The sequence below is a fragment of the Rhizobium sp. 01L410 genome (genome assembly GCF_056400165.1).
This window is the reverse complement of sequence record NZ_JBFTST010000004.1, coordinates 1-115,343: the sequence shown is the minus strand read 5'-3', so window position 1 is coordinate 115,343 and position 115,343 is coordinate 1. Positions and strand designations below refer to the sequence as shown.

Genomic DNA, 115,343 nt, shown 5'->3' with positions numbered 1-115,343 from the left:
CTCCGGCCTGGAGGCCCCTTCCAGGAAGGAGAAGTTCGTTCTCGCGCCGATTTCGAAAAAGGCCGGTGTCATGCGAAAACTCCATGCATGAACCATTGCGGCATATCCGGTCCGTAGTGACCTTCGCGATAGATCCAGAAGCGATAGCCTTTCTCATCCTCGACGCTGAAATAGTCCCGCTCCTTGGCATCCACGCCATCGATCCACCATTCCATGGCGATCCGCTCCGGACCTTCGCTTTTCAGGATGCGGTGCCGGATACGCCGCCAGCGAAAATACGCCGGAGCTCCATCTGGAACTTCGGCAGCAAAGGCCTCCATCGGTTCGGGCATGGCAAGCAGCCGAACGGGTCTATCGCCCCTTGCCATCGGAGCGGCCAGCTCTCGGGGCGATTTGTGCAAGGTCTCGATCGCCGGAACGGCAAAGACCGCACGTTCCGGAACGTGACTTTCACGCTGTTCGAAACGGATCAGGCATTCCTCGCCAAGACGGGCAGAAACCTTGTCCACGAACCCGGCAAGCGAGACCGCCGTCTGCCGTTCTCCCTCAAAATCATCCTGTTCGTTTTGGAAGTTTTCATGCCTGAGGACATTGATCCGCAGGATCTCGAAACCATAGCCGGCATCGAGATCATCGTGAATTGCTGTCAGCCGCTCGCAGAACAGGCTGGCAATGCGCTGCGGATCACGCAATGGCCGGGAGGTACCGGCAGAAATTCGAAAGACGCAGCCATCCACCCGGAACAGCACCAATTCGAAGACCCTTCCGCCAATGCCTTGCGTCTCAAGCGAAGGCTGCAACGCATGCGCAACCTGACCTGCAAGAAGGAGAATGTCCTCTTCGGCCGTGATCGCCTCGGCAAGCCGCCGCTCTGCCGATAGGCTGGCAATAGGCAAGCGGGGAGAAACGGGCTCCTCATCCAGGCCCAGCGCCTGATCGAGCCGCAAAAGAACAAGTGCGCCGAAGCGGCGGGTGAGAGGCGCACGGGGCGCCTGCATGAGATCGCCGATATAGCGGAGGCCGAGTTTCTGCAGGGCTGCAACGACAGGCGCATCGAGGCGGAGTGCGGTGACCGGCAGAGGTTCGAGAACAGCACCCGCCTCATCCTCGGCAATCACCCCGCCTTCGCCAAAGCGGCTGACGGCCCAGGACAGTCCGGGCGACGAGGAAATCGCGCCCCCAACATCCAGGCCCATCTGATGGAGCCGCAAGAGGATATCTTTCAGCATCGCCCTTTCCCCACCGAAAAGATGAGAGCAGCCGGTAATATCGAGAAACAGCCCGTCCTTGCCGTCGAGGGCGACCAGCGGCGTGTAGCGGTCGCACCAGTCGGCGATCGCATCCAGCAAGCGCCGGTCGGCAGCAGCATCTTCCTCGATGACGTCGATGACCGGGTGAATGGCGCGGGCTTCGGCAACGCCAAGCCCTTTCCTGAGGCCGAGTTTCTCGGCCTTTTCGTCGAGCGCCGTCAGCCGCATCGTATTGTCGGACCGGCCCGAGCAGACGATCGGCGCCGCGTCAGGATGCCCTTTCGAACGCCACGAGAGACCCCATCTCGTGCGGGCGATCCTGTCCGTGGAGAGATGCGGAAAATGCAGCGCCAGAATGCGCTGCGCGCTCGCCTGGAAAGCGAGTGACGGCTGATTGTTCGACGGTGAGAAACTGGCGGTCATGGGGGTTCCACTCCAGGAAGAGGGAGAGGGGGGCCGGATTGCGGCTCTTCTCCAGGGTGAGATGAAAAACCGGATTGCCGATGCTGCCGCCCAGCATCGAACCATCCGGCAGAGGCCGTTCCCGCGCGGGCGCAGGTTCGGCAAGAAAACGGACATGGGCGCTGCTTGCCTCTTCCTCCCCTGATTGCCGCAGGAGCAGGAGAGAGCGGCCAGCCGATTTCGCCCTGAGATGAAAGCGCCGGCTCTCGGCAAGGCCGAAAGATTTCGGATTGCCGCGAATTTCCAGGATCGTCGTGATGAAAGCACCGCTTTCCAGCGCCGTCTCCGCAAGCCAGAGCGCATCCTCCAGCTTGCGCGGACTTGCATGCAGAAAGAGCTCCGGCCGCAATCCGAAATCCTTGAGCCCCACCGCATAGGGCACACCGGCCTCGATCGATCCGACCTTGTCGGCGATCCAGAGAACGGGATTTTTTTCCTCTGCCCGATGCTGCAGCGCTGCCGCGAGCGCCAGAGCAAAGCCGCTGCTGACGCCCGCATCACGAAACATCCGGGTGCGGATTTCAATCAAGGCATCGAGCGGCAAGCCGCCTTCGAGGGCTTCGTCCAGCTGAGGAACGCCGAAGGAGAATTGTGGTGCCTTCCCCCCCTTTCGTGGTGCATTTCCGGCAGCCGCAGCTTCCTGCTCCGCTGCTGCCAGCGCCGGAACCGGTTTGCCCTCGAGTTTCGCAATGGTTTCGCGGAGCGCAAAAAGCCGCTCGCGCGTCACGGCCGTCTGTGCCATGACGTTCACTCCAAGTCAGAATTGTTCCTGTTATGTTCTTATGGATTCCAGACCTGTCAGGAAGAGTCAACAGCGATTTGATGTGAATTTATTCCTGCCGTTGATTCCACACTCGAAAATCCTTCGCAAAGGTTCTATATGGGCGGCAAAGAAAGGGGTTTTTGATGGCCCGCATAGACCAGAGCGAGGATTGGCGTGATCGCCATGCACCGACGCTCAGCTCATTTGAATCGCTGGCGATGGAGGCCTACAGCCACCTGCCGGACGAATTTCGTTCTCTGACCGCCAATCTGACGATCGAGATCGAAGATTTTCCTGATGACGACGTTTTCGAGGATATGGCGCTGGAAACGCCTTTCGATCTGCTCGGCCTTTTCGAGGGCCGGGGCATTTCGGAACGTTTCACGATGGAAACCGGCGAACTGCCCAACCGCATCCGCCTCTACCGTCGTCCGATCCTCGATTACTGGGCCGAGAACGACGAAACGCTCGGCGATATCATCACCCACGTCCTCATCCACGAAATCGGCCACCACTTCGGCCTCAGCGATGACGACATGGAGCGGATCGAAGAAAGCGCCGAAGAAGCAGCCGACCGATAGATATTACTGCTCGGAGAGCTTCATATCCGGGTGGTAGTCCTTGCCTTCGACGTCCTTGACGATCGCCTGGGCAGCGATGACCTGCTTGGTCTCGGCGTTGAAGGTGACCGAGGGAGAGCCCTGCAGCGACCAGCCCTTGTTGAGGGCATCGGTGACGCGGTGGCAGAAGGCGGCATCGTCCTGGCCGGTCAGAAGGCGGTAAAGCTTCATATCATGATTTCCGTTCAGCAATGAGGCGGGATTTATGAACCAGACCTTCGGCCTGGGCAAGATGCAGACGCTCGATCATCCGGCCGTTTGAATTGATGACGTTGAGGCCATCGGTCGCAGGATCGGCAAAGGCAGCGATGATCTCCTCGGCTTCGCGGATTGCCGCCTCACCAGGCGCAAAATGCCGGTTGGCGGCATCGATCTGCGCCGGATGGATCAGCATCTTGCCGTCGAAGCCCATGGCGCGTGCCTGCGCGCATTCGGCCTCGAAGGCATCCGCATCCTTGAAATCGTTGAAAACGCTGTCGATCGCATCGAGGCCGTAAGCCCGCACAGCGAGGATCACCTGCATCAGCCATGGCACCAGATAGGTCCGCCCCGGCTGCGGCAACACGCCAGTTTCCTTGCGCAGGTCGTTGAGACCGACGACGAAGCAATCGAGCCTCGAGCCAGCGGTGCGCCCGAATTCAGCGATCGCCGCGCTGTTCAGAATACCCCGCGGCGTCTCGATCATCGCCCAGATCCGGAGCGTATCAGGCGCGTCGGCATCGCCAAGCATGTCACTGATCGCCATGACATCCTGCGGCTCGCTGACCTTCGGCAGAAGCACCGCATCCGGCTCCAGGGCGCGCACCAGCTCCATATCGGCAAGGCCGAAACCGGAAGAGAGCGCATTGATGCGGATGATCCTCTCTTTGCCTTCGAGCGCCGGGCCAGCAAAGAAAGCCTTCAGGTTTTGCCGCGCCTCATCCTTCTTTTCCGGTGCAACCGAATCCTCCAGATCGAAGATCACGGCATCGCAATCCAGCACATGGGTCTTCTCCAGCGCCCGGGCATTGATCGCGGGAACGCTCAGCACCGAACGGCGCAGAGTAAAGGAACGGGCAGGGGAATTTCGGCTCATCACGAATGTGTGCCAAGCTTTGTGAAGGCTGACAAGACAACAAAAAGCCATGCTTGCCTTGCAAGGAGGGAAATCAAGGACCACATTCCTTTCGAAGAGAGGTCTAGAATTATGCAGAATATCCGTTCCATCTTCCTCATGCTGGCAGGCGTCACCGTATTCGTGGCGCTGGCGCTGTTCACCTTCTCGGTCACGCTCACCGTCGGCGTCATCCTGACCGTGCTGATGGTTGGCCGCGCAATGTCGCTGAAGATGAAACCGGCTCCGGTGCGCGCCAAGGCGAAGACCCAGCAGCGCGAAATGCGCATCTGGAACGATGGCCGCGGCACGATCATCGATCTCTGATTTCAGAGCCAGCTTAAGCCTTCACGAAAAATTCTTCAGGGCGCTGTAGGCGCGCGTGTGATCTCTACGTCCTTGAGACGGACGGCTACGATGCCGGACCTTCAAAATCAGGAGATGGAGGAAAGAATGAGCACGACGGAAAACGCACCCGCCAAGATGCCGCCGGTCAAGAATGGCCTGCTGCCCTATCTGACTGTGGATGGCGCTCTCAAGGCTGCGGAATTTTACAAGAAGGCATTCGGCGCCGAAGAGGCCTATGTCGTTCCGGCCGACGAAAAGGGCCGGACGATGCATGTGCATCTCTACATCAATGGCAGCTCGCTGATGCTGTCGGATGCCTATCCCGAATATGGCCATCCCTTCAAAGGTCATGAAGGCTTCGCCATCCAGCTTGTCATTGACGATATCGATGCCTGGTGGAACCGCGCGGTCGCTGCCGGCGCCGAAGTCATCATGCCGATCGAGCTGATGTTCTGGGGCGACCGCTACGGCCAGTTGCGCGATCCCTTCGGCGTCATCTGGGGTCTGAACGAGGCATCGAAATAGCCGCCCATGCGATGCGGCAGGCTGCGCGAAACGCCGCGCAGCCGCCACTTTGGAAAGATTCTCCTTCATTTCGGCAAAAAACTGGACTAGATGCTGATCAACGAAAGTACATCCGCTGAATTTGGAGTCTAGGTCATGGATAAATTCGTGAAGCTCACCGGCGTTGCCGCGCCCTTGCCCGTCGTCAACATCGACACGGACATGATCATCCCGAAGGATTATCTGAAGACCATCAAGCGCACCGGCCTCGGTACCGGCCTCTTCGCCGAAGCCCGCTACAACGAAGACGGCTCGGAAAATGCCGATTTTGTGCTGAACAAGGCCGCTTACCGCGATGCTAAGATCCTGGTTGCCGGCGATAATTTCGGCTGCGGCTCTTCGCGCGAACACGCCCCGTGGGCGCTGCTCGACTTCGGCATCCGCTGCGTCATTTCCACCAGCTTCGCCGACATTTTCTACAACAACTGCTTCAAGAACGGCATCCTGCCGATCAAGGTCAGCCAGGAAGATCTCGACAAGCTGATGGACGACGCGTCGCGCGGCTCCAACGCCATTCTGACCGTCGATCTGGAAAATCTCGAGATCACCGGCCCGGATGGCGGCTCGATCAAGTTCGATCTCGACGCGTTCAAGCGCCACTGCCTGCTGAACGGCCTCGACGATATCGGCCTGACGATGGAAAAGAGCAAGGCGATCGACAGCTTCGAAAAGCAGAACAGCGCTTCGCGCCCCTGGGCTGCCTGAAACATCGGAAACGACGGACAAAAAAGCCGGGCTCTCGCCCGGCTTTTTTCATTTTGATTAGAGAAACCGCTCTTTCCAGACCTTGAGCTTGTCGAGCGAAACGCCGATACCGCCGCAGACTTCGATCAGCGGATTTTCGAAGCGCGACAGCAGACCGGCATGGACATCGGCGACCGCAAGTGCGGCCCCGCAGGCGGGCTCGACGAGAATGCGGTGAGCATCCGCAAATTTCAGGCAGGCGGCCACCGCTTGCGCATCGGTCACCGTCACGCTTTCGATCGGATGATGGCTGGGCAGATCGAAGACATGCTGCGCCACCTGCCGCGCACCGAGCGAATTGGCGATCGAGGTGATCGCAGGCAGGGTGATGCGCTCCTTCGCCTTCAGCGCCTCATGGAAGGAAGCAGCTCCTTCGGTCTCGACGGCAATCACAGGCACATTATCAAGACCATTGCGCTTCAACCCGGCAACGATACCGGCAAGCAGGCCGCCGCCACCGACGCTGACGACGACGCAGTCGAATTTTGCGCCTGAAGCCACAGCTTCATCGATCAGCGTTCCATGCCCTTCCCAGAGCAGCGGATGGTCGAAGGGATGAACATAGGCGGCATTCCGGGCTTCGGAGAGTTTGATCGCATAGGCGTTCGCCTCATCGAAGACCGAGCCGTGAACCAGCACAGAAGCCCCGGCCGCCTCGATCAACTGCCGAACTTCGGCGGATGTCGTCTCCGGCACGACAATGGTCACGGGCACGCCGAGCGCCCGCCCGGCAAAGGCCGCCGCGATCCCAGCATTGCCGCCTGATGCGCAGAAGATTTCCTTTGCCCCATTCTCCACCTCATGTTGGCAGAGCCTGCTGACGCCGCGCATCTTGAAGCTTCCGGATGGCTGCAAGGCATCGAGCTTCAGCCATAGCGGCTTGCCGCTGGCGCTGTAATCGGCGGCGCTGCGCAGGAGAGGGGTGTTGAGATGCAATGGGGACGGGGACATTTTCAATTCCATTTCTTGAAACCTGACGGTCTTCTTGGCCCGGAGACAAGCAGGGGTCAACACTTCGCTGCCGGCCGGCACCGCGGCAAACCGTACCGATTCAGCCTCTCCCTTGCTTGAAATGCCGATTTCCGGGGTCTAAGAAGCCGCAGCTTGTTTTTCCTTCGGAGGGTTTCATGACAGCGCGCAATCTCTTCCTGCTGCCGGGCGACGGCATTGGTCCTGAAGCCATGGGCGAAGTCCGCAAGATCATCGCCTACATGAACGAGGAGATGAAATCAGGTTTCGTGACCGACGAAGGCCTCGTCGGCGGCTCGGCCTATGACGCACATGGCCAGGCGATCTCGGAAGCCGACATGCAGAAGGCGCTCGCCGCCGATGCCGTTCTCTTCGGCGCCGTCGGCGGCCCGAAATGGGATGCCGTACCTTACGAAGTTCGTCCGGAAGCCGGCCTGCTGCGCCTACGCAAGGATCTGGAGCTCTTCGCAAACCTTCGCCCGGCGATCTGCTATCCGGCACTCGCTTCCGCCTCCTCGCTGAAGCCGGAGCTGGTCGAAGGCCTCGATATCCTCATCATCCGCGAACTGACCGGCGGCGTCTATTTCGGCGAACCGAAGGAGATCATCGATCTCGGCAACGGCCAGAAGCGCGGCATCGATACGCAGGTCTACGACACCTACGAGATCGAACGCATTGCCGGCGTGGCCTTCGAAATGGCCCGCACTCGCCAGAACCGCGTCTGCTCGATGGAAAAGCGCAACGTCATGAAGTCTGGCGTGCTCTGGAACCAGGTGGTGACGGCGACACACAAGGAAAAATATTCCGACGTCCAGCTCGACCATATGCTGGCAGACGCCGGCGGCATGCAGCTCGTCCGCGCGCCGAAGCAGTTCGACGTCATCGTCACCGACAACCTATTCGGCGACATGCTCTCCGACGTTGCCGCCATGCTGACGGGTTCGCTCGGCATGCTGCCGTCGGCTTCGCTCGGCGCGCCTGATGGCAAGACCGGCAAGCGCAAGGCGCTCTACGAGCCGGTCCATGGCTCGGCCCCTGACATTGCCGGCAAGGGCATCGCCAACCCGATCGCCATGATCGCCTCCTTTGCTATGTGCCTGCGTTACTCCTTCAACATGGTCACCGAAGCCGACAACCTCGAAAAAGCGATCGCCAACGTTCTCGACAAGGGCATCCGCACCGGCGACATCATGGCCGACGGCTGCAAGCAGGTCGGCACCATCGAGATGGGCGCGGCAATCCTTGCGGAATTCAAGGCGCTCTCGGCCTGATATTTCACGTGAAACGCTTTTCAAGGCCCTTCGCGCAGCCGCGCGGAGGGCTTTTTCATTGAAGCCGGCTCCTCGTCTCCCTATCTCCCCCGTGCCAACGACGAAGGGACAGAATGAGCGACACCGCCGGACCGAAGCCAGGCTTCCGAACCTATCTGAAGAAGCGCTATGAGGCGCGGCGCACGATCCATCGGCGGGTTCCCTGGAAGGCCTTCGCGCTCTTCGCCATTAATACCGTCGCCATCGCCTTCTTCGTCTTCGACCGGCCGCTGGGCCAAGCGGTAAAGAGCCTTTCGCCGCCGCTCGTCTCGTTTGCAGGCGACGTCACCGATATCGGCAGGCTCGCCTGGATTCTTGCCGGTCTGCTGACGATCCTGGTCACCGGCTACGTGGTTCGCCGCCGCCTCTGGAAGGTGCGCAGGCGATTCCGCATGGCCTATTTCGGCCAGATGGCCGCCTATGTCGGCCTTTCCGTCATCCTGGCCAGCGCCATCGCCAACCCGCTGAAATTCCTGATCGGCCGCGCCCGGCCGCTGCTTTACGAGCAGGAAGGCATCTTCAGCTTCACGCCCTTCAGCTGGGATTTTCTGCACCAGAGCTTTCCGTCCGGGCATTCGGCCAATATTGGCGCGCTGTTCATGTCTCTGGCGCTGCTCTTTCCGCGCTTCCGGCTGGTGTTCATCGGCATCGGCCTCTGGCTCGGCGCGACACGCGTCATCATCGGTGTCCATTATCCAAGCGACGTCGCGGCCGGATTGGCGCTCGGCGCATGGCTTGCCTTCGCGCTGTCGATTGCTTTCGCGCGTTTCGGCTTCGTCTTCTCAGTCGGCCGTGAAGGCTGGCCAATACCGCGGCTCAGCCGTCTGATCTGACCGTCTTCGTAAAAAAACTGTCGCCACCCGATGCTACCGTCGCACTGTTCTCGATATTGATTTTTGAACGGATCGAATTGGATGCAGGCGATACTTTCTTCGCTCGACAGGCGCTGGCGGCGCAGCACCTGCCGGATGCCACAACTGCGCTGGCAGACCTGCCTGTTCATCACTTTCAATGCCGTTCTGCTCTCCATGCTGCTGCTGGATGGTCCTGTCGGCGCCGGGCACGTGCCGCCCGCCATGCGCCGCCTCGGCCGTATCCTCACAGATTTCGGCACCTCCGGCTGGATCATCATCACCAGCGCCTTTCTCTTCTTCGAAGGCCTTGCAGCTCTTCGCGTCGTCAGATCGCTGCGCACCCGCATTCAAGCACTGCAGATGTGCTGGATCGGCGCCTATCTGTTGATCTCCATCGCGCTCTCCGGCATCCTCGCCAACATCCTCAAGCGGGTGATCGGCCGCGCCCGGCCGCAGCATTTCGACGACTACGGGATCTTTTCCTTCTCGCCCTTATCCGGACACGCAGCCTTCGAAAGCTTCCCTTCGGGACATGCGACGACGATCGGTGCCTTCTTCGCCGCGCTATCGCTTCTCTTTCCCCGATACCGCGTCGTTTTCCTCGCCTGTGCCCTATGGCTCGGCATGACCCGCGTTATGGTCAGCGCTCACTATCCGAGCGACGTAATTGCCGGACTGGCGCTGGGTGGCTGGTTCTCGTTGATGATCGCCATCGTCTTTTCGCACTACGGCGTGCTCTTCAAGCTCGCTGACGGCTGGCCCGCTCCGAAACGGCTGCTGCGCGCATAAAAAACCCGGCGCCTTGTGAGCGCCGGGTTCTGTCGTCTCAATCTATCCAATCTTAGTCGGCGTGGATATCGCGGTTCTTGGTTTCCGGCAGGAACAGCAGGCCGATGACCAGCGTGATGCCTGCGAAGACGATCGGATACCAGAGACCGTAGTAGATGTCGCCGGCAGCCGCGCTCATCGCGAAGGCCGTTGCCGGAAGCAGACCGCCGAACCAGCCGTTGCCGATATGGTAGGGCAGCGACATGCCGGTGTAGCGGATACGGGTCGGGAAGAGCTCGACCAGAAGCGCTGCGATCGGGCCGTAGACCATCGTCACGTAGAGCACGAGAACGAAGAGTACGGCGATCGTACCGATCCAGTTGACGCGTGCCGGATCAGCCACCATGGCGAAGGTGCCGCCACCGGCGACCGTATAGACCGCCATGTCGGTGACGCCATTGGCTTCCTCAGCCGTCAGCAGCTTGCCAGCGATCAGCTTGTCGGCAGGCGAGGTTTCCTTCTCGCCGGCGCGGATCGTCTCGGCGTTCAGGTTGAGCTCCGGGTTAGCCGCGATAAAGGCATCGAGCTTGGAATCCGGAACCTTGGCGGCGCCGCGGTTCAGCGGGTAACCGGCATCGTGAAGCGCAATATTGGTGCTCTTCTCGAAGGCTGCGGTCATGCCCTTGGCCTTGTCGCCAGCGGCGATGACGTCGAAGCTGGTGATGGTGGCATCGCTGATCTTGACCGTTGCCGGCTGTCCGGCAGGGCCGGGCACCACGTCGTAAGGCACGGAGTTCTTGGTCAGGAACGCCGTTGCCACGTCGCAGGAGCTGGTGAACTTCGACGTACCGGTCGGGTTGAACTGGAACTTGCAGTCTGCCGGATCGGCGGTCACCGTTGCGCGGATCGAAGCCTGTGCCTCATAGAGGGCCGGATTGGCCATATAGGTCATCGCCTTGAACAGCGGCTGGTAGGTGATGGCGGCGATAAGCAGACCCGCCATGATGATCGGCTTGCGGCCGATCTTGTCCGACAGCGAGCCGAAGACGACGAAGAACGGTGTCGCCAGGATCAGCGCGATCGCCACCATGATATTGGCCGACTGCAGATCCACCTTCAGAACGTTCTGCAGGAAGAACAGCGAATAAAACTGACCGCCGTACCAGACGACAGCCTGACCCATCGTTGCACCGAGCAGCGCGATGATGGCGATCTTGGCATTCTTCCAGGTGCCGAAGGCTTCCGTCAGCGGTGCCTTCGAACCCTTGCCCTCCGCCTTCATCTTCTGGAAGGCCGGGGATTCGTTCATCTTCAGACGAATCCAGACCGAAACGCCGAGCAGCAGAATGGAAACCAGGAACGGAATGCGCCAGCCCCAGGCCGCAAATGCCGTCGTACCGAGTATCTGCTGCACACCGATAATGACGATCAGCGACAGGAAAAGGCCGAGCGTTGCCGTCGTCTGGATCCAGGATGTGAAGTAGCCGCGTCGGCCATTCGGCGCGTGTTCCGCGACATAGGTCGCAGCACCGCCATATTCACCGCCGAGCGCCAGACCCTGCAGCAGGCGGAGCACGATCAGGATGATCGGAGCCGCGATGCCGATGGTCGCCGCACCCGGAAGGATACCGACGAGGAAGGTCGAGAAACCCATGATCAGGATCGTGACCAGGAAGGTGTATTTGCGGCCGACGAGATCGCCGAGGCGGCCGAAGACCAGAGCGCCGAATGGACGGACCAAGAAGCCTGCCGCGAAGGCAAGAAGCGTGAAGATGTTGCGCGTGGCTTCGGGATACTGGGTGAAATAGGTGGCACCGATATAGGTTGCGAGCGCACCATAGAGATAGAAATCATACCATTCGAAGACCGTACCGAGCGACGAGGCGAAGATGACCTTCCTTTCCTCGCCAGTCATCGGACGGGCTTTTGCGCTCTCGGCGCTTGCGATATTTGCCATTGTCTGTCCTCCACAGAATGATGAGCAGCAAGGCGCGTCCCAAACTCTCCTCAAAGTATGCCCCTGGACGCGGCTCGCCTGTGAAGAGTGTGGCAGAAAAGGATTCGGATAAAGAGAGCGGCTTTGGGATTATGACTTTAGTCTAACGTGTTTGCACAGCTTCGCGTAGCAGCCTGCATTATCACGCCCTCAGGGCTTCAGCCGGAGATTGCCGGTAGGCCAGAATCGCAGGCAGCGCAGCAAGAACGGCGCCAAATGCAATCAGCACTCCGGCCATCATCAGGTCGGCCCGGACAAAGCCCACCGGCATGACAATACCGCTGCTGGCGCTGAAGAAACCGGAAAGTAGAGACGCTGCGCAATAGCCCAGCGCAAAACCGCCCGCGATGCCAAGGGCGATCAGCGCAAAGAACTCGCCCCAGACAATACCGAAGATGGCCAGGCGCGGCGCGCCGAACGCCCTGAGCGCTCCGATCTGGCGGCGGCGCTGACCGATATGGATGACGGTCACCAGGATCAGCGATGCGGCGACCAGCCCCTGTGCGCCGGATGCCACCGCGACCAGAATACGCTTCGCATCGCCGAGCGTTGCGTAAAGATTGGTCAGCACTTCGCCCGGAAAGACCGCGACCGTGTTGCCGCTGCGATAGTCCTGCCGCAGCTTGTAGGCATCCGCGATCGACTTCGGCTTGACGAGAATGGCGGGCAGGCCAGGCAAGTCGCCGGACCAGCTATCATCGACCGCGTGATCACCCTCGTGATCGTGGTCCTCATGGGCCGCATTATCGGATTCAAGGCCATGGATATGCCAGACCGCTTGGATCGGTACCAGGATCGCCCGGTCCCAGGCGGTCCCGGTCGGCTTCATGCGGCCGGTCACGCGATAAGCGATTTCGGTATGGGTGTGACCGCCGGTTTCGACTGAGCCATGCATCGGCTTGATCTCAAATCCGAGCGGCAAGCTGACCGCTGCGCCGACAACGGCTTCGTTCTCCGCGGCAAAGCCACGACCCTCGCTGAACCCGCCGGAGAGATTGTCGGGCAGGGCCAGGCTGGTGCCGGCGATCGGATAGCCGGAAAAGGAATCGCCGAAGCCGATCGGCGAAACCCAGGCGACCCGCGGATCGGCAGCCAGCTTGGAGAGAATACTACCCGGCATCAGCGGCAAGGGCGAGGGCTGCAGGAAGACGGATGACAGCACAAGCTGCGTCTCGCTGCCGCCAGCGCCGATCACGAGATCGAACCTGTCGGCCGCCCGCGCGCTGCCGAGCCGTAACGCCCTTTCCTGCAGGACGACAGCAACGCCGAGTGCCGTTGCCAGGGCAACCAGCAGGACCACGACGAGCGAACCTGCCCAGAGTCGGCGAAGATCGGCGGCCATGAACCGGATCATGCCGCCACCTCGTTGCTGAAGGCGTCTTCAACGATGCGTCCCGAGGACAGCAGCAGGCGGCGGTCCATGCGGCCTGACAGATGCGGATCATGCGACACGACGATCAGCGTGCTGCCTTCCGCAATCGCCAGATCAAGCAGCAGGTCGCCGATGACGCGGCCGGTTTCGGCATCAAGGCTGGCGGTCGGCTCGTCTGCGACGATGACGCCCGGCTTGCGCAAAAGCGCACGCGCAATCGCCACCCGCTGCATCTCGCCGCGCGACATCGTCTCGATGTTCTGATTGGGCCGTGAAAGGCCGGTCCGCATCAGCAGTTCATGCGCACGCAGCACCATCTGAGCATCAGCAACACGCGACAGACGGGCGGGCAATAGAATGTTCTCGATGGCCGAAAGCCCCGGAAACAGATGAAAATCCTGCATTACGAGTCCGATGTTACCCGCTCTGAAGCGGTCGCGGTGGCTCTCGGACAAAGCGCAGATATCGTCACCGTTCCAGCAGACGGATCCGCGCACCGCACGTTCCAACCCGGTAATGATGTTGACGAAGGTGCTCTTGCCTGAGCCGGAAGCCCCGGTCACCGCAACCCGGCTGCCGGCAGACAGCGCCAGCGCGCCGATCTCAAGCGCCGGTGCGTTGAGTCCGCTGAACGTCACCGACAGATTGCTGATCTCGAGCGCCAGCATCAGACCGCTGAATATTCGGCCTGGCGCAGGCGCAGCAGGCTGACGAAGCCGGTTTCGGGATCGGTCCACGAGCCGTATTCGAGAATGCCGCGCACTTCGATCGTCTGGCTGGGCTGCACGAAGGTCTGCTTCTCGTCGAGATAGACGACGGCGATATTGTCGGGCCAGTCGGCATCAGACGAGCAGAATGGGCAGAGCGACATCGGAATTTCCGTCAGCACGAAAAACTGCGCTTCCGCTTTCAACGGCGGCGCCATGAAGCCGCGCATGCTGATTTGCCTGCCGGCGAGCGCCTTCACCTTTATTCGACGCCGAGAACGCCGAATTTCCCATAGAGCTCATCGAAGCTGAGCGTTGCGTCGGCAGCTTCGACACATCTTGCAGACATCAGCACCGGCAATGCCATCATCATACCGAAAAGGCTCCGGCGTGTGATCCTATGCATATCAAACTCCTTGCAAGTTCCCGGCCGCAGATCGGCGGCCGGGAAGATTACGCGGAAGAGGCGGTTCACCGCGCTCCGTCAGTTGGTCTGTTTGACACCGAGTGCAAAAGCGTCGGCGAGTACCTTGTAGACATCGCTCTGCTCCATGTAACCGCGGAAGCCTTCGGAGCCCGGACCATCCGACTGCAGGACGACGTCATCGACGGCATGAACGCCGCTGTCGCTGCTCTTCGGAATGTTGCCCTGAACGAACACGGCACCGGGAACATCCTTGTATTGTTCGTTGGCGACATATTCCTTCTTTTCGTTCTGCACGGCAGGAACGAACGGACCGTCGAGCTTCGGGCGGAACGTCTCGTAATGGTCGGGGCCGTTATTCGCACTGAGGAAGAGGCGGCGCGTGACGTCGATCTTGTCGGGATAGCCGTCGCCGTTGTCGTCGGTATAATTCGGGAAGCCCGCTTCGGCATAGGTGCCTACCTTTTCGCGCATCTCCGTGCCCGGCTTTTCGTCATCGACAGTACCGATGATCGAAACGCCATGGGTGTGGTCGCCGGTGACGACGATCAGCGTATCGGGATGGGCCTTCTGGAATTCGCGGGCAAGGCCGACGACCTTGTCGAATTCGATGGTGTCGACGACGGCGCGGTCCCAATCGAGCGGATGGGACATCTTGTCGATCGACGAACCCTCGACCATCAGGAAGAAACCGTCGGGGTTCTTGGACAGGCGATCGAGCGCGACCGTTGCCATCTCGACGAGACCCGGCTGGTTCGGGAATTTCTCGACGGTGCCCTTTTTTAGAAATTCGCGATCGAGCGTGACGTCCATGTTGCCGGTATGGAAGAGACCGAGAAGGTTGCCTTCAGCCGATGCGTTGGCTGCAAGCTCGTTCTTGTCGATGGCAAGCTTGTAGCCGGCGTCCTGGAAGAGCTTGATGTAGTCCTTGTCATCCTTGCGCTTGGAGCCCGGAATGTTCTTTCCGAGGAAGTAGGCAGAACCGCCGCCGAGGACGACTTCCGGCTTCACATCGAGAAGCATCCCGACGATATCGGCCTTGTCGTTGCGATTGCGCGTGTGGGAGACAACCGCAGCCGGTGTGGCGTCCTCGATTTCGGCGGTCGCGACAATGCCGATCGACTTCTTGGTCTGGCGGCGGATCGCTTCCGCAATCGTCTCCACGCGCGGGTCGTCGAGCGAGTCGGGCGTGCGGTCCGCATAAACGCCGATCGCGTTGACGGCTGTCTTGTGGCCCGTCATGTAGGCCGACATGGTATTGGCGGAGTCGGTGGCGACAGCGTTGGTTGCCGATGTGCCGATGAAAGCTGCCGGCGGCACATCGTCCATGTTGAGGCGGCCATTTGCCTTGCCTTCGGTCATACCCTTAGACATGATGCGGGCAGCGGTGCGATGCGCAACGGACAGGCCGTCGCCGATCAGGAAGATGACGTTCTTGGCTTTCGGCGCGTCGCCGGTGCCATAGACGTTCCAGGTAACCGACTTCTTCTCGTCGCCGGCGGAGACTTCGACCTTGTAGTCGCCGGGTGCGGCGATCGTCAGGCCACGCAGGATGACGGCGGAACCGAGTGCCTTGTCGTCCTTACCCTTTTCAAGCTCTACAAACTTGGCCTCGCCCCCGAGAGCCGTCTTGTAGTCCTGACCGTTGACCGTGATCTTCACGTCCTCGGGCTCTACCTGCTTGCTGAGCTCAACCTTGAAGTCAAATGGCGAACCGGCAAGAATCGTTGCGCGATCAAGCGGATAAAGCGTGGTCGCCTGCGCGGCACCGGCAAGAATCGTCGTGGCCGCCAGAGCGGCAAAAATCATACGCATGGAAAACCCCCGTTTTCGTTGCAGTAAATGAACAACGGGCCGGAGATAGCCTTGGGGGATGACATGTCGATGACACCGGTATGACAATCTGCCGCACCGACACCAGGCGCCGCCCGCAGGCGTAAAAACCTTGACTCCTGTGGAAAACGTTTTATGAGCAACGGCGGAAAAGGAATTATCCATGGTTCGCTTCGAACACGCCATTGCTGCATGCAATGACCGGGCACTGAGTGCCGGGGTGGATATTGCCGTTCCGGTTTCTTCCAAAACCAAGGCCAAAACGACGACGAAAACCGTCTGACGTCTCTGGCCTGCCGCTCTCTCCCCGGCTCGGCTGGGGACAGGAAGCCGCGATGATTTCGCGCTTTCCCCCCTCACCGGACAAGAGGAGAGAAGAGAAAGAGAGCTGAAAATGGGTTTCAAAGTAGCAGTCGCGGGAGCAACCGGAAATGTCGGCCGGGAAATGCTCAACATCCTCTCCGAGCGTGGCTTTCCGGCTGACGAAGTCGTAGCACTTGCCTCCTCGCGTTCGCAGGGCACGGAAGTGTCCTACGGCGACAAGACGCTGAAGGTCTTCAATCTCGAAAACTACGATTTCTCCGACACCGACATCTGCCTGATGTCTGCCGGCGGCGAAGTCTCCAAGAAGTGGTCGCCGAAGATCGGCCAGCAGGGCTGCGTCGTCATCGATAATTCCTCGGCCTGGCGCTATGATCAGGACGTGCCGCTGATCGTGCCGGAAGTGAACCCGGACGCCATCACCCAGTTCACCAAGCGCAACATCATTGCCAATCCGAATTGCTCGACCGCCCAGCTCGTCGTCGCGCTGAAGCCGCTGCATGATTTCGCCAAGATCAAGCGCGTCGTCGTCTCCACCTACCAGTCCGTTTCCGGCGCCGGCAAGGATGGCATGGACGAGCTCTTCAACCAGACGCGCGCCGTCTTCGTTGCCGATCCGATCGAGAACAAGAAGTTCACCAAGCGCATCGCCTTCAACGTCATTCCACATATCGATAGCTTCATGGAAGACGGCTATACGAAGGAAGAGTGGAAGGTTCTGGCCGAAACCAAGAAGATGCTCGACCCGAAGATCAAGGTCACCTGCACCGCAGTTCGCGTGCCTGTCTTCATCGGCCATTCGGAATCGGTCAACATCGAATTCGAAAACGAGATCACCGCCGATCAGGCCCGCGACATCCTGCGTGATGCACCGGGCTGCCTCGTCATCGACAAGCATGAGAACGGCGGCTACATCACGCCTTACGAATCTGCCGGTGAAGACGCCACCTTCATCTCGCGTATCCGCGAAGATGCGACGGTCGAAAACGGTCTCAACATGTGGGTCGTTTCCGACAACCTGCGCAAGGGTGCCGCGCTGAACGCCATTCAGATTGCCGAGCTTCTCGTCAATCGTGGCCTCATCAAGCCGCGCAAGCAGGCCGCCTGATACCGAATATTAACCATAGCTTGCTATCAGCCTCGCATGTCGTCAGACTTGCGGGGCTTTCTTTGAACCAGCCAGGCGGCAATCGTGCGGCAGGCGGCCAATCTCGCCAAAAGGTGATCGTGACAAAATCACCCTTGGCTGGCATTCTGCCCGGCATTCCAGCGACTGCAGATCGAGATCGGGGTTTCTCATGCGCATGACAAAATTCTTGGTGGCGGCCATCGCGGCGGTGGGCGCTTTCCATGCAGTTCCGGTAGCGGCCAACGCCGCGCAATGCGGCAATAATGGCGCCGGCTTCGATGCCTGGGTGCAGCAATTCAAGCAGGAAGCTGCAGCACAGGGCGTCAGCCAGTCGGTTCTGAGCCGTGCATTCGCCAACGTCGCCTACAATCGTCCGACGATTGCTGCCGACCGTGGCCAGAAGAGCTTCAAGCTGTCCTTCGACGCCTTCATGCAGAAGCGCGGCGGTGCGGCGATCATTTCCCGCGGCAAGGGCATGAAGCGCTCCAACCAGGCTCTCTTCACGTCGATCGAACGCCGCTACGGCGTGCCGGCCGGCCCGCTGATCGCGATCTGGGGCATGGAAACCGGCTTCGGCAGCTATATGGGCACGCAGCACACGCTGTCAGCCGTTTCGACGCTGGCCTATGACTGCCGCCGCTCGGACTATTTCACCGACCAGCTCTATGCTGCCCTGCAGCTCGTCTCTGAAGGCTATCTGAGCCCGCAGGCGCGCGGCGCCGCACATGGCGAGATCGGCCAGACGCAGTTCCTGCCGCGCAATGTCGTCCGCTTCGGTGCCGATGGCGATGGCGATGGCCGTGTCGACATGGTCGGCTCGCGTGCTGACGCGCTGGCATCGACAGCAAACTTCCTGAAGGGTCACGGCTGGCGCGCAGGTGCCGGCTATCAGCCGGGCGAACCGAATTTCGTCGCTATCCAGGGCTGGAACGCGGCAACCGTCTACCAGCAGGCGATCGCCTATATCGGCCAGCAGATCGACGGCGGCCAGTAAGCCACCCATTTGCAATTGAATTGAAGGCGCCGCTTGCGGCGCCTTTTTCATTTGGCCTCGGCTTTGACCGTTGTGGCCTGCGGCACCAGCGGACCCGAGACGACACGGTTACGTCCGGACGCCTTGGCTGCATAGAGCGCCATATCGGCGCGCTTGACGAGATCTTCGAAATTGTGCGTGCCACCGCCAAGCGTCCGGCCGGCGCAGCCGAAGCTCGCGGTCACCGAAAGACATTCGCCGCCGGGAAGATCGATCATCGCAGCCTCGATGGCAGTGCGAACGCCCTCGGCAATCTCTGCTGCCTCATCCGGCGACGCATCGGGCAGCAAGGCCAGAAATTCCTCGCCGCCATGCCGGACCAGCAGGTCGAAGCTGCGAAAATGCTGCTTGGCCGTTGCCGCGACATGGCGAAGCACGATGTCACCCGCATCATGACCATGAATATCGTTGATCTTCTTGAAGTGATCGAGATCAAAAATCACGACGGAGATCCAGCGCGAACCGCTTTCCGCCTGGGCAAAGAGCGCTGCGGCAGCCGCCTCGAATCCGCGGCGATTGTAGAGACCGGTCAAGAGATCCGTCTGCGCAGCGCTTCTGAGTTCGCCAACCAGCGCCTCGCGCTCGCGTGACAGGCGCGAGATCATCCTCAACCCCTTGGTCGCCAGCGTGGCAACGACACCAGCAAGAACGAGCAGACCGCCGCAGAGAACGAGAACCAGCGTCATGTGAAGATGCGAACGCTTGGCGAGCGCCTCTCCGGTGCGGTGGATATCCGCAGCGGCTTCGCCGATCTTTCCCTTGAGAAAATCGATGCGTTCGGCCTGCGCGCGCGACCACTCGTCGCGAACGGCAGCATGCGGACGCGCCTCCCGCGTCAATATCGCGTCGGTCACGGCATCGGCACGAACCTGCGCGGGGCTCTTCAGGTATTCCATGATCGCCGCAACCAGCGGCGACGAACTGTGAAACACCATATGGTCCATGCCCGCCGCCTGCATGGTTCTGCCCTGCATGAAGAGGTCGCTGGAGCGAAGGCTGTAATTGTGTTCGTTGAGGTAGCGCGTGCCGAGTGAGGTGATCAACCGCTCGGCATAATAGGTAAGCAGCACGCCCATCAGCTCGTTCGACTTTCCGAGCAGCACCGGATCCTGGATGAGCGGCGAAAGCGCATCGACGACATCGAGCTGTTTCATCGCCGCCTGCCAATAGACATAGACAGGATCGCTCCCGGCATAGAGCCCGCGATCAACCGCCGCGCGGATAGAGACGATGCGGCTGTAAGCCAGCGCGAGATCGGAAAGCTCAGCCCCCAGATTTCCGTCAAGCTCGTCGACCGGCGGCAGACTACCTTTGAACTTCTGACGTTCACCGTCGAGCTGCTGGCGGCTCTGCTGCATCGCTGCAGCGGTTTCGCTGCCTGGATGAGCGAGATACTGTCGCGTCGCGACGATCTCACCCAAAATTTCTGTCGCCGCAATCGTGCCGCCTCGCGCCAGCACGTCGGCGAAGCGGTAGTCCTTCTCAAGCGACAGATATTGATGAAATGACGAACGGACAACCAGAACGCCTTCGGCGATCATGAACATGAACGGCAGCAGAATTGCCGCCAGAATGATCTTGCTGGTTGTCTCAAATTTCATCGAAGGCCGCCGTAAGCCGGTGGTTGAGGGTGCCTGTCGATGAAATCTTAACGGGATTCCTTAAAGAACCCATAAACCTATAGGCTAAGGCCTATGCTTCCGGGCGGATAAAATCCCGGCTTTCCGCATCCATGACCCACAGTTCGCCGGTCGAGATATCGAACCAGGCGCCGTGCAAGGCAATCTTGCCTTCCTTCTCGAGGGCTTTGACCTCGGGGAAAGTCCGCAGATTGTTGATCGAGTTGCGGATCGATACACGCTCCAGCGCCGTCTGCCGCTCGGTCTGGGTCATGATATCGTTGCTGCCGATCTGTTCGGCAGCGTCCTTCACCAGCGACATCCAGCGGCCGATGAAGTCACCCGGAGACAGCGGCTCAGCGCTTGGATCGAGGGCAGCTCGAATGCCCCCGCAACGGCCATGCCCCATGACCACGATGTCGGTCACCTTCAGCGCCTGCACGGCGAATTCCAGCGCCGCGGATGTGGCGTGAAAATGCCCGTCGGGTTCATAAGGCGGAACGAGATTGGCGACGTTGCGGATGACGAAGAGCTCGCCCGGACCGGCATCGAAGATCAACTCCGGTGCCGCACGGGAGTCGCAACAGGCAATGACGAGTGTCGTCGGGTTCTGGCCGTTTTCCGCAAGTGTCTTGTAACGGTCGCGCGCATCTGCGTAGCGCCCGCTCATGAAGTTGCGATAACCGTCCAGAAGTGTTCCAGGAAAACGCTGCATAGGATTTCGATTAACGCTTGGTGCGCAGAAGATCAACTGCTGCAGTGCAAAATGAGTCGCTGCTATTTCTTGCGCCGCTGTGCCGGATGCAGCAAATGGCGCATCTGCACCATCGCCATCGGCGTTGCGAGGCTCGATGCGTCGCTCGCCAGCGTCAACTCGTCGCTGCCGCGCTTGACTGCCCGCGCCAGAACTTCATAGACGCTGGCCGTTGCCAGTTGCAGCGCCTTTTCATCGTCCATGCCGGAAAGCAGCCGCGACAGGAAAAGAGCCGCAAGAAGATCGCCGAGCCCGTTCGGCGGATTATCGATGAGCCTGTGTTCGGCCAGCAGCGCATGCCGGCCCGAGAGATAGAGATTGCCGGTCCCACCCGTCATCATCGGCACCGCCGACGTGACCAGCATTCGCGACGGACCGAGCGATAGCGCTGCCTCCATCACCGCTGTGTTGTCATCGAGAGGCGCGCCTGCCATCCAGGCAAGCTCGTAGCGGTTCGGTGTTGCCAGAGATGCAAGCGGGATCAAGTGATCGCGGATTGCTTCGGCTGTCGCCTGCGGAACATAGAGACCGCCGAGATCGCCCATCACCGGATCGCAGACGTAGAGCAGATCGGGATTGTCCTGGCGCAGTGCGCCGATCAGCCGGGCGACGGATTTGGCCTGTGCGGCATTGCCGAAATAGCCTGTCAGCACCGCCTTCACTTCGCCGATCCAGGGCGCCCTGACCAGATCGTCGATCGCCGCATCGAAATCGGCCTCGGCAAATGTCAGCCGCGTCGAGCGCCCGTGACCGGGATGCCATGGAAGCACGACCGTCGGCAGGGCCCAGACCTGGTGTCCCAGTGTCTCCAACGCAAAGACGGCGGCACGGTTGCCGACCGAACCACGCACGACATGGCTTGAAATGACGATGACCGTTCCGGCGGTGGTATTTTCTGGCATGGTGATAGCCCTGAACCTGATGCGCAGTTGATCTACTTTTTACGCCACGCCTGTCAACCATTGTTCATCTCTGCGTGGAAAGGTCGCGAAGTAGCAGTCCAAAGTCGGCCGCAAACAATATTAGTCGAATCGAATAGGCGGAGATTCTTCCGAATTCTGACAAAAACAGGGGCCAGAACGAACGAAAGCTGCCATCAAGCGGCCTCTTTTAGAGATTTTTTCGGCAAATCTTCTGATATTTTGCACCAAATCGAACAGATCGGGGAACATCTGAAATGGCTGCCAGACACAATCCGAAACGCGAGAAACAGATCGAGAGCGCAAAAAAGATTGCTGCCGCCACCGGCGACAAGCATTTGCAGCCCGAAATTCTGTTCGGTCGCGCCAGCGGGGATGATCTCGATCTCTATACTCCCGAAATGCTCGCTCTCTCCGCCATCCACTCGGCACGCGAGTTGAAGGCGTGGAACGGCAAGACACCCCGCGTCAGCATCGAGACAGTAGCCGACGTCGAGCCGTCAGGCGTTCCGGTCTCCATTCTGACGGTCACCGACCACAATATGCCATTTCTCTATGAATCGGTCATGGGCGAGGTCACCAGCACCTATCGCGACCTCTACATGGCGGTGCATCCAATTCTGGTGCTGGAAGACGGCAAGGAGCCGGGGCTTTATTCCGCCGACGAGCCAAGTGATCCGGCCTCGCGCGTCAGCCACATCCAGATCCACCTGTCGCCGCTGACACCGGCGCAGTCCTCCGATCTGCAGAAGCGCATCAAAACCGTTCTCGAACAGGTGCAGCAGGCAGTTTCCGACTGGAAACCGATGCTCTCGAAGCTCGACACCGCCATCGACGAACTCCGGGAATATAGCGCCAGCCGCAAGAAGGCCGATCGCGACGAAGCGCTCGCCTTTCTGACATGGCTGCGCGACGAGAACTTCACCTTCCTCGGCATGCGCGAATACGTCTATTCGGGCAAGGGCGCCGGTGCCAAGGTGGAGCGTGACAAGGGTACCGGCCTCGGTATCCTCTCCAATCCCGATGTTCTGGTTCTGCGCACCGGCAAGGACGCGGTGACGACCACGCCCGAGATCCTGGCCTTCCTCGACGGTCCGGAATTTCTGATCGTCACCAAGGCCAACGTCAAATCGGTCGTCCACCGCCGCGCCTATATGGATTACGTCGGCGTCAAGCGCTTCGACAAGAATGGCAATGTCACCGGCGAACTGCGTATCGTCGGCCTTTTCACGTCGACGGCCTACACATCCTGGGCGTCAGAAATCCCGCTTCTGCGATCGAAGATCGCCAAGGTGAAAGAGCATTTCGGCTTCGATCCAATGAGCCATTCCGGCCGCATGCTCGACAATACGCTGGAATCTTACCCGCGTGACGATCTCTTCCAGATCGATACGACGCTGCTGTCGAGCTTCGCCGAGCAGATCAACGACCTCGCCGACCGGCCCCGCGTCCGCGTTCTGCCGCGTATCGATCATTTCGACCGCTTCGTCTCCGTCATCGTCTACGTCCCACGCGAGGAATATGACTCGATCGTCCGCGAGAAGATCGGCACCTATCTGAAGACCATCTATGACGGCCGCGTCTCTGCTTATTATCCGGCTTTCCCGGAAGGCGGCGTGGCACGCGTCCATTTCATCATCGGCCGCTCCGGCGGCAAGACGCCGCGCATTCCGCAAGCGAAGCTGGAAGAGGCCATCCGGGCGATCACCGCCCGCTGGGATAACCGCTTCGAAATGCTGGCAGGACCGAAGGCGCCCAAGATCGGCGTCAGCAATGCCTTCCAGGAAGCATTCACTCCGGATGAGGCGGCCGGCGATCTGGCCGATATCATCGCATGTGCCGGCGGCGAGCCGATCCGCATCGAGTTCTACTATCGCAACGACGATGAACGCGGCAGCATCCTGTCGCTGAAGATCTTCCATTGTGGCGAACAACTGCCGCTCTCCCGCCGCGTACCGCTTCTGGAAAATCTTGGATTCAACGTTCTCAGCGAGCGTACCTTCGATATCGAAGTGCCGGCGGCCGGCGGCGCGGTCAATATCGTCGTTCTGCACGACATGGAGCTCGAAGCCCGCAGCGGCAATGCGATCGACCTGTCGCGCTTCGGCGCGGCCCTGGAAGAAGCCTTTGTCGCCGCCTTCAACGGCACCATCGACAATGACAGCTTCAACCGGCTGATCCTCTCCGCCGGGCTTTCGGCACGGGAAACCAATGTGCTGCGCGCCTATTCGCGCTATTTGCGCCAGGCGGGCATTGCCTATTCGCAGGATTACATCGCCGCGACGCTCGACAAATATCCCGACATCGCCGCCGCCACTTTCCGTCTCTTCCATGAAGCGATGGACCCGGCGCTGGCCGAAAAGCCGCGTCTCAAGAAGCTGGGCGATTTGCATCAGTCGATCGAAGCATCGCTGGCCGATGTCCCGAGCCTCGACGACGACCGTATCCTGCGCCGCTATATAAACGTCGTCGATGCGACGCTGCGCACCAACTATTTCCAGCGGAACGACGATGGCTCACCCAAGGCGATGCTCGCGTTCAAGCTCGATCCGCATCTCGTCGATGGCTTGCCGCAGCCGCTGCCCTTCCGCGAAGTCTTCGTCTACGGCGTCGAGGTCGAAGGCGTCCACTTGCGCTTCGGCAAGGTCGCCCGTGGCGGTCTCCGCTGGTCGGACCGCGCGGAAGACTATCGCACCGAAGTGCTCGGCCTGGTGAAAGCCCAGCAGGTCAAGAACGCCGTCATCGTTCCCGTCGGCGCCAAGGGCGGCTTCTATCCGAAGAAGCTGCCTGCTGGCGGCACGCGCGACGAAATCTTCAACGCGGGGCGCGAAGCCTACAAGACCTATATCCGCACGCTGCTCTCGATCACCGACAACATCTCGGGCGCCGACATCGTGCCACCGGCCAAGACCGTACGCATCGACGGCGACGATCCCTATTTCGTCGTCGCCGCCGACAAGGGCACGGCCACCTTCTCCGATACCGCCAACGCGCTGGCGCAGGAGGCTGGCTTCTGGCTCGACGATGCCTTTGCGTCGGGTGGTTCGGCCGGTTACGACCACAAGAAGATGGGCATTACCGCCCGCGGCGCCTGGGAAACCGTGAAGCGCCACTTCCGCGAGATGGATATCGACATTCAGACGACGCCATTTACCGTTGCCGGCGTCGGCGATATGTCCGGCGACGTCTTCGGCAATGGCATGCTGCTGTCGCCGAAAATCCGCCTGCTCGCCGCCTTCGACCACCGCGACATCTTCATCGATCCCGATCCGGATATGGACAAGACGCTGGCCGAACGTCAGCGGCTCTTCAATCTCGCGCGCTCCAGCTGGCAGGACTTCGACAAGTCGGTGCTCTCCAAGGGTGCGATGATCATTTCACGCGCCGCGAAGTCCGTGACTCTGACAGCCGAGGCCGCCGCCGCAATCGGCATAGACAAGACGGTCGCGACACCGTTCGAGATCATGACGGCCATCCTGAAGAGTCCGGTCGACCTGCTGTGGTTCGGCGGCATCGGTACCTATGTGAAGGCCGCCGCGGAAACCGATACGGAAGTCGGCGACCGCGCCAACGACCCAATCCGCATCATTGCCGACGATGTCCGCGCCAAGGTCATCGGCGAGGGCGCCAATCTCGGCGTCACCCAGAAGGGCCGCATCGCCTACGGGATGAAGGGTGGCCGCAGCAATTCCGACGCCATCGACAACTCCGCCGGCGTCAACACCTCGGACGTCGAGGTCAATATCAAGATCGCGCTGGCAAATGCCATGCATGACGGCCGCCTGACGCGCCCGAAGCGCGACCAGCTGCTGTCATCGATGACCGATGAAGTCGCAAGCCTCGTTCTGCGCAATAACTATCTCCAGTCGCTGGCGATCTCGTTGACTGAACGCAAGGGAACCGGCAACGGCCTCGAGCTCGCCCGCTTCATGACCGTGCTCGAATCCGCCAAGCAGCTGAACCGTAAGGTGGAGACGCTGCCTGACGACGCGACACTTGCCGAGCGTTATGCGGCCAACAAGCCGCTAACCCGCCCGGAAATCGGCGTTCTGCTGTCCTACGCCAAGATCGTTCTCTTCGACGCCTTGATCATCAGCGACCTGCCCGATGATCCCTATTTTACCTCCACGCTGTCGAACTACTTCCCGGCGAAGATGCAGAAGACCAACGGCTCCGACATCACCAGCCACCGGCTGAAGCGTGAAATCGTCGCCACCGTGCTCGCCAACGAGGCGATCAATCGTGGAGGCCCGGCCTTTGCCGTCAGCATGGTGGACGCGACAGCCGCTTCTGCGGCCGAGGTCGTCCGCGCAGCGATCATCGCCCGAGACGGTTTCGACCTGACCCGCCTCTGGAGCGAAACGGACGCGCTAGACGGCAAGATTTCCGGCCAGACGCAGAACCGCGTTTACGACGAAATCGGCCAGAGCTTCACCGTTCTGACCCGGCTGATGTTGAAAACGGGCATGGCCAAGGGTGACATCGCTGAAACCGTTAGCCGGCTGCAGGCCTCGCTCAGGAAACTCAAGCCGTCGTTCCCAGCGCAGGCTCCTGTTGAGTTCGAAGCACGGCAGACCGACTATCAGGAAGCCGGTCTTCCGGAGAAACTCGCGGCCGACATTACCGGCCTGCCGGGCTTTGCGCTCGTGCCCGAAATCATGCAGATTGCCGAACGCACCGGCGAGCCGCTGGCACGCGCCGCGGAAAGCTATTTCGCCGTCTCGCAGACCTTCCGGATCGGCAGGCTGCTTGCTGCGGGCGGGCGCATCGTCACCTCGGACCACTATGAAAATCTGGCACTTGCGCGCAGCATCGACCAGATCGCCAGCGCCCGCCGCGACATCGTCATCTCCGCACTCTCGGATCACGGCAAGGAAAAGCTGCCGGTTCAGGCATGGCATGCGGTCGATCGCATCAGGATCAATCGCATCACCGAGGAACTCTCCAGTCTCAGCGATAGCGGCGAGCCGAATCTCGCCCGCATCACCGTTGCCGCGGGCCTTCTGACCGATCTTGCGCGCGACCGGGCGAGGTGACACAGTCCGCCCCGACAATGGGAGTGGATGCGTGAGCAGAATTGACTGGACGGGGGACGGAACTCCGGCGCCGCACAAGGCGCCGGGGAGGGGCATCTGGGGCTGGATGTTTTTCGATTGGGCGGCCCAGCCGTTCTTCACGGTCGTCACCACCTTCATCTTCGGTCCTTACTTCGTCTCCCGGCTGACCTCCGATCCCGTCCATGCGCAGGCGATGTGGAGCAACACTGCGACGATCTCCTCGGTGATCATCGCGGTCCTGTCGCCGATCCTGGGGTCGATTGCCGATCAATCCGGCGCCCGCAAACCCTGGATCGCGTTTTTCGCGGTCATCAAGATCACCGCGCTGTTCGGCCTCTGGTTTGCGGCCCCCGGCTCGCCCGTCATCTATCCGATTATCTTCATGATCCTGGCGTCGATCGCAGCCGAGTTCTCGATCGTCTTCAACGACTCGATGATGCCGCGGCTGGTGAGCAAGGACGAGGTCGGCCGCTTGTCCAATACGGCCTGGGGCCTCGGTTATCTCGGCGGGATGATCGTGCTGATAGCGGTCGTCGCCCTTCTGGCGGGCAACCTGGAAACCGGCAAGACCTTGCTGGGGATGGATCCGCTGTTCGGCCTCGATGCCCACGCCGGCGAAGACGCCCGCATCACTGGACCTATCTCGGCCGTCTGGTACCTGATCTTCATCATTCCGATGTTCCTGTTCACGCCGGATGCGCCAAAAGGCGTTCCGCTCGGACGCGCCGTGAAAACCGGCTTTGCCGAGCTCCGCAACACGATCGGCGAGCTCAGGCACCGGAAGGGCATCCTGAAATTCCTGATTGCCCGGATGATCTATCAGGACGGCGTCAACGGCCTGCTGATCCTCGGCGGCACCTTCGCCGCCGGTATGTTCGGTTGGGCCACCATCGAGATCGGCCTTTACGGCATCATCCTTAACGTCGTCGCGATCTTCGGCTGCATCATAGCCGGGCGCGTCGATCAGCGGATCGGCTCGAAAGTGACGATCGTCATCAGCCTGACGATGCTGCTGCTTGCCACGATCGGTATCATCTCCACCGGGCCGGGTTACACGCTCTTCGGCGTGATCGAGCTGCCGGTCGCCGACTCAGGCGGATTTTTCGGCACCGCCGCCGAGAAGGCCTATATCCTCTACGGCCTTCTGATCGGTCTTGCCTTCGGCCCGGTTCAGGCCTCTTCGCGATCCTATCTCGCCCGCAGCGTCAGCCTGGAAGAAGCCGGCCGCTATTTCGGGATCTACGCGCTCTCAGGGCGCGCGACGAGCTTCATGGCAACACTGCTGTTCTCGATCGTCACCTATTCCAGCGGTTCTGCCCGGCTCGGCATGGCGACGCTGATAATTTTCCTGCTGGGCGGCCTGATCCTTCTGTTTGCCACGCCATATCCGGCCGACAAGCAGAGAGCCTGAACGAAAAAACCCCGGCTTGCGCCGGGGTTTTCAAATCAGATAACCGGTCTCAGTGGCGGAAGTGCCGCATGCCGGTAAACACCATCGCGACATTGTGCTCGTTTGCGGCGTCGATGACCTCCTGGTCACGCATAGAACCGCCGGGCTGAATCACCGCGGTTGCACCTGCCGCAATCATCGATAGCAGGCCGTCTGCAAAGGGAAGGAAAGCCTCCGAGGCAACTGCAGAGCCATGCGTCATCGGAACAGGAAGACCGAGCGCCTTGGCGGCCTCTTCAGCCTTCAGCGCCGCGATACGAGCGGAATCGACGCGGCTCATCTGGCCAGCACCGATACCCGCGGTCTGGCCGTTCTTGGCATAGACGACGGCATTCGATTTCACATGCTTGCCGACCTTGAAGGCAAACTTCATATCCTCGAGCTCCTGAGCCGTCGGCGCACGCTTGGTGACCACCTTCAACTCGAGATCCTCGACCATGCCATTGTCGCGGCTCTGGACGAGAAGACCGCCGGAAACGGTCTTCGCCGTGAGCCCGGCAACACGCGGATCGGGCAATCCGCCGGCCGAAAGCAGGCGCAGGTTCGGCTTGCGGGCGACGATCGCCTTGGCCTCATCGGTCACATCAGGCGCGATGATGACTTCGGTGAAGAGCTTGATGATCTCTTCCGCCGTCGCGGCATCCAGCGTCTGGTTCAGCGCGATGATGCCGCCGAAGGCCGAGACAGAATCGCAGGCAAGCGCCCGGCTATAGGCCTCGACGAGGCTTGACCCCGTGGCGACGCCGCAGGGATTGGCATGCTTGATGATGGCGCAGGCGGGAGACTTCTCCGGCAAGAACTCGGAAACGAGCTCATAGGCTGCATCGGTATCGTTGATATTGTTGTAGGAGAGCTGCTTGCCCTGGATCAGCGCTGCCGTCGAAACGCCCGGGCGCTGTTCGCCGGTGACGTAGAAAGCGGCCTTCTGATGCGGGTTCTCGCCGTAGCGCATCTCTTCCTTCAGCACGCCGCCGATCACGCGATGGCGCGGCGTATCGATCGAGAGAGCCTCCGCGAACCAGTTCGAGATCATCGCGTCGTAGGCCGCAGTACGCGCATAGGCCTTGGCGGCCATCCGCTGGCGGAACGCATAAGCCGTCTGACCGGCATCGGCTGAGAGCTGCTCCAGCAGCTCCGGGTAGTCGGCCGGGTCGGTCAGGATCACAACATAGGCGTGGTTCTTGGCCGAGGCGCGGATCATCGCCGGACCGCCGATATCGATATTCTCGACCGTCGTCGGATAGTCGCCGCCGGCAGCGCGCACTTCCTCGAACGGATAGAGGTTGATGACTGCGAGATCGATACCTTCGATGCCATGCTTTTTCATCGCGTCTTGATGCTCGGCATCGTCGCGGATCGCCAGCAGGCCGCCGTGAACCGTCGGATGCAACGTCTTGACGCGGCCGTCCATGATTTCCGGAAAACCGGTAACTTCGGAAACGTCGGTCACAGCAAGGCCCGCCGCGGCGATAGCCTTGTGCGTGCCGCCGGTGGAAAGCAGGCGAACACCTTGATCGGACAGCGCCTTGGCAAGCTCGACGATACCCGTCTTGTCGGAGACGGATAGCAGCGCGGTCTTGACCTTGACCTTGTCGGGGGCGGGGATCTTCTTGGAAATGACGGCCATGAACCTTCTCCGTTCGGGCTTCGGGAGACATCCGGCAAGGGACGTTTAGGAATATGGCGCCGCGTTAGCACGAGCGCTGCCGCCGCGTAAATGCCGACTAGCTCTTACGGGACAGAAACCAGCGAATTTCCGGCTTTTCGGCAAAATCGAAATCGATTTCGATCTGGTCGGAGCCGCAGATGCCGGAAGCGTCGGCAAAGAAGATATCTTCCGAAATCAGCACTTCATTGCCCGGCGACGAGAAGAGCCAGCTTTCGCCATCCGGCGCGGTCATCAGAACGGACTCGCGATCATTCTGCTTCAGATTGATTGCCGGATGGACATGAAACCTGACTGCGGCCTTCAACGGATCGTCGCTGACGCGCCCGTCAGGCAGCACAAGGCGGTCGCGGCCGGTAACGATCGCGCCTGTGGCGTTCATCGAGATTTCGCGCTCATGCAGAACCCCGAAGCCACGAAGATAGCCATCGTGGCTCATCTTCAGCCCGTCACGTCCGTCCTCGGTTTCCGCCCGCTCGACAGTAACGTTCTTTACGGTTTCCGTCATCCGGTGGCCGAGAAACTCCGACGTCGAGAAGCGGCTGGAGGAGGTATCGTTGAGCGTCACCGTCGAATGCGTGGCGGTGGTGCGCGCCATCTGCACGTAACGGCGGCCTGCGAATTTCGGAGACCCGGAATTGACAATGAAACGATATCGTCCCGACGACATTTCGAACGAAAGGCATCCGGCATGCGCCGTGCGCGACAGCTCGCCGGTTGGCGGCGGTCCGGTATCGGCGATGACGACCGTCTTTCCCGCAGCAAGCCGCTGATACCGGGAATGCGGCATTGCCTTGAACGGCTGGCCCGCCGTCTCATCGTAGCGCAGTACGGACATCAGCTCGTTGGCGAGCGTTGACGTTGCACCATTGAAGAGCGCCAGATCTCCATCCTGATGTCGGAAGAAGCGAAGCGCCGGATACATCCGATCGATGCCTGAAATCAGCTTCTGCGGCAGATCGTGACCAAGATTGACATAGGTCTGACGCAGCGGCAGCAGGTCCAGCAGCAGCTCAAGACCGGCGCGCGGATTGCGCGATATGTGGCCGCCGTCAGAAAGGATCTGCAGATCGAACTCGTTATCGAGCGCCTGTGCGGCCTTCCGCAGCGCGCCTGCCCGCGTCGGCATGGCGATCGACGCCATCGCAAGGGCGATCCGCAACCGGAACAGAACCTCACCCGCCGGCGCATAAGGCGCCATCCGCCGCAGGAAACGCACCTGGAAAGCCAGTGAACGCATGAACCGGCGATAGAAACCTCGGTCGGCATTCTGCAAGACGACGGGTGAATGCGAGAGCCAGGCGATGACGCGCTGCGCCGTCACGTCGATTTCCCAGGCAACGCCTTCGATCCGGCCGGAATGAAGCGAGAGCCAGCTGTCGACGATCGAGCGGGCAATCAGCGACGCGCGCTCGCTCTTATAGGCCCTCATATGGCGCAGCCATCCGAAACCATGCAGCCGGTTAGCAAAGGCCCGTGACGGCAACGTAAAAGTAAAGGGAGACTTGCCGTTGGTCTCAAGAAGGCGGCTTGCGAGCGGAAACCGCCCGTTCATGATCTCGTCGGCGACGTGGGAATCGATTGCCCGCAAATCTGTCGGCGCGACAATCAGGCGTTCGGGCGCCTGAATGGTATGGCGAAAGAGGCGCAGTCGCACCAAGGCGGCGCGGCGCGACAAGCGCCGCCAAGCCTCCCGAACATACAAAGTCGAAAAACGCCCGCCGGATTGCATATTTATTTTCTATTGACCCTCGTTATTAAGAATAGGTGAACGAGAGCAGCTTTCACCGGTAAGGCTGCATTAATTTGTGACAAGGATGAAATATAAGAAGCCGTCTTGCAATCAGGCAACACGTCGCAACATCGCGGCGTAGAAGCCGTCGAGGCCGGACGCGATACCATCGGACATCGGCAGCATCACCGGCGTGGTTCTGAAATCGCCAACCGGACTGATCGCCTGTTCGAGACCCGGCCACGCCGCCGGATCGATCGGCACCCTTGCAACAGCGGGCACATCGGCAAGAACGCGCGCTACGACATCTTCGCCCTCGGCAGGGTCGAGCGAGCAATTCGAAAACACGATGACGCCATTGGGCTTCAACAGCGTCAGCGCGTGCCGCAGCAACCGCTCCTGAACACCGGCAAGCTTGCTGATTTCTTCGGGGCCCTTCGTCCAAAGCACATCGGGGTGGCGACGCGTCGTACCGGTCGAGGAGCAGGGCGCATCAAGCAGGATCGCGTCGAAACCCTCGTCCGGCTGGAATTTGGTCAAGTCGGTCGCAAGGGTCTCAGCCTGCAGCCCCAGGCGCGCGAGATTGGAGCGCAGACGCTTCAGCCGGCTCTCCGATTGGTCGATGGCTGTCACATTGCCACCCGCGAGAATAAGCTGGGCCGTCTTGCCGCCGGGAGCAGCGCAGAGATCGGCAACGCGCTTGCCTGTCAGATCACCGAACAGCTTTGCCGGGATGCTGGCGGCAGCGTCCTGCACCCACCATTCACCATCCTCGAAGCCTTCCAGAGACGGAATGCTGCCATCGAAGGCCGCGAGACGAACGCCGCCCGTCGGCAGCACCGCGCCGTTCAGCCGCGCCGCCCAGCCCACAGCATCCGATTTGACGGTCAGATCGATTGCGGCAGGTTCCAGCTGCGATTCCGAGATCGCCAGCGCCGCATCCTTGCCATAGGCCTTCTTGAGCCGCGCCAGGAACCAGTCGGGCATTGCCGGGACATCGGCGACGGAGGCGAGAATTTCCTCCTTCTCACGGCCGATACGGCGGAGAATGGCGTTGACCAGCTTGGCGAAACGGCGGTTGCGGGGATCACCGTTCGCCTGCTCGACGGCGAGATCGACCGCCGAATGGTCGGGCACGTCGAGATAGAGGATCTGCGCCGCGCCGACGGCAAGAACGTGATGCAGCGCCCGGGCGCCTTCCGGAAGCGGGGTATCGAGAAGCGAAGCGATGGCCGCATCGATCCGCGGCATGTGCCTCAGCGCGCTGTTCAGAATGGCACGAACCAGCGCGCGGTCGTTTTCACCCAGCGCCTTGTAGGCAGGATTGCCGTTCTCATGGTCGAGCGCGCCATCGAGCGGCAGCTTCTTGTCGACGACGGCCGCCAGAATCTTGACCGCGGCCGACCGCGCCTGCAGGCCGGGCTTGGCGGGGGCACGTTCCGATTGGCTGCTGCGGTTTTTGAAGGGCTTCTTGCCGTTTGAATTCAAGACCACGGACCTTTTGGCGGTTGCGAACCACCGCGGCCAACACCGGTATCCGGAACCGAACGCGATTTCCGCGACGGATTAGCAGTCCGCACGGGTGGCGTCGAGATATTCATGCCACCAGCCGCCATTTCCCGTAGCGCCGCAATCCGGTTCTCCGTATTCGGATGGGTCGAGAATAGATTGTCCATACGCTCGCCGGAGAGCGGATTGATGATGAACATATGCGCGGTCGCCGGATTGCGCTCGGCATCGTAGTTCGTAACCTGCGCCGCACCGCGGGCAATCTTGCCGAGAGCGGAAGCAAGCCAAAGCGGATTGCCGCAGATCTCCGCACCACGCCGGTCCGCCGAATATTCGCGCGTCCGGCTGATCGCCATCTGCACCAGCATCGCCGCCAGCGGCGCGACAATCATGGCGGCCAAGACGCCGATGAAGCCGAGCGGATTATTGTTGTTCTCGCGATTGCCGCCGAAGAAGAAGGCAAAGTTGCCAAGCATCGAGATCGCACCGGCGAGCGTCGCAGTGATCGTCATCGTCAGCGTGTCGCGGTTTTGGACGTGGGCAAGCTCATGCGCCATGACACCGGCGACCTCCTCCGGCGACAAAACCTGGAGAAGTCCGGTCGAGGCCGCGACGGCTGCGTTCTCGGGATTGCGTCCGGTCGCGAAGGCATTCGGCTGCGGGTTGTCGTAGAGATAGACTTTCGGCATCGGCAGACCGGCCCTCTGCGACAGATCGCGAACAATGCCGTAGAATTCGGGTGCATTCCGCTCATCGACCTCCTGGGCGCGATAGGCCGACAGCACCATGTTTCCCGAATTCCAGTAGGAGAAGAAGTTCATTCCGGCAGCGAGCAGGAAGGCGATCATCATGCCGCCACGGCCGCCGATCAGAAATCCGACAAACATGAACAGGGCCGTCATGAAGGCAAGCAACATGGCAGTACGAACGAGGTTCATCGAGGTCTCCGTCTCCTATGACCGGTATTGAGGGTTCCAATCGGCGCCCCGGCGCACTATGATTTGGTTATTCGCCCGCCATTTTCAATGTTTTCCGGCAGGAGAGCGCCATGCAGTCAGCCGACAACGACAATACCGAAAGCCAAGCCGCGGACAGCACCGCGCCACGCAAGGTATTGTCACCTGCCGCCAAGCGGGCACTTGCCGAAGCCGAGGAACGCCGGCGCAACGCCGCACCGCTGGAATTGCCGCCGGAAATCGGCGGCCGCGGCGGCGCCGAGCCTGCACGCTTCGGCGATTACGAGATCAACGGCCGCGCCATCGATTTCTAAGTAAATATTCCTATTGACTACGTCAGAAAATCGGAATTTATTCCTTGCATGAGGAAGCTGATCCCCGATTATTTTTGGCATATGCCTGATCCCGGCTTCAGTCGCGGGCGGCGAAAAGGTTGCCGGTCCTGTCGCGGCCGAGATCATCAGGGTCATCGACGGCGATACGATACTGGTGGAAGCGACGCCATGGCCGCAACAGCGGGTCGAGGTTTATGTTCGCATCCGCGGGATCGACACACCGGAAATCAAGTCGAAATGCCCGGCCGTCCGGCGTGCGGCGGAAGAAGCACGTGTTGCACTGGATGCGATGACAGCCGCTTCACGGCATGTGCTTCTGACCAATATCAGCGGCGATAAATATTTCGGCCGGATCGTCGCCGATATCCTGTTCGAAGATGGGCGGAATCCGGCTCACGAAATGATGGCAGGCGGTTTGGCCACTGGATACGATGGCGGGCATAAGCCGCGTATTGACTGCGCCAGCAACGATTGAAAAAGCCGCCCCGTATGAGCGGAGCGGCTTTGAAACATCAGGCGCTTGCCTTGTTCTGCCGGTTAGCGATGAGATCGTCGACGACAGCCGGATCGGCCAGCGTCGAGGTATCGCCCAATGCGCCGAAATCATCCTCGGCGATCTTGCGCAGAATGCGGCGCATGATCTTGCCGGAACGGGTCTTCGGCAGGCCGGGTGCAAACTGGATCTTGTCCGGCGAGGCGATCGGGCCGATTTCGGTGCGGACATGCTTGACCAGCTGCTGACGCAGCTCGTCGGTACCCTCATGGCCGGCCATCAGCGTCACATAGCAATAGATGCCCTGGCCCTTGATCGGATGGGGATAGCCGACAACGGCTGCTTCCGAGACGAGACTGTGCGAGACGAGAGCCGATTCCACTTCCGCGGTGCCGAGGCGGTGACCGGAGACGTTCAGCACGTCATCGACGCGTCCGGTGATCCAGTAGTAGCCGTCCTCATCACGGCGGCAACCGTCACCGGTGAAATACTTGCCCTTGTAGGTCGAGAAGTAGGTCTGGATGAAGCGCTCGTGGTCGCCATAGACGGTGCGCATCTGGCCCGGCCAGCTATCGGTGATGCAGAGATTACCATCAGCCGCACCTTCGAGAACCTTGCCTTCATTGTCGACCAGCTGCGGCTTGACGCCGAAGAACGGCACCGTTGCCGAACCCGGCTTGAGGTCTGTCGCGCCCGGCAGCGGCGTAATCATGTGGCCGCCGGTTTCCGTCTGCCACCAGGTATCGATGACGGGGCAGCGCTTGTCGCCGACGACATTGTAGTACCATTCCCAGGCTTCGGGATTGATCGGCTCGCCGACCGTACCGAGCAGCCGCAGCGACGAGCGCGACGAGCGCGTCACGAACTCGTCGCCCGCGCCCATCAGCGAGCGGATCGCCGTCGGTGCCGTATAGAAGATGTTGACCTTGTGCTTGTCGATGACTTCCCAGAAACGGCCCTGATCCGGGAAATTCGGTACGCCCTCGAACATCAGCGTCGTCGCGCAGTTCGCAAGCGGGCCGTAGACGATATAGGAGTGGCCGGTAACCCATCCGACATCGGCCGTGCACCAGTAGATATCGCCCGGGTGATAGTCGAAGACATATTCATGCGTCATCGACGCATAGACGAGATAGCCGCCAGTCGTGTGCAGCACGCCCTTCGGCTTGCCCGTCGAACCCGACGTATAGAGGATGAACAGCGGGTCTTCCGCCTTCATCTTCACCGGCGGGCATTCCGCCTTCACGGTCGCGACTTCCTGGTGGTACCAGAGGTCACGACCCGGCGCCCAGCCGGTCTTGCCGCCGGTGCGGCGAACGACGAGAACCTTGTCGACGATGACGTGCTGCTTGGCTGCGATATGGATCGCCGTATCGGTGTTTTCCTTGAGCGGCACCGGCTTTCCACCACGCACGCCCTCGTCACAGGTGATGACGAAAGTCGATTCGCAGTCGACGATGCGGCCGGCCAGCGCTTCCGGCGAGAAGCCGCCGAAGACGACCGAATGCACGGCACCGATGCGCGAACAGGCGAGCATCGCGTAAGCCGCTTCCGGGATCATCGGCATGTAGATGGTAACGCGATCGCCCTTCTTGACGCCGTGCTTCTTCAGCACATTCGCCAAACGGCAGACATGCTCGTAGAGCTCGTTATAGGTGATCTTCTTGTCGACATAGGGATTGTCGCCTTCGAAGATGATGGCAGTCTGGTTGCCATGTGTCTTCAGGTGGCGGTCGATACAGTTATAGGAGACGTTGGTCTGTCCGTCTTCGAACCACTTGATCGAAACCTTGCCGGTGAATGAGGTGTTCTTGACCTTGGTATAAGGCTTGAACCAGTCGATCCGCTTGCCATGCTTGCCCCAGAATTTGTCAGGGTTCTCGACACTCTCTTCGTACCACTTTTCGTATTTCGCCTTGTCGATCAGGGCATGGCTCTTCACCGGTTTGCTAACCGGATAGATCTTTTCCGACATGGAAACTCCTCCTCACACGGGCACCGGTTTCGCCGCTTCAAGCGGCGCCCGGGACTCAATTCAGGGCATTCATAGCAGGTCAAAACGGCCCGGCAATTAGACAAAGGTCATTTCAATCCACATCAATTGCAATTCTGTGTCACTCCGGTTATATACCGCCCATATTTCCCGGAAATTGTGGTGACAATCCACGGACCGCGACACCGGCGCGGACGACAGAAGGACTATATCCATGGCTCAACAACTGCTTATGCCGAAAGCGACCGCCATCTGGCTGGTTGACAACACGGCGCTGTCTTTCGACCAGATCGCACAGTTCTGCAAGCTTCACCCGCTGGAAGTGAAGGCAATTGCCGACGGTGAAGCCGCACAAGGCATCAAGGGCCTGGATCCTATCTCGACCGGCCAGCTTTCCCGCGACGAAATAGCGCGCGCCGAAGCTAACCCGAACCACAAGCTGAAGCTTTCGGAGCCGAAGGTTCGCGTGCCGGAATCCAAGCGTCGCGGTCCGCGCTATACGCCGGTCTCCAAGCGCCAGGATCGCCCGAACGCCATTCTCTGGCTGGTTCGCAATCATCCGGAACTGAAGGACGCCCAGATTTCGCGCCTCGTCGGCACCACCAAGTCGACGATCGAGCAGATCCGCGAACGCACCCACTGGAATGCAGCGAACTTGACGCCGATGGACCCGGTTACGCTCGGCCTCTGCAGCCAGATCGACCTCGACATGGAAGTCGAAAAGGCATCGAAGGGCCGTCCGCTGCCGACCGCCGCTGAACTTGGCGCGACCCTGCAGTCTGCCCAGGAAACTGAGCGTCTGACGCCGAGCTTCGAGCGCGAAGAAGAGCCTGAAATCGATGCCGATGCCGTCTTCGCCAAGCTGAAGTCGCTGAAGTCCACGACAAACGATGAGGACGAAGACGATCGTTTCTGATCGCCGCTTCTCGCAAATGCAAAAACCCGCCGGATCGCTCCGGCGGGTTTTTTGTTTGCCGCTTTTCCGGGCTTAGCTGCGGAAGAGCGAAAGGATGTTCTGCGAAGCGGAGTTGGCGATCGACAGCGACTGGATGGCGAGCTGCTGCTGCGTTTGCAGCGCCGTCAATTTCGACGATTCCTCTTCCATGTTCGCATCGACAAGTCGCCCAACACCCGATTCGATCGAGTCGCTGAGCGTTGAGACGAAATTCTCCTGCAGTTGAATACGCGTCGAAATCGAACCCAACTGCGAGCCGGCGCTGGTCATCGCCTTGAGTGCGTTTTCGACATTGTTCAGTGCGAGCGCAATATCGTCGGAAGACAGTTTGCTGATGTCCATCGCGTATACCGAACCGACCGAGCCGTTGGACGTGCCGAGGATGCCCGTCGAAGTATCGATGATGCCGCCGGTGGAGGTGCCGAACAGCACGTTGCCCATCGAACCGCTATCGAGAACGTAATCGGTCATCTTGACCGAAATGCCATTCGAGCCGTCGCGAACGAAGGTCGAGACGACGCTCTTTGTGCCATCGCCGGCAACCCAGTTCTCGCCCGAGAAGGAAGCAGATTCGGAGATGCTCTTCAGCTGCGCCTGCAACTGGGTGATTTCTTCCTGGATCTTCGATTTGTCGACGCCCTTTTCAGTCGCGGCGACGATCTTCGCCTTGATTTCGCTGACGACGTCGATCGCGCTGTCCATGGCGGAATAGGCCGTATCGACCTTTGCCGCGCCAAGACCCAGCGCGTCGGAAACGGCCGAGAGAGCCTTGTTGTCGGATTTCATGGTCGTGGCAATCGACCAGTATGCCGCGTTGTCAGCGGCCTTGGCGACACGCAGACCGGAGGAGACATGCGCCTGAGTGGTCTGGAGACTCTGGTTTACGTTACGCAGCGTCTGAAGGGCTGACATTGCAGCCGTGTTTGTCAGGATGCTTGACATCGCTTTTTCCACTTCTCTTGAAAATGAAGGAGCATTCCGGCAATTGCCGGCTGGGGCGGTGCTTCATGCTTCACCTGCATCAGGTGTCCGTTGAGTGGAAGCTAATGAGAACATGGTTAACAACTCGTCAACGACGGTCATAACTCGTCAATGATTGTTACCGAATAGGAAATTTTCTATATAACCGGGAAACCTAACCCCTTGCGCCGCAGGGCTTCTGCGACCTCGTCCAGAATGGCCGGATCGTCAATTGTTGCAGGCATTTTCCACGGTATGCCGTCTGCGATCTTCTGCATCGTCCCGCGTAAGATCTTTCCGGAGCGCGTTTTCGGTAACCTTTCGACAGTAATCGCTGTCTTGAAGGCAGCAACCGGACCTATCTCGTCGCGAATCATCTTAACGATTTCCGATTCGATCTCCGGTGATTCGCGCAGCACACCTTTCTTCAGAACAAGAAACCCGCAGGGCACCTGACCCTTCAGCGAATCAGAAATGCCGACGACGGCGCATTCCGCGACATCCGGATGCTTGGCACAGATCTCTTCCATTGCCCCGGTCGACAGACGATGCCCGGCGCAGTTGATGATGTCATCGGTCCGGGCCATGATGAACAGATAGCCGTCCTCATCGATATAGCCGGCGTCGGCCGTCTTGTAGTGACCCGGGAACTCATCGAGATAGGCAACTCGAAATCTCGAGTCCGCCTGCCATAGCGTTGGAAGGCAACCCGGCGGCAGTGGCAGCTTGATGGCAATGTTGCCGAGTGTGCCCGCCGCAACCGGATGCCCTGCGTCATCAAGGACGCGGACATCATATCCGGGCATCGGCACAGATGGTGACCCGTGCTTCACCGGCAGTTTGCCGAGCCCCAGGGGATTGGCCGCAATCGGCCATCCGGTCTCGGTTTGCCACCAGTGATCGATGACCGGCACACCGAGTGTTAGCTCTGCCCATTTCAGAGTTTCCGGATCGGCCCGCTCCCCGGCAAGGAAAAGCGCCCGGAACTTCGATCTCGGATAGCGGCCGGCAAACTGGCCATCAGGGTCTTCCCGGCGGATTGCCCGGAAAGCGGTTGGGGCAGTGAAGAGGACGCGGACATCGTAATCGGAGACGACCCGCCAGAAAGCGCCCGCATCCGGCGTGCCGACGGGTTTACCCTCGTAGATCACAGTCGTGACACCTGAGAGCAGCGGTGCATAGACGATATAGGAGTGCCCGACGACCCAGCCGATATCCGATGCCGTCCAGAACACCTCACCGGGCTTCAGCCCGTAGATGTTCACCATCGACCAGTGCAAGGCAACCATGTGCCCGCCATTATCGCGGACGACTCCCTTCGGCTGTCCTGTCGTTCCCGATGTATAGAGAATGTACAGCGGATCAGTTGCCAGCACCGGCGTGCATTCAACTGCAGTCCCGCGTCGTTGACCGACCGCCACCTCGAAATCAAGGTCGCGCCCATGCAGCAATTCTGCAGTAAGCTCACGCCGTTGCAACACCAGGCAATGCTCCGGCTTCGCCTTGCATACTGCGAGAGCCTGATCGACGAGCGGTTTATAGGCGACGACTCGGCCCGGCTCGAGGCCGCAGCTCGCGGTAATCACCAGCTTGGCACCGCAATCATCGATTCGGGATGCGAGTTCGTTTGCAGCAAAACCGCCAAAGACCACCGAATGCACGGCGCCGAGACGGGCGCAGGCAAGCATCGAGAAGATCGCCTCCGGCACCATCGGCATATAGAGGATCACCCGATCACCCTTGGCGATGCCGAGATCGCGCAGCGTCGCAGCAATCGCCTGTACCTCTTCAAGCACCTGGGCAAATGTGTAGCGTGCCTTGGCGCCGTTCATCGCGCTGTCGAAAATGACGGCCGTCTCGTTTCCCCGGCCTGCCTCTACGTGCCTGTCGAGGCAATTGAAGCAGGTATTGGTCTCACCGCCCACAAACCAGCGGCCATAGACCCCGTCTTCTGGAGCGAAAATCTGCTTCGGCTCAACGAACCAGTCGATCGCCTGGGCAGCATCCCGCCAGAAGCGTTCAGGACTGTCTTTCCAGCCGGTATAGACATGGTGATACAGGCTCTGCATCTGCTCCTCCCCAGGATATGCAAGCGATGACGCCAATCTAGGGGAGGGAGAGAGGAACAGGAAGCCCGACGAAAGGCGGTTCTATCGCGTACCGAAGATCGCCGAACCGACCCGAACGCTGGTTGCTCCGAAAGCGACAGCCGTCTCGTAATCGCCGGACATGCCCATCGACAACTTCTCAAGGCCGCAGGTCTTTGCAAGCTTGGCGAGGAGGGCAAAATGCGGACCCGGATTTTCTTCCGCCGGCGGAATGCACATCAACCCCTCAATGGCGAGCCCAAGTTCGCCACGGCAGAGATCGACAAAAGCCGCAGTGTCATCAGGCGCAATCCCGGCCTTTTGCGGCTCAAGTCCGGTATTGACCTGGACATAGAGGCGAACCGTCTTGCCCTGCCGCTTCATCGCATCGGCGAGTGCGCGGGCGATCTTTTCCCGATCGACAGTCTCGATGACATCGAACAGCGCAACGGCATCGTCAGCCTTGTTGGATTGCAACGGACCGATCAGGTGGAGCTCGAGTCCCGCCGTTTCGCTCCTCAGCTCCGGCCATTTGCCTTGGCTTTCCTGCACGCGGTTTTCACCGAAGACCCGTTGGCCGGCCGCAATCGCCGGCCGGATCGCCTCCGCGTCGAAGGTTTTCGAGACGGCAACGAGCTGCACCGCACCATCAGGACGCTTCGACTGCTTCGCTGCTTCCGCAATGCGCGAACGCACCTCGTTCAGGCGCTCTTGAAGTTCCATCGCCGATCTCCGACATGATGCTGTGAGAATACTGGCAATGCACTAACTGCGGCATGCGTGATTGCCAAGACCCACCCGGCCGAAAACACCTTTTCCGGCGCTTTGCCGGACACTTGCTGTACCCTCAAAACTTGACGCTACGGTGGTTTCGTGGTGAAGGTCACCACCAACTTCCCCTGATTTTCCGGAAATTTGAATACTATGGCTACCGAACGTTATAATCCGCGCGACGCCGAGCCTCGCTGGCAGCAAAAATGGAACGAGGCAAAGGTCTTCGAGACCGATAATGCCGATCCGCGCGAGAAATACTACGTCCTCGAAATGTTTCCCTATCCATCGGGCCGCATCCACATGGGCCACGTTCGCAATTATGCCATGGGCGACGTGGTTGCCCGCTACAAGCGCGCCCGTGGATACAACGTTCTGCACCCGATGGGCTGGGACGCATTCGGCATGCCTGCCGAAAATGCCGCCATGGAACGTGGCGTTCATCCTGCATCCTGGACCTATCAGAACATCGGTTCGATGAAGGCGCAGCTGAAGGCCATGGGCCTGTCGCTGGATTGGAGCCGCGAATTCGCGACCTGCGACGTCGAATACTATCAGCATCAGCAGCATCTCTTCGTGGACTTCCTCGAAAAGGGTCTGGTTTACCGCAAGCAGTCCAAGGTCAACTGGGATCCGGTCGATAATACCGTTCTGGCAAACGAGCAGGTCATCGACGGCCGCGGCTGGCGCTCTGGTGCGCTCGTCGAGCAGCGCGAACTGACACAATGGTTCTTCAAGATCACCGACTTCAGCCAGGACCTGCTGGACGCGCTCGATACGCTGGATCAGTGGCCGGAGAAGGTCCGTCTGATGCAGAAAAACTGGATCGGCCGGTCGGAAGGCCTGACGATCCGTTGGGAAATCGTGCCCGAGACCGCACCGGCCGGTGAATCCGAGGTCACTGTTTATACTACGCGCCCGGATACCCTCTTCGGCGCATCTTTCCTGGCGATTGCCGCCGACCATCCGTTGGCGAAGGAAGCGGCAGCAAAGAATGCTGATATCGACGCTTTCTGCGAGGAATGCCGCCGCGCCGGCACGTCTCTCGCAGCACTGGAGACTGCCGAGAAGAAGGGCATCGACACCGGAATACGCGTCCGCCATCCGCTGGATGCGTCCTGGGAATTGCCTGTGTACGTCGCAAACTTCGTGTTGATGGACTACGGCACCGGCGCCATCTTCGGCTGCCCTTCCGGCGACCAGCGCGACCTCGATTTTGCGCGCAAGTACGGCCTCTCGGTCGTGCCCGTCGTCATGCCCAAGGACGGTGACGCTTCCAGCTTCACGGTCGGCGATGTCGCATATGACGGCGACGGCGTGATGATTAACTCCCGCTTCCTCGACGGCAAGTCCACGACCGAAGCCTTCGATATCGTGGCGGAAAAGCTGTCTTCGACGCAGATCGGCGGCGCAGCGCAAGGCGAGCGAAAGGTCAATTTCCGCCTTCGCGACTGGGGGATCTCACGCCAGCGCTACTGGGGCTGCCCGATCCCGGTCATCCATTGCGAAGACTGCGGCGTCGTGCCGGTGCCGAAGAAGGATCTGCCGGTTCAGCTGCCGTCTGATGTGACCTTCGACCAGCCCGGCAACCCGCTCGACCGGCATCCGACCTGGCGTCACGTCGCCTGCCCGCATTGCGGCAAGGATGCACGGCGCGAAACGGACACGATGGACACCTTCGTCGATTCCAGCTGGTATTTCACACGCTTCACCGCGCCGTGGGAAAAGCAGCCGACCGATCCCGCAGCGGCCAATCGCTGGCTGCCGGTCGATCAATATATCGGCGGCATCGAGCACGCGATCCTGCATCTGCTCTATTCGCGTTTCTTCACCCGCGCCATGCGCGAGACGGGCCACGTTGATGTGAAGGAGCCCTTCAAGGGCCTCTTCACGCAGGGCATGGTCGTGCATGAAACCTATCGCCGCGGAACCGGCTCTCATGGCGAATGGGTAGCACCCGCGGATATCCGGATCGAAGAGGTTGATGGCACCCGCCGCGCCTTCCTTCTTGAGGGCGGCGAAGAGGTATCGATCGGCTCTATCGAGAAGATGTCCAAGTCGAAGAAGAACGTCGTCGATCCTGATGACATCATCGCCTCCTACGGCGCAGACACTGCACGCTTCTTCGTGTTGTCCGATTCGCCGCCGGAGCGCGACGTAATCTGGTCGGAGGCCGGTGTCGAAGGTGCGCACCGCTTCACCCAGCGCCTGTGGCGGCTGATTTCGGAGGCAGCTGAAATTCTTGCTGCCGTACCGGCGAATCCGGCTAAGGAAGGTGAAGCACTGGCGATCTCGCAAGCTGCTCACAAGACGCTGAAAGCCGTCCAGAACGACTATGACAAGCTGTGGTTCAACAAGGCAGTCGCCCGAATCTACGAGCTGGTGAATGCCATTGCCTCGCCACTGACCAAGGTTGCCGCCGGTGAAGGCGACGCCGCGTATCGATCGGCCGTGCGCGAAGCCGCACAGATCGTCGTGCAGCTGGTTGCTCCGATGACCCCGCATCTTGCAGAAGAATGCTGGGCAGCACTTGGTAATACCGGCCTGCTGGCGCAGGCGGCGTGGCCGGCCTATGACGAAGCGCTGACGACCGAGAACGACGTTATTTTGCCGGTGCAGATCAACGGCAAGAAGCGCGCCGAATTGACAATTTCTCGCGACGCGGATCAGAATGCCGTAACCGAAGCCGTTCTGGCTCTCGATGCGGTTATCAGTGCCTTGAATGGCCAGGCGCCGAAGAAAATTATCGTGGTTCCACAAAGGATTGTGAACATTGTCGTCTGATTTCGCTTCGAAACTCGGCCGCCGTGCCGCACTCGGCCTCATCATTGCATCGGCAGCTTTGCTCGGCTCCTGCCAGGTCCGTCCGCTCTACTCGGAATCATCGGGCGTGGCAGGCAAACTCTCGTCGGTGGGCTTTTCCGAGGCGACATCGCGGGTAGAACAGGAAGTGCGCAACCGGCTGATCTTCATCGCCGGTCGCGGCGCCGGCGAGGCGGAGAATCCGGAGTATGAAGTCGAAATCCACGTTCGTTCGAGCGTCACCGACACCCTGCTCGTGAAGTCTTCGGATACGTCACAGGCAGGGCGCGTCACAGTCAGCGTCGACTACACGCTCCGTTCAAACAAGGACACGCAGGTCATCAAGGCCGGTAACCGTTACGCCACGGCCCTGCTTGACTATCCCGGACAGGAATTCGCAAAACAGCGTGCTGTCCGCGACGCAGAAAACCGTGCGGCGCGTGAGGCCGCAGAATTCGTAAGTCTCGATATCGCCGCCGCACTCGGCCGCTGAGGAGAGAGCAGTGGCGGAGATCAAGTCCCACGAGTTTGAAGGTTTCCTTCAACGCTCCGCCACGATCTACCGGCTTTTCGTCATCTACGGCCCCGATCGCGGCCTGGTGTCAGAACGTGCGTCGCAGATCGCCGCTAAAACGGGTGTCGCTCTCGACGATCCCTTTTCGCTGATCAAACTGGATATTGGCGACCTGCAGAAGGATCCCGGCCGTCTGATCGACGAGGCTGGATCCATCGGTCTTTTTGGCGGTCAGAAACTGATCTGGATCCGCGGCGCAGCGAACGAGAAATATCTTGTCGACTCGCTCCAACAGCTTTCCGAAAAGCCGCTGGAGGGAACCTCCGTCATCATCGAAGCCGGCGACCTGAAGAAAGGTGCCTTGCTTCGCAAAATCGCCGAAACTGCGCGCAGTGTTGCGACGATACCGTGTTACGCTGACGACGCGCGCGCCCTTAACGCCCTGATCGACAACGAGCTCGCAGCAGAAGGCCTGCGCGTGACCACGGCGGCCCGGCAGGCACTCGTTGAGCTCATTGGCGGAGATCGTATCGCTTCGCGCAACGAAGTCCGCAAGCTGGCGCTTTATTGCCGCGGCATGGAGACGGTGGAAGAACATCACGTCAACGAGATCATCGGGGACGCCAGTGCCGTCTCCGTCGATGATGCCGTCGATGCGATCCTAAGTGGAAACACATCGACTTTCCTGCATGCGATGCAGAAGATCACAGCATCAAAGACCGCGATCTTTCTCGTCATTCAGGCATGTCTAAAGCAGTTTCAGCTGCTCGACACCATGCGTGCGGAAATGGATGAGAAACGGCTTCCACCCGGCCAGGTGATGCAAACGCTAGGACGTCACCTGCATTTCCGCCGCAAACCGATTATCGAGCAAGCATTGCGGACCTGGTCGGCGGACGCCATTGCGCGCGAGACGGGCCGCTTGCAGGCGGCCATTCTGCAGACACGCAAACGGCAAAGCCTGGAAGACAGTATTGCCCTTCAAACCTTGCTGTCTACAACACTGCAATCAGGCCGAAAGGCCTGATCAACGGCGCTCCAGCAGCCTGCATATTTCTTCCAGTTGCTCAAGCGACTTGTAGGCAATCTTGATCTGGCCGCCGGACGCCTTGTGATTGATCGTAACATCAAGCCCCAGCGTGTCGGAGAGGGTTCGCTCCAGAGCGATCGTATCCGAATCCTTCTGATCAAGCCGTGGACCAGTGTTCTTCGGCTCGGACTGCGCCTTGATATCGTTTTGCGCAAGACGTTCGGCATCGCGCACCGACATGCCCTTGGCAACGATCGTCTTCGCCAGCAGAGCCGGATCTGATGTCGAGACAAGTGCACGGGCGTGACCGGCGGATAGGCTGCCTGCGGCAAGAAGATCACGAACGGGATCCGGCAGCTTCAACAGCCGCAACGAATTTGCCACATGGCTGCGGCTCTTTCCGATGATCTCGCCAAGATCATTCTGTGTATATCCGTATTCGGCAATCAGCTGCTCATAGCCGAGCGCTTCTTCAAGCGCATTGAGATCGGAACGTTGAACGTTTTCAACGATCGCAATTTCCAGCGCGGTCTTATCGTCAACATCGCGCACCAACACCGGGATTTCCACCAGCCCGGCAAGCTGCGCGGCGCGCCAGCGTCTTTCGCCGGCTATAATCTCAAACCGGCCTCCGGTGGATGTGCGAACTACGATCGGTTGGACGATACCGTGCTGGCGAATCGAGCTCGCAAGGTCATGAAGCTCGCTATCATCGAAAAACCGACGCGGGTTGCGCGGGTTGCGGCTGACAAATTCGATTGGAATCAACCGGTCAGCGCTGACATTCGGCTTTTCACCCTCGACGGGCAACGGCTGATCCATTTCGCCGATAAGGGCTGCAAGACCGCGCCCCAGACGGCGCTTTGAGACATCGTCGTTCATCGTCTGATACTCGCTTTACAATTCACGCCGCGAGGCGTTGGCGTTCGCGCTGGATGACCTCCGACGCGAGCTGCAGATAAGCCTGGCTGCCGGCACATTTCAGATCATAGAGGATCGCCGGCTTTCCGTAAGATGGCGCCTCAGAAACGCGAACATTCCTCGGAATCAACGTGTGGTATACCTTATCACCCAGATGCGTCCGGACGTCGTTGACAACCTGCTGCGCCAGATTGTTTCGGGCATCAAACATTGTCAGGACGATACCCTGAATGTCGAGCCGCGGATTGACCGTGCGACGAACCTGATCGACAGTTTCCAATAGCTGGCTGAGACCTTCAAGCGCAAAGAATTCGCATTGAAGCGGCACAAGCACCGAATGTGCCGCAGCCATCGCATTCATCGTCAACAGGTTGAACGACGGCGGGCAATCAAGAATTATATATGAGAAATCAAAAGCTTCCTCGGATGCGAGAGCCTTCTTCAGCTTAAAGACCCGATCCGATTGCTGTGCAATCTCCATCTCGATACCAAGAAGATCCATGGTCGATGGCACAATGAACAAGTTCGGAACTGCCGTCTGCTGCGCAGTTTCGCGAACTCCGGCTTCGCCGATAAGGAGATCATAGGACGAGACCAGCCGGCTCTTTCGGTCAATACCAAGCCCGGTGCTGGCATTTCCCTGGGGATCCAGATCGACGATCAGGACGCGCTCACCGATCGCGGCGAGGGCGGTAGCGAGATTGATCGCCGTCGTCGTCTTGCCGACGCCACCCTTTTGGTTTGCAATGGTGATAATCCGGTTGCGTTCGCCAGCCATCGTTTGATGATCCAAAATCGTTAAACCAAGCGCCGGAGTTCGGAAATCTCAAGAATAATGGAATCCCGCTCGACGACACTGGTATGTTCTACCAGATCGAATTGCCATCGGCCATGCGCTTTCGCAATCTCGCTCTGGTAATCCCGGCCTTTATGGAAGAAAGCCCGGCATTTCTCATTCTTCTGCATCCAGGGCAGCGAAAACTCCAGCAACTTGTCGAGATCGGCAAGCGCGCGGCCGGAAATCGCATCGCAATCGCCGACCTCGCTGTAGACATCTTCGATCCGCACGGCATGGACAGAACCCCGCGCACCTGTTTCCCGCAACGCAAGCCGCAAGAATGACGCCTTCTTGTTATTACTCTCCACGAGATGCACCCAGCCGTCCTTCTGTTCCGCGAGGAGGATGGCCGTGATGATACCAGGAAAGCCGCCGCCACTTCCGAGATCCACCCAGACTTTCGCATCGGAGCTCAATTGAAAGATCTGAGCGCTATCGACGATATGCCGATCCCAGGCATCGGCCAAGGTCGACGGTGCAACGAGATTGATGGTCTTTGCCCACTTCTGGAAGAGCTGAAGAAAATGCTCAAGGCGAGACTGTGTTTCACGTGAAACACTTTGACCGTTCAGGTTCATTCGAGGACTCTTTCCGCGTGTATCAGATAGCGCGCGCCATGTCGGCTCGCCGGAGGTGGACAAGCAAGAGCGATATCGCCGCCGGCGTCATACCATCGACTTTCGCCGCGTGAGCGATATTAAACGGCTGCGCGCGCTTCAGTTTCTGCTTCAGCTCATTGGAAAGACCTGAGAGCACGGAATAGTCGAAGTCCGCCGGTATCACGCGGTCTTCATCACGCTTTATGTCCGCAATATCAACGGCTTGCCGCTTCATATACACCGCGTATGACGCCTCGATATCCATCGCCTCGGCCACGTTGGCGCGCAATGACCGAAGTTCCGGCCAGATCGAAGCGAGCTTCGCAATGTCATGATCCGGATAGGACAGCAGCTCATAGGCCGTGCGGCGCTGGCCATCCTGATTCAGCATCAACCCGGCTTTAAGAGCCTCGTTGGGTGTTGTCGCCAACGACTGAAGTAGCCCACGGGCTTCGTCGAGCTCGGCCTTATACGCGTCAAAGCGAACTGATCGCGCCGCCGCTACGCAGCCAATTTCTTGTCCCAAGGGTGTCAAGCGGACGTCCGCATTGTCTGCTCTCAGCGACAGCCGGTACTCCGCTCGCGATGTAAACATGCGATAAGGCTCTGCAACACCGCGCGATGTCAGATCATCAATCATCACGCCAATGTAAGAATTGGTCCGGCTGAGGTAGATCGGATCGCTGCTGCCAGCGAGGCGCGCCGCATTCAGCCCCGCCACCAAGCCTTGGGCAGCCGCCTCCTCATAACCCGTCGTACCGTTGATCTGTCCAGCCAAGAAGAGTCCCGACAACTTCTTGACTTCCAGTGACGGTGTCAGCTCTCGGGGATCAACATGATCGTACTCGATGGCGTAGCCCGGCTGCAGGATCGAAACATTTTCGAGACCTGGAATGGTGCGGATAAACTGATCCTGTATCTCTGCGGGCAGAGACGTCGAAATCCCATTCGGATAGACCGTATGATCGTCGAGGCCTTCAGGCTCCAGAAAGATCTGATGTCCATCACGTTCACCAAACTTGACGATCTTATCTTCAATTGACGGGCAGTAGCGCGGGCCGACGCCCGCGATCTGCCCGGAATACATCGCGGACTTGCCAATGTTCTCACTGATGATCCGATGCGTCGCCTCGGTCGTACGGGTTACGCCGCAATCGACTTGTGTATTGGTAATTTTGTCGGTCATGAACGAGAACGGCGTCAACTCGTCATCGGCTCCCTGGCGGCCGACACTCGCCCAATCGATGGTGCGGCTATCCAGACGCGCTGGCGTTCCGGTCTTCAAACGCCCGAGCGAAATGCCAAGACGCTGAAGCGTGCCTGACAGACCCATAGACGGATCCTCGCCGACGCGGCCGGCTGGAATCTTCGTATCGCCAATATGAATCAATCCCCGAAGAAAAGTTCCGGTCGTCAGAACAACCGCATGACATGAAAGAATCCGGCTATCTTTCATGATGACACCGGTAACGGAGCCGTCCGCGGTCGTCAGGTCGAACGCGTCGCCTTCGATGATATCGAGACTGTCAATCGCTTCGATTTCCCGCAGCATCGCTTCGCGATAAAGCTTGCGATCAGCCTGTGTACGGGGGCCCCGGACGGCTGGGCCCTTCTTGCGATTGAGCATGCGGAACTGGATACCGGCTGCATCAGCAACCCGACCCATGAGCCCGTCAAGCGCGTCAACCTCTCGAACAAGGTGTCCCTTTCCAAGGCCACCGATAGCGGGGTTGCAGGACATCACCCCGATCGTATCACGCCGATGGGTGACGAGCGCCGTCTTAGCACCCAGACGCGCAGCGGCGCTTGCCGCCTCTGTTCCGGCATGACCGCCGCCTATGATAATGACATCGTATTTCATGAGCCAAACCAAGTTTGTTTCAGACGTTTCACGTGAAACTCACGCACGTAACATCCGTCCGGTGTTTCACGTGAATCATTTCCCAATGCAAAATTCGGAGAAGATCACGTCAAGCAGGTTTTCAACATCCACACGGCCGGTGATGCGGCCAAGGGCATTTGCCGCGATCCGCAACTCTTCAGCCCTCAAATCGAGATCAACAGCGCCATCCATACGAAGAGATCGCTCAATCGCGGACAAGCATTCCGCCAGCGAATCCTTATGGCGGAGCCTGCTCGGCAATGAGAAAGTATCTGGCCGGACCATCTGCTCAATCCGGCCGCCAATCATCGACCGAAGCTCTTGAAGCCCCGCACCGGTCTGAACGGAGATTGAAAGATCAAGCTCGTTCCTAGCCGGCGCCAGGTCTGCCTTCGTCCCCACGGTCAAGACGCGCGGATCAGCAGGTGTTGAAACCGCGGCACCAACAGATAGGTCATGCAGATACAGCACCAGATCGGCCTCGGCAACCATGTTCTCGGCGCGGCGAATGCCCTCGCGCTCGACGAGCTCGTCTGTCTCTCTCAATCCCGCCGTATCATAGAGCTTCACAAGATAGCCGCCAATATCGAGATCGACTTGCAGCACGTCCCGGGTCGTGCCTGCGACATCCGTGACAATCGCCAGATCGCGCTGCGCCAGCGCATTCATAAGAGACGATTTTCCAGCGTTCGGTGCGCCGGCAATGACGACCTTAAAACCATCCCGGATGATTTCACCGGCTGCTGCATCCGAGAGATGCGTTTCAACAGCAGCTCTGAGAACGGCAACTTCTGCCCAGACCTGGTCGGAGACCGACCCCGGTACATCATCCTCATCAGCGAAATCCAGCTCTGCTTCAATCAATGCACGGCACCGCGTCAATCGTTCCGCCCACGAATCGTACAGACTGGACAGGTGACCGGAGCTGTGCTCAACGGCCAAACGGCGCTGCATCTCGGTTTCCGCCGCGATAAGATCGGCAAGTCCCTCGACTTCGACGAGATCCAGCTTTCCATTCTCAAAGGCCCGACGGGAAAACTCTCCCTCGACCGCCATGCGCGTCGCCGGGAATTCGCCAAGTCTTGATAGGAGACGCTGCACCACGGCCCGGCCGCCGTGGACCTGAAGCTCGGCGCAGTCTTCGCCGGTGAAAGAGGCCGGGGAGGAGAAGAATAGTGTCAGCCCGGAATCGATCGGTAGACCGTTCCGGTCACGAATCGTTCGAAGGCTTGCTAATCTCGGAGCGGGGACACTGCCGATCAGATCCTCAAGGATGACGGATGTGGCAGGGCCGCTGACGCGGATAACCGCAACACCGGACGGCAATCCGCCACTCGACAGCGCGTAGATCGTCTCTCCTGGCATTTCCTAGATTGCCTCTTTCTCTACAAATGACAAAGCCGGCCGCTACTCGCGACCGGCTTGCTAGCGGAATCCGGCTAAAGACTACGTGTTCATCGAGTCGAAGAAATCCGGATTGTTCTTCGTCTGCTTCAGCTTGTCGATCAGGAATTCGATCGCATCGGTGGTTCCCATCGGTGCAAGGATACGGCGCAGAACGAAGATCTTCTGAAGATCCTGGCGCGGCACCAGAAGGTCTTCCTTACGCGTGCCGGACTTGAGGATATCCATCGCCGGGAAGATGCGCTTGTCGGCGACCTTGCGGTCAAGCACGATTTCCGAGTTGCCGGTACCCTTGAATTCTTCGAAGATGACTTCGTCCATACGGCTGCCGGTGTCGATCAGCGCAGTCGCAATGATCGTCAGCGATCCGCCTTCTTCGATGTTACGCGCAGCACCGAAGAAACGCTTCGGACGCTGCAGGGCGTTTGCATCGACACCACCGGTCAAGACCTTGCCCGAGGACGGTACGACGGTGTTGTAGGCGCGGCCGAGGCGGGTGATCGAATCGAGCAGGATGACGACGTCACGGCCATGCTCGACAAGACGCTTGGCCTTTTCGATGACCATCTCAGCGACCTGGACGTGGCGAACCGCCGGCTCGTCGAAGGTCGAAGAAACCACTTCACCCTTCACCGAGCGCTGCATGTCCGTCACTTCTTCCGGACGTTCATCAATGAGGAGAACAATCAGATAGCATTCAGGATGGTTTGCGGTGATCGAATGCGCAATGTTCTGCAGCAGAACCGTCTTACCGGTGCGCGGCGGAGCGACGATCAGGCCACGCTGGCCCTTGCCGAGCGGAGCCACAAGATCGATGACGCGCGAAGAGAGATCCTTCGACGTCGGGATGTCGAGCTCCATACGGAAGCGCTCGTTCGGATAAAGCGGCGTCAGGTTGTCGAAGTGAACCTTGTGGCGGATCTTCTCCGGATCGTCGAAATTGATCGTGTTGACCTTGAGCAGAGCGAAGTAACGCTCGCCTTCCTTCGGTCCACGGATCGGGCCCTCGACGGTATCGCCGGTCTTTAGCGAGAAGCGGCGGATCTGCGAGGGGGAAATGTAGATATCGTCAGGACCCGGCAAATAGTTGGCGTTTGCAGAACGCAAGAAACCAAAACCGTCCTGTAGAACTTCGACGACGCCCTCGCCGATGATTTCAACGTCCTGGCTGGCAAGAACCTTCAGGATCGCAAACATCAATTCCTGTTTGCGCATTGTACTTGCATTTTCGACCTCGAGCGATTCGGCAAAGGCCAGAAGATCGGTCGGGGATTTACTCTTAAGTTCCTGAAGCTTCATTTCAGCCATGAAGTGACCATTACTCTATATTTCAAAGGGGGAAGGCTATGTCGGGACGTATTCGGTCTCGCGAAAGGCTCGCAGACGACTGAACTCAAAACACATGCCACGAAGATGAGATGCGCGGAAAATAGCGACTAAGATAAGGCGCCGCAAGGGGGCTGCTTAAAATGAAGCAAATTTAACCTGAGACCGCCACAGCCCCTAAAAAGGCTTCACCACGACGAGGATAACGATCAGGATCATCAGCGCCGTCGGCGCCTCGTTCATGAACCGCCAGTAGCGCGCCGAACGCCTGTTCCGGTCGGCTGCGAAGTCCCGGACAGCCCGGCTGAAGAACATGTGCACGCCCGTCAAGAGAACGACGAGGCCGATCTTCGCATGCAGCCAGCCGCCCTGGAAACCATAGACCGACCAGGCGAGATAGAGCCCGAAAATCCAGGTCAGCATCATTGCCGGGTTCATGATGATCTTCAACAGCCGGCGCTCCATCACCTTGAAGGTCTCGGACTGCGCGGAGCCCGGCTCCGCATCCGTGTGATAGATGAAAAGCCGGGGCATGTAGAACAGTCCCGCCATCCAGGAAATCACAGCGATGATATGTAGCGCCTTGATCCAGAGATAGAGGTTCTCCGGGTTCCAGGCGAAAAGCCCAACTGCTAGAAGCGCAAAGAAGATCAACGCGAAATGAGCGCGGCGGCGGGCATAGGCGCCTGGCCGGGCATCGGTCTGCTTCTCCATCCTCAGCCTCGCGATCCGCGCACGCGCTCGACAAGCAGCCGCACGTTCTCGGGGTCAGCTTGCGGCGTGATGCCATGACCGAGATTGAAAATCAGCGGCCCGTTCCCGAGCTTGTCGAGAATTTCATCGATCCCTTCCTCGAGAGCTCGGCCGCCGGCAACGACGCGCATCGGATCGAGATTACCCTGGACTGGACCATCCTTCTGCAGCTCCTGGGCAAAGGCAAGCGGCACCGACCAGTCGAGCCCGATCGCATCAGCGCCGGTCTTTTGCCGATAATCCTTCAGCTGATAACCGGCGCCCTTCGCAAATGCGATGATCTTGGCTTTTGGCCGCTGGGATCGGATCGAGGCAATCATCCGCGCCACCGGACGGATCGCGTAGGCCGCGAATTCCTTCTCTCCGAGAACACCAGCCCAGGAGTCGAAAATCTGAACGGCATCGGCACCAGCATCGACCTGCGCCACCAGATAATCCGCTGAGACGTCGGCCAACAGCATCAGCAGACGCTCGAAGGCTTTCGGATGCTTGTAGGCGAACAGCCGGGCGGGGGCCTGATCTGGTGTGCCCTTACCGGCAATCATATAGGTCGCAACCGTCCAGGGAGCTCCACAGAAGCCGAGCAGCGTCGTTTCGGTAGGAAGCTCGGCGCGCAGGCGCCTGACAGTCTCCATGACCGGCTGTAGATAGGAAACGATATCCTCATCGCTGAGATTGGCGATACCCGCTTCGTCGATCGGATCCATCTCCGGTCCATGCCCCTCGGTAAAGCGAACGTTGCGCTTCATCGCATCGGGAATGACGAGAATATCTGAGAACAGGATCGCGGCATCGAAAGCGTAGCGCCGGATCGGCTGCAATGTCACTTCGACGGCATGCTCGGGAGAATAACAGAGGTCGAGGAAACTTCCGGCGGTCTGGCGCGTTTGTCTGTATTCCGGCAGGTACCGTCCTGCCTGTCTCATAAGCCAGACTGGCGGAGGCGTGAGAGTTTCACCGTCGAGAACTCTCAGAATTTTCCGGCGCGTTTCGCTCAAGCGCTTCTTCCCTATAAAAAAACAAAGATATTTTAAAAGGTTTCTATTTCTTAGAGTCGGTGACTATCAAGGATTAAAATCCATCCACTGAAGATACGATTTGTCGCGTGTCGCTCGCTGGCGCAGGACAAATTTGCCCGGCCTTTCCAGTTTCTGTTGAAGGTTTTGAATCACGAAGGGATTCCAATCGCTTCTAAGGAATCGCTGATTGGCCCAATCTGTGGATAAGCTGTGAGCATCAGATGGGCAGAGAAGAGCTGTCCACAAAGTCCACAAGCCGGCCTGAGCCGTCTCCTGAAAATCCGTATTGTGGAAAACTGGGCATGTTTTCCCTTGCCTCGGACCCTCCGGCTCCCGTAGCTCTTGGTCATCCAGTCTTTTCAACAGGTGGCGGAAAATAACGTGGAGAACCGGACGAACTTCTTCCATCTGCATCTGATATCTGACTCAACGGGAGAGACTCTGATCTCGGCGGGCAGGGCGGCATCGGCGCAGTTCAAGTCGTCGCAGGCGATCGAGCATGTTTATCCGCTGATCAGAAACCGTCGGCAGCTGCTGCCCGTTCTTGACGCAATCGACGGCGAGCCCGGGATCGTCCTTTACACAATTGTCGACCGCGAACTTGCGACCCTGATCGACGAACGATGCGCGGAGATGGGTGTTGCCTCTGTGAATGTGCTGGAGCCGGTCATGGCGGCATTCCAGATCTATCTCGGCGCTCCCTCGCGCCGCCGGGTTGGCGCACAGCATGTGATGAACGCGGGCTATTTCGCGCGTATCGAAGCCTTGAACTTCACCATGGACCATGACGACGGCCAGATGCCGGATGATTATAATGACGCCGACGTCGTCATCGTCGGCATCAGCCGGACATCGAAAACGCCAACCAGCATCTATCTGGCCAATCGCGGGATCAAGACTGCCAATATCCCCATCGTTTACGGCGTGCCGCTGCCCGAGGCGATCTTCTCGGCGACCAAGCCGCTCATCGTCTGTCTGATCGCGACGACCGATCGCATTTCCCAGGTCCGGGAAAACCGCGTTCTCGGAGCGACTGCTGGTTTCGACCGCGGCGAATATATCGACCGAGCGGCGATTTCGGAGGAGCTGAAATATGCCCGCTCACTCTGCGCCAAGCACAATTGGCCGATCATCGACGTGACACGCCGCTCGATCGAGGAGACGGCAGCGGCGATCGTTGCCCTGCGGCCAAAGCTGCGGTAAGCGCATCATCACCAGTAAACCGATCGCGAGAACCAATGACATTGCCGCTGATCCTTGCTTCTTCCAGCCCCTTTCGCCGAACGTTGATGTTGAACGCCGGTCTGACGTTCGACGCCCACGCCGCCAGCATTGACGAGCGGGCGATCGAGGCGCCGCTTGAGAAGACCGGTGCCTCTCCGGATGAGGTGGCCCTCGTGCTCGCGCGGGCCAAGGCCGAGGACGTCAGCCAGCGATTTCCGGATGCCCTGGTGATCGGCTCCGATCAGACCATGTCGCTTGGCGACCGGGTGTTTCACAAGCCAGCAGATATGAAACAGGCCGCGGCCCATCTTGCGGCGCTCAGCGGCAAGACCCATCGCCTCAACAGCGCGATTGCTCTCTACCGCGGCGGCACTGCACTTTGGGATCATGTCGCGCATGCGTTTTTGACTGTCCGCCAGCTGTCGCCGCAATTTATCGAACGGCATCTTCAGCGCGTCGGAACCAAGGCTCTGTCGAGCGTTGGCGCCTATCAGCTGGAAGGCGAGGGCATCCAGCTGTTCGAGAAAATCGACGGCGATTATTTCACGATCATCGGCCTCCCCATGGTGCCGCTGCTCGCCAAACTGAGGGAACTGGGTGCGATCGATGGATGATTCACGTGAAACATTTGGCCCCAAGGCTTTCGTCACCGGCTTCCCCGTCAAGCATTCGCGCTCGCCCCTCATCCATGGCTACTGGCTGAAGACGCTCGGTCTGCCGGGCAGCTACCGCGCCCATGAAGTAGCACCGGCGGAATTCGCCGGCTTCATTGCCAGCCTGAAAGATGGAAGCTCCGGTTTCACCGGCGGCAATGTCACGATCCCGCATAAGGAACTGGCCTATCAACTTGCCGACTGTCCGGATGCGCTTTCCGAAGAGTTGGGAGCGTCGAACACGCTCTGGATGGAAGATGGCAAGCTGCACGCCACCAACACCGACGGGCGCGGCTTCACCGCCAATCTCGATGAACGCCATCCGGGCTGGGACCAAACCGGCACGGCTGTCATCTTCGGTGCCGGGGGCGCAAGCCGCGCTGTCATCCAGGCGGTGCGTGATCGCGGGTTGAAGAACATTCACGTCGTCAATCGCACGCTCAGCCGGGCGCAGGAGTTGGCAGATCGCTTCGGTGCCCAGGTTCGAGCCCATGCGCCGGAGGCGTTAAACGAAGTGATGTCCGGCGCCGGACTTTTCATCAACACGACGTCGCTCGGCATGGATGGTGAGGCAGCACCTCAAATGGACTTCTCGCCGCTGGCTTCAGGCGCAGTCGTGACCGATATCGTCTATGTGCCGCTGCGGACACCGATGCTTATCCAGGCAGAACAGCAGGGCTTCGCAACGGTCGATGGGCTCGGCATGCTCTTGCATCAGGCCGTACCGGGTTTTGCAAAGTGGTTCGGCAGAACGCCCGATGTCGACGGCGACCTTCGTGCGCTCATCGTCGCCGACATGGAAAAGCATTGATGTTGCGGATCGGCCTGACGGGCTCCATTGGAATGGGAAAATCGACGACGGCAAAGCTCTTTGCCGCCGCCGGTATTCCCGTCAACGATGCCGATGCCGTCGTGCACGACCTGTATGCCGGAGAGGCAGTAGCCGCGGTCGAAGCCGAATTTCCCGGAACATCGAAGGAAGGCGCGGTCGATCGCGCCGAACTGGCCCGGCAACTCGCTCTGCGCCCTGATGGCTTCAAGGCGCTGGAAGCGATCGTTCATCCGCTCGTGCGCCAGCGCGAAGCCGCATTTCTGACCAACCAGCGAGCTGCGGGTCAGAGCATCGTATTGCTGGATATTCCCCTGCTGTTCGAAACCGGCGCGGAAAATCGCGTCGATGTGATTGCTGTCGTCAGCTGCGATCCACAGATTCAGAAGGCGAGGGTGCTTGCGCGCCCGGGCATGACGGAAGACAAATTCAAGATGATTCTCTCGCGGCAGACGCCCGATGCCGAAAAGCGTAGGCGCGCCGATTATTTGATCGACACCGGTCACGGCATCGAAATGGCGCAGCAGCGGGTCAGCGAGATCATTGCCGATCTTCAAAGCAGGATCGCCAAAGGAGAGTTCCGGAATGCGTGAGATCATCTTCGATACGGAAACCACCGGCCTCGACAATCGCCTGGACCGGATCATCGAAATCGGCGGTATCGAGCTCTTCAATCATTTCCCGACGGGCCGGACGATCCATATCTACATGAATCCCGGCGACCAGAAGGTCCATCCGGACGCGCTCGCCGTTCACGGCATCACCGACGAATTCCTCAAGGACAAGAAAGGCTTTGCCGACGTCGTCGAGGAGATCATCGAATTTTTCGGCGATGCGAAGTGGATCGCTCACAACGCCACCTTCGATATGGGCTTCGTGAACGCCGAGCTTGCTCGCATCGGCAGGCCGCCGATCCTGCCGGAACGGGTGATCGATACGCTCTCGCTTGCGCGGCGCAAGCATCCGATGGGACCGAATTCGCTCGACGCCCTTTGCCGGCGTTATGGCATAGACAACTCGCATCGCACCAAGCACGGCGCCTTGCTCGACTCCGAACTGCTGGCCGAAGTTTATATCGAGATGATCGGCGGCCGGCAGACGGCACTGGGGCTCGGCGTTGCTGCTGCGGCCGGATCCGAAAACACCGACGATGAAATAGATGACGTCGTCCTGGCAGTGCTGGAAAGGCCGCGGCCGCTGGAGAGCCGACTGAGCGAGACCGAGGCCGCGGCGCACGACGCGCTGATCGCCAAGCTCGGGACCAAGGGCATCTGGTCGAAATACGATCGCCCAAACTAAAAATGCCCGGCTTCTGACCGGGCATTTCAGATTTCATCAGCACAAATCAGATTAGTTCGTCTGAACCTTGGCGCGGGTCTGCTCTTCGGCAACGCGCTGGGCAAACATCTGCGCGAAATCGATCGGGTCGATCATCAGCGGCGGGAAGCCGCCATTACGCGTCACGTCGGCAATGATCTGGCGGGCAAACGGGAAGAGCATGCGGGGGCACTCGATGAAGAGAACCGGCAGCATGTGTTCCTGCGGGAAGCCCGCGATGCGGAAGACGCCGCCATAGACCAGCTCGGTGTGGAATACCGTCTTGTCACCATCCTTGGCTTCCGCGTTCAGCGACAGAACGACGTCGAAATCGGTGTCGGACAGCGGGTTGGCGTTGACGTTGACGCTGATATTGATGGCCGGCGCGGTGTCGCGGGCCTGCAGCGAACGCGGTGCGCCCGGGTTTTCGAAGGAGAGATCCTTCGTGTACTGAGCGAGAATGGTGAGGCTCGGGCTTACTGCACCGGCGCCGTTGTTTTCATCAGCCATTGGATTTTCCTCGAAGGGGCATTTTGATGGTGCCGCCATCTACCATTTCGTGGAAAGGCTTACAACCCTGAGCAAATTCAGCGTTCAGTCGCCAAGCCGCTTGCCCGACCAGGGAGAATTCGGGTCGGGTTGCCGCTTGAAATCGTCCTCGTCGAGATCGACCACCTTGCCTCCGGCAGGGCCGCGGGGACGAAAATCGCCACCCGATCCTGCTGACGCGGTAAAGCCACTGGTTCTGCCGACGACAACGAAACGACGGCTGACATATTTCCAAGCCAGATCGCGCACCGCCGGAATGCAGATCATAAGAGCGATGATATCAGAGATGAAGCCCGGGATGACGAACAGCAGCCCGGCAATGACAAGCATGGCAGGCTTCAAAAGTTCGCGGCCCGGAGCAACGCCGTTCCGGCCTTCGGCGGACATGCGCTGCAGGATGCCGAGGCCGTGGCGGCGCAGCATCGACATGCCGACGACCACGCCAAGAACCACCAGTCCAAGCGTTGCCAGAACACCGATCGCCTTGCCGACAATCACGAAGCTCGCGATTTCCGCCAGGGGCAAAAGCAGCATGAAACCGGGAAGCATCGTCAATCGCATCGTTTTCAACCCGCAAGCTTGCGGGCTCCTATTTGAATCATCTGTCTATGCGGACTATATGGGAGTAGAAATTTGGGATGTTAACTGCAATCGCGGGACAATATGAGTTCAAACGACTTCATCACGTTATTTTTCCTGGTAGCGGCAGTGCTGATTTTTTTCCAGCTCCGCAGTGTTCTTGGCCGTCGCACGGGAAATGAAAAGCCGCCGCGTGATCTCTACACGCCCCGTGATGCAGCCGGCCAGGAGCCAGCCGATGCCGGAAAGGTCGTGACCCTTCCGCGCCGCGACGGCAATGGCGAGGAAGAAGATCGCTTTGCCGCCATCGATGCCTTCGCTCCGGCAGGGACGCCGCTCAACGAAGCGCTGCGCGCCATGAACAAGGCCGATCCGTCGTTCACGCCGAAGGAATTCCTGAATGGCGCCAAGATGGCCTACGAGATGATCGTCATGGCTTTTGCCGACGGTGATCGCAAAACCCTCAAGAACCTGCTGTCCCCTGAAGTCTACGATGGCTTCGATGCGGCGATCGCCGATCGCGAAGCGAAGGGCGAAAAGGTGAAATCAACCTTTGTCGGCATCGACAAGGCGGAAATCACCAATGCCGAAGTCAAGGGCAGCGAAGCGCAAATGACCTTGCGGATCTCCAGCCAGCTGATTTCGGCAACCTATGACAAGGATGAAAAGCTGATCGATGGCAACGCCGAGGATGTTGCCGAAGTCAATGACATCTGGACCTTCGCCCGCGACACCCGTTCGCGCGATCCCAATTGGAAACTCGTGGCAACCGAATCGGAACATGAGTGACGGTCTGGCAGATTTCACGCTGCACCCCATCAGCTTCGATGAATTGAAGGGCTGGAAGGATGACGATCCTTCCGGCCTTTTTGAAGTCATGGACGCCTGCCGCCGACAGATCTCCGGCGTAAAGCCTTACCGCACCGGTTCGCTAGGTCTGACCGCCGAGGACCTTATGCCGCTTCTTGAGAAGGCGCGGGATGCCGGCGTTTCAAACGCGATGCAGGCGCGCCGCTTCTTCGAACAGAACTGCCGGCCGTTTCTGATCAGGAAGAGTGACGGGATGCCGGGCTTCGTGACGGCGTTCTACGAGCCGGAAATCGCCGTTTCGGCCAAGCCGGATGACGTCTATCGTTTTCCATTCTATAGGCGCCCCGATGATTTGATCGATCTAGACGATACGAACAGACCAGCCGGGTTTGATCCCTATTACGCGTTCGGCCTGTCGTCGGAGGGCTCGATCAGCGCCTATCCGGACCGGCGGGCAATCGATCAGGGGTTCCTTTCCGGGCGCGGGCTGGAGATCGCCTGGGCGAAATCGAAGGTCGATGTCTTCTTCGTCCACGTCCAGGGTGCGGCTCGCTTGCGGTATCCCGATGGTACGATGGGCCGCATCACCTATGCCGCGAAGGCTGGACACCCCTTCTCGGCGATCGGCAAGCTTCTCATTGACCGGGGCGAGATCGATCGCAGCCAGATCTCCATGCAGGCGATCCGCGCATGGCTTGCCGCTCATCCGGACCAGGTCGACGAGGTGCTCTGGCACAACAGGTCCTACATCTTCTTCCGCGAGGCGGAGACAGCTGCGGCAACAAGCGGCCCGATTGCCGCCGCCAAGGTTCCGCTCCTTGCCGGCCGTTCGCTCGCAGTCGATCGCCTGATCCACACATTCGGCTTCCCGTTCTTCATCCGCTCGGAAAGCCTTACCCATCTGGATGGCGGACGCGGCTTTGCGCGGTTGATGCTGGCGCTCGACACCGGCTCGGCGATCGTCGGCCCCGCGCGGGGTGACATTTTCACCGGCTCCGGAGACGATGCCGGCGAACAGGCCGGAACGGTCAGAAACGATGCGGATTTCGCTATCCTGATACCCAATGAAGCCGCGGGGCGTTTTCTCTGATGGCTAGGGATCGCAAACTCAGCACCGACGAGCGCATTCTTTGGGGCAGGGTGGCTCGCAGCACCCGCCCGATGGCCGGCAAAACCGGCGAACTGACCGAACTCGACGCCTTCCTGGCTGCTGCCGAGGCGGAAATCGAAGCGACCGAAAAGCAGCGCATGGCGACGGCGCCTGTAACGCCTCCGGTCCAGCAACCCGCCGCCAAGCCGTCCTCCGGTCAGCACCATCCACTCGAGCGCCCGGTCAAGCGCAAGATCGCCAAGGGGCGCCTGGCGCTGGAAGCCCGCATCGACCTGCACGGACTGGTGCAAAGCGAAGCCCATGTCATCCTTCTCGACTTTTTGATCCGCGCCCATGAGCGCGGCATGCGGCACGTGCTGGTGATCACGGGCAAGGGAAGCTCGCTCGGCAGCGAAGGCGCCCTGAAGCGCGCCGTGCCGCTATGGTTCTCGAAGCCTGAGTTCCGGTATCTGATCTCTTCCTACGAGTCGGCGGCGCAGCATCACGGCGGTGAGGGCGCTCTCTACATCCGTCTCGCCCGCCGGGCGGGAGATCGCTCATGACGACGCCCTTCGGTGAGGCTGTCCGCAAGCTGCGATCCCGCAAGGGCGTTTCGCAGAAGCAGATGGCGGCAGCACTGAATGTGTCGCCTGCCTATCTATCGGCGCTGGAACACGGAAAACGCGGCCTGCCGACCTTCGACCTGCTGCAGCGGATCGCCGGCTATTTCAACATCATCTGGGATGAAGCGGAGGAACTCTTCCTCCTGGCGCGCTCTTCCGACCCGCGTGTTGTTATCGATACGTCAGGTTTGCCGCCCGAATACACGGCCTTTGCAAACCGTTTGGCGGGTCAGATCCGCAGCCTTGACGCGCCCGTCTTGGTGGAGCTCAACGCGGTGTTGGAAAAAGGCGGAAAAGCGGACGGAAAACCGTCATAATCCCCTGCTTAATGCCGGATTTCAGGGCTCCGGCATTGGGATTGGCGCGCAAAAACCCTATATTCCGGAATGAGAAACGCCGGTGATTCGCAAGGTCATCCAGGCCGTTACAACAGGGAAATTCAAAGACAGTATGACCGATACACCCGCGACGGAAAACGGCGTTAGCACCGAGTATGGCGCAGATTCCATCAAGGTCCTGAAGGGCCTCGATGCGGTGCGCAAGCGCCCGGGCATGTATATCGGCGACACCGACGATGGTTCCGGCCTTCACCACATGGTCTACGAAGTCGTCGATAACGCGATCGACGAGGCGCTGGCCGGGCATGCCGACATCGTCACCGTGACGCTCAATGCCGATGGCTCCGTCACCGTAACCGACAATGGACGCGGCATCCCGACAGACATTCACACCGGCGAGGGTATCTCTGCAGCCGAAGTGATCATGACCCAGCTGCATGCCGGCGGTAAGTTCGACCAGAATTCCTACAAGGTCTCGGGCGGCCTGCATGGTGTCGGCGTTTCGGTCGTCAATGCGCTGTCCGTCTGGCTCAAGCTGCGCATCCGCCGGCAGGGCAAGCTGCATGAAATGAGCTTCACCCATGGCGTTGCCGATGCGCCGCTGAAGGTGATCGGCGATGCCAGCGAAACCGGTACCGAAGTCAGCTTCATGCCGAGTGGTGAGACCTTCACCATGACGGAATTCGACTATGGCACGCTGGAACATCGTCTGCGGGAGCTCGCCTTCCTGAATTCCGGCGTTCGCATCCTGCTCACCGACAAGCGCCATTCCGATATCCGCCAGGAAGAGCTTCTCTACGATGGCGGCCTCGAAGCATTCGTCGCCTATCTCGACCGTGCCAAGAAGCCGCTGGTCGACAAGCCCGTTGCCATTCGCAGCGAGAAGGACGGAATTACCGTCGAAGTCGCCATGTGGTGGAACGATAGCTATCACGAGAACGTGCTGTGCTTTACCAACAACATTCCGCAGCGTGATGGCGGCACCCACATGGCCGGCTTCCGCGCCGCCCTGACGCGCCAGATAACCTCCTATGCCGATAGCTCGGGCATCACGAAGAAGGAAAAGGTCTCGCTGACCGGTGATGACTGCCGCGAAGGCCTGACGGCGGTTCTGTCGGTGAAGGTTCCGGATCCGAAATTCTCATCGCAGACAAAGGACAAGCTGGTTTCCTCGGAAGTCCGCCCTGTCGTCGAAAACCTTGTCAGCGAAGCGCTGAGCACCTGGCTCGAAGAGCATCCCGCGGACGCCAAAATCCTGGTCGGCAAGGTGGTGGAAGCCGCCGCCGCCCGCGAAGCGGCGCGCAAGGCACGTGAACTGACGCGACGCAAGGGCGCGCTCGATATCGCATCGCTGCCCGGCAAGCTCGCCGACTGCTCCGAGCGGGATCCGTCGAAATCTGAAGTCTTCCTCGTCGAGGGTGATTCGGCAGGCGGTTCGGCAAAACAGGGCCGTTCGCGCGAGAATCAGGCTATCCTGCCGCTGCGCGGCAAGATCCTGAACGTCGAGCGCGCACGTTTCGACAAGATGCTATCCTCGGCGGAAATCGGTACGCTGATCACCGCACTCGGCACCGGCATCGGCAAGGATGAGTTCAACGTCGAAAAGCTGCGCTACCACAAGATCATCATCATGACGGACGCTGACGTCGATGGCGCCCATATCCGTACGTTGCTGCTCACCTTCTTCTTCCGTCAGATGCCTGAGCTGATCGAGCGCGGCCATCTCTATATCGCCCAGCCGCCACTCTATAAGGTCGCGCGCGGCAAGTCGGTCCAGTACGTCAAGAACGAGAGTGCACTGGAAGACTACCTGATCGGCCAGGGTCTCGAAGACGCTGCGCTGAAGCTTGCAAGCGGTGAGGTGCGCGTCGGCCAGGACGTGCGCGAAGTCATTCAGGACGCTTTGCGCCTGCGCACGCTGCTCGATAATCTTCATTCGCGCTACAATCGCGCCGTTGTCGAACAGGCAGCGATCGCCGGCGCATTGAATGCCGAAGCCGTCAGCGATCGCAGCCGTGCCGAAGGGCTGGCTGCCGAAGTCGCAAGGCGTCTCGATATCATCGCCGAAGAAACCGAACGCGGCTGGGAAGGCGGACTGACGAGCGAAGGCGGTCTTCGTCTCGAGCGTATGGTCCGCGGCGTCAAGGAAGTCGTCGTGCTCGACATGGCGCTGATCGGCTCGCAGGATGCCCGCCTTATCGACCAGCTGTCGACACGCCTCAAGGAAATCTATGACGTCCCGCCAAAGCTTTCGCGCCGCGACGGTGAAGTCGAACTTGCCGGGCCTCGTGCTCTTCTCGAGACGATCTTTGCCAGCGGCCGCAAGGGGCTGACGATGCAGCGCTACAAGGGTCTTGGCGAAATGAATGCCGAGCAGCTCTGGGAAACGACGCTCGATCCGAACGTCCGCTCGCTGCTGCAGGTCAAGGTTAACGATGCGACCGATGCCGATGGATTGTTTGCCCGTCTGATGGGCGATGAAGTCGAGCCGCGCCGAGAGTTTATCCAGGAAAATGCGCTCAGCGTCGCAAACCTCGATATCTAATTGATATCAAAGAAGAAGGCCGCGCAGTGGCTGCGCGGCCTTTTTTGTTTTGGCTAGTTGGCGACAAATTTACCGTTGAAGGCAACTTCGGCCAGCGGCTTGCGCTGGCTTGGAAACTCGCGTGCCTGGTTGCGCTCCGACAGCACGCTTTTGTCTGCAAGGCGGCCAAGCGCGATGCCGGCCTCGACGCGGTAGCCTTCGGGGATCGCAAACGTCGTCATGATCTCGTCATGCTTGATGCCGCCCATGCCGTGGGCATAGAAGCCGGAAAAGCGTGCCTGCATGGCAAAATGGCCCCATGCGGCACCGGCGTCGAAGGAATGCGTGTAGCTTTTCTTGCCCTCTGAAAAATCACCGCTGAAGCCGCGCGAAACCACGAAAAGCAGGGCGGAGGCGTTCTTGGCCCATTCCTGGTTGGCTTCGGCAAGCAATCCAAGCGCGGTTTCGAAATGCTCGGAACCCTTCAGCGCATAGATGAAGCGCCAAGGCTGCTGGTTGGCAGAGGAGGGCGCCCAATGCGCGGCGTCGAGGATCGTCAGGATCTGCTCTTCGCTGATCATTTCGCCGGTGAAGGCGCGGGGCGACCAGCGGTCGAGAAACATGGCTTCGATGGGAAATTGGGATTCGCGGCTATTGCTTGTGGTCATTGGGGGCTCCGGTCCATTCTGCCTATGGTCATATTTCCCGGCCCCATCACTTGGCAAGCGCCGGTTTCTCGATCGCATGACAGTCTGTTTCTAAAAACAGGGCCTCCCAGCCATGCGAACACGCGGTATCTATTCGCATCGCGCGATGACGAAGGAGCCGGTGATGCTGGTAAATGGAAAATGGACCGAGGATTGGCAGCCGGTACAGGCGACGGATGCAAAGGGCGGCTTTGTGCGCCAGACATCCAGCTTCCGCAACTGGGTCACACCGGATGGATCGGCAGGTCCGACAGGCGAAGCGGGTTTCAACGCCGAGGCCGGCCGCTACCATCTCTATGTCGCCTATATCTGCCCCTGGGCTTCCCGCACGCTGATTGGACGGACGCTGAAGGGCTTGGACGGCGTCATCAGCGTCTCCATCGTCGAACCGGCGCTATCGAGGCAGGGCTGGCGTTTTGGTGACTATGCGGGAGCGACCAGAGATACCGTCAACAGCGCCACCTATATGCATGAAATCTATACGAAAGTTTCACCGGATTTCACCGGCCGCGCAACCGTACCTGTTCTCTGGGACAAGCAGAAGCAGACGATCGTCAACAACGAATCGGCTGACATCCTCCGCATGCTGAACAGCGGATTCGGCGATCTCGCGAACAATGCGATCGACCTTTATCCGGATAACAAGCGTGCGGGAATCGATGCCTTCAACGACCATATCTATTCGCGGCTGAACAACGGTGTCTATCGCGCCGGATTTGCGACGACACAGATCGCCTATGAGGAAGCTTTCGCCGATGTCTTTGCCTGCCTCGATTGGGTCGAGCCGCAATTGCAGGGACGGGCCTTCCTCTTTGCCGATCATCCGACCGAGGCCGACATCCGCCTCTTCGTGACCCTGGTGCGTTTCGATCCCGCTTACCACGGCCTCTTCAAGTGCAACCTGCGCCGTGTCGCAGACTATCCCAATCTCAAAGCATTCTGCCGCCGTATGCTGGATTGGCCGGGCATCGCTGCCACCGTCAATATCGATCACATCAAGCGTGGCTATTATTCGATCGAGAAACTCAACCCGACCGGGATTGTGCCTGCAGGCCCAGATTTGTTGGAGATTTTTTAAAGCCGCGTACCGCTTCGGGGAAAACCCGTAATGACATGGTTGGACATCTGGTCCATAGCTCTTTGCGAATTCTTTTCGATGAGGAGGACATCCCATGAAACTGATGCGTGTAGGCCAAGCTGGTAGCGAGAAGCCGGCGATTCTTGATGCTGACGGCAAGATCCGGGATCTTTCCGCCCATGTTTCCGATATTGGTGGCGCGGCGATTTCTCCCGAAGGGCTGAAAAAGATCGCGGCGCTCGACCCGAAGAGCCTGCCGGAAATCGCGCCCGGCCGTATCGGCGCTTGCGTTGCCGGCACCGGCAAGTTCATCTGCATCGGGCTGAATTTCTCGGACCATGCCGCCGAAACCGGCGCCACCGTGCCTCCGGAGCCGATCATCTTCATGAAGGCGACCTCCGCCATTGTCGGTCCCAATGACGATGTCGTCATTCCGCGCGGCTCGGAAAAGACCGATTGGGAAGTCGAGCTCGGCGTCGTCATCGGCAAGACTGCGAAATACGTCTCGGAAGCCGAAGCGCTTGATTATGTTGCCGGTTATTGCGTTTCCGACGACGTCTCCGAACGCGCCTTCCAGACCGAGCGCTCCGGCCAGTGGACCAAGGGCAAGTCCTGCGACACCTTCGGCCCGATCGGCCCCTGGCTGGTCACCAAGGATGAGATTCCCGATCCACAGAACCTCGGCATGTGGCTGACCGTCAATGGCGAGAGGATGCAGGACGGATCGTCGAAGACCATGGTCTATGGCGTCGCCTTCCTCGTTTCCTATCTCAGCCAGTTCATGTCGCTGCATCCAGGTGACGTCATCTCGACGGGCACGCCGCCCGGCGTCGGCATGGGCCAGAAGCCGCCGCGCTATCTCAAACCCGGCGATGTGGTGGAGCTCGGCATCGAAGGTCTCGGCACCCAAAAGCAGACTTTCGTCGCCGATATCTGACCAAACCGGTCTCTTAACGATTGAAGAGCATGATGATGCCGGGGATGTAATGCCCCGGCATTTCTTTTGCGGTGCGCACACCTATGTTGCTATGCAACAAAAGCCTGTTAATCTGCGTTGAAGTGCCAGCAGAGATAATGGAAAGAAATGTGTGCCAGCCCCCAAGGCGCCGTCTTTTCCGGTAAAGAAAGGTGGCGCATCTCATGTTTTATCAGCTCTACGAACTGAATCACGCTGCAATGGCGCCGTTTCGCGCTGCCGCTGATGTCATGCGGATGGCCTATGCCAATCCGCTCAATCCCTGGTCCCAGACTCCGTTCGGCCGCACGATCGCTGCCAGTCTCGAAATGTTCGAGCGCACCACGCGCCGCTATGGCAAGCCGGAATTCGGCCTCCCGGAAACCGTTATCGATAGCAAGAAGGTCAAGGTCCGCGAAGAAATCGTCTGGTCGCGGCCATTCTGCAATCTGCTGCACTTCTCCCGCAGTCTGCCCGCCAATCATCGCGACCCGCGAATCCTGATTGTCGCGCCGATGTCAGGCCACTATGCGACGCTGCTACGCGGCACGGTCGAGGCGCTTCTGCCGAGCGCTGATGTTTACATCACCGACTGGATCGATGCCCGCATGGTGCCGATGACCGAGGGCACGTTCGATTTCGACGACTATGTCGATTACGTCATCGAGATGCTGCATTTTCTCGGGCCAGACACCCATGTTGTCGCCGTCTGTCAGCCCTCTGTACCGGTCCTTGCGGCCGCTGCCGTCATGGAAGAAGCAAATGATCCGCTCTCTCCGGCGTCGATGACGCTGATGGGCGGCCCGATCGATACGCGCATCAATCCGACGGCCGTCAACAAGCTTGCGAAAGACAAGCCGCTGGAATGGTTTGCCGACAACGTGATCATGAACGTTCCCTGGCCGCAGCCGGGTTTCATGCGTCCCGTCTACCCGGGCTTCCTGCAGCTCTCCGGCTTCATGTCGATGAACCTCGACCGCCACCTCGTGGCGCACAAGGAGTTCTTCATGCACTTGGTGAAGAACGACGGCGAGCCTGAAAAGCACCGTGATTTCTATGACGAATATCTGGCGGTCATGGATTTGACGGCGGAATTCTACCTGCAGACCGTCGATCAGGTGTTTATCAAGCACGCGCTGCCGAAGGGCGAACTGGTCCATCGTGGCAAGCTTGTCGATCCCAAGGCGATCCGCAACGTCGCATTGCTCACCGTCGAAGGCGAAAATGACGACATATCGGGCGTCGGGCAGACGCATGCCGCGCAGACGATCTGTACGAACATTCCGGACAGCATGCGCATGCATTATCTACAGCCGGATGTCGGCCATTACGGCGTGTTCAACGGCTCGCGTTTCCGCAAGGAGATCGCCCCGCGGATCGTCAATTTCGTCCGCGAGCATGCGCGCTCCTCAAAACCTGCCGTCAAACGCGTCATCAAGGGCGGCAAATCCGGCTAGTTAGCTATTGCTGATTTAATCCTTGTCATTCAAGGCATTGTCCGATTTCGCGGGCAATCGTCTTGAAGGGCCGGGGAGCGGTAACCACATCGATTTCCAGCATTCGGTATTCTGCCGGATGCAGAAAGCGAGGATACCGCACGATGAACCAGTCAGCATTGCTTCGCCCGGATTGGACTCCGGCTACCATTGCCCTGATGGTGCTGGGCTTCGTGGTCTTCTGGCCTCTCGGCCTGGCCATGCTTGCCTATATCATCTTCGGCGAACGCCTTCGCGGCTTCAAGCGCGATGCCAACAACGCTGCCGATGGCTTCTTTGCCAGCTGCCGCCGTTCGACGCATGGCCGCCACCGCCCGCATTTCTCGACAGGCAACGTCGCCTTCGATGACTGGCGGAAAGCCGAGATCGACCGCATCGAGGAAGAGCGCCGCAAGCTCGACGAGATGCGCGAAGAGTTCGACAACTACATGCGCGAGCTCCGCCGCGCCAAGGACCAGGACGAATTCGACCGCTTCATGCGCGATCGCAAGAACGCCAGGCGCGACGACAACGGCCCGGTCGCTGAATACCAGACGCCTTGAAGGCTTTGGTGAAGAACGAGCGAACCGGCATCATCGATGCCGGTTTTTCTTTGTCTGGAATTGCCCGAATCGTATAGAAAAGCACCATGTTTCCGCTTCTTTCCAAGCCGCGGCGCCCGTCCGTCAGAAAGCCTGCTCCGCCGGAGACGCGGACGCTTGATGTCGCCGGCCGATTGATGCCGCTGACGATCAAGCAGCATGATCGCGCCACGCGGATCACGCTGCGGATCGAACCCGGTGGCCGGGCGCTGAAAATGACGGTGCCGCGCGGGCTCGCCCAGCGCGAGGTCAACGCCTTCCTCGACCGCCACCAGGGATGGCTGCTGACGAAGCTCGCCAAGTTTTCACAGGATACCGGGCTTCAGGATGGCAGCGAAATCCTGCTTCGCGGCATCCGCCATCGCATCAGGCTTACCGGCAGCCTGCGCGGCTTAACGGAAGCGGCTGTCGTGGATGGTGACCATATCCTGAGGATCAGCGGAATGCCGGAGCATCTCGGCCGGCGGGTTGCCACCTTCCTGAAGAAGGAAGCCCGCGCCGATCTCGAACGCCTGGCGCATTTCCACGCCCGTTCGATCAAGGCGCCGATCAAGTCGATCTCGATGAAGGATACGCGCAGCCGCTGGGGATCCTGCTCTTCCGAAGGAAATCTAAGCTTTTCCTGGCGCATCGTCATGGCGCCGCCTTCGGTGATCGACTACCTCGCCGCCCATGAAGTGGCCCATCTCAAGGAGATGAACCACGGCCCGCGCTTCTGGGCTTTGTGCGAGAAGCTCTGCCCCGATATGGACGAGGCCAAGGGCTGGCTGAAGCGCCACGGAAGCCTGCTTCACGCCATCAGTTTCGACTGAGCGGAAACCGCGCGAAATTAAGCCTCCGTCGCAAATTGGCTCGACTCTTTTGCCTTTTCGTGTCACTTCGCTGCCATGAAACCGGACATCAAAATCTGTGGTCTGAAGACGGCTGAGACGATCGATCGCGCGCTGAAGCGCGGCGCGACCCATATCGGCTTCATCTTCTTCGAAAAAAGCCCGCGCTATATCGAGCCTGACGTCGCCGGAAGGCTGGCGGACGCGGTGCGCGGTAAGGCCAAGATCGTGGCCGTCACGGTTAACCCAACAAACGACGATCTCGATGAAATCGTTGCACTTTTGCGCCCCGATATCATTCAGCTTCATGGCGATGAAAGCCCGGAACGCGTTTTGACCATAAAGGCCGTTTACGGTCTTCCTGTCATGAAGGCTTTCTCGGTGCGCACCTCCGACGATCTGAAGCGGGTCGAGGCCTATATCGGTATCGCCGATCGCTTCCTCTTCGATGCAAAGCCGCCGAAAGGCTCCGAATTGCCCGGCGGAAATGGGGTTTCCTTCGATTGGAGCCTGCTCGACTGGCTTGACGGAAGCGTCGATTACATGCTTTCCGGTGGACTGAACAAGGACAACATTGCCGACGCGCTGATCATCACCAAGGCGCCGGGCATCGACGTTTCCTCCGGTGTCGAGAGTGCACCGGGCGCGAAAAGCGTCGCGATGATCGATGAATTTTTCGATGCGGTCGAGAAGGCGTATCAGCCTGAAACCGCTTCAGGGAGTTAAGAGTGAACGAGACGCCTAAACCGAATTCCTTCCGTTCCGGCCCTGATGAAGATGGCCGTTTTGGCATCTATGGCGGCCGTTTTGTCGCCGAGACCCTGATGCCCCTCATTCTCGACCTGCAGGCCGAGTGGGACAAGGCGAAGGACGATCCGGAATTCCAGGCGGAACTGAAAAACCTGGGCGCCCACTATATCGGCCGCCCGAGCCCGCTCTATTTTGCCGAACGGCTGACGGCCGAGCTCGGCGGCGCGAAGATTTACTTCAAGCGCGAAGAGCTGAACCACACCGGTTCCCACAAGATCAACAACTGCATCGGCCAGATCCTGCTCGCCAAGCGTATGGGCAAGACCCGCATCATCGCTGAAACCGGTGCCGGCCAGCATGGCGTTGCTTCGGCAACCGTTGCCGCCCGTTTCGGCCTTCCTTGCGTCGTCTATATGGGCGCCACCGATGTCGAGCGCCAGGCGCCGAACGTGTTCCGCATGAAGCTCCTGGGTGCTGAAGTGAAGCCGGTGACGGCTGGCCACGGTACGCTGAAGGATGCCATGAATGAGGCATTGCGCGACTGGGTCACCAATGTCGACGACACCTATTATCTGATCGGTACCGCTGCCGGCCCGCATCCCTATCCGGAAATGGTTCGTGATTTTCAGGCTGTGATCGGCACCGAAGCCAAGCAGCAGATGCTCGAGGCCGAAGGGCGTTTGCCGGATCTCGTCGTTGCCGCTGTCGGCGGCGGCTCGAATGCTATCGGCATCTTCCATCCGTTTCTTGATGACGAAGGCGTTAAAATCGTCGGCGTCGAAGCGGGCGGCAAGGGTTTGCAGGGTGACGAGCATTGCGCCTCGATCACCGCCGGTTCGCCGGGCGTTCTTCATGGCAACCGCACCTATCTGCTGCAGGATGGCGACGGCCAGATCAAGGAAGGCCATTCGATTTCGGCCGGCCTCGATTATCCCGGCATCGGCCCGGAGCATTCCTATCTGAACGATATCGGCCGCGTCGAATATGTGCCGATCATGGACCACGAAGCGCTCGATGCCTTCCAGACGCTGACGCGCCTTGAGGGCATCATTCCGGCGCTGGAACCGTCGCATGCGTTGGCCGAAGTCATCAAGCGCGCGCCGAAGATGGGCAAGGACGAGATCATCCTGATGAACCTCTCCGGCCGCGGCGACAAGGACATCTTCACCGTCGCCAAGATTCTCGGAATGGATGCTTAAGTCATGACCGCACGTATGGACAAACGCTTTGCCGATCTGAAGGCCGAGGGCCGCCCCGCGCTGGTCACCTATTTCATGGGCGGCGACCCGGATTACGACACGTCGCTCGGCATCATGAAGGCGCTGCCGGAAGCTGGTTCCGATATTATCGAGCTCGGCATGCCGTTTTCGGATCCTATGGCCGACGGTCCGGCAATCCAGCTGGCCGGTCAGCGCGCCCTGAAGGGCGGCCAGACGCTCAAGAAGACGCTGCAGCTCGCCGCCGACTTCCGCAAGTCCGATGATGCGACGCCGATCGTCATGATGGGTTACTACAACCCGATCTACATTTACGGCGTCGAAAAGTTTCTCGACGATGCGCTGGCATCCGGCATCGACGGTCTGATCGTCGTCGATCTGCCGCCGGAAATGGATGACGAGCTGTGCATCCCGGCGATCCGCAAGGGCATCAATTTCATCCGCCTGGCAACGCCGACCACCGACGAAAGGCGCCTACCGGCCGTTCTGAAGAACACGTCCGGCTTCGTCTACTACGTTTCGATGAACGGCATCACCGGTTCGGCTCTGCCGGATACGTCGCTGGTCTCGGGTGCCGTCAAGCGCATCAAGGAGCACACCGATCTGCCTGTTTGCGTTGGCTTCGGCGTTAAGACCGCCGACCATGCAAAGGTCATCGGCGCTTCGGCTGACGGCGTTGTCGTCGGCACTGCCATCGTCAATCAGGTGGCCACGAGCTTGACCAAGGACGGAAAAGCGACAGCTGATACGGTTCAGGCCGTCGCCACGCTGGTCCGCGGTCTTTCATCGGGAACGCGTTCGGCGCGCCTTGTTGCTGCCGAATAGTGTCCCCACATTGGCTGTCGTCAATCAGGAGTTTTCGACTTGAACTGGATCACCAACTACGTACGCCCGCGGATCAATTCCATGCTGGGCCGCCGCGAAGTTCCTGAAAATCTCTGGATCAAGTGCCCAGAAACCGGTGAGATGGTCTTCCACAAGGATCTGGAAGACAACAAGTGGGTCATCCCGGCGTCTGGCTATCACATGAAGATGCCGGCCAAGGCCCGTCTTCTCGATCTGTTCGACAATGGCGAATATGAAGCGCTGGTGCAGCCGAAGGTGGCTCAGGACCCGCTGAAGTTCCGTGATTCCAAGAAGTATACAGATCGCCTGCGCGACAGCCGCCTGAAGACGGAGCAGGAAGACACGATCGTTGCCGGTGTCGGCAAGGTACGTGGCCTGAAGCTCGTCGCCGTCGTGCACGAATTCAACTTCATGGGCGGTTCGCTCGGCATCGCTGCCGGTGAGGCAATCGTCAAGGCATTCGAACGTGCCATTGCCGAGAAATGCCCGCTGGTAATGTTCCCAGCTTCCGGCGGCGCCCGCATGCAGGAAGGCATTCTGTCGCTGATGCAGCTGCCGCGCACCACCGTTGCCGTCGACATGCTCAAGGAAGCAGGCCAGCCCTATATCGTCGTTCTGACCAACCCGACGACGGGCGGCGTGACCGCTTCCTATGCCATGCTCGGCGATCTTCATTTGGCCGAGCCGGGTGCGGAAATCTGCTTTGCCGGCAAGCGCGTCATCGAGCAGACGATCCGCGAAAAGCTGCCGGAAGGCTTCCAGACGTCGGAATATTTGCTGGAACACGGCATGGTCGACATGGTGATCAAGCGTCACGATATCCCCGATACGCTGGCGCGGGTCCTGAAGATCCTGACGAAGAAGCCGGCAAACACCGTCGTTACCAACGGCAGTGCGGTCGCGCTGGCAGCGAGCGCCTGATCGATCCAGAAACCTGCCTGAGCGGAGGGCCGAATGATACCCAGGGGTCAGACCGTCGTGAGCGAGGCAGCACAGGAAATAGACAAGCTCCTGGGATTGCATCCCAAGGGCTTCGATCTGTCGCTGGAGCGGATCACCCGCCTGCTGGAAGTTCTCGGAAATCCGCAGGATAAGCTGCCGCCGGTAATTCATGTCGCCGGAACCAACGGCAAGGGTTCGGTTACGGCCTTCTGCCGGGCGCTCCTCGAAGCTGGTGGCTACAGCGTTCACGTCCACACTTCGCCCCACCTGGTGAACTGGCACGAGCGCTACCGCATAGGCGTCAAGGGCGGACGCGGCCAACTGGTTGAAGACGCGGTTTTCGCCGATGCCGTGCGCCGCGTCGCGGAAGCCAATGGCGGCCAGAAGATCACCGTTTTCGAAATCCTGACGGCCGTCACCTTCCTGCTGTTTTCCGAACAGCCTGCCGACGCAGCTGTTATCGAAGTCGGCCTTGGCGGCCGCTTCGACGCGACGAATGTCATTTCCGATCCGGCCGTCTCGGTCATCATGCCGATTTCGTTGGATCATCAGCCCTATCTCGGTGACCGGGTGGAGCTGATCGCCGCCGAGAAGGCAGGCATCATGAAGGCGAAGCATCCTGTCGTCATTGGCCAGCAGCCTTATGACGCAGCGCTTGAGGTGCTGATGTCGACCGCCGAGCGGCTGCATTGCCCGACCGCCGTCTATGGCCAGGATTTCATGGCTCACGAGGAATATGGCCGTCTCGTCTATCAGGATGAATTCGGCTTGGCCGATCTGCCGCTACCGCGCCTTCCCGGCCGCCATCAGTATGCCAATGCCGCTGCTGCCATCCGCGCTGTCAAGGCCGCCGGTTTCGTCGTCACCGAAGCGATGATGGAGAAGGCGCTTCAGGGTGTGGAATGGCCCGGGCGTCTGCAGCGGCTGACCGAGGGGCGGCTGATGTCGCACGCACCTGCCGGTGCGGAAATCTGGGTCGATGGCGGACACAATCCCGGCGCCGGCGAGGTGATCGCCGAGGCGATGGCGAATTTCGAGGAAAAGCTGCCAAGACCGCTCTATCTGATCACCGGCATGATCAACACGAAGGATCCCGTCGGTTATTTCAAGGCGTTTGCCGGACTGGCGGAGAAGGTCTTCTGCGTTCCGATCCGCGGAAGCGATGCGATGATCGACCCGGTCATTCTGGCCAATGCTGCCTACGACGCCGGTTTGGTGGCCGAGCCGATGTCGACCGTCGGAGACGCGCTCGATGCGATCAAGGAAATCCTCGATCCGGCCAAGCCGCCGCCACGCATCCTGATGGGCGGCTCGCTCTATCTGGTCGGCGACGTTCTCTCGGATAACGGCACGCCACCAAAATGAAAAAAGCCCGGTCGAAGCCGGGCTTTTTCGTTGAATGCGAAAGCGTTTTAGGCCGCGCTGGAAATCCAGCTCGAAAGAGCCGTCTTCGGAGCGGCGCCAACCTTGATGTCGGCAACTTCGCCAGCCTTGAAGATCGCCAGCGTCGGGATCGAGCGAACGCCGAACTGAGCAGCCAGTTCCGGGTTTTCATCGATGTTGAGCTTGGCAACCTTGACCTTACCGGCCAGTTCGGTCGCGATCTCTTCGAGGCTCGGGGCAATCATCTTGCACGGGCCGCACCATTCAGCCCAAAAATCCACAACAACAGGTTCTGCAGATTCCAGAACTTCCGACTGGAAGTTATTGATATCGACTTTCACGGTAGCCATAGGCTGCTCCTTCACGGGAATTATCGTTGAACCACATGTGATGGTGCGGTGTCACAATTTCAATGTCCGGTATTTCACTTTGTCTTGAGTGCCGCAAGCGCCAATTCAAGCGTCCGCTCGGTGAGGCGGTGAACCGTCGCGTTTTCGGTGTAGACGAGCACGCACTCAATTTCCTTGCCGGGATAAAGCGGTCTCAGGATTTCCCGGTAGATCGCAAGCTGCGCCTTGTGTGCGAAGGGAACGCTGTCCTCGGTCTCCGGCGGGACGCGATTGGTCTTGTAATCGAGGACAACCACCCGGTCCGTCAGCACCGCAAGACGGTCGACCCGGCCCGATACGGCATAGTGTTTCCCGTCAAGGTCCAGCGTGCCCATGATCGAAACTTCAGGCTGGGCATGGGCTGCAAAGACCGGCTGCAGGCTGTCTTCGCCCAATAGTTTCAGAACCGAATCGACCAGTCGGCGCCGCTCGGCGTCCGGCCAGAAGCGCGCCGCGCGCCCGGCATAGCGCTCGGCGGCAAGCTGGCGCTCCTGAGGCGGGATGTCAGGCAGCATCTGCAGCATGCGGTGGATCAACCGGCCTTTTTCCAGCGACCTGTCGGACCGCTCCGGAGTGCTGAACAAAGGCGAGTTCACCAGAAGGTCATCGGCTTCTTCGTCGATGACGGTACCCGCGCCCGATGGGCTGAGGGGTCGCGGCAGCGCTCCCTGCGGCGGCAGAGGCTTGAGTATACCGGCGGGCAGGACGTCTTTTTCGCGCTTTTCCGCCAGCTGTTCTGCCCGCTCGAAGCTGCGCTCCACCTGCGGAACCCGCCAGGTCACGCCCGGCCAGCTGCCGTCCGGCCCTTCGAATTCGACAGCGTTCACCTGAGGATGGCTTTCGCTCATCGCCGTTGAAATCATCGCATGCCATGTATCGGTATTGGCGCGCACGCCACGATAGCCGCAAACGATCAGCCGGTCGGCTGCACGCGTCATCGCCACATAGAGCAGGCGGCGGTATTCCTCTTCCGCCAATGTCTGGATGCGGGCGGCGTCGGCTTGCGTACGCGAATTGGCGAGATCGCCGACCGGCACCCAGACGGGCATCGGATCCTCATTGGCTGTCTCGAGCAACCTCAGTTTCGGCATGTGCGTATGGGTAAACGCCTTGCCGCCACTATCGACCAGAAAGACGATCGGCGCCTCCAGGCCCTTCGAGGCATGCACCGTCATGATGCGCACTTCGTTTCGCCCTTTGTCCTGCTCGCGCTTCACCTCGGGCGCCTCGAGTTCGAGCGTCGAGATGAAGGATTGCAGCCCGGGCAGGCCGGAATTCTCGTGATCGAGCGTGAAGGTCAGGAATTCGTCAAGAATATCGCTGACTTCGGTGCCGAGCCGCGCCAGAAACTGGCTGCGGCCACCGTGAACGCCAAGCACACGGGCGTAGAAATCATGCACAGACAGGCTTCGTGATTGCTCCAGGAAAAGCTCAAGCCGTTTCGCCGCCGCCACGAAGCGCTCGTGGCCGTCGGCGGCGAAGCGCTGCAGATGGCTCCAAACGCTCAGATGTTCGCTTCGGAGCGCCGCCAGCGCAAAGATATCGTCTTCCGTGAGATCGAAGAGCGGGCTTTTCAGCACCGCTGTGAGCGAAAGATCGTCCTGCGGCAGAAGCAGGAAGCGCCCGAGCGCCAGCAGATCCTGCACGGCAATGTGGCTCGTCAGCTTCAGGCGGTCGGCACCGGCGACCGGAATGTTATTCCGCCGTTTCAGCGCCCGCGTCAGCGCGTTGACGAAACTGTCACGCTTTCGAACCAGCACCAGAATATCGCCGGCCTCGATCAGCCTCTCCTTGCCCTTCTCGACGATCGTTTCATGTCCGACCAGCGTCTCGATCGTATGCGCCATGCGTCGCGCCAGGATCGCCGGTGGCGCGCTCTCGGGCGTGGCATCGAAAGGGGCCGTCCAGTCCTCGTCCTTGACGGCGACTTCGGGCGCGACCATTGCCCAGAGATCGACTGCGCCTGGATGGCCGATCCGGCTTGACCGGTGGATGACCGGCTCGCCCTCGGCGCTCAGCCCGCGCGCATTTTCAGGTGGCGTGAAGACATGGTCGACAGCGGCGAGAACGTCGGACGTCGAACGGAACGACAGCGGCAGGCGCACCGGCGTGAACTGCTGGCCGCTGGCCTGCACCTTTCGCTGCGTCCGTTTGCTTTCTTCCGAAAAGCGCTCCGGCCGGGCGCCCTGGAAAGAATAGATGGACTGCTTCTCATCGCCGACGGCAAACAGCGTGCGGATCACTGGCCGGGCGCTCTCGCCCGAGAAGAAATCCTCCGCCAGCGACTGGATGACGCTCCATTGGATCGGGCTGGTATCCTGAGCTTCATCGACGAGAATGTGGTCGATGCCCTGGTCAAGCTTGTAGTGGATCCATGGGCCGATGCCGCTTTTCGTTAGCAGATCGGCCGTGCGCGTGATCAGGTCCTCGAAATCGAGGTGGCTGCGCTGCTTTTTCAGGGACTCATAGTCACGTTTCAGGCGCTCGGCGAGCACGAGCGCCGCATGCGTCGCCGTATACATCCGCATGATTTTCAGCCGGTCCCGGCAGGCGACGACGTGATCGCGGGCAGCTGCGATCGCCGCCGTCAGTTCTGGCGCATCGGCAAGCATCGCCTTCACGGTGAATTGCGAATCCGTTTTCGGCTGCCCGTCCACCTTCAGGAAGATCTTCTCCAGAAGTTCGGCCCGCTTCGACGCGCTTCGCTCGTTCGAGGTTTGGCGAAGACCGTAGGCAACCTCCTGCGCCTTGGCGCCGCCTTTCTGTGCCGCCAGCGTCATGTAGAGATCGAGCGTCAGCCCGGAAAGCTCCGGTAGCGGCCAGTATTGCGCGGCGATGCTGGCTTCGCTCTCCGTATCGGAAAGATTCAGGTTCTTGCGCAGTGCCGCGGCGATCCCGCCATGCGCTTCGGCGGCCTGCGTGAAGCGGCGGATGGCGTTGCGATTGGCGACAATCTCTTCGAGCAGCGCTTCCAGCCCGCTTTCGTCGCCAAGGTTGAGAACGTATGAGAACGCTTCGGCAAGCATCTGATCGTCTTCGGGTCCCGTCGCCGTCAGCAGCGAACGGCGCGCATCCGCAAGAAGGGTCGCCGCTGCCCGGTCGTCGAGAACCGAGAAGTGACCGGCGACATTCGCCTCCAGCGGAAACTGATGCAGCAGCGCCTCGCAGAAGGCGTGGATCGTCTGGATCTTCAATCCGCCGGGCGTCTCCAGCGCCTTGGCAAAGAGTCGCCGTGCTTCGGCGAGTTTGACGCGATCGGGTGTTTCTCCCTCGATCAGCGCGATGCGTTTGCTCAATTCCTGATCCGGCAGAACCGCCCATTCGGCAAGCCGCGCGAAGACGCGGTTCGACATTTCGGAGGCCGCGGCCTTGGTGTAGGTCAGGCAGAGGATCGCCGAAGGCCGAGCACCAGCCAAAAGCAGCCGGATCACGCGTTGCGTCAGGACGTGCGTCTTCCCGGATCCGGCATTGGCCGACACCCATGCCGAGCGTAACGGATCGGAGGCGATCGCCTGCTGAATGGTCGTCCAGCCGATCCAGACGCCCGGATCGTCGCTATCGGGGAGAGCGGTAATGTCATTCATCGCCACTGGCCTCCTCGTCTTCTGCCGTCGACCATTCCGAAACCCGGGCCAGATGATCGTAGTCGCCGCCGAACTCGAACTGTTGTGCCGGGATAAGCCGTGACGTGAAGCCCCGCTCGCCGGATTGCAGCAGGGAGACAAACTTGACGAGTTGATCGATCGATTCCTCGGCGAGATCGAGCGCCGACTTCGCCTTGTCGCTGCGTGTCGAATTCTCGTTGTTGACGGTATCGGCCCGGAAGCGGCTGCCAGGCCGAAGGCGGACGTAAAGCAGATCCTGCGGAATGAGGCTGCCGGCATCGCGGAAGGCACCGGCGCTCAGCGCGGCAGCTTCGAGAGCCAGCTGTGGGTCGAGCAAGGCGCGCGCTTGCGCAGGCGAAGGATTGTAGCCGGTCTTGTAATCGATGATATCGGCAGATTTCGGCCCGGTAATATCGATCCGGTCGGCGATGCCCGTTAGCCGGATGTTGATTGTCTCCAGCTCGACGCTGCCACGGACTTCGGTCACTGTCTTGCGGATGCCTGGCCGCCGCTCGGCTTCCCACGCCAGGAAGCTGCGGGCGACCTCGCGAAAGCGCGGCCGCCAGACGGCGTCGATATGGGCCGGCAGCTCTTCCCTGTCAAAAAGATCATTGAGGATAGCCTCCATCGCCCGTTCGCCGTCAGTCGTTCCGGCGATGTGCCCTTCGCGCACGAAGCGGTCGATGATCGCGTGATAGAGCGTGCCACGTTCTGCGGCACCGGGATCGCGGTTAAACGGTTCGACAGGGTCGAGCCGCAGAATACGCCGCGCGTAGATCGCATAGGGATCGCGCCGGAGGCGGCCGACTTCGCTGAAGGAATAGGATTTTGGCTGCAGTTCCGAGGGTGGAACCGGCGAGGGGCGCTGCGCCGGCGCCTGGGCCTTGCCGTCATCGAGAAGACTGACCCAGTGCACGAATTTTTCGCCACGGTCCTTCAGCGCGGCTTCGAAAGCGGTGCCGCCCAAAGCCAGTAGACGCTGCAGCCAGCGCGAGGCAACCGTCGGCGTCGAGCCCTGGCGGAGTGCGCGCGTATAGATCAGCTTCCGGGTGCCGCTCGCCATCTCGAAATCGTGGGCCAGCTGCCCGATACGCCGCTCCGGCGGCTCAAGGCCAATCTCCGTTTTCATCATCCGCGAAATGAAAGGGTTGTTGGCCGTCTGCCCCGGCCAGGAACCTTCGTTCAGACCGCCGAGCACCAGCGTGTCGACAGCCTGAAGACGGGCTTCCAGCGTACCGAAGATGAAAACCCGGGGATGGCTGAGCGCGCGGGGCTTGGCAGCCTGTCCGGCCGATAATGCCGTCATGATGTCGATCCACTGCGGACCGTCTGCCTCGATCTGCCCGTTGGTGTCGATTACTTCGCCGAGCAGCGCTGCGAGCGCATCGCCGGCTTCTCCGCTCCAGAGACCGGCAAGGTCGCCGCGGTGATCGCGAGCCACGGCCTCGAGCACGCTGCCGGTCCTTGAGGCCCATTCGGAGAGCTGCAGGTTCACTGTCAGGCTGCGCCCGTCAGGCCCACGCTTGACCATTGCCGATGCCAGCGGCTCGGTCGCAGCTGCGATCCGTTGCGCCAGATCCCGGGCCTGATCGATCGCATCCGATGGCAGCGACTTCCGCCAGTTCGGCGCATAGCGATCGGCCTGCTGTTCGGCAAGCTGACGCTCCAGCAGGGCCGGTAGCGTGCTGATATCGACCTCGGCAACGCCGCCGCGCAGCGCGAGAAGCTCGAGCGCTTCGACGGCGCTTGTCAAAATGGTCTTCTCAAGGCTGAAATGCGTGAGCGGATGCTTGAGGAGCGCCACCAGCGCCACCGGATCGCCGGGCCGTAGCGTCGCTTCCAGAACCAGCTGCAGGAAAGTGCCCTGCGGCATCGCAGAAAGCGGCGTACCGGCCGAATCGTCGGCGATAATGCCGAACCGGGCGAGTTCGGACATGACGCGGCGCGCGAGATTGCGATCGGGCGTAATCACCGCTGCCTGGCTTTCGCCGTTGCGGCCCGGCTCTTCCAGGGCAAGGCGCAAGGCGATGGCGATTGCCGTTGCCTCCTCCCGCTCGTTGGCCGCCTCGATCAGCGCCACGCCGGCAAAGCCTGCCGCCATCGCGTCCGCGGGAAGCTCGTTCTTCCACTCGCCCCAGCCGCTTGTCGCCTCTGCTGGTGCAAGCGCCCGCGATAGTATCTCAGCGCGCCGTTGCAGGTCAGGCTCCGCGTCGATCAGCGGGGCGACATCATTGCGCGTCAGTTTCAGGCGCTTCAGCAGATGCGACAGACCGTATTGGGAGTGGCTGCGGCTCGCAGGATTGGCCGTTCGTCCTGGTTGCGGATCCGGTTCTACCATTCGCCAATGCTCGTCCGGCATCGACAGATCAAGGCCTGGCAGCACGATGACGCCCTCGGGAAGATTGGCAACGGCGGCAATCAAATCGGCGGTCGCAGGCACGGAGCCCGTCGAGCCGGCTATGACGATCGGTCCCGCCGGCCGGGACGTTGCAAGACGGTTCGCTTCCGCGCGCAAAATTGCGTTGCGGTGCCGGGCAGGGGACGAGCGCCCGAGTTCGGCCAGCCGTTCCGGCCAGAAGGCGCTGGCAATCTGCAGAAACTCCGCTGTCAGCTGCCACCAGAGTGCATGATCGGAGGCGTCGAGATTGGCAAGCTCTGCCCATTCGCGGTCCTCAGTCTCGATCGAGTCGATCAGCTCGGCCAGATTGCGCGCCAGCCAGATTGCATCCGCCGGGCTCGCCGGGGCCGCGAGAGGCGACTCGGCGTGGATGCGGCGGACGATATCCGGCAGCCTGTTCCGCCAGGCAAGGATGAGCCTCGCGAGCTCCAGCAGGCGGGCAGTGTTGGAAAGTGGCTGCGCAAGGTCGAGGGTCGCAGGCAGCGCCTCCTCGAAGTAACCGCTGTCGTCGTCCGTCTCACCGAGTGGCCGGATGACCGGCAGAATGGCTGAGCGGCCGCCGAGCAGATCGACGAATTCGGAGCGGAGCACACGGGCGGCGCGCCTGGTCGGTAGGTAGATCGTGACTTTGGAGAGTGATAGCGGATCGTCGGGGTCGTGCCGGAAGAGCGGCGTCAGCCGGCCGTCGCAAAGCGTTTGCGCGAGCACTTTCAGAAACGGCGCTCCTGCCGGTATCGTCAGGATGCGCGGCTGATGACGCTCGCTCATCGCTTAGGCAAACGTCCGGAATTGCCGGATCGTTTCCTCTGCTTCATCGACGGCTTCGGGCGTGCCAACGGTCAGCCAGTGCCCGTCCATCATCATTCCGTAGAGCCTGCCGCGTCCGATCGCCTTGTCGAAATAACTGTTGATGTTGAAGGGGTCGCGCGGCGCATCGTCGAGAAATTCAGGCCGCATCGCAAAGGCGCCGGCATAGACGACGGGGTTCGACTGGTCGTCCCGGTAGCGTGTCAGGCGGCCATCCGCTGCCATGCTGAAATCATTGATGCCGTTATGGCCGGTCGTGTTCTCGATGCGCACGCAAAGCATTGCCATGTCCATGCTGCCGGCATCGAAGAATCCGGCTAATCGATCGAGATTGCTGGGCGCACCCGGCTGTTCACCGATCCAGAAGAGATCGGCGTTCATCACGAAGGTCGTCTCTCGGTCGAGCAGCGTCAGGCCCTTGACGATGCCACCGCCATTGTTCAGCAGGCCGCCGCGCTCGTCGGAAATCAGGATATCGAGCCCGTGATATGACTTCAGATGCGCTTCCATCTGGTCGGCGAAATGGTGGACGTTGACGGCAGCGCGTTCGACGCCTGCCTGCTTCAGCGAGTCCAGCGTATAGTCGATCATCGGCTTGCCGCCGATCCTCACCAACGGCTTCGGCATCGTATCGGTGATCGGGCGCATGCGGGTACCGAGGCCCGCCGCCAATACCATGGCTTGTTTGATTGTCATTGTGGTCCGGAACTTATGATTCGCTGATGCCTATTCCAGCCCTTGCGCACCATTCGCGCAAGGGGGCGAGCGCTTCATGCTCAAGGGCCACCTGGAGATAGGCGAGTGTACGCGGCATATGCTTGAGATAGCCCGGTTTGCCGTCACGCTGCAACAGCCGCACCCAGAGCCCGGCAAGTTTGCAATTGCGCTGCGCAGACATGATCGCCCAGCTCTTCAGGAAGGACGTTTCATCGAAGCCGCCCTGGGCCCGGCGGATCGACAGATAGTCTTCCATGAGCTCCTGGAAGAGCGAAGGCTCGATGGTGACCCGCGCATCCTGGGCGATCGATGCCAGATCGTACGACGTCGGGCCGATCATCGCGTCCTGGAAATCGATCAGGCCGATCTTCTGGATCCCCTGCCGGTCACCGCGCCAGATGATGTTCGGCGAATGGAAATCGCGTAGCAGCAGGTTCTTTTCGGCATCGGCCAGCTGGTCGATGAGATCGTCCCAGATCGCGAGATACGTGTCCCGCTCCGCATCCGAGGCTGCCTGGCCGCCGCGCTTCCACGGCAGATGCCAGTCGAGCAGCAGGCGGACTTCCATCTTCATCGCCGTCCGGTCGAAATCCGGGATGTGGTGAATGTGATCCTTTGTAACGGGAATATCCTGTGGGATCTGCATGCCATGCAGATGCGCGAGGCAGACGACGCTTTCGCGATAACGCTCGATGATCGGCTTTCCGCCGGTATCAAGAACACCTTCGGTTCCGAGATCCTCAATCAGCAATAAGCCTTGGTCATAGTCGACGCCGTAGATTTCAGGCGTTGCGAAGCCGCGCTGCCGCAGAGCATCTGCGATGGCAACGAAGGGATAGGCGTTTTCTGCAAGATGGGCGACCTTCGGGTAGGGCTTGCCGTCAAGGACTGCGGGTCCTTCCGGCAGCGGCGGCCAATCCATCAGGATCTTCCGCTCGCCTGCCGCGGGATAGACCGCCTCATAGGCGCGCAACGACGCATCGCCCGTCAGGAAGCGCCGTCCGGCTTCTTCATAGCCGAGACCGGCGAGAAATGTCCGGATAGCCAGGACGCGCTGGATACGCTCGGCTTTCTTCGGCGGCGCCTTGATGGTCAGGCGGCGCCCGGCGCCCTCGTGCGTCAGGGTCAGTTCAATCCGATCACCAGGCATCTCGTCCGCGGCCATCTCGGGCCACTCGACGAGGCAGATACCCGATTGCAGCGCCTCGTCGAAACCAAGCTCTTCAAGCTCGGAGCCATCGGCAAGCCGATAGAGATCGAAATGCGCAACCGGAATTCTAAGATCATAGGCTTGGACCAGCGTGAATGTCGGGCTTGGCACTTCCAATGCCGGATCGTCGGCGATGGCGCGGATCAGCGCACGGGCCAGAGACGATTTTCCTGCGCCGAGATCACCCGACAGCGTCAGGCAGTCGCCCGGCTTGACGGCGAGCGCCAGATCTTCGCCGAGACGGCCGGTTGCCGCCTCGTCTTCCAGAAACAGGGAGATCGCGCCAGCGTCGGCCGTCATTCGGCGGCTGCGACGGCACGCGGCAGGTTGACGGATGGAATCCGGCAAACGACCGTGGTGCCGCGGCCAGGCTTGCTGTCGATCGTTACCTTGCCGTTATGCAGGCTGACGAAGCTATCGACGATCGAGAGACCGAGACCGGCACCACCGCGCTTACCGCTCTTTGCACCGGTGGCGAAGCGATCGAAGACAGTAGCGATCATCTCCTGCGAGATGCCCGGGCCACGATCGGCGACCGAAAATACGAAATCGGTGCCTTCGCGATGGCATTCAAGCGCGATCGCCGCGCCCTCGGGCGAAAAGTTGGCGGCATTCGACAGCAGTTTCAGCAGGATCTGCTTCAGGCGCTGCGAATCGGCAACGATGGTGCCGAGCTGCGACGGTGAGGTGATCTCGAGCGTTACGCCGCTTTCCTGCAGCCGGTCGGCGATCTGCATCGAGACGTCATCCAGCAGGTCGCTGAGATCGATCTCGGAATAGTTCAGCCGCATGATACCGGCATCGACGGTTGCGAGGTCGAGAATGTCGTTGACCAGCGTCAGCAGGACAGACGAGGAAGTGGCGATATGGTCGATATACTCGGCCTGCCGATCGTTCAGCGGACCGACGCCCGGCGTGCGCAGCAGATCGGTGAACCCGATGATGTTGGTCAGCGGCGAACGGAGCTCGTAGGAAACGTGCTGAACGAAATCGTTCTTCAGCTCGTCGGCCTTGCGCAGCGCTTCGTTCTTCTCGGTCAGGGCGCGCTCGGCGCGCACTGAATCCGTCATGTTGACGAAGGTCAGCATCGTCTGTGCATTCGGCAGCGGTATCACTGCATAATCGAGCACGAGGCCGGAGAACAGTTCCAGCGTGCCCTGGCTCGAACGGCGTTCGTCGTCGAAGCTGGTGATGAGCTCGGCAAAGGTCTTCCAGCCATCCGGCTTGTCATACGACGGAGCACAGGCTTCGCCGACGGCGCGGATGTGCGTACCCGGCTTGGCTTCGGCCTCGGTGATTCCCCAGAGGACGCGGAAGGCAGGGTTCGACAGGCGGATTCGTCCGTCAGGCCCGAACACCGCAACACCTTCCGAAAGGTGGTCGATCGTCTCGCCCTGAACCTTCACCAGTGTGTTGTAGCGCGTTTCGAGATCGACCTGCTCGGTGAGGTTCTCGAATACCCAGGTGGCGCCGCCTTGCGGATGCGCCGTGGCGAAGACACGCAGCGTCTGGCCGTTCGGCAGATGCCAGAGGTCGGATTTCGTATCGAGTGCCTGGTAGACGGAAAGCGCTGTTTCCTTCCAGCTCTTCCAGTTCAGCTGGTCAGGTAGTTTCTTGGCGGCCCGCAGCCGCTCGAGAAGCTCGGCATTGTCAGGCTTGCGCTCGAGGAAGGCGATATCGAGCTCCCAGAGGGTCACGAAGGCCTGATTATAGAATTGCAGCCGCTGCTCGCCGTCGAAGATCGCAACCGGTGTTGCCAGATGATCGAGGGTCTCGGCGTGGCTTTTCAGCGTCCGCTCAAGCTCGGCACGAACCGCCTCGGCATCCGAGACGTCAATGGCGATGCCCGCCGAGCCGGTGGGAACCTTGACATCGACGACGTCGAAGAATGTTCGGTTGCCGCTGACGACGGTGGAAATCTTGTCGTGAAAAGGCGATTCGGGCGTTGCCGTGGCGCGGATGCGCTCGCGGGCGATCGTCGTCAGGAATTCACGGCTCTCGTTGATTGCCTGCTGCGGCGACTTCGCCTCGACGGCATCGCCGTAAGCCTGGTTGACCCAGGTCAGGCGGCCCTCGACGTCGCGCTGCCAGGCCGGCAGGTCGATGGCATCGAGCAGGCTCTGGAAGGCCGAGATCGACGACATCAGCCGTTCGCGCTCGATCTTCAGTTCGGCGAGTTCGGCGCGCAGATTGTTGAGCGCGACAAAGCGGACAAAGGCGCGGCCGCCGGAAACACGGCCCTGCGCCTCGAGAATTTCATCGCGATTGGTTTCGACCACCATATCGAAGCTCTGGCCTGCTTCGCGCAGGCGGTCGATTGCATGGTCAAGCTCGGATGCCGAACGGGGCTTCAGCCACAGGCCGAATGCCAGGAATTCGTTGTCCTGCGGCGCACCTGTTTCGGCCGGCAGTTGTCCCAGCAGTTCCGGGCGCTCGCTGCCGTCCCAGACGACGATGCGGCGGTTCTTGTCGGCAATCAGCGCCTGATATTGCGAGATGCGCTGCTGCGCGTCCGACAGCGCGGTGCGGATATCGCGGCTCTCGGTTTCCAGGTTGCCGCGCTGGCGCACCAGCCAGAGGGTAGAAAGCAGAGCCGCGGAGATGACCCCGATGACAACGGAAACGCCGACGACCTGAGATGACGTGAAGAGGTGTGCCGATGCCGCAGCCTCGGATTCGACCTGAGCCAGAACCGGCCGCGCAAGCGCTGCTATCGCCGTGCCACCGGCACAAATCTTCGCCAGCCGCGTCAGCGAGCTTTTTCCCTGCTTCACGGCCCGCCCGGCCGCCGCAGGTGTATTGTGTTGTGCTGCCGCTACCTGGCGGATATCGGGCCGAGCGCCGTCATCCACCTGTGCTGGCAGGCTTTTCTCTACGTCCGGCATTCCCGGTCTGTCTCCGTCCTTTAATGTGCCGCATCACGACAAGACATCCCATTTTCGGGCAAACGGACGAGTCCGGGCCACGAATCGAGTTCTAAAACAATACTTCGGATGGGATTCAGCGGGAAGGTAGGAGGCAAAAAATAAGGGCGCCGCAAATGTCAATGCGGCGCCCATCAAGATGTTGTGGATACTGGCGATACGATTAGTATCTGTAGTGGTCAGCCTTGAACGGGCCCTGCGGCTTTACGCCAATATAGGCAGCCTGCTCTTCCGAGAGCTGCGTCAGCTTCACACCGAGCTTGCCGAGATGAAGGCGTGCGACCTTCTCGTCGAGGTGCTTCGGCAGAATGTAAACCTGGTTGGAATACTGGTCCGGCTTGGTGAAGAGCTCGATCTGCGCCAGCGTCTGGTTGGTGAAGGATGCAGACATCACGAAGGACGGATGGCCGGTGGCGTTGCCGAGGTTCAGCAAACGTCCCTCGGACAGCAGGATGATGCGGTTGCCCTTCGGGAACTCGATCAGGTCGACCTGCGGCTTGACGTTGGTCCACTTGAGGTTACGGAGTGCGGCAACTTCGATTTCGTTGTCGAAGTGGCCGATGTTGCCAACGATCGCCATGTCCTTCATCGCCCGCATATGGTCGATGCGGATGACATCCTTGTTGCCGGTCGTGGTGATGAAGATGTCTGCCGAGGAAACAACGTCCTCGAGCAAGACGACTTCATAGCCATCCATGGCGGCCTGCAGGGCGCAGATTGGATCGGCTTCCGTGACCTTGACGCGGGCGCCGGCGCCGGAAAGCGAAGCGGCAGAACCCTTGCCGACGTCGCCGTAACCGCAGACGACGGCAACCTTGCCGGCCATCATCACGTCGGTACCGCGGCGGATGCCGTCAACCAGCGATTCCTTGCAGCCGTACTTATTGTCGAACTTCGACTTCGTGACGCTATCGTTGACGTTGATCGCCGGGAACGGCAGCAGGCCCTTGGCATGCAGCTGGTAAAGGCGGTTGACGCCCGTGGTGGTTTCTTCAGTGACGCCCTTGATCGCGTCGCGCTGCTTGGTGAACCAGCCCGGCGATGCCGCAAGGCGCTTCTTGATCTGCGCGAAGAGGATCTCTTCTTCCTCGGAATGCGGGTTCGACAGCACGTCTTCACCGGCTTCGGCGCGGGCGCCGAGCAGGATGTACATGGTTGCGTCGCCGCCATCGTCGAGGATCATGTTGGAGAAGCCACCATCAGCCCACTGGAAGATCTTGTCGGTGTAGGTCCAGTAGTCTTCGAGGGATTCACCCTTGATCGCAAAGACCGGGATGCCGGCAGCGGCGATCGCAGCAGCAGCGTGATCCTGCGTCGAGAAGATGTTGCACGAGGCCCAGCGAACTTCGGCGCCGAGCGCCGTCAGCGTCTCGATGAGAACGGCGGTCTGGATCGTCATGTGCAGCGAGCCGGTAATGCGCGCGCCCTTCAGCGGCTTCGACTGGCCGAATTCTTCGCGGCTGGACATCAGGCCCGGCATTTCGGTTTCGGCGATCGTAATTTCCTTACGGCCGAAATCTGCAAGACCGATATCGGCGACGACATAATCTTTTTCAGTGCTCATTGAGGTCTCCAGCTGAAAAGCATCTCAAAATCAAACCTGCGCCGCAAATATCGCGCAGCGCCAACACGTGCCTTATGCACGGCCATGCCAGCCGTTTATCAGGCTTCAGGGACCATGGCAATAAAGATATAAAGAAGTCTTTATATGGTTATATGACGACGCGGATTAGATCTCTTCGCCGAACTTGTTCTGGATCAGCTGATCCAGGGCGTCGAGGGCTTCGATCGCCTGATTGCCGCTGGCGGTGACCAGCACGGTCGAGCCGGGGCTCGCGGCAAGCATCATCAGGCCCATGATCGACGTGCCACCGACGGTCATGCCGTCCTTGGACACGGTGATCGCAGCGTCGAACGTATCGACCATCTGGACGAATTTCGCCGAGGCGCGTGCATGAAGACCGCGCTTGTTGATGATGAGGAGTTCCCGGGAGAGCTGCGTCGTGGTCATGAAGGCCCGTTATTTTCCGCTGAGAACGCGGCTCGCGACGTTGATGTATTTCCGGCCGGCTTCCGAAGCTTCGGCCAGGGCCTTTTCCATGTTGTTCTCGCCTCTGACGCCAGCGAGCTTGATCAGCATCGGCAGGTTCATACCGGCGATCACTTCGGTATGGCCGCTGCTCATCACCGAAATGGCAAGGTTGGAAGGCGTACCGCCGAACATATCGGTGAGGATCACCACACCATGACCGTCATCGGCACCGGCGACAGCTTGAAGAATATCCTGCCGCCGCTGATCCATATCGTCTTCGGGGCCGATGCAGACCGTCTCGATGAATTTCTGAGGACCGACGACATGCTCGACAGCATGACGAAACTCTTCAGCCAGCTTGCCATGAGTGACAAGCACAAGTCCGATCATGATTTAACTGCTCCCAATGGCATATCAACGGCGGCCCCAATATCGCAATGCAACAATCGCGTCCACCGGTGGGGGCACATCTTGGCGATCAAAAGCCGAAGTGCAAGACAAAAATGCGGAGATCGCAGGCAATTCTGCCGGATTATGAGGCATTATCGACCGATTTCCGGGGCTTTCGCCATCAGAACCGCGAGCGGCAGCCGGGTATCGCCAAGCAGCCGGATGACCGGCAGCAGAAAGCCACTGGCGACCTCCATTTGCTCGTTTTCCGGCGGCAGGCGATTTTCGCCGGACGCGCTGCCGGGCAGGATGGCGAAATGCATGGCGGCCTCGGCAATGCTGTCCAGCGCCACGATGCCGGTGCCGCGAAGTTCGATTAGCCCGGCGATCGAATCCGGCCGCTGGGCGATGATCTGCCCGTCTCGTTTATCGAGAAACACCTGATCGTCGGCAACGAGGACGGCGTCGAGTCCGATCCGCTTCGCCTCGGTCAGACAGGTGAAGGCCAGCATCGACTTGCCCCAGCCGGATGGCCCCGAAAACAGCAGTCCGGTGCCGTTGATCTTGATCGCCGTCGCGTGAACGTTGACCGGCGCACTCATCAGCTATTGGCAGCCGCGGGCAGGGCGAGGATGAAGCGGGCGCCAAGAATCTCCGCACTTTCCGCATCGATAATGTTCTCGGCACGCAGCGAGCCGCCATGGGCTTCGGCAATCTGGCGGCTGATCGACAGGCCGAGACCGGAATTCTGTCCGAAGCCCTCCGACTCGGGCCGGTCGGTATAGAAGCGCTCGAAAATGCGATCGATGTTTTCGGCCTGGATGCCCGGACCGTTGTCCTCGATATAGACGAGGCAGCGGGAACGGGTCCGCACCAGCCGCACGATGATCCGGCCACCTTCCTGGGGAACGAAGGAGCGGGCATTCTCGATCAGGTTGGTAACGATCTGGCCGATGCGCAGGTCGTGACCGTTGACGACGAAGCGGGTCTTCACGCCAGGCTTCCGCTCGATCGCCAGCTCGATATGCACATCCTTGTTCTTGCTGCGGATCTGCCTGGAAACGTCGACCAGATCGGTCAGGAACTTTTCCAGATCGACCGAGCGGGCATCGACACGCGCCAGTTCGGCATCGAGACGCGAGGCGTCGGAAATGTCGCTGATCAGGCGGTCGAGGCGGCGAACGTCATGCTGGATCACATCCATCAGCCGCTTCTTGGAATCGTCGGATTTTGCCAGCGGCAGCGTCTCGACCGCGCTTCGAAGAGAGGTCAGCGGGTTCTTCAACTCGTGGCTGACATCGGCGGCAAAGCTCTCGATCGCATCGATGCGGTCGTAGAGTGCGGTTGTCATTTCACGCAGTGCGATCGAAAGATTGCCGATTTCGTCCTGGCGGGCGGAGAAGTCGGGGATCTCCTCGCGCTCCTTGGCGCCGCGCCGGACGCGGATCGCGGCTGCCGACAGGCGGCGGAGCGGATTGGCGATCGTTGACGACAGAACGAGCGACAGGAGCACGTTGACGAGTGTCGCGACCCCGAAGACACGCATGATCGCCAGACGTTCCGCGTGAACGATATTGTCGATATCGCCGGCCTGGGTCGAAAGCAGAAGCACGCCGAGAACGGCGCGGAAACGCTGCACCGGCACGGCGACCGAGACGATCAGCTCGCCCTTCTCGGTGGTGCGCACCACTGCGCCGCGAACGCCGGTCAGCGCATTCATCACTTCAGGATAGATCGAGCCATCGCCACCCGGCGCTTCCTTGTAAACCGGCAGATTGCCGGGCTGCAGCGCCTTGTTGAACAGGGTGGTGAACCATTCGCCCCATGTCTGCTTCTCTTCCTCGACTGGCGGAAGATCGAAACGCAGAACCTGGCCGCGGGAATAGAGATGGCGGGAATCGAGCAGCAGATTGGCATCGGCGTCGAAGATGCGGGCACGGGTGCGGGTCGGCGAGATCAGCCGGCGGAGAACCGGCGCCACCTTTTCCGGATCGATCGGAAATTCCAGATCTTCGTCGTTCGGAACTGGGGTGATGCTCTGGCCGGCTTGTAGTTCCAGCAGCTTCTGCGGATCGATGGTGATCGAATTTGTATCGACCGATGCCGAAGCGGAGACCGCGCCGGCAATGATTTCACCCTGCGTCAGCAAGCTTTCGACACGCGCGTCAATCAGCCCTTCGCGGAACTGGTTGAGGTAGAGAATGCCGCCGACAAGGACGAGCAGCGCCGCCAGATTGAAGAACAGGATGCGGCGCGTCAGGCTCGAAAAGACGGCATTGCCGAAGATCCGGCGGATGATGGTGAAGGGATGCGACCAGCGCCTTCCCCGGACGCGGCGGCCGGTTACGCCATCCGCATCGTCCAGATCCCTTTCCTGCACCAACTGTGCCAACGACAGGCCCTTTCGGAGGGCGCGGCCGGATATGCGGCCAGCGAGCCCTCAACAATACTCATGTGCCCCGCGGTAGCGCGTCAGGCTGCTTCGCGGAAGCGGTAACCCACTCCGTAGAGCGTTTCAATCATATCAAAATCGTTGTCGACCATCTTGAATTTCTTGCGCAGCCGCTTGATGTGGCTGTCGATGGTGCGGTCGTCGACATAGACCTGCTCGTCATAGGCGGCATCCATCAGCGCATCGCGGCTTTTGACGACGCCCGGGCGCTGCGCAAGCGAATGCAGGATCAGGAATTCGGTCACGGTCAGCGTCACCGGTTCGGCTTTCCAGGTGCAGGTGTGGCGCTCCTGGTCCATGACCAGTTGTCCGCGTTCCAGCGAGCGGGCGGGCTGTGCTGCGCCGGGCTTCGGCGCGGTACCGCTTGTGCCTGCGGCCGCGGCTGCTTCCCGGCTCGAGGCGCGGCGCAGCACGGCGCGAACGCGCTCGACCAGCAGGCGCTGCGAGAACGGCTTGGTGATAAAATCGTCGGCGCCCATCTTGAGGCCGAAGAGCTCATCGATCTCCTCATCCTTGGACGTCAGGAAGATGACCGGCATGTCGGACTTCTGGCGTAGGCGGCGCAGAAGCTCCATCCCGTCCATCCGCGGCATCTTGATGTCGAAGATGGCGAGCTGCGGCGGACGGGCGATGAGACCATCGAGCGCCGAAGCGCCGTCCGTATATGTCTCGACCTTATATCCCTCGGCTTCCAGTGCGATCGACACTGACGTCAGGATGTTGCGGTCGTCGTCAACGAGCGCGATTGTCGGCATGGTGTTCGTCTCCGTCATTTATGCGCATCTCCCGGAATTTTTGATGTCCCCAGGCGGCCTCTCCAGCCGGATGCGCTTATGGAGGATAAAGGTGGAACAAATTGTGGCAAAGATAAAGGGGCGGATTGTTCGAATATTCCGGCCGCAATCAAAGGTGGTGCGACATACTGAACCAAACCATCCAGTTCAAACGATTTAAAAATAACGATTCTTATTTAAATCGATTAAATATATGATATCATTACACTTTTCGAATTACACTCTCTTGCTTTTTAAAATTCCCCATCTTAGGTTCGCGTCAGTTTTAACGGCTGTATGCCTGAGCAAAGGGAAGAGCGATGGAAACGTTCGGAGTTCATAACCCGGCGGTAGCGCTGGCGACGATCGGTTTGGAGGGCGTTGCAGGCGTTCGCTATAACTTTACCGCCGCCTCCCTCTATGAGGAGTCGATTCGCCGTGGAGAAGCCGAACTCACCGCCCAGGGCGCGCTGCGCGCATTGACCGGCCAGCACACCGGCCGCTCGCCGCGCGACAAGTTTGTCGTCCGTGATGCCGATACCGAGGCGCAGATCTGGTGGGACAACAACAAGCCGATGTCGCCGGAGCACTTCGCCGTGCTGCATGCCGACATGTTGGCTCACGCGAAGGGCAGGGAGCTTTTCGTGCAGGACCTGATCGGCGGTGCCGATGCCGGTCATGCTCTGCCGTCGCGTGTCGTCACCGAGTTTGCCTGGCACTCGCTGTTCATCCGCAATCTGCTGATCCGCCCGGAGCTCGAGGCGCTGAAGACCTTCGTGCCGAAGCTGACGATCATCGATCTGCCGAGCTTCAAGGCTGATCCGGACCGCCATGGCTGCCGTAGCGAAACGGTCATTGCCTGCGACCTGACCAAGGGTCTCGTGCTGATCGGCGGCACGTCCTACGCCGGTGAAATGAAGAAGTCGGTCTTCACCGTCCTCAACTACCTGCTTCCGGCCAAGGGCGTCATGCCGATGCACTGCTCGGCCAATGCCGGCCCGGATGGCGATAGCGCTGTCTTCTTCGGCCTTTCGGGAACCGGCAAGACGACGCTGTCGGCTGATCCGGCCCGTACGCTGATCGGCGATGACGAGCATGGCTGGGGCGAAAACGGCATCTTCAACTTCGAAGGCGGCTGCTATGCGAAGACCATCCGCCTCTCGGCAGAAGCCGAACCGGAGATTTACGCGACGACGCAGCGCTTCGGCACGGTTCTCGAAAACGTCGTGCTGAACGAACAGCGCGAGCCGGATTTCGATGATGGCTCGTTGACGGAGAATACCCGTTGCGCCTACCCGCTGGACTTCATTCAGAACGCTTCGAAGACCGGCCTCGCCGCGCATCCGAAGACGATCATCATGCTGACGGCGGATGCCTTCGGGGTCATGCCGCCGATTGCCCGCCTGACGCCTGAACAGGCCATGTATCACTTCCTGTCCGGCTACACCGCAAAGGTCGCGGGTACCGAAAAGGGCGTGACCGAGCCGGAAGCAACCTTCTCGACCTGCTTCGGCGCCCCCTTTATGCCGCGTCATCCGGCTGAATACGGCAATCTGCTGAAGGAGCTGATCGGCCGTCACGGCGTCGAATGCTGGCTCGTCAACACCGGCTGGACCGGTGGCGCCTATGGCACCGGCAAGCGTATGCCGATCAAGGCGACACGCGCTTTGCTGGCCGCCGCTTTGTCGGGTGAACTCGCCAAGGCCGATTTCCGCGCCGATGCGAACTTCGGCTTTGCCGTTCCGGTGTCGGTCGATGGTGTCGACAACGGTATCCTCGATCCGCGCTCGACCTGGGCCGATGCTGCAGCCTATGACCGCCAGGCCGAAAAGCTCGTCGGCATGTTCATCGCCAACTTCGCCAAATTCGAGGAACATGTCGATGGTGGCGTGCGTGACGCGGCACCGGGCCTGAAGATCGCTGCCGAATAATCTAAACGGCTGATGATTCACGTGAAACCCGGCGGGCGACTGCCGGGTTTTTCTTTGCGTGTTCCAAAAGTCGGGATGATGTGAGATAGGTCAGGCATGGCCAGCGACGCGCTCTATATCAACGATCGGATTACCATCGCCGGATGGGAGCTGACGGAACAGTTCGTTCTGGCGGGTGGCCCCGGCGGGCAGAACGTCAACAAGGTATCCACTGCAGTCCAGCTTTTCTTCAGCCTGGAGAGCTCGCCGTCCCTGCCGGACCGCGTCAAGGCGAATGCCATCAAGCTCGCCGGAAGACGCATGTCGAAGGACGGTGTCTTGATGATCGAGGCAAGCCGCTTCCGCAGCCAGGACCGCAATCGTGAAGATGCCCGAGAGCGCCTGAAGGAGCTGGTTCTCGAAGCCGCCAAACCACCGCCGCCGCCGCGAAAGAAGACCCGGCCGACCAAAGGCTCCGTCGAGCGACGCCTGAAGGAAAAGTCGGGCCGCTCCGAGGTCAAGAAGATGCGCGGCCGGCCGGCCGGAGACTGAGATGCTCCAAATCTCCAGCGGCATCCGGCATTTCCCAGGCCATCTCGATCGCCCGCGCCAGGAAGCGATGGTCGAAACCATCCGGAAAATCGTCTCTGCCGCGCCACTTTTCGTGCCTGTCATGCCCGGCACCGGCAAACCGATGTCGGTGCGCATGAGCAATTGCGGCGAGCTTGGGTGGGTGACAGACAAGGAGCGCGGCTATCGCTACCAGCCGGTCCATCCGCTGACCGGAGAGGCTTGGCCGCCCATCCCGGACGCACTCATGCAGATCTGGAACGAGGTTTCCGGTTATCACCTGCCGCCACAGGCCTGCCTCATCAATTTCTACGCCGACGACGCCAAGATGGGCCTGCACCAGGACAAGGACGAGCAGGATCTCCGCGCGCCGGTCGTTTCCGTCTCGCTTGGCAACACCTGCCTCTTTCGCATCGGCGGAACCACGCGAACCGACAGTACCCAATCGCTGAAGCTCGCAAGCGGCGACGTGATCGTCCTCGGCGGCGAGGGTCGCCTCTGCTTCCACGGTGTCGATCGCATCTATCCCGCCACCTCGACGCTGCTGAAAAGTGGCGGCCGGATCAACCTGACGTTAAGGCGTGTGACGCGGTGAATCCGGCTAAAGCTTCCTGAGGGCCACCTGTTCGATCAGGTGGTTCGGTCCCTTGCGCAGGATCAGATCGGCGCGGGGGCGGGTCGGCAGGATGTTCTGGCGCAGGTTTTTCAGGTTGATGTTGGCCCAGAGCCCCTCGGCGATGCCGAGCGCTTCCTTTTCGCTGATCGAGGCATAGCGGTGGAAATAGGAGTTCGGGTCGCGGAAGGCGGTTTCGCGCAGGCGCATGAAACGATGCACGTACCAGTTATGGATCTGCTTTTCCTCGGCGTCGATATAGATCGAGAAGTCGAAAAAATCCGAGACCATCGGCACGATCTTGCCATCAGCCGGCAGGTCGCGTGATTGCAGCACGTTGATGCCTTCGAAGATCAGGATATCGGGACGGTCGATGATCTTGTATTCGTTCGGGATGACGTCATAGACGAGGTGCGAGTAGATGGGCGCCTTGACGTCCGCCTGTCCCGCCTTGATCGCCGAAAGGAAGCGCAGGATCGCTCCGGTGTCATAGCTTTCAGGAAAACCCTTGCGCTGCATCAGGTTTTCGCGCTCGAGCACGGCGTTCGGATGCAGGAATCCGTCGGTGGTGATCAGGTCAACCTTCGGGCTCGACGGCCAGCGGCGCAGCAGCTCTTTCAAGACGCGCGCGGTCGTCGATTTGCCGACGGCAACCGATCCGGCAATGCCGATCACGAAGGGTGTCTTGGCCACGCCCTCAAGATTGAGGAAGCGGTTGCGCTGTTCGAAGAGCAACTGCGATGACTCGACATGCGAGGACAGCAGGCGCGACAGCGAGAGGTAGATGCGCCTGACTTCGTCGAGGTCGATCGGGTCGCCCATCGAACGCAGCCGCGTGACTTCCTCGCCGGTCAGTGTCAGCGGCGTATCGGCACGGAACTTCGACCATTCCTCGGAGGAAAAGAAGTGATAGGGCGAATAGGCATTCGCCTGGAAGTGATCGAGCGCCTCGGGCGCTCCGATGATTTGCGACACGATACTCATGAACTCTGCCGGCTGGCCTTTTCCTTAAGGCCGGACTGAGCGGTCCGCCGCTCAAGTTCGGCCATGACATCCTGCAACGGAATGCCTGCAATCTTCAATACGACCAATAGGTGATAGAGGACATCGGCTGACTCGTAGGTGAGGTTGGCCCTGTCATCGGTCACCGCCGCCATAACGGCTTCGATTGCCTCTTCACCCAGCTTCTTGGCTGCTTTCGGCTGACCGGCCAAGACAAGCTTGGCCGTCCAGGATTCGTCCGGTGAGGCCTTCGACCGCTCGTCGACGATCTTTTCCAGATCGGAAAGGGAAAATCCGCTCATTCTATCGCTTTCACTCAGTCGAGCCGCATCGCAATGCCGTTTGAAGACATATAGCGCTTCGCTTCGCCGACGGAATAGGTGCCGAAATGGAAGATCGACGCGGCGAGAACGGCCGTCGCATGGCCTTCCTTCACACCCGCCACCAGATCGTCGAGGCTGCCGACGCCGCCGGAGGCGATGACGGGGACGCGAACGCTGTCGGCAATCGCTCGCGTCAGCTCCAGATCGTAGCCGATCTTGGTACCGTCGCGATCCATCGAGGTCACAAGCAGCTCACCGGCGCCGCGGGCAACCATCTTCTGCGCGAACTCGACGGCATCGATGCCGGTCGCGTTGCGGCCACCATGGGTATAGATCTCCCAGGCGCTGAGGTTGTCCTGGCCGACGGCTTGCGTGCGGCGGCGCTTGGCGTCGATCGAGACGACAATGCATTGGTCGCCGAACTTGTCGGCAGCGTCGGCGACGAAATCAGGGTTGTTGACGGCGGCCGAATTGATCGAGACCTTGTCGGCGCCGCAGAGCAGCAGCTTGCGGATATCGGCAATGGTGCGAACACCGCCGCCGACCGTCAGAGGCATGAAGCACTGCTCGGCGGTCCGTGAAACGACGTCGAAGATCGTCTCGCGATTGTCCGATGACGCGGTAATGTCCAGAAAGCAGAGTTCGTCGGCACCGGCAGCGTCATAGGCTTTCGCGGCCTCGACGGGGTCACCGGCATCGATCAGATTGGTGAAGTTGACGCCCTTGACGACACGGCCGTCCTTGACGTCGAGGCAGGGGATGACACGGGCTTTCAGCGTCATTGTGCGATCTCCTTGGCGCGGGCCGCGTTGATCAGCGACAGCGCTTCCGCCGGATCGATACGGCCATCATAGAGCGCGCGGCCGGAAATCGCGCCTTCGAGCTTGTGGGCATCCGGCTGCAGCATCCGCTCGATATCGGCGATAGAGGCGAGACCGCCCGAGGCAATGACGGGGATGGAGACAGCGGAAGCTAGTTCCAGCGTGGAGGCCCAGTTGATGCCGGTAAGGATGCCGTCACGGTCGATGTCGGTATAGATGATCGCCGCAACACCGGCACCTTCGAATTTCTTCGCCAGCTCAATGATACCGAGCTCCGAGGCCTCGGCCCATCCCTCGACAGCGACCTTGCCGCCCTTGGCGTCGATGCCGACGGCAACGCGGCCCGGAAAAGCCCTGCAGGCCTCGATGACCAGTGCCGGATCGCGAACGGCGACCGTGCCGAGAATGACGCGCGCCAGACCGCGCGACAGCCAGCTCTCGATATGGTCGAGTGTGCGGATACCGCCGCCGAGCTGTACCGGGTTCTTCGTTGCCTTCAGGATCGCATCGACAGCCGCGCCGTTGACGCTTTCACCGGCAAAGGCGCCGTTGAGATCGACGACATGCAGCCATTCGAAACCCTGGTCTTCGAAAGCCTTGGCCTGTGCGGCAGGGTCGGGATTGTAGACCGTCGCCTGGTCCATATCGCCGAGCTTCAGGCGAACGCACTGGCCGTCCTTCAGGTCGATGGCGGGAAAGAGGATCATGATGTCTGTCCTTGCTTCGCGCGAGCCTTACGGCTTCCAGCGCAGGAAATTGGTGATCAGGGCGAGGCCAAGCTTCTGGCTCTTTTCCGGATGGAACTGGGCGCCCACCATGTTGTCGCGGCCGACAAAGGCGGTCATCGGGCCACCGTAACCGGTGGTCGCGATGACATCAGACGCGTTTTCCGCATCCAGATGGTAGGAATGCACGAAATAGGCATGCAGCCCGTCCGGTCCGGTGGAGATGCCGTCGAAAAGCGGATGCGGATGCCTGAGATCGAGCGTGTTCCAGCCGATCTGCGGGATCTTCAGCGAGGCATCGTCAGGCGTCATTTCCTTGACGTCGCCGGGGATCCAGCCGAAGCCCTGGGTGACCGTCTTTTCCAGGCCGCGCGACGACATCAGCTGCATGCCGACGCAGATACCGAGGAACGGCTTGGCCTTCTTCTCTACCGCCTCGATCAGCACCTCGGCCATGCCGGGCACGGCATCGAGGCCGCGGCGGCAATCGGCATAGGCGCCGACGCCGGGAAGCACGATCCTGTCCGCAGCGGCAACGTCTTCCGCCTTGTCCGTCAGGTCGATATGAGCGTCGATGCCTGCCTCGCGCGCTGCGCGTTCAAAGGCCTTCGTTGCCGAGCGCAGATTGCCCGAGCCGTAGTCGATAATTGCGACGCGCATCAGCGTCCTCCATCAAAACCAAAGAGACCAAGCGAGGTGGCGTTGCCGTGGCGGCCGGTGGAGCGTTGATGTCGCTCCCATTCCGGTGCCGGCACGCTGCTATCCCGCTCGATGGTCTCGATACCGGAAAAATAGATCTCTTCGGCCGCATCGACGGAATCGGCCGTGACGACGGCATCCTCGTTCCAGCCCTTGGCGGCGAGGCTGCGGATACGAAAGTTCTGCCCCTCAAGCGCAACGATCAGGCTGGCTGCGAGCGTGATCGCAAAGCCGGCCGGCCACAGACCCTGCCGCTCCATCAGAACGCCACCGATAGCCTGTGCGAGAAAAGCGGCGGCGGCATGCAGCCAGAGGCGATGAGCCAGCAGCCACAGCCATGGGAAGAAGAAACCAAGAAACGTGAAGCCGTCGCGGATGACGCGCGTCTTCTCGTGGCCGGTATCGGCTCCGTCAGGCGCGGTGAGAAACAGATAGCTGGAAGTCAATGTCGTCAAGCTCCCTCAAGGGGCTCAGACGAGCGTGCCCTTCGTCGAGGGAACACGGCCCGCCTGTCTCGGATCGATCTCTGTCGCCGTGCGCAGCGCGCGGGCAACGGCCTTGAAGCAGGTCTCTGCAATATGGTGGTTGTTGGCACCATAGTGGTTGAGCACATGCAAGGTGATGCCGGCGTTCTGCGCGAGCGCCTGGAAGAATTCGCGAACCAGTTCGGTATCGAACGTGCCGATCTTCGGCGCGCTGAACGAAACGTTCCAGACGAGGAACGGGCGGCCGGAAAGATCGACCGCAGCTTTTGTCATCGTCTCGTCCATCGCAAGGTCGATCGAGGCGTAGCGGGTGATGCCGCGCCGGTCGCCGAGCGCTTTCGAAATTGCCTGGCCGATCGCGATTCCGGTGTCTTCGACAGCGTGATGGTCGTCGACATGCAGATCGCCCTGTGTCTCGATCTCCATGTCGATGAGCGAATGTCGCGACAACTGGTCGAGCATATGGTCGAAGAAGCCGACGCCCGTCGAAATCTTCGACTTGCCGGTGCCGTCGAGATTGACCGAAACCGAAACCGAGGTTTCGTTGGTCGTGCGGGAAACGGCGCCCGTGCGGCTTGCTGCTGTCTCGGCCATATGGCTGCTCCATCGGGAATGACGCGGGTTCCATATCAGGCGTTCCCTAAAATATCCAGAAGCGGGGCGGCAGAAAACGGCAACATTTGCAATCGGCCGAAGCCCACTTACATAGGTCTCAACAGGGCCGGTGAGCGGCCCGCACAAAACCGCCCGGCCCCGGGCAAGGATGTTTTATGACAACGATTATTACAGTTCGAAAAGGCGGCAAGGTGGTCATGGCTGGCGATGGCCAGGTGAGCCTCGGCCAGACCGTCATGAAGGGCAATGCCCGCAAGGTTCGCCGTATCGGCAAGGGTGGCGAAGTGATCGCCGGTTTCGCCGGCGCCACCGCCGATGCCTTCACGCTGCTCGAGCGTCTCGAGAAGAAGCTGGAACAGTATCCGGGCCAGCTGATGCGCGCGGCCGTCGAGCTTGCCAAGGACTGGCGCACCGACAAATATCTGCGCAACCTCGAAGCCATGATGCTGGTGGCCGACAAGACTGTCACCCTTGCCGTCACCGGCAATGGCGACGTTCTTGAGCCGGAGCATGGCACGATGGCGATCGGCTCCGGTGGCAATTTTGCGCTCGCTGCATCGCTTGCGATGCTCGACAGCGATAAGTCGGCCGAAGAGGTTGCCCGCAAGGCGCTCGGTATCGCCGCCGATATCTGCGTCTATACCAACCACAACATCATCGTCGAAACGCTGGACACCGATGGCTGAGGACGGACCCCGCTATCATTTCCGCGATGTCGAGGCCGGGGATATCCCTGTGCTGAGCCGGTGGTTCGCCGAGCCGCATGTAGCGAAATGGTGGGACGGGGATCCGCAGCAGAATGCTGAGCATGTCGTCGAAGCCGTGGAAAGCATTGAAACGCGGCCAATGATCGTTGAGCTGGAAGGACAGCCGATCGCCTATCTCCAGCATTACGATCCGCATCTTGAAGACGGCCATCCTTATCAAGACCAGCCGAAAGGCACGCTCGGTCTCGATATCTCGGTCGGCATTCCCCAGCTGATCGGCAAGGGCCACGGCAGCGCCATCATCCGGCAGATCGCCGGCGAGCTTTTCTCCGCGGGCACTACAAGGATCATCATCGATCCTCATCCGGAAAACCGGGCGGCGATCCGGGCCTACGAGAAAGCCGGCTTTCGCTACGTCGATACAAGAACATCCATCTATGGTCCTGCCCATTTCATGGCGCTGGACGCACCCGAAGAAACGGATTTGCCATGACCACCTTTTCCCCTCGCGAGATCGTATCCGAACTCGATCGTCACATCATCGGCCAGCACGACGCCAAGCGCGCCGTGGCGATTGCCCTGCGCAACCGCTGGCGCCGCCAGCAGCTCGACGAGAGCCTGCGCGATGAAGTGATGCCGAAGAACATCCTCATGATCGGCCCGACAGGCGTCGGCAAAACGGAGATCTCCCGCCGTCTTGCGAAGCTTGCCGGCGCACCTTTCATCAAGGTCGAAGCCACCAAGTTCACTGAAGTCGGCTATGTCGGCCGCGATGTCGAACAGATCATCCGCGACCTCGTCGAGATCGGTATCGGGCTCATTCGCGACAAGAAGCGGGCAGAAGTCGAAGCCAAGGCGCATATGAGCGCCGAGGAACGCGTACTCGATGCCCTAGTCGGCGCCACCGCGTCGCCCGCAACGCGCGACAGCTTCCGCAAGAAGCTCCGTGCTGGCGAGCTCGACGACAAGGAAATCGATATCGAAGTCGCCGATTCCGGTTCGGGCATGGGCGGGTTTGATATCCCGGGCATGCCGGGCGCCAATATCGGCGTTCTGAACCTGTCCGACATGTTCGGCAAAGCGATGGGCGGCCGTACCAAGAAGGTCCGCACGACGGTCAAGGCATCCTATACCGATCTTATCCGTGACGAATCCGACAAGCTGATCGACAACGAAGTCATCCAGCGCGAAGCGGTTCGCTCCGTCGAGAACGATGGCATCGTCTTCCTCGACGAGATCGACAAGATCGCTGCCCGCGATGGCGGCATGGGTGCCGGCGTGTCCCGCGAAGGTGTTCAGCGCGACCTGCTGCCGCTCGTTGAGGGAACGACGGTTTCGACCAAGTATGGTCCGGTCAAGACCGACCATATACTGTTCATCGCGTCGGGCGCCTTCCACGTCTCGAAGCCTTCGGATCTTCTGCCGGAACTGCAGGGCCGCCTGCCGATCCGCGTCGAGCTCCGGCCGCTCAGCAAGGAGGATTTCCGCCGCATCCTGACGGAGACGGAGGCCAGCCTCATCCGCCAGTACCGGGCGTTGATGCAGACGGAAGAACTGAGCCTCGACTTCACCAGCGACGCGATCGACGCACTTGCGGATGTCGCGGTTCACCTGAACTCGACGGTCGAGAATATCGGTGCCCGCCGCCTGCAGACGGTCATGGAGCGGGTGCTGGACGAAATCTCGTTCAACGCGCCGGATCGCGGCGGCAGCGCCGTGACCATCGATGCGGATTATGTCCGCGAACATGTCGGCGATCTCGCCAACAATACCGATCTCTCGCGCTTCATTCTTTAAATTTCTCAATGCGCGAAATGCTTTGTGTTTCGCGCAGGCGATTTTGACGATCGAACCCTCGACAGCGGGCCTTTTACTTTTTAGTGAAGGGCCCGGTTTCTTTTGCGGGCGCGGCTTTATTAGGACAAGATTCTGGTTCAGTCACCGCGCTTCGCAGACAGGACGACAAACTCGACGGGATAGCGGATCGTGCGACGCCTTTTGACATGCCTTCTGATCGCCGTAACGGCCTTCGCCTCGGCGCCGGCCTATGCTATGCAGACCGTGCCGCCCGGCAATCGCAATGTCGAGCAGCCGCCGGTCCCTGGCGCTTCGGTCCGCCGCACCAAAGGCACCAAGACGACCTTCGATCGCAAGTACGAGAAGATCTACGAGCTTCTATCGACCGATCATGAGCTGATGGGCAAGATCCGCAAGACCGCCGCCGCCTATGGTATCGAACCGATCCATATCATCGGCGCGCTGGTCGGCGAGCACACCTACAATGTCGACGCCTATGACCGGCTGCAGTCCTATTACGTCAAGGCAGCGTCTTACGCAGGCGAAAGCTTCCGTTTTGCCTATGACGGCGAGGATGTCGATACCTTCATCGGCCGCCCGGAATTTGCCGGATGCAACGGCAAGAGCGATTCCTATCAGCTCTGGAGCTGCCGCGAGGACGTCTGGGAAACCGACTTCCGCGGCAAGACGGTCGGCGGCAAGAAATTTCCGGATAACCGCTTCAGCGCCGTATTCTTCCAGCCCTTCTATGCCGGACAGACTTTCGGCCTCGGCCAGATCAATCCGCTGACGGCCCTGATGCTCTCCGATCTCGTCACCCGCGTCTCGGGCTATCCGAAGCTCAGCGAGAAGGATGCCAGCGGCGTCTACAAGGCGATCATGCAGCCGGATATTTCTCTGGCCTTCGTTGCCGCCTCCGTCCGCAACTCGATCGACGACTACAAGCGGATCGCCGGCATGGATATCTCGGACAATCCGGGCCTGACGGCGACCCTCTACAATGTCGGCAATTCCCGCCAGCGTGCTTCGGCGATCGCAGCCAAAAACCACGGCGGTGCGACAGTTTGGCCGGAAGAGAACTATTACGGCTGGCTGATCAACGACAAGCTGGACGAGCTGAAGGCACTGCAATAACCTTCTGCCTTGCCGGGAAGGCCTAAATCTTCCACGAAAGGCTGAAATATCATGGACATGCGTCCGGATCCCTTCGTCCCACCCGCACCGGTGCCGCGCAGCGTGCCGCCGTCACGGCTGGAGATCATCCGCACCATCCTGCGCAATCCGTTGGAGCTCTGGGGCGAACCGTCCTACACGCTGCCCTGGATCAAGACGCGCTTCTTCCGTGACAGCACGATCATCGTCAACGATCCCGGCCTCATCAAGCATGTGCTGGTCGATAATGCCTCGAATTACCGGATGTCGGATATTCGCCAGCTGGTGCTGCGGCCAATCCTGCGCGATGGTCTGCTGACCGCCGAAGGTCCGGTGTGGAAGCGCTCGCGCAAGGCGGTTGCCCCGGTCTTCACCCCGCGGCATGCGAAGGGTTTCGCCGGGCAGATGCTGCAGCAATCGGAAGCCTACGCGGTGAAGTATGACGATGGCGGCAATTTCGATATCGCCGCCGATATGACCGAGCTCACCTTCGCGATCCTCGCCGATACGCTGTTTTCAGGCGAGATCGCCTCGGTCTCGGATAATTTCGCCGGTGACGTCAATGCGCTGCTGCATCGTATGGGCCGCGTCGATCCGATGGACCTGATGCGGGCGCCGTCCTGGGTGCCGCGTATCACCCGGATCGGTGGCCAGAAGATTCTCGATCAGTTCCGCAACATGGTTCACCGGACGATGGATCTGCGCCTCGAGCAGATGCGTGCCGACCGCGCCGCCGTGCCTGAGGATTTCCTGACGCTGCTGCTCGAGCAGGCAGGGCCTGACGGCCTGACGAACGAGGAGATTGAGGACAATATCCTGACCTTCATCGGCGCCGGGCATGAAACCACGGCCCGTGCACTTGCCTGGACGCTCTATTGCATCGCCAACAGCCCGCATATCCGCGACGCGATGGAGGAAGAGATCGACCGCATTCTCGCAAGTGGTGCGGAGCCGGTCGAATGGCTGGATCTGATGCCGGTGACCCGGGCAGCCTTCGAAGAGGCGCTCCGTCTTTATCCGCCGGCGCCCTCGATCAACCGAGCGGCCATCTCCGACGACAGCTGGACCGATACCAAGGGCGAGCGCGTCGATATCCATGCCGGCATGACGGTGCTGATCATGCCGTGGACGCTGCACCGCCACGAACTCTACTGGGAAAAACCGCGGGCCTATATGCCCGAACGCTTCCTGCCGGAAAACCGCGGCAAGATCGGCCGTTTCCAGTTCCTGCCGTTCGGAGCGGGGCCCCGCGTCTGTATCGGCGCAACCTTCGCGTTGCAGGAAGCGGTGATTGCGCTCGCGGTGCTGATGAAGCGCTTCCGCTTTGATGTCACCGAGAAAACCAACCCGTGGCCGGTGCAGAAATTGACGACGCAGCCGCAGAATGGCCTACCGATGCGGGTTACGCCCCGCACTCTTTCCGGTCAGGCATAAATCTTTCTAACTATTGAACAATTGACTATGAATGAAAGCGGCGCAAAGTGGCACCATCACCCTTTTCCGTCTGCCGGAGGAATATTGTATGAGCACCATTGAAAAGCACGGCCTGTCGATAGAGCCCGTCCTTCATGATTTTCTCGTCAAGGAAGCGCTGCCTGGTCTTGGCCTCGACGCCGAAGCATTCTTCGCCGGCTTCTCGAAGATCGTCCACGAGCTCGCGCCGAAGAACCGCGAGCTGCTCGCCAAGCGCGACAGGCTGCAGGCCGAGATCGACGGCTGGTACCGCAAGAACGGCGCGCCCGTTGATATGGAAGCCTACGAGACGTTCCTGCGGCAGATCGGCTACCTCCTTCCCGAAGGTTCGGATTTCACCGTCTCAACCAGCAATGTCGATGCCGAGATTGCTTCGATTGCTGGTCCGCAGCTCGTCGTTCCGGTCATGAATGCCCGGTACGCGCTGAATGCCGCCAATGCCCGCTGGGGCTCGCTCTATGATGCGCTCTACGGCACGGATGCAATTCCCGAGACCGACGGCGCGGAGAAGGGCAGGGGCTACAATCCGAAGCGCGGTGAAAAGGTCATCGCCTGGGTTCGCGACTTCCTGGACAGTGCCTTGCCGCTCGAAGGCGGCTCCTGGAAAGATGTCGGCAGCCTGAAGGTTGAGGGTTCAACGCTTGCGATCACCGACGTCGATGGAGAAGCCTTGCCGCTAAAGGACGCCGCACATTTCGCCGGCTACCGGGGCTCTGCCGAAGCGCCCACCCACATCCTGCTCAAGAACAACGACATTCACATCGAGATCGTCATCGACTCGTCGACAGCCATCGGCAAGACCGATCCTGCCGGCATCTCGGATGTCTGGCTGGAATCGGCGATCACGACCATCATGGACTGCGAAGATTCGATCGCTGCCGTCGATGCCGAAGACAAGGTCGTCGTCTACAGGAACTGGCTTGGCCTGATGAAGGGCGATCTGCAGGAGGAAGTCTCGAAGGGCGGTTCGTCCTTCATCCGCAAGCTCAATCCGGATAGCGAGATCACGGCGCCCGATGGCTCCACCTTCGAGCTGCACCGCCGCTCGCTGATGCTGGTGCGCAATGTCGGCCACCTGATGACCAATCCGGCGATTCACGACCGGAATGGCAACGAAGTGCCCGAGGGGATCATGGACGCGGTCGTGACGGGTCTGATCGCGCTTTACGACGTCGGCCCGAACGGGCGCCGCAAGAACTCGCGCGAAGGTTCGATGTATGTCGTCAAGCCGAAGATGCACGGCCCCGAGGAAGTCGCCTTCGCCGTCGAAATCTTCGGTCGCGTCGAGGAACTGCTCGGCATGCCCACGAATACCATCAAGATGGGCATCATGGATGAAGAGCGCCGCACGACGGTCAATCTCAAGGAATGCATCCGTGCCGCGCGGGAGCGCGTCGTCTTCATCAACACCGGTTTCCTCGATCGCACCGGTGACGAAATCCATACCTCGATGGAAGCGGGCCCGATGATCCGCAAGGGGGACATGAAGCAGGCGGCCTGGATCTCGGCCTACGAGAACTGGAACGTCGATATCGGTCTCGAATGCGGCCTGTCCGGCCATGCGCAGATCGGCAAGGGCATGTGGGCGATGCCCGACCTGATGGCGGCCATGCTGGAACAGAAGATCGCTCATCCGAAAGCGGGTGCCAATACCGCCTGGGTACCGTCTCCGACAGCCGCAACCCTGCATGCCACGCATTATCACAAGATCAATGTTGCCGGCGTTCAGCGCGGCCTGAAAGACCGGGCCCGGGCAAAGTTGTCGGATATCCTCTCGGTGCCCGTCGCGCCGCGGCCGAACTGGACGCCTGAAGAAATCCAACGCGAACTCGACAACAACGCCCAGGGCATTCTTGGCTATGTCGTCCGCTGGGTCGATCAGGGTGTAGGCTGCTCGAAAGTCCCTGACATCAACAATGTGGGCCTGATGGAGGACCGTGCGACGCTGCGCATCTCCGCCCAGCACATGGCAAACTGGCTATATCACAAGGTCGTCACCGAAGCGCAGATCGTTGAGACGATGAAGCGAATGGCCGCCGTCGTCGATCAGCAGAATGCCGGCGATGCCGCCTATCAGCCGATGGCCGGCGATTTCGATCGATCGATTGCTTTCCAGGCTGCTGTCGATCTCGTGCTCAAGGGCCGCGAGCAACCGAACGGCTACACCGAGCCGGTTCTCCATCGCCGCCGGCTGGAGCTGAAAGCCGCGCAACCGGCCTGATGCTTGCAGGCATCAAAGAGAAAGGCCGCCGGAAGCAATTCCGGCGGCCTTTTCTCGTCGTGTATCAGGCAAAGCGCTTACTGAATAACGATGACCTTCGAGGTCGCGCGGCCCGGACGGACGCGGCTATAGAGGTCGATTACGTCCTGGTTCATCAGGCGGATGCAGCCCGACGAAGCGGCGGTGCCGATCGAAGCCCATTCCGGCGTGCCGTGCAGGCGGAACAGCGTGTCCTGGCCCTGCTCGTTGAAGAGATACATGGCGCGGGCGCCGAGCGGATTGGTCAGACCCGGATCCATACCGTTTTCGACATACTTGGCGATCTCAGGACGGCGGACCGCCATTTCCTTCGGAGGGTGCCAGTTTGGCCATTCCTGCTTCCAGGCAACGTAGGCCGTGCCTGCCCATGCAAAGCCTGCCTTGCCGACGCCGATGCCGTAGCGCATCGCCTTGCCGCCGGGCAGGATATAGTAGAGGTGCCGCTCGCGGGTATTGACGATGATCGTGCCCGGGCGCTCGTCGCTCTGGTAGCTGACGATCTGGCGGCGGAATTCCGGCTTCACGCGCTGGATCGGGATGGCGGGCAGCGAGTATCCGGCATCCGTCTTGACGCCATAGGCGTCGTCGAAAATCTGCGCCGTCTGGACAGTCGGGCCAGCGGCCTTATCTTCGACGGAAGCGCTCTCGGAGCTGGTAGAGCAACCGGCGAGGGCAAGTGTTGCCATCAGGCCGAATACAGGGAATGCATTGCGGATGCGCATGGATATCTCTTAAGTTTTTGGGCAATCAGGGAGGGGTCGCCGAACCATCTTTGATTATGGTTTATTTTCGATTAACTTCGGCTTTGCAAGATGCTGCATCGCGACAAAAGTTACCCGCAGCGGCAAATTAAAAGCGCATTGCTTTTTTGCAACAACAAGCACCCTCTTCCGGCGGTTATCCATGACGATTTTGAGCGTTTACAATAACAATCCGTTAATAGATGGCCGGCAATCGGACAGAGCTATGCTTGTGCGCCGCGGGACTCAGATTTTACTTCATGACATGCGTCACGCGCTGCTTCCCGAACTGCCGCTGGCAAGCGGCAGGCGGGCCGACCTGATCACCATCTCCGAGAAGGGCGAAATCTGGATCATCGAGATCAAGACGTCGATCGAGGACTTCAGGGTCGATCGCAAATGGCCGGAATACCGCGCCCATTGCGACCGGCTTTTCTTCGCCACCCACAAGGATGTTCCGCTCGACATCTTCCCGGAGGAGTGCGGCCTGTTTCTCTCCGACGGATACGGCGCGCACATGATCCGCGAGGCACCTGAACACCGTCTGGCACTGGCAACCCGCAAATCGGTGATGCTGAACTTCTCGCGCGCAGCCGCGCAACGGCTGATGATGGCCGAATGGGCGAATGGCAAGCCGCTCGCCATCGACGATATCTGAGGACGGTTTTTAGGCGCGCCTACTTCGGCGCGCGCTTGGCGAGAATGCGCTGCAGCGTCCGCCTGTGCATGTTGAGCCGCCGCGCCGTTTCCGAAACGTTGCGCTCACACATCTCGTAGACGCGCTGGATATGTTCCCAGCGCACCCGGTCGGCCGACATCGGGTTCTCCGGCAGTTCGGCCTTTTCGCCCGGGCGCTGCGTCAGTGCCGCAAACACGTCGTCGGCGTCGGCAGGTTTTGCAAGATAGTCGACCGCGCCGAGCTTCACCGCAGTCACTGCCGTGGCGATATTACCGTAGCCGGTCAAAACGATGATGCGGGTATCATCGCGGCGCTGGCGGATCGCTTCGATGACGTCGAGCCCGTTTCCATCGCCGAGACGAAGATCGACGACCGCATATTTCGGCGGATGCGCCTTCGACTTCGCAACACCTTCCGCAACGGACTCGGCCGTCTCGACCGCAAAGCCCCGCGTTTCCATCGCCCGCGCCAGACGCCGCAGAAACGGGCCGTCGTCATCGACGATCAACAGGCTCGCATCCGGCCCGATATCGTGCTCGGAGATTGCAAGGATTTCGCTGGTCTGTTCGTTCATGGTCTTCAATCCCGGCGGTTGCGCGCCCTGATATACGTCAACTGCTCATGTCTTTATGCCGATAAAGTCATTTTGTCGAATGGGCATCGATCAGCATGCGCGGCCATTCGACACGGATCCGGGCGCCCTCGCTTTCGGGATCGCGGTTCTCGAAGACCAGCGCCGCGCCAGAGCGTTCAAGCAGCGTCTTGGCAATGAAAAGCCCGAGCCCCAGGCCGCCTGCGGTGTCTTCCTTCTGCCGCTTCGTCATGTAGGGTTCGCCGATCCGGGTCAGGATGTCGGGTGCATAACCGTTGCCGTCATCCTCGATGATGATCAGGACACGGCGATGGTCGTGTTCGACGGTTATGGTCACTTTCTCGCGAGCATAGTCGACGGCATTCTCGATCAGGTTTCCGAGACCGTACATGATGCCGGCATTGCGCTCGGTCACCGGCTCGCCCTTGCGCGGGCTCTTCTCGATCAGCTCAAGCGTTATACCGGATTCGCGATAGGGCTCGACGATCTCCTCGACCATAGACGACAGCGGCAGCCGGCGCATATGCGCATCGCCTTCCGCAGACAGGCTCGTCAACCGTTTCAGGATATCGCGGCACCGTTCGCTCTGGCTGCGCAGCAGCTGCACATCCTCGCGAAACCGGTCATCGTCCTTCAGCTCGCGTTCCATCTCCTTAGCAACGACGCTGATCGTCGCCAGCGGCGTGCCGAGTTCATGGGCGGCGGCGGCGGCAAGACCGTCGAGCTGCGAGAGATGCTTCTCCCGCTGCAGCACCAGTTCGGTTGCCGCAAGGGCATCGGCAAGCTGGCTTGCCTCCATCGACACGCGGTAGGCGTAGAAGGCCGCAAAGGCCATCGTCGAGGCAATCGAGCACCAGACGCCGAACTGCATGACGTTGTGGACGTTGATCTCGACGCCGTCGAACCAGGGAAGCGGGAAGGGCGAAAAGGCAAGAATGGTGATGCAGACCATCGCAAAGACGATCAGCGCCGTGCTGTAGCGGATCGGCTGCGAGGCAAAGGAGATGATGACGGGGACACAGACCAGAGCGGCGAACGGATTGGCAAGCCCGCCGGTGATGAAAAGCAGCGCCGAAAGCTGCAGCAGATCGAGCCCGAGCAGCGCAAAGGCGGCCGGCGGTTCCAGGCGATGTGTCGCCGGGTAACGAATGGTCAGATAGAAGTTCACCCAGGCGAGCGCGGCAATCAGCGAGCAGCTGGCGATTAGCGGCAAAGGAAATTTCAGCCAGAAGGCGACGATGAACACCGTCACCGCCTGACCGGCGACTGCAAGCCAGCGCAATCGCACGATCGTCTGCAGCCGGAGTCTGCGGCTGCTATGCCTGTCTTCCTGCGTCTTGCTCTCGGCGTCATCCACCATCGTCATGTCCTTATGTACCACGCGGCCTCACGCGTGTCGTCGGCGCTGCCTCTTCCGGCCGCTCGGGCCAGGGATGCCGCGGATAGCGCCCGCGCATCTCGGCGCGCACGTCCTTCCACGATCCGGCCCAGAATCCCGGCAGGTCGCGTGTCGTCTGGATCGGCCGGTGCGCCGGCGATGTCAATTCGAGAAGCAGCGGCAGGCGGCCGCCGCCGATCGCCGGATGCTCCCGGAGGCCGAAAAGCTCCTGCACCCGGATCGTCAGCAACGGCTCCTCGCCGTCATACTGGATTGGATGGCGCTGCCCGGTCGGGGCCTCGAAATGCGTCGGCGCCAGCCGCGCCAGATCGCGCTGCAGGGCGTGCGGCACAAGTGCCATCAAGCCGTTCGACAACGAGCCTGCGGAGATCTCGGCAATGCCGCGGGCCTCCCCCTGGAACGGCACGAACCAGTCGTCGAGCCGCGCCAGCAGCGCCCCATCGCTCATGTCGGGCCACGGATCGCCGATCGTCCGGTGCAGGAAGCCGATCCGGTCGCGAAGCTGGGCGGCTTCCTTGGAAAAAGGCAGCGGCCCAAGTCCGAGCTGGCGCACGCCGTCGGCCAGCGCTCTGCCGACTGCTTCGCCGCTGGGCCTCGGCAAGGGCGTCTCGTCGAAGACGATGGCGCCGAGCCGCGTTGCCCGCCGGGCCCGCACCTGCTTGCTCGCCAGATCGAAATAGGTCTGCTCGCCGCTCCTGATGGCGCCGGGAAGCTCGGCTTCGACATCGCTTCGCGAGATCTCGGCGGCGGCAAGGATACGTGCCTGCGCAGCCCGTCCCGTCAGGTCGGCAATCACCAGCATCTGGCTGCCGGCCAGCCGTTCGGTTTCGGCAAGCTCCGCGCCGCGGCCATTCGCCATCACATACCGCCCGCGAGCGCCGCGCTGCAGCGCCACCCGATCCGGGAAGGCATGCAGCAGCAGCTGTCCGGCCGTCGGCGGCGTCGGCGATGATGTCTTGTCGAGACCGGCAGCCAGCCGCTGGGCCAACCTGCGTGCCGATTCGGCCCGCTCGCCTTTTTCCGTCTTGAACCGCCGCAGCCGGTCCTCGAGATCGAGGCTCGTTCCGCCGAGTCCCTGTTCGGTCATCAGCACGGCAAGCAAGGCCGCTTCCTTGGCATCGCCGTTCTCCCCCGCCGAAACCACCATCGCCGCCAGCCGCGGCGGCAGCGCGAGCTCGCGTATCGTCCGGCCGCGTGCCGTCAGGCCTCCATCGCTGCCGAGCGCGCCGAGATCGGCAAGCAGTGTCCGCGCCTCGGCAAGCGTGGTTGCCGGCGGCTGATCGGCAAAGGCGAGGGTAGCAGGGTCCTGTACGCCCCAATGCGCCAGATCGAGCAGCAGTCCGGAGAGATCGCTCGACAGGATTTGCGGCGGCGTAAAGGCGGGCAGGGCCGCCGTCTGGCCCTGATGCCAGAGGCGGATGGCGATGCCGGGCTCGGTGCGTCCCGCACGGCCTGCCCGCTGGTCGGCGGACGCGCGGGAGACCCGCACCGTCTCGAGCCGCGTGATTCCGGTCGAGGCCTCGAAAACAGGCAGACGCTGCAATCCGCTGTCGACAACCACGCGTACGCCGTCGATGGTGATCGAGGTCTCGGCAATCGACGTAGCGAGCACGATCTTTCGTTTGCCTGGCGGCGCCGGGCGGATCGCGGCATCCTGTTCCTTCTGGCTGAGATTGCCATAGAGCGGCGCAATCAGCGTGTCGTCGCCAAACCGGCCGGTCAGCCGCTCCGCAGTGCGCAGGATCTCGGCCTGCCCGGGAAGGAAGGCGAGGATCGAACCGCCCTCTTTCAGGTGGCAGTCGAGGATTGCCTTGGTGACGGCGTCCTCGATGCGTTCGCCGCCCGGCCGGTCCTGATAGCGGATCTCGACAGGAAAACTGCGCCCCATGCTTTCGATGACAGGTGGGTTGCCGAGCAAAGCTGCGACCCGCTCGACATCGAGCGTCGCCGACATCACCAGGATGCGCAGATCTTCGCGCAGCGCGCCCTGGACGTCGATCGCCAGCGCCAGCCCGAAATCGGCATCCAGCGAACGCTCATGGAATTCGTCGAAGATCACGGCCGAAACGCCGGATAGTTCCGGATCGTCGAGGATCATCCGGGCAAAGACGCCTTCGGTGACCACCTCGATGCGCGTGGCTGCCGAGATCCGGTTATCGAGACGCATGCGATAGCCGACGGTCTGTCCCACCTGTTCGCCGAGCAGCGATGCCATGCGGCCTGCCGCGGCGCGCGCCGCCAGCCGCCGCGGCTCAAGCAGAATGATCTTGCCGTCGCCGCGCCAGGACTGCTGCAGCAGGAAGAGCGGAACCAGTGTCGTCTTGCCGGCGCCGGGCGGCGCCGAAAGCACGGCACGGCGATACTCGCCGAGCGCGCTGCCGATTGCAGGCAGGACGTCGGAGACTGGCAATGTTGGAAGAGACACTATGTCCGTTACCCCTGCGGTCGATCGATCCACTCACCGCTATCGGATGAGCGTCCCTGTAAGAAAACTGCCGCGAAATTAGCGATCGCCGGGGGTTGCGCAAGCCGTTCCGGCATTGGGGTGCCCCGTTCCTATATAAGGCGAGCGGGAAACCGGGTATTTTCGAAGCAATAACGGGGCTGGGGAGCTCCAGCATCAAAGCCGGGCAGAATGAGATCGGCGGCAATCAAACAGATCGCGAGAATTTCCGAGCCAAATCAATCTGTTACAAAAATGTCAAAAAACTTTACGTGTCAGTGTTGACTGCTCAGCGGTGATAGCCGTATAAGCCGCGTCACTGAACGAGGGCGGCGGCGCTGCAGGCGACGAAGTCTTTCGCTCTAGGATTTCTTGAAGGTTGGCCTTTGAGGCTGATTTGTTCCCAGGCTTTCGG

The 115,343-nt window shown here is 60.3% G+C and carries 102 protein-coding genes and 2 pseudogenes (1 of these 104 running past the window's edge); 48 read left to right on the top strand and 56 right to left on the bottom strand.

Features of this window, described 5'->3' with window-relative positions:
* The 3 genes in view from AC1DV9_RS10285 to AC1DV9_RS10275 are tightly spaced (at most 10 nt apart) and all read right to left on the bottom strand, a layout consistent with a single transcriptional unit that may run on beyond the window.
* Positions 1–72: the 5' end (the start) of an error-prone DNA polymerase gene (locus tag AC1DV9_RS10285; RefSeq protein WP_477947639.1), read on the bottom strand. The gene continues 3,384 nt to the left of window position 1, outside the view; the window shows 72 of its 3,456 coding nt (coding positions 1–72); the start codon lies at positions 70–72; its stop codon lies beyond the left edge, outside the window.
* Positions 69–1,508, bottom strand: coding sequence for a Y-family DNA polymerase (locus AC1DV9_RS10280; RefSeq protein WP_477947975.1), 1,440 nt, complete (start codon positions 1,506–1,508; stop codon positions 69–71). The genes AC1DV9_RS10285 and AC1DV9_RS10280 overlap by 4 nt, the downstream gene beginning before the upstream one ends.
* A gap of 10 nt (positions 1,509–1,518) precedes the next feature.
* Positions 1,519–2,454 carry an ImuA family protein gene (locus tag AC1DV9_RS10275; protein WP_477947638.1) on the bottom strand — a complete coding sequence of 312 codons (936 nt, stop codon included), beginning with the start codon at positions 2,452–2,454 and terminating at the stop codon, positions 1,519–1,521.
* Positions 2,455–2,618: 164 nt separating this feature from the next.
* On the opposite strand from AC1DV9_RS10275, the gene AC1DV9_RS10270 reads away from it, so the two are divergent.
* Positions 2,619–3,056, top strand: a complete 438-nt coding sequence (locus AC1DV9_RS10270) for a metallopeptidase family protein (protein ID WP_112385959.1) — start codon at positions 2,619–2,621, stop codon at positions 3,054–3,056.
* A 3-nt stretch (positions 3,057–3,059) separates the two neighbouring features.
* Here AC1DV9_RS10270 and AC1DV9_RS10265 read toward each other — a convergent pair whose 3' ends face one another.
* The gene (locus AC1DV9_RS10265) at positions 3,060–3,266 is read right to left on the bottom strand and encodes a DUF1737 domain-containing protein (RefSeq protein ID WP_112517868.1); all 207 of its coding nucleotides are present in this window, start codon (positions 3,264–3,266) and stop codon (positions 3,060–3,062) included.
* A gap of 1 nt (position 3,267) precedes the next feature.
* Positions 3,268–4,170, bottom strand: coding sequence for an HpcH/HpaI aldolase/citrate lyase family protein (locus tag AC1DV9_RS10260; RefSeq protein WP_477947636.1), 903 nt, complete (start codon positions 4,168–4,170; stop codon positions 3,268–3,270).
* Positions 4,171–4,281: 111 nt separating this feature from the next.
* Here AC1DV9_RS10260 and AC1DV9_RS10255 point away from each other — a divergent pair, with 111 nt between their 5' ends.
* From AC1DV9_RS10255 to leuD, 3 genes are all read left to right on the top strand, one after another.
* Positions 4,282–4,515: a hypothetical protein gene (locus AC1DV9_RS10255; RefSeq protein ID WP_477947635.1), complete on the top strand. Its 234-nt coding sequence runs from the start codon at positions 4,282–4,284 to the stop codon at positions 4,513–4,515.
* A gap of 126 nt (positions 4,516–4,641) precedes the next feature.
* Positions 4,642–5,061 (top strand): VOC family protein, encoded by a 420-nt coding sequence (locus tag AC1DV9_RS10250; protein ID WP_310296560.1) that lies wholly within the window; start codon positions 4,642–4,644, stop codon positions 5,059–5,061.
* A gap of 135 nt (positions 5,062–5,196) precedes the next feature.
* Positions 5,197–5,805, top strand: coding sequence for a 3-isopropylmalate dehydratase small subunit (gene leuD / locus AC1DV9_RS10245; protein WP_477941054.1), 609 nt, complete (start codon positions 5,197–5,199; stop codon positions 5,803–5,805).
* A 57-nt stretch (positions 5,806–5,862) separates the two neighbouring features.
* Here leuD and AC1DV9_RS10240 read toward each other — a convergent pair whose 3' ends face one another.
* Positions 5,863–6,795 carry a pyridoxal-phosphate dependent enzyme gene (locus tag AC1DV9_RS10240; protein ID WP_112540390.1) on the bottom strand — a complete coding sequence of 311 codons (933 nt, stop codon included), beginning with the start codon at positions 6,793–6,795 and terminating at the stop codon, positions 5,863–5,865.
* Between the two features lie 176 nt (positions 6,796–6,971).
* On the opposite strand from AC1DV9_RS10240, the gene leuB reads away from it, so the two are divergent.
* The 3 genes from leuB to lpxE all read left to right on the top strand — a co-directional run bounded on the left by leuB (position 6,972) and on the right by lpxE (position 9,766).
* The gene (gene leuB / locus AC1DV9_RS10235; protein WP_112385966.1) at positions 6,972–8,084 is read left to right on the top strand and encodes a 3-isopropylmalate dehydrogenase; all 1,113 of its coding nucleotides are present in this window, start codon (positions 6,972–6,974) and stop codon (positions 8,082–8,084) included.
* A gap of 113 nt (positions 8,085–8,197) precedes the next feature.
* Complete coding sequence (locus tag AC1DV9_RS10230) at positions 8,198–8,956, top strand: phosphatase PAP2 family protein (protein ID WP_477947632.1); 759 nt, start codon at positions 8,198–8,200, stop codon at positions 8,954–8,956.
* An 81-nt stretch (positions 8,957–9,037) separates the two neighbouring features.
* A complete protein-coding gene (lpxE, locus tag AC1DV9_RS10225; RefSeq protein ID WP_477947631.1) occupies positions 9,038–9,766 on the top strand; it encodes a lipid A 1-phosphatase LpxE in 729 nt (242 codons plus the stop codon).
* A gap of 52 nt (positions 9,767–9,818) precedes the next feature.
* Here lpxE and AC1DV9_RS10220 read toward each other — a convergent pair whose 3' ends face one another.
* The 5 genes and pseudogenes from AC1DV9_RS10220 to AC1DV9_RS10200 form a co-directional block, all read right to left on the bottom strand.
* Complete coding sequence (locus AC1DV9_RS10220) at positions 9,819–11,702, bottom strand: MFS transporter (RefSeq protein ID WP_477947629.1); 1,884 nt, start codon at positions 11,700–11,702, stop codon at positions 9,819–9,821.
* A 181-nt stretch (positions 11,703–11,883) separates the two neighbouring features.
* A complete protein-coding gene (locus AC1DV9_RS10215) occupies positions 11,884–13,095 on the bottom strand; it encodes an ABC transporter permease (protein WP_477947628.1) in 1,212 nt (403 codons plus the stop codon).
* Positions 13,092–13,781 carry an ABC transporter ATP-binding protein gene (locus tag AC1DV9_RS10210; RefSeq protein ID WP_477947626.1) on the bottom strand — a complete coding sequence of 230 codons (690 nt, stop codon included), beginning with the start codon at positions 13,779–13,781 and terminating at the stop codon, positions 13,092–13,094. The genes AC1DV9_RS10215 and AC1DV9_RS10210 overlap by 4 nt, the downstream gene beginning before the upstream one ends.
* A pseudogene (locus AC1DV9_RS10205) lies at positions 13,781–14,226 on the bottom strand (hypothetical protein). The gene AC1DV9_RS10210 and the pseudogene AC1DV9_RS10205 overlap by 1 nt, the downstream one beginning before the upstream one ends.
* A gap of 78 nt (positions 14,227–14,304) precedes the next feature.
* Positions 14,305–16,059 (bottom strand): alkaline phosphatase, encoded by a 1,755-nt coding sequence (locus AC1DV9_RS10200; protein WP_477947625.1) that lies wholly within the window; start codon positions 16,057–16,059, stop codon positions 14,305–14,307.
* A gap of 117 nt (positions 16,060–16,176) precedes the next feature.
* Here AC1DV9_RS10200 and AC1DV9_RS10195 point away from each other — a divergent pair.
* The 3 genes and pseudogenes from AC1DV9_RS10195 to AC1DV9_RS10185 form a co-directional block, all read left to right on the top strand.
* Positions 16,177–16,360 (top strand): annotated as a pseudogene (locus AC1DV9_RS10195) (hypothetical protein); the annotation flags it as partial.
* Between the two features lie 111 nt (positions 16,361–16,471).
* Positions 16,472–17,506 (top strand): aspartate-semialdehyde dehydrogenase, encoded by a 1,035-nt coding sequence (locus AC1DV9_RS10190; RefSeq protein ID WP_112385973.1) that lies wholly within the window; start codon positions 16,472–16,474, stop codon positions 17,504–17,506.
* Between the two features lie 190 nt (positions 17,507–17,696).
* On the top strand, positions 17,697–18,521 hold the full coding sequence (locus AC1DV9_RS10185; RefSeq protein ID WP_112385974.1) for a lytic murein transglycosylase: 825 nt from the start codon (positions 17,697–17,699) through the stop codon (positions 18,519–18,521).
* Between the two features lie 47 nt (positions 18,522–18,568).
* Here the strand turns inward: AC1DV9_RS10185 and AC1DV9_RS10180 are convergent, their stop codons facing one another.
* From AC1DV9_RS10180 to pdxY, 3 genes are all read right to left on the bottom strand, one after another.
* Positions 18,569–20,161 (bottom strand): diguanylate cyclase, encoded by a 1,593-nt coding sequence (locus AC1DV9_RS10180; RefSeq protein ID WP_477947624.1) that lies wholly within the window; start codon positions 20,159–20,161, stop codon positions 18,569–18,571.
* A 91-nt stretch (positions 20,162–20,252) separates the two neighbouring features.
* Positions 20,253–20,894, bottom strand: a complete 642-nt coding sequence (locus AC1DV9_RS10175) for a carbonic anhydrase (protein WP_477947623.1) — start codon at positions 20,892–20,894, stop codon at positions 20,253–20,255.
* A 62-nt stretch (positions 20,895–20,956) separates the two neighbouring features.
* The gene (gene pdxY / locus AC1DV9_RS10170; RefSeq protein WP_477947622.1) at positions 20,957–21,835 is read right to left on the bottom strand and encodes a pyridoxal kinase PdxY; all 879 of its coding nucleotides are present in this window, start codon (positions 21,833–21,835) and stop codon (positions 20,957–20,959) included.
* A 275-nt stretch (positions 21,836–22,110) separates the two neighbouring features.
* On the opposite strand from pdxY, the gene AC1DV9_RS10165 reads away from it, so the two are divergent.
* Positions 22,111–26,889: an NAD-glutamate dehydrogenase gene (locus AC1DV9_RS10165; RefSeq protein ID WP_477947621.1), complete on the top strand. Its 4,779-nt coding sequence runs from the start codon at positions 22,111–22,113 to the stop codon at positions 26,887–26,889.
* A gap of 31 nt (positions 26,890–26,920) precedes the next feature.
* Positions 26,921–28,321: an MFS transporter gene (locus AC1DV9_RS10160; protein WP_477947619.1), complete on the top strand. Its 1,401-nt coding sequence runs from the start codon at positions 26,921–26,923 to the stop codon at positions 28,319–28,321.
* Between the two features lie 49 nt (positions 28,322–28,370).
* On the opposite strand, the gene purH is transcribed toward AC1DV9_RS10160, so the two are convergent.
* From purH to htpX, 4 genes are all read right to left on the bottom strand, one after another.
* Entirely contained in the window at positions 28,371–29,987 is a 1,617-nt protein-coding gene (gene purH / locus AC1DV9_RS10155) for a bifunctional phosphoribosylaminoimidazolecarboxamide formyltransferase/IMP cyclohydrolase (RefSeq protein WP_477947618.1), read from the bottom strand.
* A gap of 97 nt (positions 29,988–30,084) precedes the next feature.
* On the bottom strand, positions 30,085–31,758 hold the full coding sequence (locus AC1DV9_RS10150; protein ID WP_477947616.1) for a heparinase II/III family protein: 1,674 nt from the start codon (positions 31,756–31,758) through the stop codon (positions 30,085–30,087).
* Positions 31,759–31,869: 111 nt separating this feature from the next.
* Positions 31,870–33,252, bottom strand: coding sequence for an RsmB/NOP family class I SAM-dependent RNA methyltransferase (locus tag AC1DV9_RS10145; protein WP_477947615.1), 1,383 nt, complete (start codon positions 33,250–33,252; stop codon positions 31,870–31,872).
* A complete protein-coding gene (gene htpX, locus AC1DV9_RS10140) occupies positions 33,243–34,205 on the bottom strand; it encodes a zinc metalloprotease HtpX (protein ID WP_477947614.1) in 963 nt (320 codons plus the stop codon). The genes AC1DV9_RS10145 and htpX overlap by 10 nt, the downstream gene beginning before the upstream one ends.
* 110 nt (positions 34,206–34,315) lie before the next feature.
* On the opposite strand from htpX, the gene AC1DV9_RS10135 reads away from it, so the two are divergent.
* Positions 34,316–34,537 (top strand): DUF1674 domain-containing protein, encoded by a 222-nt coding sequence (locus AC1DV9_RS10135; protein WP_112385984.1) that lies wholly within the window; start codon positions 34,316–34,318, stop codon positions 34,535–34,537.
* 175 nt (positions 34,538–34,712) lie between these two features.
* Positions 34,713–35,033 carry a thermonuclease family protein gene (locus tag AC1DV9_RS10130; RefSeq protein WP_477947613.1) on the top strand — a complete coding sequence of 107 codons (321 nt, stop codon included), beginning with the start codon at positions 34,713–34,715 and terminating at the stop codon, positions 35,031–35,033.
* Between the two features lie 37 nt (positions 35,034–35,070).
* Here AC1DV9_RS10130 and acs read toward each other — a convergent pair whose 3' ends face one another.
* Entirely contained in the window at positions 35,071–37,026 is a 1,956-nt protein-coding gene (acs, locus tag AC1DV9_RS10125) for an acetate--CoA ligase (protein WP_477947611.1), read from the bottom strand.
* 232 nt (positions 37,027–37,258) lie between these two features.
* Here acs and AC1DV9_RS10120 point away from each other — a divergent pair, with 232 nt between their 5' ends.
* A complete protein-coding gene (locus tag AC1DV9_RS10120; protein ID WP_112385987.1) occupies positions 37,259–37,960 on the top strand; it encodes a DUF1013 domain-containing protein in 702 nt (233 codons plus the stop codon).
* 72 nt (positions 37,961–38,032) lie between these two features.
* Here AC1DV9_RS10120 and AC1DV9_RS10115 read toward each other — a convergent pair whose 3' ends face one another.
* The 3 genes from AC1DV9_RS10115 to AC1DV9_RS10105 form a co-directional block, all read right to left on the bottom strand.
* Positions 38,033–38,941 carry a flagellin N-terminal helical domain-containing protein gene (locus AC1DV9_RS10115; protein WP_112385988.1) on the bottom strand — a complete coding sequence of 303 codons (909 nt, stop codon included), beginning with the start codon at positions 38,939–38,941 and terminating at the stop codon, positions 38,033–38,035.
* A 176-nt stretch (positions 38,942–39,117) separates the two neighbouring features.
* Positions 39,118–41,028, bottom strand: coding sequence for a propionyl-CoA synthetase (locus AC1DV9_RS10110; RefSeq protein WP_477947610.1), 1,911 nt, complete (start codon positions 41,026–41,028; stop codon positions 39,118–39,120).
* An 81-nt stretch (positions 41,029–41,109) separates the two neighbouring features.
* The gene (locus AC1DV9_RS10105) at positions 41,110–41,769 is read right to left on the bottom strand and encodes a YggS family pyridoxal phosphate-dependent enzyme (RefSeq protein WP_477947609.1); all 660 of its coding nucleotides are present in this window, start codon (positions 41,767–41,769) and stop codon (positions 41,110–41,112) included.
* 201 nt (positions 41,770–41,970) lie between these two features.
* Between AC1DV9_RS10105 and leuS the strand changes: the two genes are divergently transcribed.
* Genes leuS through holA form a run of 3 tightly spaced genes read left to right on the top strand, consistent with a single transcriptional unit; the run spans position 41,971 to position 46,160 of the window.
* On the top strand, positions 41,971–44,601 hold the full coding sequence (leuS, locus tag AC1DV9_RS10100; protein ID WP_477947608.1) for a leucine--tRNA ligase: 2,631 nt from the start codon (positions 41,971–41,973) through the stop codon (positions 44,599–44,601).
* Positions 44,591–45,112, top strand: coding sequence for an LPS assembly lipoprotein LptE (gene lptE / locus AC1DV9_RS10095; RefSeq protein WP_112517894.1), 522 nt, complete (start codon positions 44,591–44,593; stop codon positions 45,110–45,112). Before leuS ends, lptE begins: the two co-directional genes overlap by 11 nt.
* Positions 45,113–45,122: 10 nt before the next feature.
* Entirely contained in the window at positions 45,123–46,160 is a 1,038-nt protein-coding gene (holA, locus tag AC1DV9_RS10090; protein ID WP_477947605.1) for a DNA polymerase III subunit delta, read from the top strand.
* On the opposite strand, the gene AC1DV9_RS10085 is transcribed toward holA, so the two are convergent.
* From AC1DV9_RS10085 to hemE, 8 genes are all read right to left on the bottom strand, one after another.
* Entirely contained in the window at positions 46,161–47,045 is an 885-nt protein-coding gene (locus tag AC1DV9_RS10085) for a ParB/RepB/Spo0J family partition protein (protein ID WP_477947604.1), read from the bottom strand.
* A gap of 22 nt (positions 47,046–47,067) precedes the next feature.
* Positions 47,068–47,862 carry a ParA family protein gene (locus AC1DV9_RS10080; RefSeq protein WP_477947602.1) on the bottom strand — a complete coding sequence of 265 codons (795 nt, stop codon included), beginning with the start codon at positions 47,860–47,862 and terminating at the stop codon, positions 47,068–47,070.
* Positions 47,863–47,882: 20 nt separating this feature from the next.
* Entirely contained in the window at positions 47,883–48,500 is a 618-nt protein-coding gene (rsmG, locus tag AC1DV9_RS10075) for a 16S rRNA (guanine(527)-N(7))-methyltransferase RsmG (protein WP_112517898.1), read from the bottom strand.
* A gap of 22 nt (positions 48,501–48,522) precedes the next feature.
* Positions 48,523–50,382 (bottom strand): tRNA uridine-5-carboxymethylaminomethyl(34) synthesis enzyme MnmG, encoded by a 1,860-nt coding sequence (gene mnmG / locus AC1DV9_RS10070; RefSeq protein ID WP_477947599.1) that lies wholly within the window; start codon positions 50,380–50,382, stop codon positions 48,523–48,525.
* Between the two features lie 75 nt (positions 50,383–50,457).
* Positions 50,458–51,768, bottom strand: a complete 1,311-nt coding sequence (mnmE, locus tag AC1DV9_RS10065; protein ID WP_477947598.1) for a tRNA uridine-5-carboxymethylaminomethyl(34) synthesis GTPase MnmE — start codon at positions 51,766–51,768, stop codon at positions 50,458–50,460.
* A gap of 81 nt (positions 51,769–51,849) precedes the next feature.
* Positions 51,850–53,115, bottom strand: coding sequence for a transcription termination factor Rho (gene rho / locus AC1DV9_RS10060; RefSeq protein WP_112385999.1), 1,266 nt, complete (start codon positions 53,113–53,115; stop codon positions 51,850–51,852).
* A 195-nt stretch (positions 53,116–53,310) separates the two neighbouring features.
* Positions 53,311–53,847: a protoporphyrinogen oxidase HemJ gene (gene hemJ, locus AC1DV9_RS10055; RefSeq protein ID WP_112386000.1), complete on the bottom strand. Its 537-nt coding sequence runs from the start codon at positions 53,845–53,847 to the stop codon at positions 53,311–53,313.
* A gap of 2 nt (positions 53,848–53,849) precedes the next feature.
* Entirely contained in the window at positions 53,850–54,884 is a 1,035-nt protein-coding gene (gene hemE / locus AC1DV9_RS10050; RefSeq protein WP_477947596.1) for a uroporphyrinogen decarboxylase, read from the bottom strand.
* Positions 54,885–55,286: 402 nt separating this feature from the next.
* Between hemE and AC1DV9_RS10045 the strand changes: the two genes are divergently transcribed.
* From AC1DV9_RS10045 to dnaQ, 5 genes are read left to right on the top strand one after another with little or no spacing between them, the layout of a single operon-like run.
* Positions 55,287–56,108 (top strand): pyruvate, water dikinase regulatory protein, encoded by an 822-nt coding sequence (locus tag AC1DV9_RS10045; protein ID WP_112386002.1) that lies wholly within the window; start codon positions 55,287–55,289, stop codon positions 56,106–56,108.
* A gap of 35 nt (positions 56,109–56,143) precedes the next feature.
* Entirely contained in the window at positions 56,144–56,743 is a 600-nt protein-coding gene (locus AC1DV9_RS10040) for a Maf-like protein (RefSeq protein WP_477947594.1), read from the top strand.
* Entirely contained in the window at positions 56,736–57,593 is an 858-nt protein-coding gene (locus tag AC1DV9_RS10035) for a shikimate dehydrogenase (RefSeq protein ID WP_477947592.1), read from the top strand. The genes AC1DV9_RS10040 and AC1DV9_RS10035 overlap by 8 nt, the downstream gene beginning before the upstream one ends.
* A complete protein-coding gene (gene coaE, locus AC1DV9_RS10030) occupies positions 57,593–58,204 on the top strand; it encodes a dephospho-CoA kinase (protein ID WP_477947591.1) in 612 nt (203 codons plus the stop codon). The genes AC1DV9_RS10035 and coaE overlap by 1 nt, the downstream gene beginning before the upstream one ends.
* The gene (gene dnaQ / locus AC1DV9_RS10025; RefSeq protein WP_477947589.1) at positions 58,197–58,910 is read left to right on the top strand and encodes a DNA polymerase III subunit epsilon; all 714 of its coding nucleotides are present in this window, start codon (positions 58,197–58,199) and stop codon (positions 58,908–58,910) included. Before coaE ends, dnaQ begins: the two co-directional genes overlap by 8 nt.
* Positions 58,911–58,961: 51 nt before the next feature.
* On the opposite strand, the gene secB is transcribed toward dnaQ, so the two are convergent.
* Positions 58,962–59,438 (bottom strand): protein-export chaperone SecB, encoded by a 477-nt coding sequence (gene secB, locus AC1DV9_RS10020; RefSeq protein WP_112386007.1) that lies wholly within the window; start codon positions 59,436–59,438, stop codon positions 58,962–58,964.
* An 84-nt stretch (positions 59,439–59,522) separates the two neighbouring features.
* Complete coding sequence (locus tag AC1DV9_RS10015) at positions 59,523–60,038, bottom strand: FxsA family protein (RefSeq protein WP_477947587.1); 516 nt, start codon at positions 60,036–60,038, stop codon at positions 59,523–59,525.
* A 102-nt stretch (positions 60,039–60,140) separates the two neighbouring features.
* On the opposite strand from AC1DV9_RS10015, the gene AC1DV9_RS10010 reads away from it, so the two are divergent.
* The 5 genes from AC1DV9_RS10010 to gyrB all read left to right on the top strand — a co-directional run bounded on the left by AC1DV9_RS10010 (position 60,141) and on the right by gyrB (position 65,462).
* Positions 60,141–60,845 carry a Tim44/TimA family putative adaptor protein gene (locus tag AC1DV9_RS10010; RefSeq protein WP_112386009.1) on the top strand — a complete coding sequence of 235 codons (705 nt, stop codon included), beginning with the start codon at positions 60,141–60,143 and terminating at the stop codon, positions 60,843–60,845.
* A complete protein-coding gene (gene mltA, locus AC1DV9_RS10005; protein ID WP_477947586.1) occupies positions 60,838–61,956 on the top strand; it encodes a murein transglycosylase A in 1,119 nt (372 codons plus the stop codon). The genes AC1DV9_RS10010 and mltA overlap by 8 nt, the downstream gene beginning before the upstream one ends.
* The gene (locus tag AC1DV9_RS10000; RefSeq protein ID WP_112517908.1) at positions 61,956–62,519 is read left to right on the top strand and encodes a Smr/MutS family protein; all 564 of its coding nucleotides are present in this window, start codon (positions 61,956–61,958) and stop codon (positions 62,517–62,519) included. The genes mltA and AC1DV9_RS10000 overlap by 1 nt, the downstream gene beginning before the upstream one ends.
* Entirely contained in the window at positions 62,516–62,896 is a 381-nt protein-coding gene (locus AC1DV9_RS09995) for a helix-turn-helix domain-containing protein (protein WP_112386012.1), read from the top strand. The genes AC1DV9_RS10000 and AC1DV9_RS09995 overlap by 4 nt, the downstream gene beginning before the upstream one ends.
* A 133-nt stretch (positions 62,897–63,029) precedes the next feature.
* Positions 63,030–65,462, top strand: coding sequence for a DNA topoisomerase (ATP-hydrolyzing) subunit B (gyrB, locus tag AC1DV9_RS09990; RefSeq protein ID WP_477947584.1), 2,433 nt, complete (start codon positions 63,030–63,032; stop codon positions 65,460–65,462).
* A gap of 53 nt (positions 65,463–65,515) precedes the next feature.
* Here gyrB and AC1DV9_RS09985 read toward each other — a convergent pair whose 3' ends face one another.
* A complete protein-coding gene (locus AC1DV9_RS09985) occupies positions 65,516–66,109 on the bottom strand; it encodes a nitroreductase family protein (protein ID WP_112517910.1) in 594 nt (197 codons plus the stop codon).
* A gap of 163 nt (positions 66,110–66,272) precedes the next feature.
* On the opposite strand from AC1DV9_RS09985, the gene AC1DV9_RS09980 reads away from it, so the two are divergent.
* The 10 genes from AC1DV9_RS09980 (at position 66,273) to AC1DV9_RS09935 (ending at position 76,208) form a co-directional block, all read left to right on the top strand.
* Positions 66,273–67,226 (top strand): glutathione S-transferase family protein, encoded by a 954-nt coding sequence (locus AC1DV9_RS09980; protein WP_477947973.1) that lies wholly within the window; start codon positions 66,273–66,275, stop codon positions 67,224–67,226.
* Between the two features lie 94 nt (positions 67,227–67,320).
* Complete coding sequence (locus tag AC1DV9_RS09975; RefSeq protein WP_477947582.1) at positions 67,321–68,163, top strand: fumarylacetoacetate hydrolase family protein; 843 nt, start codon at positions 67,321–67,323, stop codon at positions 68,161–68,163.
* A gap of 203 nt (positions 68,164–68,366) precedes the next feature.
* Positions 68,367–69,638: a polyhydroxyalkanoate depolymerase gene (locus AC1DV9_RS09970; RefSeq protein WP_477947580.1), complete on the top strand. Its 1,272-nt coding sequence runs from the start codon at positions 68,367–68,369 to the stop codon at positions 69,636–69,638.
* A 143-nt stretch (positions 69,639–69,781) separates the two neighbouring features.
* Entirely contained in the window at positions 69,782–70,219 is a 438-nt protein-coding gene (locus AC1DV9_RS09965) for a DUF2852 domain-containing protein (protein WP_477947578.1), read from the top strand.
* An 86-nt stretch (positions 70,220–70,305) separates the two neighbouring features.
* Positions 70,306–71,070, top strand: coding sequence for a M48 family metallopeptidase (locus AC1DV9_RS09960; protein WP_477947576.1), 765 nt, complete (start codon positions 70,306–70,308; stop codon positions 71,068–71,070).
* Positions 71,071–71,145: 75 nt separating this feature from the next.
* The gene (locus AC1DV9_RS09955; RefSeq protein WP_112386018.1) at positions 71,146–71,814 is read left to right on the top strand and encodes a phosphoribosylanthranilate isomerase; all 669 of its coding nucleotides are present in this window, start codon (positions 71,146–71,148) and stop codon (positions 71,812–71,814) included.
* 2 nt (positions 71,815–71,816) lie between these two features.
* Positions 71,817–73,037: a tryptophan synthase subunit beta gene (gene trpB / locus AC1DV9_RS09950; RefSeq protein WP_112386019.1), complete on the top strand. Its 1,221-nt coding sequence runs from the start codon at positions 71,817–71,819 to the stop codon at positions 73,035–73,037.
* Positions 73,038–73,040: 3 nt separating this feature from the next.
* A complete protein-coding gene (gene trpA, locus AC1DV9_RS09945; RefSeq protein ID WP_477947574.1) occupies positions 73,041–73,880 on the top strand; it encodes a tryptophan synthase subunit alpha in 840 nt (279 codons plus the stop codon).
* Positions 73,881–73,919: 39 nt separating this feature from the next.
* The gene (gene accD / locus AC1DV9_RS09940; protein ID WP_112386021.1) at positions 73,920–74,822 is read left to right on the top strand and encodes an acetyl-CoA carboxylase, carboxyltransferase subunit beta; all 903 of its coding nucleotides are present in this window, start codon (positions 73,920–73,922) and stop codon (positions 74,820–74,822) included.
* 33 nt (positions 74,823–74,855) lie between these two features.
* Positions 74,856–76,208 carry a bifunctional folylpolyglutamate synthase/dihydrofolate synthase gene (locus AC1DV9_RS09935; RefSeq protein WP_477947572.1) on the top strand — a complete coding sequence of 451 codons (1,353 nt, stop codon included), beginning with the start codon at positions 74,856–74,858 and terminating at the stop codon, positions 76,206–76,208.
* Positions 76,209–76,255: 47 nt separating this feature from the next.
* Here the strand turns inward: AC1DV9_RS09935 and trxA are convergent, their stop codons facing one another.
* The 12 genes from trxA to AC1DV9_RS09875 all read right to left on the bottom strand — a co-directional run bounded on the left by trxA (position 76,256) and on the right by AC1DV9_RS09875 (position 93,905).
* Positions 76,256–76,576, bottom strand: coding sequence for a thioredoxin (trxA, locus tag AC1DV9_RS09930; RefSeq protein ID WP_112386023.1), 321 nt, complete (start codon positions 76,574–76,576; stop codon positions 76,256–76,258).
* A 74-nt stretch (positions 76,577–76,650) separates the two neighbouring features.
* Positions 76,651–80,199: a double-strand break repair helicase AddA gene (gene addA / locus AC1DV9_RS09925; RefSeq protein WP_477947570.1), complete on the bottom strand. Its 3,549-nt coding sequence runs from the start codon at positions 80,197–80,199 to the stop codon at positions 76,651–76,653.
* The gene (addB, locus tag AC1DV9_RS09920; protein WP_477947569.1) at positions 80,192–83,386 is read right to left on the bottom strand and encodes a double-strand break repair protein AddB; all 3,195 of its coding nucleotides are present in this window, start codon (positions 83,384–83,386) and stop codon (positions 80,192–80,194) included. Before addB ends, addA begins: the two co-directional genes overlap by 8 nt.
* 3 nt (positions 83,387–83,389) lie before the next feature.
* A complete protein-coding gene (locus AC1DV9_RS09915) occupies positions 83,390–84,121 on the bottom strand; it encodes a nucleotidyltransferase family protein (RefSeq protein ID WP_477947567.1) in 732 nt (243 codons plus the stop codon).
* A 13-nt stretch (positions 84,122–84,134) separates the two neighbouring features.
* On the bottom strand, positions 84,135–85,652 hold the full coding sequence (gene tsaE / locus AC1DV9_RS09910; protein WP_477947566.1) for a tRNA (adenosine(37)-N6)-threonylcarbamoyltransferase complex ATPase subunit type 1 TsaE: 1,518 nt from the start codon (positions 85,650–85,652) through the stop codon (positions 84,135–84,137).
* Positions 85,649–88,237: a sensor histidine kinase gene (locus tag AC1DV9_RS09905; RefSeq protein WP_112517922.1), complete on the bottom strand. Its 2,589-nt coding sequence runs from the start codon at positions 88,235–88,237 to the stop codon at positions 85,649–85,651. Before AC1DV9_RS09905 ends, tsaE begins: the two co-directional genes overlap by 4 nt.
* A 202-nt stretch (positions 88,238–88,439) precedes the next feature.
* Complete coding sequence (ahcY, locus tag AC1DV9_RS09900; protein ID WP_112386029.1) at positions 88,440–89,840, bottom strand: adenosylhomocysteinase; 1,401 nt, start codon at positions 89,838–89,840, stop codon at positions 88,440–88,442.
* 165 nt (positions 89,841–90,005) lie between these two features.
* Complete coding sequence (locus AC1DV9_RS09895) at positions 90,006–90,287, bottom strand: HPr family phosphocarrier protein (RefSeq protein ID WP_112386030.1); 282 nt, start codon at positions 90,285–90,287, stop codon at positions 90,006–90,008.
* A 9-nt stretch (positions 90,288–90,296) separates the two neighbouring features.
* Complete coding sequence (locus AC1DV9_RS09890; protein ID WP_025584219.1) at positions 90,297–90,698, bottom strand: PTS sugar transporter subunit IIA; 402 nt, start codon at positions 90,696–90,698, stop codon at positions 90,297–90,299.
* A gap of 152 nt (positions 90,699–90,850) precedes the next feature.
* Complete coding sequence (locus AC1DV9_RS09885) at positions 90,851–91,300, bottom strand: HPr kinase/phosphorylase (protein WP_477947563.1); 450 nt, start codon at positions 91,298–91,300, stop codon at positions 90,851–90,853.
* Complete coding sequence (locus AC1DV9_RS09880; RefSeq protein WP_477947561.1) at positions 91,300–93,090, bottom strand: stimulus-sensing domain-containing protein; 1,791 nt, start codon at positions 93,088–93,090, stop codon at positions 91,300–91,302. The genes AC1DV9_RS09885 and AC1DV9_RS09880 overlap by 1 nt, the downstream gene beginning before the upstream one ends.
* 80 nt (positions 93,091–93,170) lie before the next feature.
* On the bottom strand, positions 93,171–93,905 hold the full coding sequence (locus tag AC1DV9_RS09875) for a response regulator transcription factor (RefSeq protein WP_310296724.1): 735 nt from the start codon (positions 93,903–93,905) through the stop codon (positions 93,171–93,173).
* A 338-nt stretch (positions 93,906–94,243) separates the two neighbouring features.
* Between AC1DV9_RS09875 and AC1DV9_RS09870 the strand changes: the two genes are divergently transcribed.
* From AC1DV9_RS09870 to AC1DV9_RS09860, 3 genes are all read left to right on the top strand, one after another.
* Positions 94,244–95,854 (top strand): phosphoenolpyruvate carboxykinase, encoded by a 1,611-nt coding sequence (locus AC1DV9_RS09870; RefSeq protein ID WP_477947559.1) that lies wholly within the window; start codon positions 94,244–94,246, stop codon positions 95,852–95,854.
* A 96-nt stretch (positions 95,855–95,950) separates the two neighbouring features.
* The gene (gene arfB / locus AC1DV9_RS09865) at positions 95,951–96,385 is read left to right on the top strand and encodes an alternative ribosome rescue aminoacyl-tRNA hydrolase ArfB (protein ID WP_310296668.1); all 435 of its coding nucleotides are present in this window, start codon (positions 95,951–95,953) and stop codon (positions 96,383–96,385) included.
* A gap of 1 nt (position 96,386) precedes the next feature.
* Positions 96,387–96,998, top strand: a complete 612-nt coding sequence (locus tag AC1DV9_RS09860) for an alpha-ketoglutarate-dependent dioxygenase AlkB family protein (RefSeq protein ID WP_477947557.1) — start codon at positions 96,387–96,389, stop codon at positions 96,996–96,998.
* 6 nt (positions 96,999–97,004) lie between these two features.
* Here the strand turns inward: AC1DV9_RS09860 and coaA are convergent, their stop codons facing one another.
* From coaA to hisB, 7 genes are read right to left on the bottom strand one after another with little or no spacing between them, the layout of a single operon-like run.
* Entirely contained in the window at positions 97,005–98,000 is a 996-nt protein-coding gene (gene coaA, locus AC1DV9_RS09855; RefSeq protein WP_477947555.1) for a type I pantothenate kinase, read from the bottom strand.
* Positions 97,997–98,320: a phosphoribosyl-ATP diphosphatase gene (locus AC1DV9_RS09850; RefSeq protein WP_112517929.1), complete on the bottom strand. Its 324-nt coding sequence runs from the start codon at positions 98,318–98,320 to the stop codon at positions 97,997–97,999. The genes coaA and AC1DV9_RS09850 overlap by 4 nt, the downstream gene beginning before the upstream one ends.
* A gap of 14 nt (positions 98,321–98,334) precedes the next feature.
* Complete coding sequence (hisF, locus tag AC1DV9_RS09845; RefSeq protein WP_112386039.1) at positions 98,335–99,123, bottom strand: imidazole glycerol phosphate synthase subunit HisF; 789 nt, start codon at positions 99,121–99,123, stop codon at positions 98,335–98,337.
* Positions 99,120–99,869 carry a 1-(5-phosphoribosyl)-5-[(5-phosphoribosylamino)methylideneamino]imidazole-4-carboxamide isomerase gene (gene hisA / locus AC1DV9_RS09840; RefSeq protein WP_477947553.1) on the bottom strand — a complete coding sequence of 250 codons (750 nt, stop codon included), beginning with the start codon at positions 99,867–99,869 and terminating at the stop codon, positions 99,120–99,122. The genes hisF and hisA overlap by 4 nt, the downstream gene beginning before the upstream one ends.
* 27 nt (positions 99,870–99,896) lie before the next feature.
* Positions 99,897–100,547 carry an imidazole glycerol phosphate synthase subunit HisH gene (hisH, locus tag AC1DV9_RS09835; protein WP_477947551.1) on the bottom strand — a complete coding sequence of 217 codons (651 nt, stop codon included), beginning with the start codon at positions 100,545–100,547 and terminating at the stop codon, positions 99,897–99,899.
* Positions 100,547–101,032 (bottom strand): DUF2628 domain-containing protein, encoded by a 486-nt coding sequence (locus AC1DV9_RS09830; RefSeq protein WP_112517933.1) that lies wholly within the window; start codon positions 101,030–101,032, stop codon positions 100,547–100,549. Before AC1DV9_RS09830 ends, hisH begins: the two co-directional genes overlap by 1 nt.
* A 24-nt stretch (positions 101,033–101,056) precedes the next feature.
* Positions 101,057–101,665, bottom strand: a complete 609-nt coding sequence (gene hisB / locus AC1DV9_RS09825; protein WP_477947549.1) for an imidazoleglycerol-phosphate dehydratase HisB — start codon at positions 101,663–101,665, stop codon at positions 101,057–101,059.
* 176 nt (positions 101,666–101,841) lie between these two features.
* Here hisB and hslV point away from each other — a divergent pair, with 176 nt between their 5' ends.
* The 6 genes from hslV (at position 101,842) to AC1DV9_RS09795 (ending at position 109,036) form a co-directional block, all read left to right on the top strand.
* A complete protein-coding gene (gene hslV / locus AC1DV9_RS09820) occupies positions 101,842–102,372 on the top strand; it encodes an ATP-dependent protease subunit HslV (protein ID WP_112386044.1) in 531 nt (176 codons plus the stop codon).
* Positions 102,365–102,886 (top strand): GNAT family N-acetyltransferase, encoded by a 522-nt coding sequence (locus AC1DV9_RS09815; RefSeq protein ID WP_477947547.1) that lies wholly within the window; start codon positions 102,365–102,367, stop codon positions 102,884–102,886. The genes hslV and AC1DV9_RS09815 overlap by 8 nt, the downstream gene beginning before the upstream one ends.
* Positions 102,883–104,190, top strand: a complete 1,308-nt coding sequence (gene hslU, locus AC1DV9_RS09810; RefSeq protein ID WP_477947546.1) for an ATP-dependent protease ATPase subunit HslU — start codon at positions 102,883–102,885, stop codon at positions 104,188–104,190. The genes AC1DV9_RS09815 and hslU overlap by 4 nt, the downstream gene beginning before the upstream one ends.
* A 189-nt stretch (positions 104,191–104,379) precedes the next feature.
* On the top strand, positions 104,380–105,324 hold the full coding sequence (locus AC1DV9_RS09805) for a DUF1402 family protein (protein WP_477947544.1): 945 nt from the start codon (positions 104,380–104,382) through the stop codon (positions 105,322–105,324).
* Between the two features lie 51 nt (positions 105,325–105,375).
* Positions 105,376–106,776, top strand: coding sequence for a cytochrome P450 (locus tag AC1DV9_RS09800; protein ID WP_477947542.1), 1,401 nt, complete (start codon positions 105,376–105,378; stop codon positions 106,774–106,776).
* A gap of 88 nt (positions 106,777–106,864) precedes the next feature.
* Positions 106,865–109,036, top strand: coding sequence for a malate synthase G (locus AC1DV9_RS09795; RefSeq protein ID WP_477947541.1), 2,172 nt, complete (start codon positions 106,865–106,867; stop codon positions 109,034–109,036).
* A 77-nt stretch (positions 109,037–109,113) separates the two neighbouring features.
* Here the strand turns inward: AC1DV9_RS09795 and AC1DV9_RS09790 are convergent, their stop codons facing one another.
* Positions 109,114–109,797 (bottom strand): L,D-transpeptidase, encoded by a 684-nt coding sequence (locus tag AC1DV9_RS09790; RefSeq protein WP_112386050.1) that lies wholly within the window; start codon positions 109,795–109,797, stop codon positions 109,114–109,116.
* A 181-nt stretch (positions 109,798–109,978) separates the two neighbouring features.
* Here AC1DV9_RS09790 and AC1DV9_RS09785 point away from each other — a divergent pair, with 181 nt between their 5' ends.
* The gene (locus tag AC1DV9_RS09785; RefSeq protein ID WP_477947540.1) at positions 109,979–110,473 is read left to right on the top strand and encodes an MmcB family DNA repair protein; all 495 of its coding nucleotides are present in this window, start codon (positions 109,979–109,981) and stop codon (positions 110,471–110,473) included.
* Between the two features lie 19 nt (positions 110,474–110,492).
* Here AC1DV9_RS09785 and AC1DV9_RS09780 read toward each other — a convergent pair whose 3' ends face one another.
* From AC1DV9_RS09780 to hrpB, 3 genes are all read right to left on the bottom strand, one after another.
* Positions 110,493–111,068, bottom strand: a complete 576-nt coding sequence (locus AC1DV9_RS09780) for an ActR/PrrA/RegA family redox response regulator transcription factor (RefSeq protein WP_112386052.1) — start codon at positions 111,066–111,068, stop codon at positions 110,493–110,495.
* A 67-nt stretch (positions 111,069–111,135) separates the two neighbouring features.
* Positions 111,136–112,446, bottom strand: coding sequence for an ActS/PrrB/RegB family redox-sensitive histidine kinase (locus AC1DV9_RS09775; RefSeq protein WP_477947538.1), 1,311 nt, complete (start codon positions 112,444–112,446; stop codon positions 111,136–111,138).
* A gap of 10 nt (positions 112,447–112,456) precedes the next feature.
* Entirely contained in the window at positions 112,457–114,913 is a 2,457-nt protein-coding gene (hrpB, locus tag AC1DV9_RS09770) for an ATP-dependent helicase HrpB (RefSeq protein ID WP_477947971.1), read from the bottom strand.
* Between the last annotated feature and the right edge of the window lie 430 nt (positions 114,914–115,343).

Excerpts from the sequence above, each read along its gene's own strand:
- mnmE (WP_477947598.1), bottom strand. The coding sequence starts at position 51,768 with ATGCCAGGAGAGACGATCTACGCGCTGTCGAGTGGCGGATTGCCGTCC.
- leuD (WP_477941054.1), top strand. The coding sequence starts at position 5,197 with ATGGATAAATTCGTGAAGCTCACCGGCGTTGCCGCGCCCTTGCCCGTC.
- mnmG (WP_477947599.1), bottom strand. The coding sequence starts at position 50,382 with ATGAAATACGATGTCATTATCATAGGCGGCGGTCATGCCGGAACAGAG.
- AC1DV9_RS09960 (WP_477947576.1), top strand. The coding sequence starts at position 70,306 with ATGTTTCCGCTTCTTTCCAAGCCGCGGCGCCCGTCCGTCAGAAAGCCT.
- AC1DV9_RS09995 (WP_112386012.1), top strand. The coding sequence starts at position 62,516 with ATGACGACGCCCTTCGGTGAGGCTGTCCGCAAGCTGCGATCCCGCAAG.
- AC1DV9_RS09775 (WP_477947538.1), bottom strand. The coding sequence starts at position 112,446 with ATGGTGGATGACGCCGAGAGCAAGACGCAGGAAGACAGGCATAGCAGC.
- secB (WP_112386007.1), bottom strand. The coding sequence starts at position 59,438 with ATGGCTGATGAAAACAACGGCGCCGGTGCAGTAAGCCCGAGCCTCACC.
- AC1DV9_RS09985 (WP_112517910.1), bottom strand. The coding sequence starts at position 66,109 with ATGACCACAAGCAATAGCCGCGAATCCCAATTTCCCATCGAAGCCATG.
- AC1DV9_RS10035 (WP_477947592.1), top strand. The coding sequence starts at position 56,736 with ATGGATGATTCACGTGAAACATTTGGCCCCAAGGCTTTCGTCACCGGC.
- arfB (WP_310296668.1), top strand. The coding sequence starts at position 95,951 with ATGGCCAGCGACGCGCTCTATATCAACGATCGGATTACCATCGCCGGA.
- AC1DV9_RS10015 (WP_477947587.1), bottom strand. The coding sequence starts at position 60,038 with ATGCGATTGACGATGCTTCCCGGTTTCATGCTGCTTTTGCCCCTGGCG.
- AC1DV9_RS10135 (WP_112385984.1), top strand. The coding sequence starts at position 34,316 with ATGCAGTCAGCCGACAACGACAATACCGAAAGCCAAGCCGCGGACAGC.
- AC1DV9_RS09800 (WP_477947542.1), top strand. The coding sequence starts at position 105,376 with ATGGACATGCGTCCGGATCCCTTCGTCCCACCCGCACCGGTGCCGCGC.
- hslV (WP_112386044.1), top strand. The coding sequence starts at position 101,842 with ATGACAACGATTATTACAGTTCGAAAAGGCGGCAAGGTGGTCATGGCT.
- htpX (WP_477947614.1), bottom strand. The coding sequence starts at position 34,205 with ATGAACCTCGTTCGTACTGCCATGTTGCTTGCCTTCATGACGGCCCTG.
- AC1DV9_RS09790 (WP_112386050.1), bottom strand. The coding sequence starts at position 109,797 with ATGCGCATCCGCAATGCATTCCCTGTATTCGGCCTGATGGCAACACTT.
- coaE (WP_477947591.1), top strand. The coding sequence starts at position 57,593 with ATGTTGCGGATCGGCCTGACGGGCTCCATTGGAATGGGAAAATCGACG.
- mltA (WP_477947586.1), top strand. The coding sequence starts at position 60,838 with ATGAGTGACGGTCTGGCAGATTTCACGCTGCACCCCATCAGCTTCGAT.
- AC1DV9_RS09975 (WP_477947582.1), top strand. The coding sequence starts at position 67,321 with ATGAAACTGATGCGTGTAGGCCAAGCTGGTAGCGAGAAGCCGGCGATT.
- gyrB (WP_477947584.1), top strand. The coding sequence starts at position 63,030 with ATGACCGATACACCCGCGACGGAAAACGGCGTTAGCACCGAGTATGGC.
- AC1DV9_RS10150 (WP_477947616.1), bottom strand. The coding sequence starts at position 31,758 with ATGCAATCCGGCGGGCGTTTTTCGACTTTGTATGTTCGGGAGGCTTGG.
- AC1DV9_RS09875 (WP_310296724.1), bottom strand. The coding sequence starts at position 93,905 with ATGCCGACAATCGCGCTCGTTGACGACGACCGCAACATCCTGACGTCA.
- hisA (WP_477947553.1), bottom strand. The coding sequence starts at position 99,869 with ATGATCCTCTTTCCCGCCATCGACCTGAAGGACGGCCAGTGCGTTCGC.
- AC1DV9_RS09980 (WP_477947973.1), top strand. The coding sequence starts at position 66,273 with ATGCTGGTAAATGGAAAATGGACCGAGGATTGGCAGCCGGTACAGGCG.
- AC1DV9_RS10210 (WP_477947626.1), bottom strand. The coding sequence starts at position 13,781 with ATGCTGGCGCTCGAGATCAGCAATCTGTCGGTGACGTTCAGCGGACTC.
- AC1DV9_RS09870 (WP_477947559.1), top strand. The coding sequence starts at position 94,244 with ATGGAAACGTTCGGAGTTCATAACCCGGCGGTAGCGCTGGCGACGATC.
- trpA (WP_477947574.1), top strand. The coding sequence starts at position 73,041 with ATGACCGCACGTATGGACAAACGCTTTGCCGATCTGAAGGCCGAGGGC.
- pdxY (WP_477947622.1), bottom strand. The coding sequence starts at position 21,835 with ATGCCAGAAAATACCACCGCCGGAACGGTCATCGTCATTTCAAGCCAT.
- AC1DV9_RS09815 (WP_477947547.1), top strand. The coding sequence starts at position 102,365 with ATGGCTGAGGACGGACCCCGCTATCATTTCCGCGATGTCGAGGCCGGG.
- AC1DV9_RS10000 (WP_112517908.1), top strand. The coding sequence starts at position 61,956 with ATGGCTAGGGATCGCAAACTCAGCACCGACGAGCGCATTCTTTGGGGC.
- acs (WP_477947611.1), bottom strand. The coding sequence starts at position 37,026 with ATGTCGGAAAAGATCTATCCGGTTAGCAAACCGGTGAAGAGCCATGCC.
- ahcY (WP_112386029.1), bottom strand. The coding sequence starts at position 89,840 with ATGAGCACTGAAAAAGATTATGTCGTCGCCGATATCGGTCTTGCAGAT.
- coaA (WP_477947555.1), bottom strand. The coding sequence starts at position 98,000 with ATGAGTATCGTGTCGCAAATCATCGGAGCGCCCGAGGCGCTCGATCAC.
- AC1DV9_RS10260 (WP_477947636.1), bottom strand. The coding sequence starts at position 4,170 with ATGAGCCGAAATTCCCCTGCCCGTTCCTTTACTCTGCGCCGTTCGGTG.
- hslU (WP_477947546.1), top strand. The coding sequence starts at position 102,883 with ATGACCACCTTTTCCCCTCGCGAGATCGTATCCGAACTCGATCGTCAC.
- AC1DV9_RS10185 (WP_112385974.1), top strand. The coding sequence starts at position 17,697 with ATGCGCATGACAAAATTCTTGGTGGCGGCCATCGCGGCGGTGGGCGCT.
- hemJ (WP_112386000.1), bottom strand. The coding sequence starts at position 53,847 with ATGGAGAAGCAGACCGATGCCCGGCCAGGCGCCTATGCCCGCCGCCGC.
- AC1DV9_RS10105 (WP_477947609.1), bottom strand. The coding sequence starts at position 41,769 with ATGGAACTTCAAGAGCGCCTGAACGAGGTGCGTTCGCGCATTGCGGAA.
- AC1DV9_RS10120 (WP_112385987.1), top strand. The coding sequence starts at position 37,259 with ATGGCTCAACAACTGCTTATGCCGAAAGCGACCGCCATCTGGCTGGTT.
- AC1DV9_RS10230 (WP_477947632.1), top strand. The coding sequence starts at position 8,198 with ATGAGCGACACCGCCGGACCGAAGCCAGGCTTCCGAACCTATCTGAAG.
- AC1DV9_RS10110 (WP_477947610.1), bottom strand. The coding sequence starts at position 41,028 with ATGCAGAGCCTGTATCACCATGTCTATACCGGCTGGAAAGACAGTCCT.
- AC1DV9_RS09795 (WP_477947541.1), top strand. The coding sequence starts at position 106,865 with ATGAGCACCATTGAAAAGCACGGCCTGTCGATAGAGCCCGTCCTTCAT.
- AC1DV9_RS10175 (WP_477947623.1), bottom strand. The coding sequence starts at position 20,894 with ATGCAGCGTTTTCCTGGAACACTTCTGGACGGTTATCGCAACTTCATG.
- dnaQ (WP_477947589.1), top strand. The coding sequence starts at position 58,197 with ATGCGTGAGATCATCTTCGATACGGAAACCACCGGCCTCGACAATCGC.
- AC1DV9_RS10270 (WP_112385959.1), top strand. The coding sequence starts at position 2,619 with ATGGCCCGCATAGACCAGAGCGAGGATTGGCGTGATCGCCATGCACCG.
- hisB (WP_477947549.1), bottom strand. The coding sequence starts at position 101,665 with ATGGCCGAGACAGCAGCAAGCCGCACGGGCGCCGTTTCCCGCACGACC.
- tsaE (WP_477947566.1), bottom strand. The coding sequence starts at position 85,652 with ATGACGGCCGACGCTGGCGCGATCTCCCTGTTTCTGGAAGACGAGGCG.
- AC1DV9_RS09955 (WP_112386018.1), top strand. The coding sequence starts at position 71,146 with ATGAAACCGGACATCAAAATCTGTGGTCTGAAGACGGCTGAGACGATC.
- AC1DV9_RS10010 (WP_112386009.1), top strand. The coding sequence starts at position 60,141 with ATGAGTTCAAACGACTTCATCACGTTATTTTTCCTGGTAGCGGCAGTG.
- AC1DV9_RS10040 (WP_477947594.1), top strand. The coding sequence starts at position 56,144 with ATGACATTGCCGCTGATCCTTGCTTCTTCCAGCCCCTTTCGCCGAACG.
- AC1DV9_RS09905 (WP_112517922.1), bottom strand. The coding sequence starts at position 88,237 with ATGCCGGACGTAGAGAAAAGCCTGCCAGCACAGGTGGATGACGGCGCT.
- AC1DV9_RS09895 (WP_112386030.1), bottom strand. The coding sequence starts at position 90,287 with ATGACCACGACGCAGCTCTCCCGGGAACTCCTCATCATCAACAAGCGC.
- AC1DV9_RS09890 (WP_025584219.1), bottom strand. The coding sequence starts at position 90,698 with ATGATCGGACTTGTGCTTGTCACTCATGGCAAGCTGGCTGAAGAGTTT.
- AC1DV9_RS09935 (WP_477947572.1), top strand. The coding sequence starts at position 74,856 with ATGATACCCAGGGGTCAGACCGTCGTGAGCGAGGCAGCACAGGAAATA.
- rho (WP_112385999.1), bottom strand. The coding sequence starts at position 53,115 with ATGGCTGAAATGAAGCTTCAGGAACTTAAGAGTAAATCCCCGACCGAT.
- AC1DV9_RS09915 (WP_477947567.1), bottom strand. The coding sequence starts at position 84,121 with ATGACAATCAAACAAGCCATGGTATTGGCGGCGGGCCTCGGTACCCGC.
- AC1DV9_RS10250 (WP_310296560.1), top strand. The coding sequence starts at position 4,642 with ATGAGCACGACGGAAAACGCACCCGCCAAGATGCCGCCGGTCAAGAAT.
- AC1DV9_RS09970 (WP_477947580.1), top strand. The coding sequence starts at position 68,367 with ATGTTTTATCAGCTCTACGAACTGAATCACGCTGCAATGGCGCCGTTT.
- AC1DV9_RS10190 (WP_112385973.1), top strand. The coding sequence starts at position 16,472 with ATGGGTTTCAAAGTAGCAGTCGCGGGAGCAACCGGAAATGTCGGCCGG.
- AC1DV9_RS09965 (WP_477947578.1), top strand. The coding sequence starts at position 69,782 with ATGAACCAGTCAGCATTGCTTCGCCCGGATTGGACTCCGGCTACCATT.
- leuS (WP_477947608.1), top strand. The coding sequence starts at position 41,971 with ATGGCTACCGAACGTTATAATCCGCGCGACGCCGAGCCTCGCTGGCAG.
- AC1DV9_RS10255 (WP_477947635.1), top strand. The coding sequence starts at position 4,282 with ATGCAGAATATCCGTTCCATCTTCCTCATGCTGGCAGGCGTCACCGTA.
- purH (WP_477947618.1), bottom strand. The coding sequence starts at position 29,987 with ATGGCCGTCATTTCCAAGAAGATCCCCGCCCCCGACAAGGTCAAGGTC.
- AC1DV9_RS09860 (WP_477947557.1), top strand. The coding sequence starts at position 96,387 with ATGCTCCAAATCTCCAGCGGCATCCGGCATTTCCCAGGCCATCTCGAT.
- addA (WP_477947570.1), bottom strand. The coding sequence starts at position 80,199 with ATGAATGACATTACCGCTCTCCCCGATAGCGACGATCCGGGCGTCTGG.
- AC1DV9_RS10215 (WP_477947628.1), bottom strand. The coding sequence starts at position 13,095 with ATGATCCGGTTCATGGCCGCCGATCTTCGCCGACTCTGGGCAGGTTCG.
- addB (WP_477947569.1), bottom strand. The coding sequence starts at position 83,386 with ATGAGCGAGCGTCATCAGCCGCGCATCCTGACGATACCGGCAGGAGCG.
- AC1DV9_RS10265 (WP_112517868.1), bottom strand. The coding sequence starts at position 3,266 with ATGAAGCTTTACCGCCTTCTGACCGGCCAGGACGATGCCGCCTTCTGC.
- hisF (WP_112386039.1), bottom strand. The coding sequence starts at position 99,123 with ATGACGCTGAAAGCCCGTGTCATCCCCTGCCTCGACGTCAAGGACGGC.
- AC1DV9_RS10275 (WP_477947638.1), bottom strand. The coding sequence starts at position 2,454 with ATGGCACAGACGGCCGTGACGCGCGAGCGGCTTTTTGCGCTCCGCGAA.
- trxA (WP_112386023.1), bottom strand. The coding sequence starts at position 76,576 with ATGGCTACCGTGAAAGTCGATATCAATAACTTCCAGTCGGAAGTTCTG.
- AC1DV9_RS10240 (WP_112540390.1), bottom strand. The coding sequence starts at position 6,795 with ATGTCCCCGTCCCCATTGCATCTCAACACCCCTCTCCTGCGCAGCGCC.
- AC1DV9_RS09785 (WP_477947540.1), top strand. The coding sequence starts at position 109,979 with ATGACGATTTTGAGCGTTTACAATAACAATCCGTTAATAGATGGCCGG.
- AC1DV9_RS10220 (WP_477947629.1), bottom strand. The coding sequence starts at position 11,702 with ATGGCAAATATCGCAAGCGCCGAGAGCGCAAAAGCCCGTCCGATGACT.
- hisH (WP_477947551.1), bottom strand. The coding sequence starts at position 100,547 with ATGCGCGTCGCAATTATCGACTACGGCTCGGGCAATCTGCGCTCGGCA.
- AC1DV9_RS10080 (WP_477947602.1), bottom strand. The coding sequence starts at position 47,862 with ATGGCTGGCGAACGCAACCGGATTATCACCATTGCAAACCAAAAGGGT.
- AC1DV9_RS09850 (WP_112517929.1), bottom strand. The coding sequence starts at position 98,320 with ATGAGCGGATTTTCCCTTTCCGATCTGGAAAAGATCGTCGACGAGCGG.
- leuB (WP_112385966.1), top strand. The coding sequence starts at position 6,972 with ATGACAGCGCGCAATCTCTTCCTGCTGCCGGGCGACGGCATTGGTCCT.
- AC1DV9_RS10200 (WP_477947625.1), bottom strand. The coding sequence starts at position 16,059 with ATGCGTATGATTTTTGCCGCTCTGGCGGCCACGACGATTCTTGCCGGT.
- AC1DV9_RS10165 (WP_477947621.1), top strand. The coding sequence starts at position 22,111 with ATGGCTGCCAGACACAATCCGAAACGCGAGAAACAGATCGAGAGCGCA.
- AC1DV9_RS10085 (WP_477947604.1), bottom strand. The coding sequence starts at position 47,045 with ATGAACGACGATGTCTCAAAGCGCCGTCTGGGGCGCGGTCTTGCAGCC.
- AC1DV9_RS10180 (WP_477947624.1), bottom strand. The coding sequence starts at position 20,161 with ATGAAATTTGAGACAACCAGCAAGATCATTCTGGCGGCAATTCTGCTG.
- lpxE (WP_477947631.1), top strand. The coding sequence starts at position 9,038 with ATGCAGGCGATACTTTCTTCGCTCGACAGGCGCTGGCGGCGCAGCACC.
- AC1DV9_RS09780 (WP_112386052.1), bottom strand. The coding sequence starts at position 111,068 with ATGAACGAACAGACCAGCGAAATCCTTGCAATCTCCGAGCACGATATC.
- AC1DV9_RS10115 (WP_112385988.1), bottom strand. The coding sequence starts at position 38,941 with ATGTCAAGCATCCTGACAAACACGGCTGCAATGTCAGCCCTTCAGACG.
- rsmG (WP_112517898.1), bottom strand. The coding sequence starts at position 48,500 with ATGAACCTGAACGGTCAAAGTGTTTCACGTGAAACACAGTCTCGCCTT.
- AC1DV9_RS09885 (WP_477947563.1), bottom strand. The coding sequence starts at position 91,300 with ATGAGTGCGCCGGTCAACGTTCACGCGACGGCGATCAAGATCAACGGC.